Annotated in this window: 81 protein-coding genes, 1 pseudogene and 2 CRISPR repeat arrays; of the genes and pseudogenes, 47 read left to right on the forward strand and 35 right to left on the reverse strand. The window is 71.7% G+C overall.

The annotated features are described in order from the left end of the window. The first annotated feature begins 107 nt into the window (after positions 1-107). The 11 genes from ACFOVU_RS12845 (at position 108) to cas2e (ending at position 15803) form a co-directional block, all read left to right on the forward strand. Positions 108-2456 (forward strand): glycoside hydrolase family 48 protein, encoded by a 2349-nt coding sequence (locus ACFOVU_RS12845; RefSeq protein ID WP_378533203.1) that lies wholly within the window; start codon positions 108-110, stop codon positions 2454-2456. A gap of 140 nt (positions 2457-2596) precedes the next feature. Beyond that, the gene (locus tag ACFOVU_RS12850) at positions 2597-3592 is read left to right on the forward strand and encodes a glycoside hydrolase family 5 protein (protein ID WP_378533205.1); all 996 of its coding nucleotides are present in this window, start codon (positions 2597-2599) and stop codon (positions 3590-3592) included. 253 nt (positions 3593-3845) lie between these two features. After that, positions 3846-4583: a lytic polysaccharide monooxygenase auxiliary activity family 9 protein gene (locus tag ACFOVU_RS12855; protein WP_378533207.1), complete on the forward strand. Its 738-nt coding sequence runs from the start codon at positions 3846-3848 to the stop codon at positions 4581-4583. Positions 4584-5055: 472 nt separating this feature from the next. Further along, positions 5056-5877: direct repeats of the CRISPR family, unit length 29 nt; unit sequence CTGCTCCCCGCGCACGCGGGGATGGTCCC. A gap of 735 nt (positions 5878-6612) precedes the next feature. Continuing rightward, complete coding sequence (gene cas3 / locus ACFOVU_RS12860; RefSeq protein WP_378533209.1) at positions 6613-9552, forward strand: CRISPR-associated helicase Cas3'; 2940 nt, start codon at positions 6613-6615, stop codon at positions 9550-9552. Then, entirely contained in the window at positions 9542-11203 is a 1662-nt protein-coding gene (casA, locus tag ACFOVU_RS12865; RefSeq protein WP_378533211.1) for a type I-E CRISPR-associated protein Cse1/CasA, read from the forward strand. The genes cas3 and casA overlap by 11 nt, the downstream gene beginning before the upstream one ends. Beyond that, a complete protein-coding gene (gene casB / locus ACFOVU_RS12870) occupies positions 11200-11880 on the forward strand; it encodes a type I-E CRISPR-associated protein Cse2/CasB (RefSeq protein WP_378533213.1) in 681 nt (226 codons plus the stop codon). Before casA ends, casB begins: the two co-directional genes overlap by 4 nt. Beyond that, complete coding sequence (cas7e, locus tag ACFOVU_RS12875; protein WP_378533215.1) at positions 11877-13058, forward strand: type I-E CRISPR-associated protein Cas7/Cse4/CasC; 1182 nt, start codon at positions 11877-11879, stop codon at positions 13056-13058. Before casB ends, cas7e begins: the two co-directional genes overlap by 4 nt. After that, complete coding sequence (cas5e, locus tag ACFOVU_RS12880) at positions 13055-13768, forward strand: type I-E CRISPR-associated protein Cas5/CasD (RefSeq protein WP_378533217.1); 714 nt, start codon at positions 13055-13057, stop codon at positions 13766-13768. The genes cas7e and cas5e overlap by 4 nt, the downstream gene beginning before the upstream one ends. Continuing rightward, positions 13768-14496 carry a type I-E CRISPR-associated protein Cas6/Cse3/CasE gene (gene cas6e, locus ACFOVU_RS12885; RefSeq protein ID WP_378533219.1) on the forward strand — a complete coding sequence of 243 codons (729 nt, stop codon included), beginning with the start codon at positions 13768-13770 and terminating at the stop codon, positions 14494-14496. Before cas5e ends, cas6e begins: the two co-directional genes overlap by 1 nt. 3 nt (positions 14497-14499) lie before the next feature. Then, positions 14500-15453: a type I-E CRISPR-associated endonuclease Cas1e gene (gene cas1e, locus ACFOVU_RS12890; protein ID WP_378533221.1), complete on the forward strand. Its 954-nt coding sequence runs from the start codon at positions 14500-14502 to the stop codon at positions 15451-15453. After that, complete coding sequence (gene cas2e, locus ACFOVU_RS12895; RefSeq protein WP_378533223.1) at positions 15450-15803, forward strand: type I-E CRISPR-associated endoribonuclease Cas2e; 354 nt, start codon at positions 15450-15452, stop codon at positions 15801-15803. The genes cas1e and cas2e overlap by 4 nt, the downstream gene beginning before the upstream one ends. 90 nt (positions 15804-15893) lie before the next feature. Beyond that, positions 15894-16290: a CRISPR direct-repeat array (repeat unit 30 nt; unit sequence GTGCTCCCCGCGCGCGCGGGGATGGTCCCG). A 198-nt stretch (positions 16291-16488) separates the two neighbouring features. Here cas2e and ACFOVU_RS12900 read toward each other — a convergent pair. Beyond that, positions 16489-17490: a LacI family DNA-binding transcriptional regulator gene (locus tag ACFOVU_RS12900; RefSeq protein ID WP_378533555.1), complete on the reverse strand. Its 1002-nt coding sequence runs from the start codon at positions 17488-17490 to the stop codon at positions 16489-16491. 199 nt (positions 17491-17689) lie between these two features. Between ACFOVU_RS12900 and ACFOVU_RS12905 the strand changes: the two genes are divergently transcribed. The 4 genes from ACFOVU_RS12905 (at position 17690) to ACFOVU_RS12920 (ending at position 23198) form a co-directional block, all read left to right on the forward strand. Next, positions 17690-18961 carry an ABC transporter substrate-binding protein gene (locus ACFOVU_RS12905; RefSeq protein ID WP_378533225.1) on the forward strand — a complete coding sequence of 424 codons (1272 nt, stop codon included), beginning with the start codon at positions 17690-17692 and terminating at the stop codon, positions 18959-18961. Further along, a complete protein-coding gene (locus ACFOVU_RS12910) occupies positions 18958-19875 on the forward strand; it encodes a carbohydrate ABC transporter permease (RefSeq protein WP_378533227.1) in 918 nt (305 codons plus the stop codon). Before ACFOVU_RS12905 ends, ACFOVU_RS12910 begins: the two co-directional genes overlap by 4 nt. Continuing rightward, complete coding sequence (locus tag ACFOVU_RS12915) at positions 19872-20720, forward strand: carbohydrate ABC transporter permease (RefSeq protein ID WP_378533229.1); 849 nt, start codon at positions 19872-19874, stop codon at positions 20718-20720. The genes ACFOVU_RS12910 and ACFOVU_RS12915 overlap by 4 nt, the downstream gene beginning before the upstream one ends. Positions 20721-20807: 87 nt before the next feature. Next, positions 20808-23198: a beta-xylosidase/alpha-l-arabinosidase gene (locus tag ACFOVU_RS12920; protein ID WP_378533231.1), complete on the forward strand. Its 2391-nt coding sequence runs from the start codon at positions 20808-20810 to the stop codon at positions 23196-23198. 121 nt (positions 23199-23319) lie between these two features. Here the strand turns inward: ACFOVU_RS12920 and ACFOVU_RS12925 are convergent, their stop codons facing one another. Next, complete coding sequence (locus tag ACFOVU_RS12925; protein WP_378533233.1) at positions 23320-24702, reverse strand: glycoside hydrolase family 6 protein; 1383 nt, start codon at positions 24700-24702, stop codon at positions 23320-23322. A 517-nt stretch (positions 24703-25219) separates the two neighbouring features. Between ACFOVU_RS12925 and ACFOVU_RS12930 the strand changes: the two genes are divergently transcribed. From ACFOVU_RS12930 to ACFOVU_RS12950, 5 genes are read left to right on the forward strand one after another with little or no spacing between them, the layout of a single operon-like run. After that, complete coding sequence (locus ACFOVU_RS12930) at positions 25220-26917, forward strand: ABC transporter substrate-binding protein (protein ID WP_378533235.1); 1698 nt, start codon at positions 25220-25222, stop codon at positions 26915-26917. Between the two features lie 28 nt (positions 26918-26945). Beyond that, positions 26946-27941, forward strand: coding sequence for an ABC transporter permease (locus ACFOVU_RS12935; RefSeq protein ID WP_378533237.1), 996 nt, complete (start codon positions 26946-26948; stop codon positions 27939-27941). Between the two features lie 49 nt (positions 27942-27990). Next, positions 27991-28866: an ABC transporter permease gene (locus ACFOVU_RS12940; protein ID WP_378533239.1), complete on the forward strand. Its 876-nt coding sequence runs from the start codon at positions 27991-27993 to the stop codon at positions 28864-28866. Positions 28867-28870: 4 nt separating this feature from the next. Further along, the gene (locus ACFOVU_RS12945) at positions 28871-29821 is read left to right on the forward strand and encodes an ABC transporter ATP-binding protein (RefSeq protein WP_378533241.1); all 951 of its coding nucleotides are present in this window, start codon (positions 28871-28873) and stop codon (positions 29819-29821) included. Between the two features lie 28 nt (positions 29822-29849). Then, positions 29850-30767 carry an ABC transporter ATP-binding protein gene (locus ACFOVU_RS12950; protein WP_378533557.1) on the forward strand — a complete coding sequence of 306 codons (918 nt, stop codon included), beginning with the start codon at positions 29850-29852 and terminating at the stop codon, positions 30765-30767. Positions 30768-30792: 25 nt separating this feature from the next. On the opposite strand, the gene ACFOVU_RS12955 is transcribed toward ACFOVU_RS12950, so the two are convergent. Continuing rightward, complete coding sequence (locus ACFOVU_RS12955) at positions 30793-31419, reverse strand: dihydrofolate reductase family protein (protein ID WP_378533243.1); 627 nt, start codon at positions 31417-31419, stop codon at positions 30793-30795. A gap of 464 nt (positions 31420-31883) precedes the next feature. Then, positions 31884-32072, reverse strand: a complete 189-nt coding sequence (locus ACFOVU_RS12960; RefSeq protein WP_378533245.1) for a hypothetical protein — start codon at positions 32070-32072, stop codon at positions 31884-31886. A 223-nt stretch (positions 32073-32295) separates the two neighbouring features. Here ACFOVU_RS12960 and ACFOVU_RS12965 point away from each other — a divergent pair, with 223 nt between their 5' ends. Next, positions 32296-32736 carry a pyridoxamine 5'-phosphate oxidase family protein gene (locus ACFOVU_RS12965; RefSeq protein WP_378533247.1) on the forward strand — a complete coding sequence of 147 codons (441 nt, stop codon included), beginning with the start codon at positions 32296-32298 and terminating at the stop codon, positions 32734-32736. Between the two features lie 40 nt (positions 32737-32776). Here the strand turns inward: ACFOVU_RS12965 and ACFOVU_RS12970 are convergent, their stop codons facing one another. Then, complete coding sequence (locus ACFOVU_RS12970) at positions 32777-33187, reverse strand: RidA family protein (protein WP_378533249.1); 411 nt, start codon at positions 33185-33187, stop codon at positions 32777-32779. 154 nt (positions 33188-33341) lie between these two features. Here ACFOVU_RS12970 and ACFOVU_RS12975 point away from each other — a divergent pair, with 154 nt between their 5' ends. From ACFOVU_RS12975 to ACFOVU_RS12990, 4 genes are all read left to right on the forward strand, one after another. Continuing rightward, a complete protein-coding gene (locus ACFOVU_RS12975) occupies positions 33342-34358 on the forward strand; it encodes a nitronate monooxygenase (protein WP_378533251.1) in 1017 nt (338 codons plus the stop codon). Between the two features lie 250 nt (positions 34359-34608). Then, entirely contained in the window at positions 34609-34899 is a 291-nt protein-coding gene (locus tag ACFOVU_RS12980) for a hypothetical protein (RefSeq protein WP_378533253.1), read from the forward strand. A 170-nt stretch (positions 34900-35069) separates the two neighbouring features. Then, entirely contained in the window at positions 35070-35870 is an 801-nt protein-coding gene (locus tag ACFOVU_RS12985; RefSeq protein WP_378533255.1) for an ArsR/SmtB family transcription factor, read from the forward strand. 65 nt (positions 35871-35935) lie between these two features. After that, positions 35936-36715 carry a hypothetical protein gene (locus ACFOVU_RS12990; RefSeq protein WP_378533257.1) on the forward strand — a complete coding sequence of 260 codons (780 nt, stop codon included), beginning with the start codon at positions 35936-35938 and terminating at the stop codon, positions 36713-36715. 63 nt (positions 36716-36778) lie between these two features. On the opposite strand, the gene ACFOVU_RS12995 is transcribed toward ACFOVU_RS12990, so the two are convergent. Beyond that, positions 36779-37645, reverse strand: coding sequence for an alpha/beta fold hydrolase (locus ACFOVU_RS12995; protein ID WP_378533259.1), 867 nt, complete (start codon positions 37643-37645; stop codon positions 36779-36781). A 171-nt stretch (positions 37646-37816) separates the two neighbouring features. On the opposite strand from ACFOVU_RS12995, the gene ACFOVU_RS13000 reads away from it, so the two are divergent. After that, positions 37817-38746, forward strand: a complete 930-nt coding sequence (locus ACFOVU_RS13000; RefSeq protein WP_378533261.1) for an oxygenase MpaB family protein — start codon at positions 37817-37819, stop codon at positions 38744-38746. Here the strand turns inward: ACFOVU_RS13000 and ACFOVU_RS13005 are convergent. Together ACFOVU_RS13005 and ACFOVU_RS13010 are read right to left on the reverse strand one after the other, a co-directional pair. After that, positions 38717-38806: an SDR family oxidoreductase gene (locus ACFOVU_RS13005; protein WP_378533559.1), complete on the reverse strand. Its 90-nt coding sequence runs from the start codon at positions 38804-38806 to the stop codon at positions 38717-38719. The two genes, ACFOVU_RS13000 and ACFOVU_RS13005, sit on opposite strands and share 30 nt — an antisense overlap. 70 nt (positions 38807-38876) lie before the next feature. Next, positions 38877-38999 (reverse strand): annotated as a pseudogene (locus ACFOVU_RS13010) (short-chain dehydrogenase); the annotation flags it as partial. A gap of 6 nt (positions 39000-39005) precedes the next feature. Here ACFOVU_RS13010 and ACFOVU_RS13015 point away from each other — a divergent pair. Continuing rightward, entirely contained in the window at positions 39006-39332 is a 327-nt protein-coding gene (locus ACFOVU_RS13015; RefSeq protein WP_378533263.1) for a DUF3099 domain-containing protein, read from the forward strand. Positions 39333-39422: 90 nt separating this feature from the next. Here the strand turns inward: ACFOVU_RS13015 and ACFOVU_RS13020 are convergent, their stop codons facing one another. Together ACFOVU_RS13020 and ACFOVU_RS13025 are read right to left on the reverse strand one after the other, a co-directional pair. Beyond that, positions 39423-40028 (reverse strand): histidine phosphatase family protein, encoded by a 606-nt coding sequence (locus tag ACFOVU_RS13020; RefSeq protein WP_378533265.1) that lies wholly within the window; start codon positions 40026-40028, stop codon positions 39423-39425. Positions 40029-40360: 332 nt separating this feature from the next. After that, positions 40361-41467 carry a pyridoxal-phosphate-dependent aminotransferase family protein gene (locus ACFOVU_RS13025; protein WP_378533267.1) on the reverse strand — a complete coding sequence of 369 codons (1107 nt, stop codon included), beginning with the start codon at positions 41465-41467 and terminating at the stop codon, positions 40361-40363. A 284-nt stretch (positions 41468-41751) separates the two neighbouring features. Here ACFOVU_RS13025 and ACFOVU_RS13030 point away from each other — a divergent pair, with 284 nt between their 5' ends. Both ACFOVU_RS13030 and ACFOVU_RS13035 read left to right on the forward strand, forming a co-directional pair. Next, positions 41752-42267, forward strand: coding sequence for a GNAT family N-acetyltransferase (locus tag ACFOVU_RS13030; RefSeq protein WP_378533269.1), 516 nt, complete (start codon positions 41752-41754; stop codon positions 42265-42267). Positions 42268-42310: 43 nt separating this feature from the next. Continuing rightward, positions 42311-43906, forward strand: coding sequence for an aminopeptidase P family protein (locus tag ACFOVU_RS13035; protein WP_378533271.1), 1596 nt, complete (start codon positions 42311-42313; stop codon positions 43904-43906). 14 nt (positions 43907-43920) lie between these two features. Here the strand turns inward: ACFOVU_RS13035 and ACFOVU_RS13040 are convergent, their stop codons facing one another. Both ACFOVU_RS13040 and ACFOVU_RS13045 read right to left on the reverse strand, forming a co-directional pair. Further along, positions 43921-44589, reverse strand: a complete 669-nt coding sequence (locus ACFOVU_RS13040) for a lysophospholipid acyltransferase family protein (RefSeq protein WP_378533273.1) — start codon at positions 44587-44589, stop codon at positions 43921-43923. Positions 44590-44854: 265 nt separating this feature from the next. After that, entirely contained in the window at positions 44855-45784 is a 930-nt protein-coding gene (locus ACFOVU_RS13045) for a threonine/serine dehydratase (protein ID WP_378533274.1), read from the reverse strand. Positions 45785-45922: 138 nt separating this feature from the next. Between ACFOVU_RS13045 and ACFOVU_RS13050 the strand changes: the two genes are divergently transcribed. After that, on the forward strand, positions 45923-46825 hold the full coding sequence (locus ACFOVU_RS13050; protein WP_378533276.1) for a LysR family transcriptional regulator: 903 nt from the start codon (positions 45923-45925) through the stop codon (positions 46823-46825). Between the two features lie 12 nt (positions 46826-46837). Here ACFOVU_RS13050 and ACFOVU_RS13055 read toward each other — a convergent pair whose 3' ends face one another. The 4 genes from ACFOVU_RS13055 to ACFOVU_RS13070 all read right to left on the reverse strand — a co-directional run bounded on the left by ACFOVU_RS13055 (position 46838) and on the right by ACFOVU_RS13070 (position 53436). Beyond that, entirely contained in the window at positions 46838-48328 is a 1491-nt protein-coding gene (locus ACFOVU_RS13055; protein WP_378533278.1) for a hypothetical protein, read from the reverse strand. A gap of 9 nt (positions 48329-48337) precedes the next feature. After that, the gene (locus tag ACFOVU_RS13060) at positions 48338-49843 is read right to left on the reverse strand and encodes an ABC transporter substrate-binding protein (protein WP_378533280.1); all 1506 of its coding nucleotides are present in this window, start codon (positions 49841-49843) and stop codon (positions 48338-48340) included. Next, entirely contained in the window at positions 49834-51906 is a 2073-nt protein-coding gene (locus ACFOVU_RS13065; protein ID WP_378533282.1) for a hypothetical protein, read from the reverse strand. The genes ACFOVU_RS13060 and ACFOVU_RS13065 overlap by 10 nt, the downstream gene beginning before the upstream one ends. A 357-nt stretch (positions 51907-52263) precedes the next feature. Then, positions 52264-53436: an epoxide hydrolase family protein gene (locus tag ACFOVU_RS13070; protein WP_378533284.1), complete on the reverse strand. Its 1173-nt coding sequence runs from the start codon at positions 53434-53436 to the stop codon at positions 52264-52266. A gap of 105 nt (positions 53437-53541) precedes the next feature. Between ACFOVU_RS13070 and ACFOVU_RS13075 the strand changes: the two genes are divergently transcribed. Then, the gene (locus ACFOVU_RS13075) at positions 53542-54117 is read left to right on the forward strand and encodes a CGNR zinc finger domain-containing protein (RefSeq protein ID WP_378533286.1); all 576 of its coding nucleotides are present in this window, start codon (positions 53542-53544) and stop codon (positions 54115-54117) included. A gap of 75 nt (positions 54118-54192) precedes the next feature. Here the strand turns inward: ACFOVU_RS13075 and ACFOVU_RS13080 are convergent, their stop codons facing one another. Then, positions 54193-54366 (reverse strand): DUF397 domain-containing protein, encoded by a 174-nt coding sequence (locus ACFOVU_RS13080; protein ID WP_378533288.1) that lies wholly within the window; start codon positions 54364-54366, stop codon positions 54193-54195. Continuing rightward, positions 54363-55172 carry a helix-turn-helix domain-containing protein gene (locus tag ACFOVU_RS13085; RefSeq protein ID WP_378533290.1) on the reverse strand — a complete coding sequence of 270 codons (810 nt, stop codon included), beginning with the start codon at positions 55170-55172 and terminating at the stop codon, positions 54363-54365. Before ACFOVU_RS13085 ends, ACFOVU_RS13080 begins: the two co-directional genes overlap by 4 nt. Before the next feature lie 295 nt (positions 55173-55467). Here ACFOVU_RS13085 and ACFOVU_RS13090 point away from each other — a divergent pair, with 295 nt between their 5' ends. After that, entirely contained in the window at positions 55468-55905 is a 438-nt protein-coding gene (locus tag ACFOVU_RS13090; protein ID WP_378533292.1) for an ATP-binding protein, read from the forward strand. A gap of 73 nt (positions 55906-55978) precedes the next feature. On the opposite strand, the gene ACFOVU_RS13095 is transcribed toward ACFOVU_RS13090, so the two are convergent. Continuing rightward, complete coding sequence (locus ACFOVU_RS13095) at positions 55979-56557, reverse strand: TetR/AcrR family transcriptional regulator (RefSeq protein WP_378533294.1); 579 nt, start codon at positions 56555-56557, stop codon at positions 55979-55981. A gap of 207 nt (positions 56558-56764) precedes the next feature. On the opposite strand from ACFOVU_RS13095, the gene ACFOVU_RS13100 reads away from it, so the two are divergent. Further along, a complete protein-coding gene (locus ACFOVU_RS13100; RefSeq protein ID WP_378533296.1) occupies positions 56765-57715 on the forward strand; it encodes an alpha/beta fold hydrolase in 951 nt (316 codons plus the stop codon). Positions 57716-57797: 82 nt separating this feature from the next. On the opposite strand, the gene ACFOVU_RS13105 is transcribed toward ACFOVU_RS13100, so the two are convergent. From ACFOVU_RS13105 to ACFOVU_RS13115, 3 genes are read right to left on the reverse strand one after another with little or no spacing between them, the layout of a single operon-like run. Then, positions 57798-58703, reverse strand: a complete 906-nt coding sequence (locus ACFOVU_RS13105) for an ABC transporter permease (protein ID WP_378533298.1) — start codon at positions 58701-58703, stop codon at positions 57798-57800. Continuing rightward, positions 58700-59770: an aliphatic sulfonate ABC transporter substrate-binding protein gene (locus ACFOVU_RS13110; RefSeq protein ID WP_378533300.1), complete on the reverse strand. Its 1071-nt coding sequence runs from the start codon at positions 59768-59770 to the stop codon at positions 58700-58702. The genes ACFOVU_RS13105 and ACFOVU_RS13110 overlap by 4 nt, the downstream gene beginning before the upstream one ends. A gap of 60 nt (positions 59771-59830) precedes the next feature. Beyond that, entirely contained in the window at positions 59831-60691 is an 861-nt protein-coding gene (locus ACFOVU_RS13115; protein WP_378533302.1) for an ABC transporter ATP-binding protein, read from the reverse strand. A gap of 182 nt (positions 60692-60873) precedes the next feature. Here ACFOVU_RS13115 and ACFOVU_RS13120 point away from each other — a divergent pair, with 182 nt between their 5' ends. Together ACFOVU_RS13120 and ACFOVU_RS13125 are read left to right on the forward strand one after the other, a co-directional pair. Beyond that, positions 60874-61947 carry a DNA polymerase III subunit beta family protein gene (locus tag ACFOVU_RS13120; RefSeq protein ID WP_378533304.1) on the forward strand — a complete coding sequence of 358 codons (1074 nt, stop codon included), beginning with the start codon at positions 60874-60876 and terminating at the stop codon, positions 61945-61947. Between the two features lie 30 nt (positions 61948-61977). Then, a complete protein-coding gene (locus ACFOVU_RS13125; protein WP_378533306.1) occupies positions 61978-62505 on the forward strand; it encodes a hypothetical protein in 528 nt (175 codons plus the stop codon). Between the two features lie 147 nt (positions 62506-62652). Here ACFOVU_RS13125 and ACFOVU_RS13130 read toward each other — a convergent pair whose 3' ends face one another. Then, entirely contained in the window at positions 62653-63330 is a 678-nt protein-coding gene (locus ACFOVU_RS13130; protein WP_378533561.1) for a hypothetical protein, read from the reverse strand. 27 nt (positions 63331-63357) lie between these two features. Between ACFOVU_RS13130 and ACFOVU_RS13135 the strand changes: the two genes are divergently transcribed. After that, entirely contained in the window at positions 63358-63561 is a 204-nt protein-coding gene (locus ACFOVU_RS13135) for a hypothetical protein (protein WP_378533308.1), read from the forward strand. 245 nt (positions 63562-63806) lie between these two features. Here the strand turns inward: ACFOVU_RS13135 and ACFOVU_RS13140 are convergent, their stop codons facing one another. Further along, on the reverse strand, positions 63807-64712 hold the full coding sequence (locus tag ACFOVU_RS13140) for an amino acid-binding protein (RefSeq protein ID WP_378533310.1): 906 nt from the start codon (positions 64710-64712) through the stop codon (positions 63807-63809). A 144-nt stretch (positions 64713-64856) separates the two neighbouring features. Here ACFOVU_RS13140 and ACFOVU_RS13145 point away from each other — a divergent pair, with 144 nt between their 5' ends. Together ACFOVU_RS13145 and ACFOVU_RS13150 are read left to right on the forward strand one after the other, a co-directional pair. Next, positions 64857-65273 (forward strand): TIGR03668 family PPOX class F420-dependent oxidoreductase, encoded by a 417-nt coding sequence (locus ACFOVU_RS13145; protein WP_378533312.1) that lies wholly within the window; start codon positions 64857-64859, stop codon positions 65271-65273. A gap of 328 nt (positions 65274-65601) precedes the next feature. Beyond that, positions 65602-67779, forward strand: a complete 2178-nt coding sequence (locus ACFOVU_RS13150; RefSeq protein ID WP_378533314.1) for a tetratricopeptide repeat protein — start codon at positions 65602-65604, stop codon at positions 67777-67779. 426 nt (positions 67780-68205) lie between these two features. Here ACFOVU_RS13150 and ACFOVU_RS13155 read toward each other — a convergent pair whose 3' ends face one another. Together ACFOVU_RS13155 and ACFOVU_RS13160 are read right to left on the reverse strand one after the other, a co-directional pair. Beyond that, positions 68206-69459 carry a hypothetical protein gene (locus ACFOVU_RS13155; protein ID WP_378533563.1) on the reverse strand — a complete coding sequence of 418 codons (1254 nt, stop codon included), beginning with the start codon at positions 69457-69459 and terminating at the stop codon, positions 68206-68208. 560 nt (positions 69460-70019) lie between these two features. Then, positions 70020-72962, reverse strand: coding sequence for an AfsR/SARP family transcriptional regulator (locus tag ACFOVU_RS13160; RefSeq protein ID WP_378533316.1), 2943 nt, complete (start codon positions 72960-72962; stop codon positions 70020-70022). Positions 72963-73356: 394 nt separating this feature from the next. Between ACFOVU_RS13160 and ACFOVU_RS13165 the strand changes: the two genes are divergently transcribed. From ACFOVU_RS13165 to ACFOVU_RS13175, 3 genes are all read left to right on the forward strand, one after another. Then, complete coding sequence (locus ACFOVU_RS13165; RefSeq protein ID WP_378533317.1) at positions 73357-75711, forward strand: lysylphosphatidylglycerol synthase domain-containing protein; 2355 nt, start codon at positions 73357-73359, stop codon at positions 75709-75711. Between the two features lie 210 nt (positions 75712-75921). After that, positions 75922-76683 (forward strand): DUF4132 domain-containing protein, encoded by a 762-nt coding sequence (locus ACFOVU_RS13170; RefSeq protein WP_378533565.1) that lies wholly within the window; start codon positions 75922-75924, stop codon positions 76681-76683. Positions 76684-76796: 113 nt separating this feature from the next. Next, positions 76797-77339, forward strand: coding sequence for an MOSC domain-containing protein (locus ACFOVU_RS13175; protein ID WP_378533319.1), 543 nt, complete (start codon positions 76797-76799; stop codon positions 77337-77339). Between the two features lie 165 nt (positions 77340-77504). Here the strand turns inward: ACFOVU_RS13175 and rpmF are convergent, their stop codons facing one another. From rpmF to rpmG, 3 genes are all read right to left on the reverse strand, one after another. Beyond that, the gene (gene rpmF / locus ACFOVU_RS13180) at positions 77505-77675 is read right to left on the reverse strand and encodes a 50S ribosomal protein L32 (RefSeq protein WP_378533321.1); all 171 of its coding nucleotides are present in this window, start codon (positions 77673-77675) and stop codon (positions 77505-77507) included. A gap of 80 nt (positions 77676-77755) precedes the next feature. After that, positions 77756-78001 carry a type B 50S ribosomal protein L31 gene (locus ACFOVU_RS13185; protein WP_378533323.1) on the reverse strand — a complete coding sequence of 82 codons (246 nt, stop codon included), beginning with the start codon at positions 77999-78001 and terminating at the stop codon, positions 77756-77758. Between the two features lie 29 nt (positions 78002-78030). Then, positions 78031-78195: a 50S ribosomal protein L33 gene (gene rpmG / locus ACFOVU_RS13190; RefSeq protein WP_378533325.1), complete on the reverse strand. Its 165-nt coding sequence runs from the start codon at positions 78193-78195 to the stop codon at positions 78031-78033. A gap of 203 nt (positions 78196-78398) precedes the next feature. Between rpmG and ACFOVU_RS13195 the strand changes: the two genes are divergently transcribed. The 4 genes from ACFOVU_RS13195 (at position 78399) to ACFOVU_RS13210 (ending at position 80929) form a co-directional block, all read left to right on the forward strand. After that, a complete protein-coding gene (locus ACFOVU_RS13195; protein WP_378533327.1) occupies positions 78399-78932 on the forward strand; it encodes a MarR family winged helix-turn-helix transcriptional regulator in 534 nt (177 codons plus the stop codon). Between the two features lie 48 nt (positions 78933-78980). Beyond that, positions 78981-79478, forward strand: coding sequence for a MarR family winged helix-turn-helix transcriptional regulator (locus ACFOVU_RS13200; RefSeq protein WP_378533329.1), 498 nt, complete (start codon positions 78981-78983; stop codon positions 79476-79478). Continuing rightward, positions 79475-79897 (forward strand): organic hydroperoxide resistance protein, encoded by a 423-nt coding sequence (locus tag ACFOVU_RS13205; RefSeq protein ID WP_378533331.1) that lies wholly within the window; start codon positions 79475-79477, stop codon positions 79895-79897. The genes ACFOVU_RS13200 and ACFOVU_RS13205 overlap by 4 nt, the downstream gene beginning before the upstream one ends. Positions 79898-80122: 225 nt before the next feature. Continuing rightward, positions 80123-80929, forward strand: a complete 807-nt coding sequence (locus ACFOVU_RS13210) for a class I SAM-dependent methyltransferase (RefSeq protein WP_378533333.1) — start codon at positions 80123-80125, stop codon at positions 80927-80929. A 56-nt stretch (positions 80930-80985) separates the two neighbouring features. Here the strand turns inward: ACFOVU_RS13210 and ACFOVU_RS13215 are convergent, their stop codons facing one another. Then, entirely contained in the window at positions 80986-81924 is a 939-nt protein-coding gene (locus tag ACFOVU_RS13215) for a DMT family transporter (protein WP_378533335.1), read from the reverse strand. A gap of 373 nt (positions 81925-82297) precedes the next feature. Here ACFOVU_RS13215 and ACFOVU_RS13220 point away from each other — a divergent pair, with 373 nt between their 5' ends. After that, entirely contained in the window at positions 82298-82918 is a 621-nt protein-coding gene (locus ACFOVU_RS13220) for a class I SAM-dependent methyltransferase (protein WP_378533337.1), read from the forward strand. A 124-nt stretch (positions 82919-83042) separates the two neighbouring features. On the opposite strand, the gene ACFOVU_RS13225 is transcribed toward ACFOVU_RS13220, so the two are convergent. The 5 genes from ACFOVU_RS13225 to ACFOVU_RS13245 all read right to left on the reverse strand — a co-directional run bounded on the left by ACFOVU_RS13225 (position 83043) and on the right by ACFOVU_RS13245 (position 87509). Then, a complete protein-coding gene (locus ACFOVU_RS13225; RefSeq protein WP_378533339.1) occupies positions 83043-83390 on the reverse strand; it encodes a VOC family protein in 348 nt (115 codons plus the stop codon). 122 nt (positions 83391-83512) lie between these two features. Further along, positions 83513-84523, reverse strand: coding sequence for a hemolysin family protein (locus ACFOVU_RS13230; RefSeq protein ID WP_378533341.1), 1011 nt, complete (start codon positions 84521-84523; stop codon positions 83513-83515). Next, positions 84520-85908, reverse strand: a complete 1389-nt coding sequence (locus tag ACFOVU_RS13235; RefSeq protein WP_378533343.1) for a hemolysin family protein — start codon at positions 85906-85908, stop codon at positions 84520-84522. The genes ACFOVU_RS13230 and ACFOVU_RS13235 overlap by 4 nt, the downstream gene beginning before the upstream one ends. 325 nt (positions 85909-86233) lie before the next feature. After that, complete coding sequence (locus ACFOVU_RS13240) at positions 86234-86788, reverse strand: TrmH family RNA methyltransferase (protein WP_378533345.1); 555 nt, start codon at positions 86786-86788, stop codon at positions 86234-86236. Positions 86789-86879: 91 nt separating this feature from the next. Next, entirely contained in the window at positions 86880-87509 is a 630-nt protein-coding gene (locus tag ACFOVU_RS13245; RefSeq protein WP_378533347.1) for a class I SAM-dependent methyltransferase, read from the reverse strand. A 100-nt stretch (positions 87510-87609) separates the two neighbouring features. Between ACFOVU_RS13245 and ACFOVU_RS13250 the strand changes: the two genes are divergently transcribed. Then, on the forward strand, positions 87610-88207 hold a 598-nt coding region (locus tag ACFOVU_RS13250), incomplete at its 3' end, for an SDR family oxidoreductase (protein ID WP_378533349.1).

Here is an 88207-nt window from a genome sequence, read left to right on the forward strand (position 1 = left end):
CCCCGCCCCCACCGTTCCCCCGCCGCGCCCGCGGCCGGTCCGGGCCAGCCCCGCCCACCGGCCGCGGCGTGCCGGGGGATCGACCGACCCTTGGAGGTCGTCCCCCGATGAGATCCCCTGCACCCGCCCCGGCGCGATGGCGCGCGCCCGCGGCGGCACTGACCGCGGCGATCGCCACGGCGGCGCTGCTGTCGCCGGGCCCGGCCCAGGCCGAGGAGCCCGACCCCGCGGTCGTCTTCACCCCCTCGGCGCTCAGCCTGCTCCAGGGCGAGACCGCCACGGCCGGCGTCCGCCTGGCCACCTCGCCCGACGACGACGTCACCGTCACCCTGGCCGCCGACGGCGCCGACGGCGACATCGCCATCGACGGCACCACCGAGCTGACCTTCACCCCCGACGACTGGTACACCCCCCAGCCCGTCACCGTCGCCTCGGCCGACGACAGCGGCGACCCCGCCACCGCGTCCTTCACCGCCGCCGCCGAGGGCCACGCCCCCGACACCGTCGAGGTCACCGAGCTCGACGCCGAGACCACCGCCGCCAGCGAGGCCGAGTTCCTCCAGCTCTACGAGAAGATCAAGGACCCCGCCAGCGGCTACTTCCGCGACTTCGGCGGCCTGCTCGTGCCCTACCACTCCGTCGAGACGCTGATGGTGGAGGCGCCCGACCACGGGCACGCCACCACCTCCGAGGCGTTCAGCTACTACCTGTGGCTGGAGGCCAGCTACGGCCGGATCACGGGGGAGTGGCAGCCGTTCAACGACGCCTGGGCGTCGATGGAGCAATTCATCATCCCCGGCACCGCCGACCAGCCCACCAACGCCTCCTACGACCCGCAGTCGCCGGCCACCTACATCGCCGAGCACCCCAGCCCCGCCGACTACCCCTCGCCGCTGGACAGCACCGCCCAGGCCGGGCAGGACCCCCTCGCCGACGAGCTGAGCGGGACCTACGGCACCGACGAGGTCTACGGCATGCACTGGCTGCTCGACGTCGACAACACCTACGGCTACGGGTTCTGCGGCGACGGCACCGATGACGCGCCCGCCTACATCAACACCTTCCAGCGCGGCTCGCAGGAATCGGTGTGGGAGACCGTCCCGCACCCCTCGTGCGAGACCTTCGACCACGGCGGCACCAACGGGTTCCTCGACCTGTTCACCGACGACGAGAACTACTCCGAGCAGTGGCGCTACACCAACGCCCCCGACGCCGACGCGCGCGCCGTCCAGGTCGCCTTCTGGGCCCAGCAGTGGGCCGAGGAGCAGGGCAACGGCGCCGCCATCGCCGACAACGTGGCCAACGCCGCCAAGATGGGCGACTACCTGCGCTACGCCATGTACGACAAGTACTTCAAGGAGATCGGCGACTGCGTCGGCGCCTCGGCGTGCGCTCCCGGCAGCGGCAAGAACAGCTCCCACTACCTGATGTCGTGGTACTACTCCTGGGGCGGCGCACTGGAGAGCGCGCAGTACCCGTGGGCCTGGCGCATCGGCGGCACCGCCGTCCACCAGGGCTACCAGAACGTCCTGGCCGCCTACGCGCTCTCCGAGGTCGACGGCCTCCAGCCCGACTCGCCCACGGGCGCCGAGGACTGGGGCACCAGCCTCGACCGCCAGCTCGAATTCCTCCAGTGGCTCCAGTCCGCCGACGGCGGCATCGCCGGCGGCGCCACCAACAACTGGGGCGGCTCCTACGCCCAGCCGCCGGCCGGCGCCGCGCAGTTCTACGGCATGTACTACGACCAGCAGCCCGTCTGGCACGACCCGCCGTCCAACCGGTGGTTCGGCTTCCAGGTCTGGAACCTGGAGCGCGTCGCCCAGTACTACCAGGTGACCGGCGACGAGCGCGCCGGGGCCATCCTCGACGAGTGGGTGCCCTGGGCCATGGCCAACACCACCGTGGGCACCGGCGGCGACTTCCAGGTGCCCGCCGACATGGAGTGGAGCGGCCAGCCCGACGACTGGACCGGCGAGCCCACCGGCAACGCGGGCCTGAGCGTCGAGGTCACCTCGCACGGCCAGGACGTCGGTGTGGCCGCCGCGCTGGCCAAGACCCTGCTGTACTACGCGGCCGGCTCCGGCGACACCGAGGCCCGCGCCATGGGCGAGGACCTGCTCGCGGCGCTGTCGGCCAACGCCGACGGCATCGGCATCGCCACACCCGAGACCCGCGCCGACTACGCGCGGTTCGACGACCCCTACGACGCCTCCTCCGGCCAGGGCCTCTACGTCCCCGAGGGCTGGAGCGGGACCATGGCCAACGGCGACCCCGTGAACGCCGACTCCACCTTCCTGTCCATCCGGTCCTTCTACGAGGACGACCCCGAGTGGAGCAAGGTGCAGTCCTACCTGGACAACCCCCAGGGTGCGGCGCCGGAGTTCACCTACCACCGCTTCTGGGCCCAGGTCGAGATCGCCACGGCCTTCGCCGCCCAGGACGAGCTGTTCGGCTGATGCCCGCGCCGCCGCGGGCCGCCCACCCGGGCCCGCGGCGGCACCGGCGCCGACCGGCCGCACCGGCACTGCGGCCGGTGCCCGGCCGGCGCCGCCACCGACGTACGGCACCACCCGCAAGGGGCTTGGAGACCATGACATTGAGACGCAGACACCGGCGCACCGCCGCTTGGGCGGCGGCCTTGGCCCTGGCCGGGACGGCGCTGGCGGCCGCGCCCGCCCACGCCGAGACCGGGTTCCGGGTCGACAACGGGCGCCTCCGGGACGCCAACGGCAACGAGTTCATCATGCGCGGCGTCAGCCACGCCCACACCTGGTTCCCCAACGAGACCGGCTCCTTCGCCGACATCAAGGCCAAGGGCGCCAACACCGTCCGCGTCGTCCTCAGCAGCGGGCAGCGCTGGACGGAGAACTCCGTCGACGACGTCGCCGCCGTCGTCGACGAGTGCACGGCCAACCGGCTCATCTGCGTCCTGGAGGTGCACGACACCACCGGGCGCGGCGACGAAGGGGCCGCCGCGACCCTGGACCAGGCGGTCGACTACTGGCTGCGGGTGCAGAGCGCGCTGGAGGGCCAGGAGGACTACGTCATCGTCAACATCGGCAACGAGCCCTACGGCAACAACGCCGAGCTCAACCAGGAGTGGGCGGGCGCGACCTCCGACGCCATCGTCCGGCTGCGCGACGCCGGGTTCGACCACACCCTGGTGGCAGACGCGCCCAACTGGGGCCAGGACTGGTCGTTCACCATGCGCGACAACGCGGCATCGGTGTTCACCGCCGACCCCGACGCCAACACCGTCTTCTCCATCCACATGTACGGCGTCTACGACACCGAGGAGGAGGTGCGCGCCTACCTCCAGTCCTTCGACGAGGCCGGGCTGCCGCTGATCGTCGGCGAGTTCGGCTCGATGCACAGCGACGGCGACCCCGACGAGGACGCCATCATGTCGGCCACCCGCGAGCTCGGCATCGGCTACATCGGCTGGTCCTGGAGCGGCAACAGCGGCGGCGTGGAGTACCTGGACATGGTGCAGGGCTTCGACCCGGCGTCGCCGACCCCCTGGGGCGAGCGGATCTTCAACGGCCCCGACGGCATCGTCGAGACCGCCGAGGAGGCCACCGTCTACCCCTGACCGGCGCCGCACCCCCATAGCCACCGCACCCCGTGCGCGGTGCCCGGCGTTCCCATGTCCACCACGCCCGTTCCCGCGCACCCGGCACCGGAAGAGAGGTGGTGCCCAGGAGCCTCCAACGCCCCCAATCCCCTGGGGCCGGCCGCATCCCTATCACCGCGGCCTCGTGCGGCCGGCCCCAGGCCACCCGCCCCACCGCCACCCCCGTTTCCCGCAACATGGCACGACACGATGTCGAGGAGGACCATCCCCCATGCGATCCCGACGCCGACTCACCGCTCTGGGCGCCCTGGCCGGCCTGGCCGGCGCGCTCGCGGTCGTCGTCCCCGCCAGCCCCGCCCTGGCCCACGGCGGGTTCACCTACCCCGCGACCCGCACCTACGCCTGCTACGTCGACGCCCGCGAGGGCAGCGGCGGCGGCGACCTCCAGCCCACCAACCCCGCCTGCGCCGCTGCGCTGGAGCAGGGCGGCAGCTACGCGTTCTGGAACTGGTTCGGCAACCTCATCAGCGACGCCGACGGCAACCACCGCGACGTCGTGCCCGACGGCAAGCTGTGCGGCCCCACCGAGCAGTTCGACGGCTTCACCCAGGCGCGGTCGGACTGGCCCACGACCGAGCTGCAATCGGGCGCCGACGTCACCTTCCTGCACAACGCCTGGGCGCAGCACCCGGGCCGCTTCGACCAGTACATCACCAAGGACGGCTGGGACCCCTCGCAGCCGCTGACCTGGGACGACCTGGAGCCCGAGCCGTTCGACACGGTGACCGACCCGCCGCTGCGCGACGGCGGCGAACAGGGCGCGGAGTACTACTGGGACACGACGCTGCCGGAGAAGAGCGGCTACCACGTCATCTACTCGATCTGGACGCGCTCGGACAGCCCCGAGGCGTTCTACAACTGCTCCGACGTCATTTTCACCGGCGGCGCCGAGGCCGCCGATGAGGAGGGCGGCACCGTCGCCACCGGCGCGCAGTACGCGCTGCGCTAGGTGGGCACCCTCAGACCACCGACGACGGCGACCGGAGGGGCGGGGCGGGCGCACGCGGCGCACCGCCCCTCCGGCGTGCCCGCGCGACCCGCAGTGCCGGTCGTCAGGTTCGAGACGATCGAGACCAACATCTTGGACGTCACGTCCTCGCCGAATCTGACTTAAGACAGAAGGATCAGGCGATGGACTGGCAAGAACGCAGGAACCTGCCCCCCAGGCCGGCCGTTCGCTGTCGAGCGGCTGCGCGTGGCAGACAGCGGCGTCGCGAGCGTTGGCGAGTTGGAGTCACCGCGACCGGCTCAGATCGACGTCGAAGACCAGGTCTTCGCCATGGATCAAAGCCAGGAGAACTGACCATTGGCGCGGCCTTGGGGTATTCATGTGCATGAATCCGTTTTGTGTATGAGTGTCGCTTTCATTGGGAGTGAAGAAAAACAGGGGAGGCGTAACATAAACATGCAGGTCGTTTAGCCTGCTCCCCGCGCACGCGGGGATGGTCCCCTGACACGGGCCGTTCCCTGGGCGCCCGGTAACTGCTCCCCGCGCACGCGGGGATGGTCCCAGCTCATGTACCTGGTGAGGCGCTACCTCTACCTGCTCCCCGCGCACGCGGGGATGGTCCCTCCTACCAGATGCGCGAGCAGGCGCGGTGCCACTGCTCCCCGCGCACGCGGGGATGGTCCGGCATCGTCTCGGTCGGCCTCGGCGGCGGTACCTGCTCCCCGCGCACGCGGGGATGGTCCCAGCCGCACCCCTGCTGCCCGCATCGCCCCCCTGCTGCTCCTCGCGCACGCGGGGATGGTCCCCCGCCGAAGATCTACACCGCCGTGTACACGGCCTGCTCCCCGCGCACGCGGGGATGGTCCCGGCACAACATCGATCCTCTCGGCCGTATCCGGCTGCTCCCCGCGCACGCGGGGATGGTCCCAGAACGCCCATGGCCCCGGAACGTCCGGGGCCCTGCTCCCCGCGCACGCGGGGATGGTCCCCGGCTGGGGGAACGGGACCACGCGGCCCCCCTCTGCTCCCCGCGCACGCGGGGATGGTCCCCGGATCCCCCGCCTACGACACCCACACCCGCGCTGCTCCCCGCGCAGGCGGGGATGGTCCCCGTCGCCGCGCAGCGCTTCCCGCGGATCCAGGCTGCTCCCCGCGCAGGCGGGGATGGTCCTCCATCGGCACCGATACCCCGCCGTCCAGTGAACTGCTCCCCGCGCAGGCGGGGATGGTCCCGTCGTCGGGGCGCTGCTCGACCACGGCCGCGTCTGCTCCCCGCGCACGTGGGCGTGATCCGCGCCCAAGCAGCGTGAGACCATGTGCATACGCACACGGGGAGTGAGTCCCCTCGCTCAGGATGAGATCAGATGGTCGAAGAACGTATACCCTCCCCCGAGGGTCAGGAGACCAGCGAGAACGGCATCTGCGGGATGGTGGTCGGCGCTCAGAGTGAGCAGAGCCACCACAGCCGCAGAAAGGCCACTGAGAACCGCCAGTAGCGCGAAGCGCAGACTCACGGGTTTGCCAGGCGGAGGCGTCGCGGACGATGGGGCACACGACTGGGGGGGTTTGGGGGGTATGGTGGAGCCACTCATGTGATCCTCTAGGTCAAGGGTTGCTGACACGAAGGGCCCCTGTGGTTTGGCGACCGGGGCCCTTCGTCATGTCTGGACCGCCATTGCTGGGCGGCGTGCGAACACAGAGGGAGCCTAACACGCTGCGGGGCGCGACGTGAGGCAGATCGCCTTGGTCAAAGGTACGTAGGAAAGAGAAGCTAGACCGTTGCCCAACGAAGAGCTTCTTCGGTTACGGTGGCTTCAGCAGCCCTAGGTTGTTTCCCTTCGCATGGAGGGATGACCCCGGTCTAGCGTCGCTCTTGACGTCACTTTGAATATGCTCCCCGCGCACGCGGGGATTGACCTGGGTGGGCCGGAGGTGTGGGCCGGGACCCAGCCTCCGGCCCTGCATGTTCGGGTGTGTCGATTTTCCTGATCTGCCTGCCTTGGGGGCCCTCGTGCGGTTGACTGGCGCCATGGATTTCGCGGGCTGCCTCCCATCCTGGCCCAGTGGACTTTCCGTAGCCGCGCGGACCGTGTGGGCCAAGCACGACTTCGACTCCGAGGGCTGGCTGCCGCTGTGGCGGCATATGGCCGACAGTGCCGCTGTTGCCGAGCGGTTGTGGGACGAATGGGTTCCCGACCGAGTGCGTCGGCTGGTGGCCGCCGCTGTGCCGGGGGGCGCCGATGATGCCCGGCGGATGGCCGTCTGGTTGGCGGCCATCCACGACATCGGGAAGGCCACACCGTCCTTCGCCTGCCAAGTGGACGGGCTTGCCGAGGCTATGCGTCGAGCGGGCCTGGAGATGCGGTTGCAGAAGCAGATGCCCGACCGCAGACTCGCCCCGCACGGGCTGGCCGGTCAGATACTGCTCCAGGAATGGCTCGTCGGGCGCCACGATTGGGGCAGACAGGCCACGCTTCAACTGTCCGTCATCGTCGGCGGCCACCACGGCATCGCACCGACGCACGCCGACATCGCCGAGCTGGCACGGCACCAGTCGCTCTTACGCACCCGCGGCAGCGAGGAAGTGTGGCGCGGCGTCCAGCACGAACTACTCGACGCGGCCACCGCGGTCTGCGGCGTGCGGAACCGTATCGCCGACTGGCGGACAATGGCGCTGCCGCAGTCGACGCAGGTACTGCTGACCGGCCTCGTGATCGTCGCCGACTGGATCGCCAGCAACCCGGAGCTCTTCCCCTACTTCCCCCGCGAGCGCGGCAGCGACCCGGAGCGCATCGAGACGGCATGGCGCGGACTCGCCCTGCCGCGTCCAGGGGTCGCGGTCGAGCCTGAAGCCGGTCCCGATGGCATCTTCGCCACCCGTTTCGACCTGCCCGCCGGCGCCCGCCCCCGCCCCGTGCAGGAAGCCGCCGTGACCATGGCCCGCGAAACGGCCGCGCCCGGCCTGATGGTGATCGAGGCGCCCATGGGAGAGGGCAAGACCGAGGCCGCCCTCGCCGTCGCCGAGATCTTCGCCGCTCGCTCCGGAGCCGGCGGCTGCTTCGTCGCCCTGCCCACCATGGCCACCGGCAACGCCATGTTCCCCCGCTTGCTCGTCTGGCTGAACCATCTGCCCGACGCTCGCGTGGAAACCGGCGCGCATTCGGTGTTCCTCGCCCACTCCAAGGCGGCCCTCAACGAGCGTTTCACCGAGCTGATGGGGGCCGGGCGCCGTGCGCTGGCGGGTATCGCCCCCGACGGCGGCGGGGACCATTGGGCCCACCGAGGCGACGCCCATGCGGCTTCGGCCGAATTGGTCGCCCACCATTGGCTGCGCGGACGCAAGAAGGGGATGTTGTCGAGCTTCACCGTGGGCACCATCGATCAGCTGCTGTTCGCCGGGCTGAAGAGCCGGCACCTGGCGCTGCGCCACCTCGCTCTGGCGGGCAAGGTCGTGGTGATCGACGAGGCCCACGCCTACGACACCTACATGAACGCCTACCTCGACCGCGTCCTGGAATGGCTGGGTGCCTACGGGGTGCCGGTGGTGGTGCTTTCGGCGACGCTGCCGGCCGCGCGGCGCCGTGAACTCGCCCGAGCCTACGCCGCAGGCGCCACCTCTTCCGCTTCCGCGGAGTCCGAAGCCGTCTTCGACGCGGTGCAGGCGGCGCAGGGCTATCCGCTCATCACCACGGTCGCGCCGGGCGCCGCGCCGCGGATCGCGGTCCCCGGCGCCTCGGGCCGCGCTACATCGGTGCGCCTGGAGCGCCTCGACGACGATGCCGAACGGCTGGCCGACCGGCTTGAGCTGGAACTCGACGGGGGCGGGTGCGCCCTGGTGGTGCGCAACACGGTCCGCCGTGTCCTGGAAACCGCCGCCCACCTGCGCAAGCGGTTCGGCGATGCTCAGGTCACCGTCGCCCACGCCCGCTTTCTTGACCTGGATCGCTCCGACAACGATGCGCAACTGCTCGCCGAGTTCGGCCCTCCGGGGAATGCCGCCGATCGGGACGGGATGCGGCCCGACAAACGCATCGTGGTCGCCAGCCAGGTCGTCGAGCAGTCCCTCGACGTCGACTTCGACCTGCTGGTCAGCGACCTGGCGCCGGTCGACCTGCTGTTGCAGCGCATGGGCCGCCTGCACCGCCATCAGCGTGGCCCCGGCCAGGTCGAGCGCCCGCCCCGGCTGCGCGCCGCCCGTTGCTTGATCACCGGCGTTGACTGGGACGCCCGCGTACCGCAACCGGTCCGGGGATCGCGCGCTGTCTACCGGACCTACCCGCTGCTGTGCTCGCTAGCGGTACTGGAGCCGTATCTGTCGCACACCGCCCCGACGGGAAGCACGGTGCGCCTGCCCGAAGACATCAGCCCGCTGGTGCAGCGCGCCTACGGCGACCAGGTGGTCACTCTCTCGGAGTGGGCCGAGGCGCGGGCCGCCCACGAAACGCTGCGGGCGGAGCAGCGGTATAAGGCTGAGGCGTTCCTGCTCAACCGGCAGGCGCGTCCCGGCCGGGCCCTGGTGGGCTGGGTGGAGGCCGGGGTCGGAGACGTGGAGGACACCCGCGGTGGCAAGGCCCAGGTGCGCGACAGCCAAGAGAGCGTGGAGGTCCTGGTCGTGCAGCGGCGCTCCGACGGCACGCTGGCCACGGTTCCCTGGCTGTCCCCCGACCGGGACGGACACGCGCGAGGTGGGCTGGAGCTGCCGACCGACGCAGCCCCTGGCGCCCGCCTGGCCCGGATCGTGGTCGCCTGCGGCCTGCGTCTGCCGCCGGAGTTCTCCGACCCCCGCACCCTGGACGCGGCGATCGCCGAACTCGAAGCCGACTGCCTTCCCGCCTGGCAGACCAAGGAGGCGCACTGGCTCGCCGGCGAGCTGATCCTCGTCATCGACGAGAACTGTCGTCGCCACCTGGCAGGCTACGAACTCCACTACAGCCGCTCCGACGGTCTTGAGGTCCACCGTGTCCGATGAGATCCCTCCGCTCTCCTTCGACCTGATCGCTCGTCCGTGGATCCCCGTCCAGCGTCTGGACGGCAGTGAGGAAGAGCTGTCGCTGCGGGAAGTCGTGGAGCAGGCCGTCTCATTGCGCCGTATCGTCGGAGACGTGCCCACCCAGGAGTTCGCGCTGGTGCGGCTGGTGCTGGCGATCGTTCACGACGCCATCGAGGGTCCGCGCGACTCCGAGCACTGTGCGGAGCTGTGGCGGGACGGATTGCCCTCCGAGCGCATCGCCGCCTACCTGGACCGGTGCCGCGATCGCTTCGATCTGCTGCACCCCCGGACACCGTTCTTCCAGGTCGCCGATCTGCGCACGGCCAAGGACGAGTACTTCGCCCTCGACCGCATCGTCGCCGACGTGCCCAACGGCGCACCGTTCTTCACCATGCGGGCCCGCGGTGTCGGCCGCCTCGGTTTCGCCGAGGCCGCCCGGTGGGTCGTGCACGTCCACGCCTACGACCCCTCCGGCATCAAGTCCGGGGCAGTGGGCGACCACCGCGTCAAAGGGGGCAAGGGCTACCCGCAAGGGGTGGGGTGGACGGGCAACCTCGGCGGCGTGCTCGTCGAAGGTGACAACCTGCATGAGACCCTGCTGCTCAACTTGATCGCGGCCGATGCCGACAACCTTCACATCGACGCCGACGACCGACCCGCCTGGCGCCGCGACTCGCCCGGGGCGGCCCCCGCCGATGCCCGTGAGTTGGCGGCGCGCCCCAGCGGAGTCCGCGACCTTTACACCTGGCAGAGCCGCCGCCTGCGGCTGCGATACGACGCCGAGGGGGTGTACGGCGCGCTGCTGGCTTACGGCGACCCGCTGACCCCGCACAACCTGCACAACCGCGAGCCGATGACCTCCTGGAGGCGCAGCCCCGCCCAAGAGAAGAAGCTGGGCCGGTCGCAGGTCTACCTGCCGCGCGAGCACGATCCCACGCGCACCGCCTGGCGCGGACTGGCCGCCCTGATCACCGGCCGGGCGACCGGAGCCGAGCAGCGCAAGGAGGCCGCCGCGGTGGTGCGCCCTCGCGTGCTCGACTGGGTCAACCGGCTGGCCAACGAAGGGCTGCTGGCACACGATCACCTGATTCGCGTACGGCTGTGCGGCGTCGTCTACGGCACCCAGCAGTCGGTCATCGACGAGATCGTCGACGACGGCGTCGCCATGGCCGTAGCCGTGCTCCACCAGCGCGACGCCGAACTCGGCCAGACCGCGGTCGACGCGGTCGGCGACGCCGAACGCGCGGTCACCGCCCTGGGCGATCTCGCCCAGCGACTCGCGCAGGCAGCCGGCGCCGAGACCGAAGGCCCGAAGGCCACGGCCCGCGACCTTGGCTTCGCGGCACTCGACGGGCCCTTCCGCCACTGGCTGCACGGACTCCACGCCGACGACGATCCCGAAGCGAAACGCGGCGAATGGCAGCGCTGCGCCCGCCGCACGGTCCTCGACCTCGGCAAGCAGCTGGTCGACCAGGCGGGCGACGCGGCCTGGACAGGCCGGCTCATCGACACCGGAACCGGGTCGTTCTGGCTCACGGCTGGCGGCGCCGACCTGCGATTTCGCGCGGAGCTGAAGAAGAGGCTTCCGATGTCCACCACAGACGAGCAGACAGACGAGGCACGAACGTGACCACCACCGGCACCAAACGCACGCCCCCCTTGCGGTGGGTCGGCGCCTTCGTCGACGAACGCGTCCGCGAAATCCAGAACGGTTACATCCACGACCGCTCCGGCGCCGTGGCTACCCTGGCCCAACTGCGGCGCGGCGCGGGCAAAACCATCGAGGCGGTCCCCGAACTGTGGGGCCTGACGCTGGACGATCGCTTCTACGAGACCATGCCGCCCTTCCTCCGACGAGAAGAGAAGGCGAATGAGCAGGAGGAAGCGGAGGACGCCGCCCACATCGCGCTGACGCTCTTCGCGGTGCACCAGCAGTCCCGCCGTGAGGAGCGCATGCACCAGCGCGGACGCGACCTGGGCGCAGCCGTGCGTCGGCTCATACCGCCCGGCGACATCGACGAGCCGCTGCGGCGACGCTTCGTCCAGGTCGGCACCGCCCACGACCTGGCCACCCTTGCCTTCCGGCTGCGCGAGATCGTTGTGCTGCTACGGCGCGACGCCGTGGCCCTCGACTACGGCCTGCTGGCCGACCAGATCCACCGCTTCCAGCAACCCGGCGGCCGAAGCGACGTTCGCGCCGCCTGGGGGCGCGGCTTTCACGCCTCCCTCACCACCGCAGCCGGCGGCAGCGACACGTCGCCAGCCACGATCGAGCCCTCCACCGAGACCGACGAGGACCGCCCATGAGCCGCACCATCCTGGACCTGCACATCTTGCAGACCGTCCCGCCCAGCAACATCAACCGCGATGACACCGGCGCGCCCAAGACCGCCCTCTACGGCGGCGTCCGCCGCGCCCGGGTCTCCAGCCAAGCCTGGAAACGCGCCACCCGTATGGCCTTCGACGACATGCTCGACGCCGGCGAACTGGGCATCCGCACCAAACGCGTCGCCGAGCTGCTGGCCGAGCGCATCCGCCGCATCGACGGCTCGATCGAGGAGCGCGATGCGTGGACGCTGGCCGCCGAGACCGTGCGGACCGCCACCGGCTCCAAGATCGAGGTGCCCAAGCGCAAAGCCGACGCTGCCAAGAAGCGCGGCGAAGACGCCCCGGCGCCCGAGTCGGCCTACCTGATGTTCCTCAGTGCCCGCCAGCTCGACGCCCTGGCCGGGCTCGCCGTCCAAGGCCGCGCCGACATCACGGCCTTCCTCAAGGACAACAAGAAGCGCGCCAAGGAACTCGCCGACACCCGACACTCGGTGGACATCGCCCTGTTCGGGCGGATGGTGGCTGATGGAGCCGACGTCAACGTCGACGCCGCCGCCCAAGTCGCCCACGCCATCAGCGTGCACCCGGTGGAGAACGAGTCCGACTACTACACCGCGGTCGACGATGAGAACCCCGACGAAGAAACCGGCGCCGGCATGATCGGCGTCGTCGAATTCAACTCCGCCACGCTGTACCGCTACGCGGCCCTCGACGTCGACCTGCTGCGCAAGAACCTGGGGGAGGGGCTGCGTGAGGATGAACCGGTCACCGAGCCGCTGCGCCGCGCCGTCGAGGCCTTCGTGCGCGGATTCGTCGAGTCGCTGCCCACCGGAAAGCGCAATACCTTCGGCCACAACACCCTGCCCGACGCAGTGATAGTGAAGCTGCGCAGCACACGGCCCGTCAGCTTCGTCAGCGCCTTCGAGGAGCCGGTCGAGATGGGACGCGGCCACGTTCGCGAAGCCAGCGAGCGCCTAGCCCAGTACATCGGTGAGATCGAGACGGCCTACGGGATCGCCGGCGACACCAAGACCTGGGTGCTGCGGGTCGGGCCCAACACCACCAAGCTCGGCGGGCTGGGCACCGAACTGCCCCTGGCCCAACTCGTCTCCGCCGTCGGCGCCGCGGCGGTCGAGCAGGCGGCAGCCCCGGCATGAGCGTCCTCCTGCTCCAGCTGGCCGGCCCCCTACAGGCGTGGGGGTCAGCAGCCCGATTCGCCCGCCGCACCACCGAGAACGCGCCGACCAAGAGCGGTGTCCTCGGGCTGCTGGCCGCCGCCCAGGGGCGTGAACGCACCTCCGACCTGTCCGACCTGGCCGCTCTGCGATTCGGCGTGCGCCTGGACCAGCCCGGCACCCGCGTGCGCGACTACCAGACCGCCCGGCACCTCGACACGGGCGCGGCCATGCCCGTCTCCGAGCGCTTCTATCTGGCCGACGCGGTCTTCGTCGCGGCCGTGAAAGGCGAGGACGCGCTGATCGGCGAGCTGCACCGGGCGGTGCGCGCGCCGGAGTTCCTGCCCTACCTGGGGCGGCGCTCGTGTCCCCCGGCCCGGCCGATCGACATCGGCGTCCGCACCGGGATGGATCTGGAGGAGGCGCTGGCGGTCGAGGAATGGCGCGCCTCGACCTGGTATCAGCGCAGCCGGGCGCGGCAGGCCACCGTCACCCTCACCACCCTGATCGACGCCGCTCCCGGCGCGACCGGCGCTGACAGCCGGCGCGACCTGCCTTTGAGCTTCGACCCCCTGCACCGCCGCTACGCCCTGCGCGGTCTGCGCACCGACACGGTCGAGGTGGCCAACCCTCGGGCCCGCCGACCAGCTGTACCGGCCCACGATCCGACGAGTCTGCTGGGAGGCGACTGATGCACCTCACCCGCTTCCGCCTCAACACAGCGCGCGGCGGCGCGCGGCGGCTTCTCGCCTCCCCGCGCGCCATGCATGCTGCGGTGGTGAACGCGTTTCCCGAGGTGCTGCCCACCGACCCTGATACGCCGCGGGTGCTGTGGCGGGTGGACCGCAACGCCAAGGCCGAAGTGTTCCTCTACATCGTCAGCCCCACTCCGCCTGATCTCACCCACGTTGTGGAGCAGGCCGGCTGGAAGCAGCGATCGAACTGGCAGACCTACGACTACGACCCGTTCCTATCCCGGCTGGCAAAGGGCGACACCTGGGCGTTTCGCCTTACCGCCAACCCTGTGCACAGCGTTCGCCGCGGTGACGGCGAACCCACCAAGGTCACCGCGCACGTCACTCCGCGCCACCAGATGCAGTGGCTGCTGCAGCGTCAGGAAGCCGCGGGATTCCGGATTCTGGAGAAACCCCGAGAGCAGCGCCTGCTGCCTGAGGGCGACGAATACGAACTGCTCGTCCATGAGCGCCGCGACCGCTCCTTCGACAAACCTGCCGAGGATCGCGAGGCGCAGACGAAGGGACGCGAGCGCCGGAAGAGGCGCGTCACCCTGGTCACCGCGACCTTCGATGGACGACTGGAAGTCGTGGACCCCGAGTTACTGCGCCGCACCTTGACCCACGGGCTCGGACGCGCCAAAGCCTACGGCTGCGGGCTGATGACTCTGGCCCCGGTGGGCTGAGCAGTGGCCACAGTGGGCAGGCGCAGCGCCGCCACCCCGCGCGAGCTGACCCGCGTCGCCGACCGGGTCTCCTTCGTCTACCTGGAGCGGTGTACCGTCCACCGCGACGCCAACGCCATCACCGCCGAGGACGGCGACGGCATCACCCACATCCCCTCGGCGACCATCGGGACCCTGCTGCTGGGGCCCGGAACCCGCGTCACCCACCAGGCCATGAGCGTGCTCGGCGAGTGCGGCGCCGGCGTCGTGTGGGTGGGCGAACAGGGAGTCCGCTTCTACGCGGGAGGCCGCTCACTTACCCGCTCGGCAGCACTGGTCGAGGCCCAGGCGCGCGCCTGGACCAACCGGACCACCCGGCTGGATGTCGCCCGCGCCATGTATCGGATGCGCTTTCCCGACGAGGACCCCGCCGGGCTGACCCGTCAGCAACTCCTGGGCAAGGAAGGTAGGAGGGTCAAGGATTTCTACCGCAAAGAGGCCGCCCGAGTCGGTCTACCGTGGAGGGGGCGGCGCTATGTTCCCGGCGATTTCGATGGCGGCGACCCGCCCAACCAGGGTGTCACCGCCGCGGCCCAGTGCCTCTACGGCGTCTGCCACGCAGTGGTGGCCGCCCTGGGGTGCGCGCCCGGACTGGGGTTCGTCCATTCCGGGCATGAGCTGTCCTTCGTGCTGGATGTGGCCGACCTCTACAAGACCGAAATTGGTATTCCGGTCGCTTTCGACACCGCGGCCGAAAGCCCCGAAGAGGTCGGCCCGCGTACCCGCCGGGCGCTGCGCGACCGGATCAACGCGACCGGGTTCCTGGACCGCTGCGTCCACGACGTCAAGAGTCTCCTGCTGCCTGAGGGGATCGACCGCGATGTCGCCGATGCCACCGTCGACCGTGTGGCGCTCCAGAGCGACCGCGGAGCCGAGGTGGAATCCGGGCGTAACTACGCTGACGGAGTGATCTGGTGACGATCATCGTGCTCACCAACTGCCCGGCCGGGCTGCGCGGTTTTCTCACCCGTTGGCTGTTGGAGATTTCCCCGGGTGTGTTCGTCGGGGGCCCTTCCGCGCGGATCCGAGAGGTCCTGTGGGCGGAGGTGCAGGAGTACGCAGGCAACGGCCGTGCGCTGCTTGCCTACGGCACCGACAACGAGCAGGGCTTCACGTTCCGGACCTTCGACCACAAGTGGCAGCCGGTCGACCATGAGGGCCTCACGCTCATCCGGCGTCCCCACGAGGGGCAGGCGGCTCTTTCCGTAACGCCTCCCAAGCGCGGATGGAGCAAAGCATCCAAACGCCGCCGCTTCGGAAACCGATGATGGGCCAGGGGCGCCGTCGGTGATTTGCCCGATTCCCTGGGAGTGAAGGAAACTGGCGTCTGCACTCGGGAAAGGCGCAGGTCATCAAGAGTGCTCCCCGCGCGCGCGGGGATGGTCCCGACCCTTTCACCGCGGTTCCCGAGGCCGATCCGTGCTCCCCGCGCGCGCGGGGATGGTCCCGCGTAGCAGATGCACACCCAGCCGCGCGACGGGTGCTCCCCGCGCGCGCGGGGATGGTCCCGAGGCGGCGATGGTCGACGACCGCGCCCTGGCGTGCTCCCCGCGCGCGCGGGGATGGTCCCGACCCCGTTGCGCCATTCCTCAGCGGTGGGAAGTGCTCCCCGCGCACGCGGGGATGGTCCCGATCACGAGGAGACGCAGATGGCGAAGAAGGAGTGCTCCCCGCGCACGCGGGGATGGTCCCAGGACCAGGCGGTGCTGGTCGTCGCGGTAGTGGGTGCTCCCCGCGCAGGCGGGGATGGTTCCGTGTCCTTGCCGGCGGCCCGTACGCTCCACGGCAGCCGGGGGAGGACCTCGTTACCGTGATCGACTCGATCACGGAAATGTGGCAGGCCCGGTGACACACCGGGTCTGGCCCGGGTCACCCCGGACGCGCGTCGTGACGTTTCTCGTCAAGGGGGGCGCGGTGATGAGCCCGGCGGGATGGCGGATTGTCCGGGTGTTCTCACGGGCGCGGCGCCGGGGCGGTGGTGCTCTGGCGTACGACCAGGTCGGTGGCCAGGTCGAGGCGGAGGTTGGCGGGGGGCTCGCCGCGGGCCAGCAGCAGCGCCATCCGGGTCGCCTCCTCGGCCATCTCGGTGAGGGGCTGGCGCACGGTGGTCAGGGGCGGGCCGACCCAGCGGGCGACGGGCAGGTCGTCGTAGCCCACCACGCTGAGGTCCTCGGGGATGCGCACGCCCAGCTCGCGCGCCGCCTCATAGACCCCCATGGCCTGGAGGTCGCTGCCGGCGAAGACGGCGGTGGGCGGGTCGGCCAGCCGCAGCAGGGCGCGCCCGCCGTCGCGCCCGCTCTCGACGTGGAAGTCGCCGAAGCGGATGAGATCGGGGTCGGCGGGCAGGCCGGCGGCGTCGAGGGCAGATCGGTAGCCGTCGATGCGGGCGCGGCTGCACAGCACATGGCGGGGGCCGCCGATCACCGCGATGCGCCGGTGGCCCAGCTCGATGAGGTGGCGGGTGGCGGCCAGCCCGCCGTTCCAGTTGGCCGAGCCGACCGAGGGGATGTCGGTGCCGGGGTCGCCGGTGGGGTCGACGACCACGAAGGGGATGCCGCGGGCGGCCAGCCGGTCGCGCTGGCGGGGGGCGAGGTCGGAGAAGACCAGGATCGCGGCCGTCGACTGCCGGGCCAGGACGGCGTCGACCCAGCCGTCCTGCGGCGTCTGGCGCCCGCCCGATTCGGCCAGCACCACGCTCAGCCCTTCGGCGCGCGCCACGCGCTCGACCCCGCGGATCACCTCGATGGCCCAGGCGCTGTCCAGCTCGTGGAAGACCAGGTCGATGGTTGCCGAGCGGCCGCCGCCGGGGCCTCTGCGCCGCCGGTAGCCGTGGCGGCGGATGAGCTCCTCGATGCGCGACCGGGTATCGGCGGCGACGTCGGCCCGGCCGTTGAGGACCTTGGAGACCGTCGGCACCGAGACGCCGGCGGCCTTCGCAATTTTCGAGATGGTGATGGGCTCGCCGGCGGCGGGGTCCTGCGGTGTGGGCGTGGGATCTGCGGTCACGACCCCTGATGTTACGCGGGTCACCGAAGTCCACGGGTTCCGGGGTGGCGAAGGTCTCATCGGGCTCTTGACGGGCCTCACCGCCGCGACATAGGTTCCCCATGATTTGCGGCATATCCCCCGATAGTTTCTGAAACAGGGAGTGGCCATGACGACCCCCAGAGTCGGCGCCGCAGCCGGAGCCGCGCTCGCCCTCCTCACCGCCACCGCATGCTCGGGCGGATCCGACGACGGCCGGATGCACGTCTGGATGTACCAGGACAGCCTCGCCGTCGTGCAGCACTCGGCCGTCGAGCGTTTCAACGCCGACTCCGATGTCCAGGCCGTCGTCGACGAGGTGCCCGGCGAGAGCTACCAGGACCGCGTACGCACCGTCATGGGCTCGGGGGAGCAGCCCGACGTCTTCTTCAACTGGGGCGCCGGCAGCATCCGCCCCTACGTCGAGCAGGACATGCTCCTGCCCCTCGACGACCTGCTCGAACAGGACCCCGAATTCGCCGACTCCTTCATCCCCTCCATCCTCGAAGGCGGCGAGATCGACGGCGTCCAGTACGGCATCCCCCTGCGCGGCACCCAGCCGGTCATGCTCTTCTACAACCGCGCCGTCCTCGACGACCTGGGTCTCGAACCCCCCGAGACCTGGCAGGACCTCCTCGACACCGTCGACGCCGCCGCCGAGGCGGGCATCATCCCCTTCGCGCTGGGCGGCGCCGACCCCTGGACCGAGCAGATGTGGCTGCAATACCTGGTCGACCGCATCGGCGGCCCCGAGGTCTTCCGGCGCATCCAGGACGGCGACCCCGAGGGCTGGCGCGACCCCGCCGTCCTCGAAGCCGCGCAGATCGTCCGCGACCTGGTCGACCGCGGCGCCTTCGGCGACGCCTACGCCTCCGTCAGCTACACCGAGGGCGCCGCCTCCACCCTGCTCTCCGAGGGCCGGGCCGCGATGCACCTCATGGGCTCCTGGGAGTACTCCACCCACCTCGACCAGGCACCGGACTTCGCCGAGGACGACCTCGGCTACACCGCCTTCCCGGCCCTGCCCGGCGGCGAGGGCGACCCCGCCAACGTCGTGGGCAACCCCACCAACTACTTCTCGGTGACCGCCGACTCCGAGCACGCCGACGCCGCCCTGGACTTCCTGAAGGAGACCGTCGACCCCGACTACGTCGCCGAGATGGTCGACAACGGCGAAGTGCCCACCACCACCGGCTCCGAGGACCTCCTCCAGGACAGCCCCGACCCCGAGTTCGCCGTCTACCAGTACGAGATGGTGCGCGACGCGCCCGCCTTCCAGCTCTCCTGGAACCAGGCGCTGCCGCCCGAGATCGCGACCCCGATGGTCACCGAGATCGAGGAGCTGTTCAACGGCCAGAGCACCCCTGAGGAGTTCGTCGAGGCGCTGGCGGCGCTGCGGTGAGCGCCGCCCCCGCGCGGGGCGCGCCCGCGGCCGGGCCCCGTGCGGGCCGCCCCGGCGCGGTGTGGGCGCTGCCCGGCCTGCTCTTCTTCGCCGTCTTCGCCCTCCTGCCCATGGTCCTGGTCGCCTACCTGTCCCTCACCTCCTGGGACGGCCTGGGCACCCCGCGCCTGTCGGGAACCCACAACTGGACGCGGCTGGCCGCCGACCCGCTCATGCACAAGGCCGTCCTGCTCAGCCTGGCCCTGACCGCCGCCAACTGGGCGGTGCAGACCCCGATCAGCCTGCTGCTGGGCGTGTGGGCCGCCGGCCGCCAGCGCAACCGGGCCGTGCTCTCGGCGGTCTTCTTCCTGCCGCTGCTGCTGTCGTCGGCGGCCATCGCCATCATCTGGCGCGCGCTGCTCGACCCCAACTTCGGCCCGCTGTCCTGGGTGGCCCGCGTGACCGGCACGCCCGGCATCGACGTCTTCGGTGACGGCCCCGCCGCGTTCCTGGTCATCGTGTTCGTCAGCGCCTGGCAGTTCATCCCGCTGCACACCCTGCTCTACCAGGCCGGCACCCGCCAGATCCCCGCCTCGCTCTACCAGGCCGCCCTGATCGACGGCGCCGGCCGGATCCAGGCGTTCCGCCACATCACCCTGCCCCAGCTGCGCCACACCGCCACCACCTCATCGGTGCTCATGGTCGTGGGCTCGCTGACCTACTTCGAGACCGTCCTCATCCTCACCGGCGGCGGCCCCGGAACCGACACCACCATCGTCCCCTACCTCATGTACCAGACCGGCTTCGTCAGCTGGGAGACCGGCTACGCCAGCGCGATCGCCCTCACCCTGGTCGCCGTGGCCACCGCCGTCTCCCTCGTGCTGGTCCGGGCCACCGGCTTCGGCGCCATGCGCAGCACCCGGGAGGGCATGTGACCCCCACGCCGCGCGCCCCGCGCCGCCGCCGCGAGCGCCCCAACCTGCTGGCCGGAGCCGGTGCGGGCGTCTGGCTGCTCATCACCGGCGTCCCCCTCTACGCGCTGCTCATCGCCACCTTCCAGCGCAGCGAGGACTACCTCAGCGCCGGACCGCTCACCCCGCCCGCCGACCCCACCCTGGACAACTACATCGGGGCCATCGACAACGGACTCGTCGGCTTCGTCCTCAACACCGCGCTGGTCACCGCGGGAGTGGTCGCCATCGTCGTCTCCCTCGCGGCCACCACCGCCTTCGCGATCGTGCGCTCCCGCAGCCGCTGGGCCGCCGGCGCCTTCCGCGCCTTCCTGCTGGGCCTGGCCGTCCCCGCCCAGGCGGTCGTCATCCCCGTCTACCTCATCATCGTCGAGCTGGGGCTCTACGACTCCCTGATCGCCGTCGTCCTGCCCACGGCCGCCTTCGCCCTGCCCGTGTGCGTCCTCATCCTGACCGGCTCCATGCGCGACATCTCCGCCGACCTCTATGAAGCGATGGCCCTGGACGGCGCCGGCGCCGCGCGCACCTTCCACCGCCTGGTGCTGCCGCTGTCGAAGCCCGGCCTGAGCACCGTGGCCGTCTACGCCGCCCTCCAGGCCTGGAACGGCTTCCTGTTCCCGCTCATCCTCACCCAGTCGCGCGAGCAACGGGTCATCACCCTCGGGCTCTTCGAGTTCCAGGGCGAGTACCGCGTCGACGTCCCCGGGCTGCTGGCCGCCGTGGTGCTCTCCGCCGTCCCCATCCTGCTCGTCTACCTCATCGCGCGCCGCGCGCTCGTCAGCGGCCTGATGGGCGTGGGCGGCAAATAGCCGCCCACACCCCGGGCGGCGCACACCCCCGCTGCTCCGCGGCGCCGGAGCACCCCCGCCACCACACCACGCGACGAAGGGCGATCCATGACGCGCGTTCCCGACCCCGCCGACGCCCCCTGGCGCGACACGTCGCTGCCCGCCGCCGAACGGGTCGACCACCTGCTGGGCCGCATGACCCTGGAGGAGAAGGCCGCCCAGCTCTCCGCACTGTGGGTCGGCGCCGACGCCTCCGGAGAGGGGGTCGCCCCCCACCAGCACGACCTGTCCGAAGAGCCGCCCGACTGGGACCAGGCCATCGCCGGCGGCCTGGGCCAGCTCACCCGCCCCTTCGGCACCGCACCCGTTGACCCGGCCATGGGCGCGCGGGCGCTGGCCCGCTCCCAGCGCCAGGTCATGGCGGCCAACCGGTTCGCCATCCCCGCCCAGGCCCACGAGGAATGCCTCGCCGGCTTCACCGCCTGGAGGGCCACCGTCTACCCCACCCCGCTGGCCTGGGGCGCCACCTTCGACCCCGGCCTGGTGGAGCGCATGGCCGCCCAGATCGGCGCGAGCCTGCGCCATGTCGGCGTCCACCAGGGGCTCGCCCCCGTCCTCGACGTCACCCGCGACCCCCGCTGGGGGCGCACCGAGGAGACCATCGGCGAGGACCCCTACCTCGTCGGCACGATCGGCACCGCCTACGTGCGCGGCCTGCAATCGGCCCGCGTCGCCGCAACCCTCAAGCACTTCGTCGGCTACTCCGCCTCGCGCGCCGCGCGCAACCTCGCCCCCGTCTCCGCCGGGGCCCGCGAGATCGCCGACGTCCTGCTGCCCCCCTTCGAAATGGCGGTGCACACCGGCGGCGCCCGGTCGGTCATGCACTCCTACGCCGACATCGACGGCGTGCCCGCCGCCGCCGATCGCGGCCTGCTCACCGCCGTCCTGCGCGACACCTGGGGGTTCACCGGCACCGTGGTCGCCGACTACTTCGGCATCTCCTTCCTGGAGACCCTGCACCGCATCGCCGCCTCCCCGGGACAGGCCGCCGCGCTCGCCCTGGAGGCCGGGGTGGACGTCGAGCTGCCGTCGGTGCGCTGCTACGGCGCCCCGCTGACCGAGGCGGTGCGCTCCGGGGAACTGCCCGAGGCGCTGGTCGACCGGGCCGCGCGCCGGGTCCTGCTCCAGAAGTGCGAGCTCGGCCTGCTCGACCCCGGCTGGGAGCCCGTCCCCGCCGCCCCCGGCGACGACCGGGCCGGCGACGCCCCCGCTCCCGGCGAGGTCGACCTCGACCCCGCCGCCCACCGCGACCTCGCCCGCACCCTCGCCGAACGCTCCGTCGTGCTGCTCGCCAACGACGGAACCCTCCCGCTGGCCGGCCCGCCCAGGCTGGCCGTGGTCGGCCCCAACGCCGGCACCCCCCATGCCATGCTCGGCTGCTACTCCTTCCCCGGCCACGTCGGCGCCCACCACCCCGGCGTGCCCATGGGCGTGGCCGTCCCCACCGTCCTGGAGGCGCTGCGCGCCGAGCTGCCCGGATCGGCCATCACCCACGCCCCCGGGTGCACGGTGGCCGGCGACGACACCTCCGGCATCGCCGCGGCGGTGGCGGCCGCCCGCGGCGCCGACGTGTGTGTGGCCGTCCTCGGCGACACCGCCGGGCTCTTCGGCCGCGGGACCTCGGGGGAGGGCTCCGACGTCGCCGACCTGCGGCTGCCCGGCGTGCAGCACGACCTGCTCGACGCGCTCGCCGCCACCGGCACCCCGGTGGTGCTCGTCCTGCTCGCCGGCCGCCCCTATGCCCTGGGCGCGTTCGAGGGGCGGCTCGCCGCCGTCCTCCAGGCGTTCTTCCCCGGGGAAGAGGGCGGCCCCGCGGTGGCGGGCATCCTGTCGGGCCGGGTCTCCCCGAGCGGGCGGCTGCCGGTGAGCGTGCCCCGCACCCCCGGCGGGCAGCCCGCGACCTACCTCGGCGCCCCGCTGGCGCACCGCAGCGACGTCAGCTCCGCCGACCCCACCCCGCTCTACCCCTTCGGCCACGGGCTCGCCTACACCCGCTTCACCTGGTCGCACCCCCGCGTGGACGGGGCGCCGCTGCTCGCCGGGCACCCCGGCCCCCACCGGGAGGTGCCCACCGACGGCCACGTCACCGTGGGCTGCACCGTGCGCAACGACGGCCCACGGCCGGGCACCGAGACCGTTCAGCTCTACCTGGAGGACCCCGTGGCTCGGGTGGCGCGGCCGGTGCGCCGGCTCATCGGCTACGCGCGCGTGGACCTGGACCCCGGCTCCGAGCGCCGGGTCGATTTCGCCGTGCACGCCGACCTCGCCGCCTACACGGGGCCCGACGGGCGGCGCATCGTGGAACCCGGCGACCTGGGCCTGCACCTGGCCGCCTCCAGCGCCGACCCCGGGCTCAGCGTGCGGATCCGGCTGGTCGGCGCGGTGCGCACGGTCGACCACACCCGGCACATGACCACCGAGGCGGCCGTGTCCCCGTGACCAGCCACGCACCGGCCGCGGCAAGGCACAGGCCCCCGCGGCCCTCAAGGGGCCGCGGGGGCGTCGCCGGCCGCGCGGTCCGGCCGCCCCCCTGCTCACCGGGGCGGGCGGCCGGAGCCGATCACACCGGCGGGTGGGCGTTCTCCAGCAGCTCCTGGAACTGCGCGGAGAACCAGTGGCCCGAGAGCGGCGCGTCGGCCAGGGCACCCGAGGGGTTGTTGTTGTTGCGCGGGTTGCCCTCGTAGGTCGGGTCGCACATCCGGTCGAAGCCCTTGCCCTCGTCGTTGGGGATCTCCTCGCTGGAGCCGTCCGACTCGCCCGGGGGCTTCATCCACACGTAGGCGTCGATACCGGCGGCGGGGGAGGCCGTGGGGCGCTCGCCGAGCCCGGCACCCGCCTGGTTGCACCAGTTGCCGACGTGGATGCGCTGGTCGTAGCGCCCGCCGTCGACGTAGGCGTCGGCGCTGGTCTCCGGTCCGGGGCCGGTCGGCCGGTCGGGGCCGCCCCACCCGTTGCGGGAGGTGTCGATCAGCATGCCGATGTCGGAGGCGAAGCCCTCACCGACCAGCTCCTCGCGGAACGCCTGGGCGAAGGACTGCTCGTCGACGTAGTTGTTCCAGTCGATCCACTGGGACTCGCCGCGGATCGGCTGGCCGTTGATGGTGTCGCCGATGGAGAAGTTCTCCTCCACCGTGGCCGAGTAGTTCGCGGTGTTGGCGATGAAGCCGTGCACGTCGGCCGGGGTGGCGCCGTTGGCGTTGGCCGCCTCGTAGAACAGCTGCGCCGAGGCGTTGAAGTTGTCCTCCCAGCCGATCCAGCCGTGGTGGCCGGCGTCGACGTAGTTGTAGACGTTGGGGATCGCGCCGAGCTGGGACAGCGCGTAGCCCACGCCGTTGACGTAGTTGCCGTTGGCCAGCATCGCGTCGCACTCGGGGGTGGCGGTGGGCCGGCTGCCGACGTTGGTCACCAGGTTGGGCAGCGAGTCGATCTCGATGGTCGCCACGATCCGCAGGTCCGCGTAGGCGGGGTCGGCGAGGATCTCGGCGATCGGGTCGATGAACTCGCTCTGGTAGCGGTCGATCTCCTCGGGGCCCAGCTCGCCGTTGGAGGCCAGCGCGGAGCAGTCGCGGCCGGGCAGGTTGTAGACGACGACCTGGAATACCAGTTCCTGGCCGCCCGCTTGGGCGACGGCCTCGTCCAGGTGGTCGCGCAGGCCCATGCGGCCCTCGGGGCCCTCGATGGCGGCGATGCGGTCCAGCCATACGCCGGTGGGCTGGTCGGCGACCGCCTCGCCGCCGGGCTCGGCGGCGGCGTTGGCGGCCCACTCGGGGTTCACGTAGACGCCGGCGCCTTCATAGGGGTTGTCGACGCGGGCGGCGGAGACGTCCTCGGCCGCGGCCGCGGAGAGGGTGAAGCAGGACGCGGCCATCGCGACGGCGGCAGCGGCGGCGCCCACGGCGCGGCGCCGCCGGCGCCTGGCCGGGTTTCGCTGGTCGGTACTCATTTGCGGGGGAACTCCTCACGGCTGGTGCCGGCCGGATGCGGGGGGACGCCTCGGCCGATCGTGTCTTGGGGGAGTCGTCGGGGATGGTCGGTGCGCCGCCGCGGGCGGCCGGCCCGGTGGGGCGGGGCCGGCCGGCCGAGCCGGTGTGGGGATCGCTCGGCGGCGGTATATGGGAGCGCTCCCATGAACGGAACATAACAGTGCGGAAACGTCTCTGAAAAGAGGGGGAAAGGGATTTTGTCGAATCCGCGGTTGATTGTTGATCGAATGGGCTGTTCATTCTATTTTTGTGCACGATGTCAGATTTGTCGGATATGAAGATCGTTCCGGGGTGGTCGACGCAATCGGTCATGATCAACTCGATGATCAACTAAACCGGTTTAGTTTCCGCGGTGCTTTTCCGTAGGACATCTTGACCATGAACCGGTTTAGTGATGTTCTGGCGGCACTCTGTGCGTGTCCCGCGTCACGTTCGCGGCCGGGCCCGGACCGGCACCTAGCTGGGAGGCGACGACCAATGCGCAAACGGCTGAGGTGGCTCAGCGCGCTGCTCGCGGTGGGCCTGGCGGCCTCCGCCTGCTCCGGCGACGGCGGCTCCGGCGGCTACCCGCGCGAGGAGACCCTCTACACCACCGGCGCCCAGTGGGGCCCGCCCAACAACTGGAACCCCATCATGAACTGGGCCTACACCACGGGCACCGCCGGCTACGTCTACGAACCGCTGTTCCTCTACGACCCCCAGCAGGACGAATACGTCCCCTGGCTGGCCGAGAGCGGCGAATGGACCGGCGAGGACACCTACGAGGTCACCGTCCGCGACGGCGTCCAGTGGAGCGACGGCACCCCCCTCACCGCCGCCGACGTCGTCTTCACCGCCGAACTCGGCAAAATGGAGTCCGTTCCCTACCACAACCTCTGGGAATGGCTCGAATCCGCCGAAGCCGTCGACGACCGCACCGCCCGATTCACCTTCTCCGACCCCCGCCACCAGGAATGGGCGAACTGGATCTACGCCAACCCGATCGTGCCCGCGCATTTGTGGGAGGACCGCTCCGAGCAGGAGGTCACCGCCGCCTCCAACGAGGACCCCGTCGGCACCGGCCCCTACTTGTATGAGACCCACAGCGAGGACCGCATGGTCTGGGCCGAGAACGACGCCTGGTGGGCCCGCGAGCAGCTCGACCTGAACGTCGCCCCCTCCTATATCGTCGACATCGTCAGCACCAGCAATGAGGTCGCCCAGGGCCTGCTGCTCCAGAACGACATCGACCTCAGCAACAATTTCCTGCCCGGTATCGACCAGGTCCTCAACGGCGGCTCCGGGATCTCCAGCTACTACGCCGAACCGCCCTACATGGTCCCCGCCAACACCGCCTGGCTGGTGCCCAACACCGAGCGCGCCCCCATGGACGACCCCGCCTTCCGCCGCGCCCTCGCCCACTCCGTCGACGTCGCCCAGATCATCGAGGGCCCCTACGGCGGCCTCGTCGAACCCGCCGACCCCACCGGGCTGCTGCCCATCTGGGACGACTACATCGACACCGCCACCGTCGAGGAGCACGGGTTCGGCCACGACCCCGCCGAGGCCGAAACCCTCCTGGCCGACGCCGGCTACGAGGACACCGACGGCGATGGCCTCGTCGAGACCCCCGAGGGCGACCCGGTCGAGCTGACCCTCATCGTCCCCTCGGGCTGGACCGACTGGATGGAAGCGGCCCGCATCATCGCCGAAGGCGCTCAGGCCGTCGGCATCGACGTCACCGCCGACTTCCCCGACGAGCCCGCCCTGCGCGACGCCCGCGAGACCGGCGAGTTCGACCTGCTCCTCAACAACGAGCGCCAGATGTCCAACACCCCCTGGACCTACTACGACTACATCTTCCGCACCCCGATCCAGGAGCGCCAGACCACCACGAACTTCGGCCGCTACGACAACGGCGACGCCTGGGAGCTCGTGCAGGAACTCTCCCGCACCCCCGTCGAGGACACCGGCGCCATGCAGGAGACCATCGCCGAACTCCAGGAGATCCAGCTCACCGACATGCCGCTGATCCCCCTTTGGTACAACGGCATGTGGTCCCAGGTCAGCAACGAGACCTGGACCAACTGGCCCTCCTCCGCCGACGGCGACCCCCACCACCTGCCCACCACCTGGCGCAACTACAACCAGCTCGGCGCGGTGCTCACCCTCACCGAGATCGAACCCGCGGGATAGCCGGCCCGCCCCGGCCAGGAGGACACGCGTGCGGCGCTACCTCGCCAGGAAGATCTTCGTCTACGCCCTCACCTTCTTCGCTGCGGTCACCATCAACTGGATGATCCCGCGGTTCATGCCGGGCGACCCCGTGCGGACCATGCTGGGCCGCGCCTCGCTGTCCGACCCCGGCGCCGCCGAGGCCATGCGCGCCTACTACGCCTCGCTGTTCGGCCTGGACCTGCCCGTGTGGCAGCAGTACCTAAACTTCTGGGGCTCCCTGCTGCGCGGCGACCTCGGCACCAGCGTGTGGCTGTTCCCGACCCCCGTCACCGAGGTCCTCCTCGGCGCCGTGCCCTACACCCTCGCCCTGCTCGTCCCCGCGATCCTGCTCAGCTGGGTGGCCGGCAACCGGTTCGGCGCCTTCGCGGCCCGCAGCCGGTGGCTGGACAACACCGTCCTGCCCCTCGGCTACATCCTCACCGCCACCCCCTACATGTGGCTGGGCATCCTGCTGGCCTGGAGCCTGGGGATCGTCGCCGGCGTCTTCCCCATCGCCGGCGCCTACGGGTTCGCGCTCCAGCCCGAGTGGTCCTGGCCGTTCGTCTCCAGCCTGGCCGCCCACTGGTTCCTGCCGTTCCTGTCGCTGTTCCTGGTGGCCTTCGGCGGCTGGGCGATCGGCATGCGCAACCTCATCATCTACGAGCTCGACGCCGACTACTCCGGCTACCTGGAGGCCCTGGGGGCACCGCGCCGCCTCGTCCGCCGCTACGCCTTCCGCAACGCCGTCCTGCCCCAGCTCACCGGCCTGGCCGTGCAGCTGGGCACCATCGTCGCCGGGGCGCTGCTCACCGAGATCGTGTTCGCCTACCCGGGCCTGGGCAACCTCGTCCTCCAGGCCGTCAACAACCGCGACTTCTTCCTGCTCCAGGGGGCGTTCCTGTTCATCGTCATCGGCGTGCTCATCGCCAACTTCATCGTCGACGTCGTCTACGTCCTGGTCGACCCCCGCACCCGGACCCAGATGCAGGGCGGCCGCGCATGAGCCCGCCCCACCGGCGCGCCGGCGCCGCCGGAGCACCACGAGGAGCCCCATGACCGCCATCGAACCCGCCCCGGCCGAACGGCGGTGGGGCGAATCGCTGCACTTCGCGCGGCGCAACCCCAAGCTGATCGCCGGGACCGCCGTCATCGCGGCGCTGCTGCTCACCGGGGTCGTCGCACCGCTGTTCATCGAGGAGGGGCCCAACGTCTACGTCGGACCCCAAGGCCAGCCGCCCTCCGCCGAGTACTGGCTGGGCACCACCAACTTCGGCCAGGACGTCTTCGCCCAGTTCGCCCACGGGCTGCGCGCCACGTTCCTGGTCGGCCTCATCGGCGGCGGCATCGCCGCGGCCGTGGGCATGGCGGTCGGCTTCACCGCCGGCTACCGCGGGGGCCTGGCCGACGAGGCCCTCAACATGGTCACCAACATCGTGCTGGTGCTGCCCGCGCTGGTCGTCCTCATCATCGCCGCCGCCTACCTGGAGGCCCGCGGCATCCTCGTGCAGGGCGTCTTCATCGGGCTGACCGCCTGGCCGTGGGTGGCCCGGGCCGTGCGCGCCCAGACCCTCACCCTGGCCACCCGCGACTTCGTGGACCTGGCCCGGCTCAGCGGGCGCCGCGGCAGCAGCATCGTGTTCCGCGAGATCGCCCCCAACATGAGCTCCTACCTGTTCATGACGTTCATCCTGCTCTTCGGCGGCGCGATCCTCACCGCCGCGGGCCTGGACTTCATCGGCCTGGGCCCCACCCAGGGCGTCTCGCTGGGGTTGATGATGCACAACGCGGTGGTCTGGGGCGCCCTCCAGCTCGGCATGTGGTGGTGGTTCGTGCCGCCCGGCCTCGGCATCACCGCCATCGTCGGGTCGCTCTACATCATGAACGTGGGCCTGGACGAGGTCTTCAACCCGCGGCTGAGGGAGCTGTGAGCCCATGAGCCTCGACGTCCGCGACCTCACGGTCCACTACCGGACGCTGCGCGGCGACGTCCACGCCCTCGACGGCGCGACCTTCTCCGTGGCCGACGGCGAGATCATGGGCCTGGCCGGGGAGTCCGGCAGCGGCAAGTCCACCCTCGCCAAGAGCCTCATCCGCCTCGACGCCCGGATGAAGTACGTCGGCGGGACCGTCGAACTCGACGGCGCCCGGCTGCCGGTGGACGACCAGGACGCCATGGTGCCGTTCCGGTTCCACCGCGTCTCGCTGATCCCGCAGTACGCCATGAGCGCCCTCAACCCCACGCGCCGCATCGGGCGGCTGATCACCGAGCTGCTGGAGTCGCGCGGCGTGCGCGCCGCCGGCCTGCGCGAGGAGCTGCACCGCCGCCTCGACCAGGTCGGCCTCTCCGCCGACGTGCTGCGCCGCTATCCCATCGAGCTCTCGGGCGGGATGAAGCAGCGGGTGGTGATGGTGCTGTCGACCCTGCTCGACCCCTCGCTGCTGATCGCCGACGAGGTCACCTCCGCGCTGGACGTCTCCACCCAGCGGGCGGTCGCCGAAGCGCTCGTGGGCTTCCGCGACCGCGGCCACGTCACCAGCATGATCTTCGTGACCCACGACCTGTCGCTGGCCCACCAGATCGCCGACACCGTCCTGGTCATGTACGCCGGCAAGCCCGTGGAGAAGGCCGCGACCCGCACCGTCATCGACCGCCCGCGCCACCCCTACACCCGCATGCTGCTCTCGGCGCTGCCCGAGGTGGGCGTCACCTACGCCGAGAAGCGGCTGGCCGGAATCCCCGGCCACCCGCCCGCGCTGCTCGCCCCGCCCACCGGGTGCCGGTTCAAGGACCGCTGCCCCCTGGCCGCCGCCGAGTGCGACGAGGAGCCCCCATTCGCCGAGATCGCCCCCGGCCACCGGGTCGCGTGCTGGAAGGCGGGATAGCGCCATGCCCGAGACCACGCCGGACCCCCTGCTGGAGCTGCGCGGCCTCACCAAGGTCTACCGGGTCGGCGCCTTCGGCGGCGAACGGCTGCACGCCGTGCGCGACGTCGGCCTCACCGTGCACCCCGGCGAGGTCGTCTCGCTCGTGGGCGAGAGCGGCAGCGGCAAGAGCACCATCGGCCGCATGGTCCTGGGCCTGGCCCCGCCCACCGCCGGCACCGTCGTCTACGCCGGCACCGACGTGGCGCGGCTGCGCGGCCACCGGCGCCGCAAGAACTACTACCGTGAGGTGCAGGGCGTCTTCCAGGACCCCTTCAGCTGCTTCAACCCCGTCTTCACCGCCGACCGGGTGTTCGCGCTGATCCGCGCCGAGTACTTCCCCCGCGCCACCGACCCCGAATGGCGGCGGCGCATCGCCGCCTGCCTCGACACCGTCCGGCTCGACCCGGCGCAGGTCCTGGGCAAGTACCCCCACCAGCTCAGCGGCGGCCAGTTGCAGCGCCTGCTCATCGCAAGGGCGCTGCTGCTGGACATCCGGCTGCTGGTGGCCGACGAGATCATCAGCATGCTCGACGCCTCGACCCGGATCGACGTGCTCAACCTGCTGGGCGACCTCAAGGCGCGCGGCCTGGGCATCCTCTTCATCACCCACGACCTGTCCCTGGGCACCTACATCAGCGACACCACGGTGATCCTGCGCCGCGGGCGCATCGTGGAGTCGGGGGCGACCACCGCGGTCTTCGACCACCCCGTGCACCCCTACACCCGGCGGCTGCTGGCGTCGGTACCGCGCCTGCACCGCACCTGGGCGCAGGCCGACGCCGACCTGGCGGCCGCCGGCGACGGCGGCGGCTGCCTGGGCTGCGCGCGCCACCCCGGCGGCGGCCACCCCCCGGTGGAAGTGGCCGAGGGCCATCTGGTGGGCTGCTTCGACGACAGCGCCTGAGCCCGCGGCCGGGGCCGGCGCGGGGTCACCAATTGTCGGTCTCGGGGCCCATCTCGCCGTGGCCGACCTCGCCCGCGCGCCGGTAGGTGCTCGCGACGACACCGGTGGTCGAGGTGGCGGTGTCGGCCAGTTCCATCCCGGCCGCGATGGTGCCCTCGGCGAACAGCCGCTTGCCCGAGCCCAGGACCACCGGGGCCACCACCAGGTGGAACTCGTCGACGAGGTCGTGGGCCAGCAGCGTCTGGATCAGCCCGCCGCTGCCGTGGACCTGGATCTCCTCGCCCTCGCCCTGCTTGAGCGCGGCCACCGCCTCGGCGGTGTCGCCGGTGAGCAGTGTGGAGTTCTGCCACTCCACGGAGCCGAGTGTCCGCGAGGCGACGTATTTGGGCATGGTGTTCAGCTTGGACCCGATGGGGTCGTCGGGCTCGGCCAGCGGCCAGTAGGCGGAGAAGATGTCGTAGGTCCGCCGCCCGAGCAGCAGCGCGCCGCCGCGGTCGGTGAGGTCGACCATCCGCTGCATCAGCCAGTCGTCCATGTGCGGCACGAGCCAGCCGCCGTGCGCGAACCCGCCGTCGGGGTCCTCATCGGGGCCGCCCGGTGCCTGCATGACCCCGTCGAGCGAGATGAAGGTGGTGACCAAGAGTTTCCGCATGCGCGTGCCTCCGCAATCGCCGTGCCGGCGGGCGCCGCCGCGGCGCCCCACCGACCATGGTGGACCACGGTGGCGACATTCGGCGGTATGTGCGAAGACGCGCCGCTGAACTGTGGTGATGCCGAGCGGGTGGACGAGGCCGCACCCCCGTCCACCCGCCCTCCCGGGGTGCCCGGCCAGTGGAGGGGATACCGGCGGGCACGTCGTTGGGCGGTCCGGTCGGGCCGTGGGGGACCGGCCGGAACCTCGGGCTCACCCCGCATCCAGGGCGATGAACCCGGCACGGTATGGGAGCGCTCCCAAAAATGTAGGGAAAGGGTTTTCCGATGTCAATGGGTGCGGCCCGGTCAATGGCTGCCGCCCGCCGGGGTGCGCCGCTGGCCTGCGGTGTCACCGAGCCGCCCGTGGTCGCGCGCGAACGTCCGTCAATGACCGACCGAAACCCCGGCGGGTGCGGCTCCGGGTCAGGCGGGCTGCCCCTCGGCTCCGGTCGCGGCGGGGGCCGTGGAAGTGGCGGGGGAGCGCTCCGGCGTGTGCGCATCGCGGCGGCGGATCGCATCGTCGATGATGTAGGCGATGCCGACCGCGGCCACCAGGCCGATGCCGCCGAGCGTGATGACCAGCATCATGGTCAGGAGTACGGGATCGATCACGGGGATGCGCCTCACTCTCCGGCCGATGGCCGAACCGTGTCATGCCGACATCGCAACCGTAATATGCGTTAACGGGAGCGTTCGCTGTTTGCTTGCGTGAACTCCGTCATACCGTGGCCGGGGTCGGCCCGAAGGGCCCCGGTCGGCCTTCCCGGCGCGTCGGCGCGACACCGTCGCCGCCCGGGTGGACGATCGGAGGCAGCAGCGCGAGGAGGCCCCGCACATGGCGACACTCGACGACGTCCAAGCACTCATCGACTCCGGCGGCCACCAGGCGGTCGTCTCGGCCACGCGCGCCGATGGCTCGATCCAGTCCAGCGTCGTGATCGCGGGCGTGGCCGAGCACCCGGCGACCGGCGAGCGCGTCATCGCCTTCACCACCCGCGCCACCAGCGTAAAGCTGCGCTTCCTGCGCGCACGCCCGGCGGCCACGGTCGTCTTCCAGTCCGGCCGCCAGTGGGCGAGCGTCGAGGGGAGCGCCGACCTCATCGGCTACACCGACCCCTACGACGGGCTCGGCGCCGAGGACCTGCGGCTGCTGCTGCGCCACGCCTTCACCGCGGCGGGCGGCGCCCACGACGACTGGGCGGCCTACGACCGGGCGATGGCCGAACAGCAGCGCAGCGCGGTCCTCATCCGGCCCTCGCGCATCGTCGCCACCTGACCCGTCCGCGGCCGGGCCTGCGGCGCGGGCCTGCGCCGGGTCACCGGACGACGGCGACCGCCTCCACCTCCACGAGCTGGTCCGTGTAGCCCAGGGCGGCCACCCCGAGAAGGGTGCTCGGCGCGTCGTGACCGCCGAAGGCCTCGCGCACGACGTCCCACGCGGCCACGAGGTCGCCCTGCCGGGGTGAGACCACGAAGACGGTCGTCTTGACGACGTCGGACAGCGAGGCGCCGGCACCCGCCAAGGCCGCTTCAAGGTTGCGCATGACCTGCCTGGCCTGCCCGGCGTAGTCGCCCGGTGCGACGGTGGCGCCCTCGGCGTCCAGCGGGCAGGCGCCGGCCGTGAAGACGGTGCGCGGCGCGGTCACCACGGCGGCGTAGGCGTAGTCCACCTGGTCGGTGAGGCCGGGGTAGTGGCCGGCACGGAGAAATCGGATGTCGCTCTGCACCCTGGCGAGGGTAGAGGGGCCTGTGCGCCGTCGCCAGGCGTTTTCCGCGCGGGCGGAGCGGAGCCGGAGGGCGCACGCCCCCGGCGGCGGGTCCGGCACCGGCCGTGTGCCACGCTGATGTCGGACTTGTCAGGAACCGGCGGAGGAGTGTTCATTGGGGCTTTTCGAGTGGGTCGATGTCCCGGTCGTCGCGGCGCCCATGGCGGGCGGCGCCAGCACGCCCGAACTCGTCGCGGCCGTGAACCGCGCGGGCGGGCTGGGCTTCCTCGCCTGCGGCTACGCCGCGTCCGAGGACATGATCGCCGAGATCGGCGCCACTCGGACGGCCACCGACCGCCCCTTCGGCGTCAACCTGTTCGTCCCCGGGCAGGACACCGCCGACGCCCAGGCCGTCGCCGACTACGCCGAGCGGATCGCCCCCGAGGCCGAGCGCCTGGGCGCCGAACTCGGCGACCCCGACTGGGGCGACCACGACTACCCCGCCAAACTCGCGGCGCTGATCGAGGATCCGGTGGCGGTGGCCGGGTTCACCTTCGGCTGCCCCGAACCCGCCGACATCCGCGCGCTGCGCCGCGGCGGCACCATGGTCGTGGTCACCGTGACCACCGCGGGCGAGGCCAAGATGGCGGTCGAGGCCGGCGCCGACGCCCTGGTCGTCCAGGGCACCGAGGCCGGTGGCCACCAGGGGTCCTTCGAGGACACCTACGAGCGCACCACCCCGCTGCTCGACCTGCTCGCCGAGGTGGGTGCGGCCGTGGACACCCCGCTGATCGCCGCGGGCGGCATCGCCGACCCCGCCGGGGCGCGCCGGATGCTGTCGGCCGGGGCCACCGCCGTGCAGCTGGGCACCGCCTTCCTGCGCACCCCCGAGAGCGGCGCCTCCCAGACGCACAAGGACGCCCTCGCTGACCCGCTCTTCACCGGGACCGCCGTCACCCGCGCCTTCAGCGGGCGGCGCGCCCGCAGCCTGGTCAACCGCTTCTTGCGCACCCACGACGGCATCGCGCCGGGCGCCTACCCGCAGATCCACCACCTCACCGGCCCGCTGCGCGCCGCGGCGGCCCGCGCGGGCGACGCCGACGCCCTCCACCTGTGGGCGGGCACCGGCTACCGCTCCGCCGCCGAATGCCCGGCCGCCGACATCGTCGCCGCGATCGCCGAGATCGTCTGACCGTCGCCGGTCCGCCGGGGCCGCGCCCGGCAGCGGGCGCGATGGTGCCGGAGCGTCGAATGTCCCTTGTCCGCGGCCGATACGCGTCGATAGCGTGGAGGGGCCTTCGGTTTCCGTGCCGTGCTCCGATGCGGCCTTTGCGCCGGGGCCGCGGACGAGGAGAGGAGTGTGCCGTCGTGACTTTCTTCTTGCGCCGGCCGCCCGCCCGGAGAGTCCGGGGGTACGGGCGGCGGGTTCCGGAAGGAACGAGATGTCCCGTACGGACAAGACCAAACCCGTGTGGGTGCGGTGCGCCGAGCACGACCCCCGGCCCGTCCACGACCATCGCCACGGCGGCTGCGATCTGCCTCCGCGCCCGATGAGGGAGGACGCCGGCACACGCTGCCGCTGGTCCTGGCCCGGCGGCACCTGCTGCTACGGGCCCAACGGGCGCGCCGCGAAGAAGGAGCTCGGCGAAATGAACCGGGCCGCGAACCGCCGCGACCGCTACGCCGCCCGCCTTGAGGCCCGCCGCATCACCGACGGAACGGCCGACGGCTGACGCCCCCGCAACCTGGATCGGCGCAGGGCCCGTTCTCCTCCTCCGTGAGGGGAACGGGCCCTGCCGCGTTCCGGCCCAGGTCAGCGGCGGGGGCGGGGCGCGATTGACATGCAGCCGTTCGGCTGCCTAGTCTTTCATGCAGCCAATCGGATGCATATTGAAGGGGTGCGATGGACGAGGTGTTCAAGGCACTGGCCGACTCCAGCCGCCGGCGGCTGCTCGACAGCTTGAACGCCCGCAACGGGCAGAGCCTGCGCGAGCTGTGCGCCGGCCTGGACATGGCCCGGCAGTCCGTCAGCAAGCACCTGGCCCAGCTGGAGGCGGCCGGCCTGGTCACCACGGTCCGGCGGGGCCGGGAGAAGCTGCACTACCTCGATGCCGCGCCGATCAACGCCATCGCCGAGCGGTGGATACGGCGCTACGACCGCGGGCGCGCCCATGCGCTCTCCGACCTCAAGACCGCACTGGAGCAGACTGCAATGAGCGGCGACGACGCCTTCGTCTACACCACCTACATCAAAACGACGCCCGAACGCCTCTGGCAGGCGCTGACCGACCCGGCGTTCACCAGCCGGTACTGGGGCGTCTCCTTCGACACCGACTGGGCAGTGGGATCGCCTATGACCTGGCAGGAGCACGGGAACTCGACCGCCGACCCCGCCCAGGTCGTCCTGGAGTCCGTTCCGGGACGCCGTCTGTCCTACACCTGGCACACCTTCACCGAGGAGTGGGCCCGGGCCGCCGGCGTGAGCGCCGATGTGCTCGCCGAGCTGATCGCGGAGCGCCGGTCGAAAGTGACCTTCGACATCGAGCCCCTCGAGGGCATGGTCAAGCTCACCGTCGTCCACGACGACTTCGAGCCCGGCGGGACTCTGCGCGACATGGTCGGCCAGGGCTGGCCGGCGCTGCTGTCCGGGCTCAAGACCCTGCTGGAGACGGGCGACCCACTGCCCTCGCCCGAACACGGCTGACGCGGCGCGCGCCCGGACCGCCCCCGCACACAGCGGCACGGGCGGCCCCGCTAGCCTGCCTTCCCGTGACGATCACCGACGAGAAGTTCGCCGTGCTCCGTGCCTCCGCCGCCACCGGGGACATCGACGCCGCCCTGGAGTTCGGCCGGCTGCTGTGCCTGCTGCCCGCCGACCCGGCCGACGTGGGACCCGCCGGTATGGAGACCGGCCAGACCTGGCCGGAGGAGCCGTGGCTGCGCGTCACCGTGGCCGCCCGCCCCGACGATGTGCTCGCCATGACCCTGCTGGCGGGACGGCTGGTCCAGCAGATCGACCACCTGCGCGCCGCCGGGAGTCCCGACAGGGACGAGGTCGCCGCCAGGCGAGATGAGGCCGAGAGCCTGTACTGCCGCGTGCTGAACGCCGAGCCCGCCGACCCCACCGCCCGTGCGGGCCTGGTCAGGCTCGCCGACGTGGTCGCCGCGACCGCGGCGTCCGAGCTCGAGCGGCCCGAGGCCTACGGCTTCCACCTGGCCGAGTACGGCTACGCGTCCGGCTCAGGCGGCGGCAGCGCCTACCTCGTCGCCGCCGACCCCGGCGAGGTGCGGTGGGCGCTGGACACGTGGCTGGAGCTGAACCGGGGCGTCTGGGACCCCGACACCGGGCTCGGCGGCGCTGGTTCACCCTCACCACCGTTGTCGGCGGGGCGGCGGTCGGCGAGATCGACCTCGAGGGGCACATCGCCGGCGGGCGTATCGACTGGGACTCCCTCACGATCCCGCCGCAGTCCGGGCCGCCGCTGCCCGCCGGGCACCCCGGCCGCCTCGGGGACCAGGTCTTCGACCACGGATACGCCGAGATCGTGAGCTGAGCCGGGCGGCCCACCGCGGGCGACCCCCTGCGACGGCCCGCCGGGGGCGAATCCCGGCTCAGGTGTGGGCCGTGAGGTGGGCCAGCAGTGGGGCGATGACGCGTTCGGGCTGCTCCTCGGGCAGCCAGTGCGAGGCGCCCTCGAGCGGGACATAGGTGTAGGGGCCCGACACCCACCCCGCCGTGCGCTCGGCGGCGAGCTCGGAGAAGGCGAGGTCGTGGTCGCCCCACAGGTACAGCGTGGGGACGGTGATCGCCGGGACGTTCGCCTGCGTTCTGGAATCCAGGGCCCGGTACCAGTTCAGGGCGGCCGTCAGCGCCCCCGGCTCCGACAGGCGCCGGACGTTGTCGGCCACGAGGTCGGCGGCCACCCTGCCCTCGTAGACCGCGGCCAGCGTCGCCCCGCCGTCCTCCAACAGGACCCGCTCCGCCTGGCCCTCGATCCGGAACAGCCCGATGTAGGAGAGCTTCTCGCGCTGCTCGGCCGACTCGGCCATCGCCTCGGCCAGAGCGGCCGGGTGCGGGGTCGACAGCACGCTCAGCGTCGCCACCCGCTCGGGGTGGCGTGCGGCGGCCGGCCAGGCGACCAGCCCGCCCCAGTCGTGGCCCACCAGGTGGAAGCGCTCCAGCTCCAGCGCATCGGCGAAGCCGAAGGCGTCGTCCACGAGCCCGGGCAGCGCGTACGCATCCACGTGCTCCGGCCGCGCGCCGGGGGAGTAGCCGCGCTGGTCCACCGCGATCGCCCGGAAGCCCGCCCGCGCGACCGCGGCCATGTGCGCCCGCCAGCACGTCGCGAACTCGGGGAACCCGTGCAGGAACAGCACCGGCGGGCCGTCCTGCGGCCCCGCCGAGAGCGCGTCGAAGGCGAGGTCGCCCACGCGCAGGACAAGGGGATCGGCACCCGGGGCGAGGTGGTGCTGGGGCATCGTCTTCCTTCCGTGCCGGCGGCGTCGCGCCCACGCTACATCCCTTGCCGCGGCGGGGAACCAAGCGGTCGCTAGACTGGCGGAGTGCCCGTTCGGGGACCCGCGCCACGGGTGTCGGGGATCGATCCGGCCCCCGGGCGGGGGCCCGCGGGGGAGGAGGCGACAGGGGCCATGCAGCCGACGGTCGCCCTCCCCGAAAGCGTCACCTGGCGCGTGCAGCTCGACCGCGCCATGTGGGTGGCGGGCGTCCGCGCCCTGATGCTCCAGGCCCTGCACCCCGTGGCCATGCAGGGCGTCTGGCAGCGCTCCGACTTCCTCCAGGACCCCACCGGGCGGCTGCTGCGCACCGCCGACTTCGTCGCCGCCACCACCTACGGCAGCCCGCAGGAGGCCGAGGAGCTGGGAGAGCGCGTCCGCGCCGTGCACCGGCGGCTGGCCTTCACCGACCCCGCCACCGGCGCCGCGCACCGCGCCGACGAACCCGGCCTGCTCGTGTGGGTGCACTGCGCCGAAGTGGTCTCCTACCTGGAGGTCGTCACCCGGGCGGGGCTGCGGCTGACCCGCGCCGACGCCGACGCCTACCTCGCAGAGCAGACCCGCACCGCCCGCTACGTGGGGCTCGACCCCGCCGATGTGCCCGGCTCGCTGGCCCAGATGCGCGGCTACCTGGCGCGGATGCGCCCGCACCTGCGCGTCACCCGCGAAGCGGAGCTGACCGTGCGGTTCCTGCTGTGGCCGCGGGTCCCCCGGCGGCTGCGCCGGCTGGCCCCGCTCAAGCCCCTGTGGTGGCCGATCGGGGCGCTCGCCTACTACACGCTGCCCGGCTGGGCGCGCAGCGCCTACCGCACCCTGCCCGAGCCCCCGGGGACCCAGGAGGCCGCGACGCTGGGCCTGCGCGGGGTGCGCGCCGCCCTGCACCTGACCCCTGAGGCCCTTTACAACCGGCTCTTCGACGAGGTCACCGTCCGCCGGGCGCGCCTGGCACGGCTGCGCCTGGAAGCGGTCGGCTACGACCTGGGCCACGGCTTCCGCGGGATCCGCACCACGCGGCGCAGCCACCCGGATCCGGGGTCAGTCCCGCGCGCCGCCGTCGACGGGTAGGACGGTGCCGGTCACGTAGGAGGCGCGGTCGCTGAGGAACCAGGCGGCGGCCTGCGCGATCTCCTCCGGGTCCGGCCGTGCGGCCCAGCGGGGTGTGCGCCGTGAGCCGCTCCAGGAGGCCCGGCGACTCCTCCTCCCACGCGCGCAGCATCTCGTTCGGGGCGGTGCCGGGGGCGATGGCGTTGACGCGGCTGCCCTCCGGAACGTAGGTGACGGCGGCCGATGCGGCGAGGCTGTCGACCGCCCGCTTCATCACCCCATGGGGACGTCGCCCGCTGAGCCCGACCCGGGACCGACGCGCCGAACGCGGGTCACCCGGCTTCGCGCCCCGCCTGATTACGCTTGGGACATGAAACGGCGCAAGCGCCAATATGTCTGGATCATGGGGATCTGCCTCGCACTGTTCATCGGGGCGCTGCCCGCCTACTACCTGGTCGGCGTGTGGCTCGCGCTGATCATGTGCGCGGTGGCCGCGGTGCTGCCGCCGATCGCGGTGTTCATGGGCAACATCGGAGATCCCGGCGACCCCGAAGACCACGACGTGCGCTACGGCCCCAACAAGGACGAGCCCGACGAGCCCCGATGAGCCACGGCGCGCGGGCGGCCGGTGGTTACGGGCCATCCGCCGCGCGGCCGGGAATCAGGGGGCCGTCCACGGGGCGGTGGCGGAAGGGGATCACGGGCCGTTCCCGGGGCGCAGGTTCCAGTGGGCCACCACGGGGCGGCCGTGCTCGGTGCCGAGGACGCCCACCGCAGCGGTGTCGAGGCGGAACACCGCGCCCGCCGAGGCGGGGAACCCCAGGTGGCGGGCGGTGAGGACGCGCAGCACATGGCCGTGCGCGACCAGGACGACGTCACCGGGGTCGTCGCGCAGGTCGGCCGCGATGCTGCTGAGCACGCGGTCGACGCGCGCCGTCACCTGCCCGATCGTCTCCCCGGGGTGCTGGGAGTCGCCGGGGACCACGCCGTCGGCCCACAGGTCCCACCCGGTCCGGGTGCGTTGGATCTCGGGCGTGGACAGCTTCTCGTAGCCGCCGTAGTCCCACTCCACCAGGCCGGGTTCGCGTTCGGCGCCGGTGAGCCCGGCCAGCTCCGCGGTCCGCGCGGCCCGTTGCAGAGGGCTGGTCAGCACCCGCCCGACCCGCCGCCCGGCGAGCAGCTCGCGCAGCCGCCGCGCCTGCTCCTCACCCTCGCCGGTGAGGGGCACATCGGTCAGCCCGGTATGCCACCCGGCGCCGCTCCACTCGGTCTCGCCGTGCCGGACCACCACCAGATCGCCCACACCCCCACCCCCGAAGCCTCGCCCGTACCCGACGCCTAACCGGCCGGACGCGCCCCTAACGGGGGGCCCGCGCTCGGGCCCGCGAAACCGGTCGGCACGGAGGACCCCTTCATGAGTCGCCGGTCTCCAACGGCGTGACCAAGACGGCGTGCACGGTCTTGGTCCGGTCGCGATCCTTGCCGGTCTTGACCCGGTAGGCGATCGTGACCTCGACCGGCCGATCTTCACGATGGTGGCCTCATGGGTGTAGCGGGCGCGCTCTGGTCCTCGTCGTGGTCGGTGCACGCATGCCGCAGGTAGTTGACGATCAGCCGGTCGGCCGGGAGCCGCTGTCAGACCCGTGAGCGGCCGAGGATCCGGCCCAGTGCGGCGAGGAGGAGTTCGGCGCGGTCGAGGCGGGCGTTGGCGCCCATGAGGCCGATCCGCCACACCGATGCCGCGTACGCGCCCGCACCGGCGCCGATCTCGATGCCGTAGTCGCTCAGCAGCTGCTCGCGGACCTTGGCGGAGTCGACGTCGTCGGGCACCCGCACCGAGGTGAGCTGGGGGAGCCGGTGGCCCTCGGCGGCGAACAGCTCCAGCCCCAGCTCCTGCACCCCCTCCTGCAACCGCGCGCCCGCCGCGCGGTGCCGCTCGGCCACGGCATCGATGCCCTCATCGCAGATGCGGCCCAGGGCGGCGTCGAGCGACGCGATCAGCGCCACCGGAGCCGTGTGGTGATAGGCCCGCCCTCCGGCACCGCCGCGCACATAGGCGCCCAGCAGGTCGAGGTCGAGGTACCACACCGGCGGCGCGGCCACCCGGCGCTCCCACGCGCGCTCGGAGAACGTGAACGGCGCCAGGCCCGGCGCCACCCCCAGGCACTTCTGCGTGCCGGAGTAGGCGATGTCGACGCCCCAAGAATCGGCGTCCATGACCATGCCGCCCAGCGAGGTGACGCAGTCGGCCAGCAGCAGCGTGCGGTCGGAGCGTGCGCGCACCGCGGCGCCGAGGGCGCCGATGTCGCTGCGCACCCCGGTGGAGGTCTCGGCGTGCACGGCCGCCACGATCGCGGGGGAGGGGTGGGCCGCGAGCACGCGCTCGACGTCGACCGGCCGCCCCCACTCGTGGTCCACGCGCACGACCTCGGCGCCGTAGCGGGCGGCGACGTCGCACATGCGGACGCCGAACAGCCCGTTCACCGCGACCACCACCACATCGCCCGGCCGCACCGTGTTGGCGAAGGCGGCCTCCATGCCGATCGACCCGGTGCCCGACAGGGGCAGGGTCAGCGGGTTGGCGGTGCCCCACAGGGAGCGCAGGCGCTCGCAGGTGCGTTCGAGGATGCCGATGAACTCGGGGTCGAGGTGACCCAGCAGAGGGGCGGCCAGGCCGGCGGTGGCCTCGGGGTAGGGGTTGCTCGGCCCGGGGCCGAGGAGGGTGCGCTCGATGAAAGCCATGGTGATCACTTTAAGGTGGCCCGCGCCGGGCCGAGCGCGCTGTCCACAGGTCACACTCGCCTCCTCGCTCGGCTCCGACGGCCCCGCGGGAGGGGCCTTCGGCCGGTGGCGGCGCCGCCTCTGCTCGCTCGTCGGCTCGCCGTTCCGGGTCCACAGGCCCACCTCGACCGGCCCACCGCCCTGACCGGCCCGCTCCGAAATGTGGGGGAATGACGGCGGGCGCCGCGGCGTTCGCCCCTGTCGGTGACCGCCCCGCTCCAGGGGCGGCGGCGGACGAAGGAGCGATGGCGGTGGCAGCGGAGCAGGCGCAGGTCCGGGAGGGGCGGCTGCGCACGCGGGTGGCCACGATGGCCGACCCCGGGGTGCGGCCCATGCTCGCCGAGCTGACCGCCGAGTACGCCGACCGCTACGGCCCCGATGTCGCCGCCGGAGAGATGCGGGCCCACCCCGACGCCGAGTTCGCCCCGCCCCACGGCGCGGTCGTGCTGGTGGAGGAGGACGGAGTCCCGGTCGCCGGCGGCGCCTTCCGCCGCCTCGACGCCCGCACCGCCGAACTCAAGCGGGTCTGGACCGCCCGCGCCCACCGGCGCCGGGGCCTGGCCCGCCGGGCGGTCGAGGCCCTGGAGACCGAAGCCGCCCGCCGCGGCTACACCCGCGTCCACCTGACGACCGGCCCCAGCCAGCCCGCGGCCGTCGCCCTCTACCTCGCCCTCGGCTACGCGCTCAGCGGCTCCGAAGGCGTCGACGCCTCCGGGCGGCGCCTCTACTACGCCTTCGCCAAGGCGCTTCCCGGGCGCTGAGCCCGGCCACGACTCGTTCCCCTCACCGGGCCCTCCTCCTACGATGGGAGGACCGCCGCGGGCGGCGGCGCAGGGCCCGCACCAGTCGGCACCAGCAGGAGGAGCGAACGTGACCGAGCACCAGGCCGAGACCGACCACGACGGCACCGGCGAGGCCCCCGTGTTCCGCCCCCGCAAGAACGGCCAGGCGCAGGCCGTCTCCGAGGAGCTGGCCGCCTGGATGCGCACCGGCTGGGCCGACACCGAGATGCGCGACCTCGACCCCGTCGAGCAGGCGCCCTACACCGCCAAGCGCCGCGCCGCCCTCAGCGGGCGCTTCCCGGGGGAGCGCCTGGTGGTCCCCGCCGGAGCCCTCAAGACCCGCTCCAATGACACCGAGTACCCCTTCCGCCCGGCCAGCGACTACGTCTACCTGTCGGGCGACGCCTCCGACGGCGGCTGCCTGGTGTTCGAGCCCCGCTCCAGCGGCGGGGGCCACGTCGCCACCGTCTACCTCCGCCCCCGCTCCAACCGCGAGAACGGCGAGTTCTGGCTCGACGGCCACGGCGAGCTGTGGACCGGGCGCCGCGACAGCCTCGCCGAAGCCGGAGCGCTGCTCGGCCTGGCCACCGACGACGTCCGCCGCCTCCCCGGCATCCTGGGCGAGGCGCCCGACGTTCCCACCCGGATCGTCCGCGGGCACGACCTCGGCTTGGAGCAGGTCGTCGCGGGCCTGCGGGGGAACGCCGACGGCTCCGCGGGCGCCGAGGTCGATGCCAAGGCCGACGAGGCAGCCCGGCGCGACGAAGAGCTCGCCATCGCCCTGCACGACCAGCGCCTGGTCAAGGACGAGTGGGAGGTCGCCCAGCTCCAGCAGGCGGTCGACTCAACGGTCCGCGGCTTCGGCGACGTCGTCGCGGCGCTCCCGCAGGCCCGCGCCACCTCCGAGCGCTACATCGAGGGCACGTTCTTCCTGCGCGCCCGGGTCGAGGGCAACGACGTCGGCTACGGCACGATCGCCGCATCGGGCCCCAACGCCACCACGCTGCACTGGATGCGCAATGACGGCCCTGTGCGCGACGGCGAGCTGCTGCTGCTCGACGCCGGCGTGGAGACCCGCACGTTCTACACCGCCGACGTCACCCGCACGCTCCCCGTCTCGGGTACCTTCACCGACGTCCAGCGGCGCGTCTACGACCTCGTGTACGCGGCGCAGGAGGCGGGGATCGCCGCGGTGGCGCCGGGCCGCCCCTTCACCGCCTACCACCAGGCCGCCCAGCGCGTGCTGGCCGCGGGCCTGGTGGAGTGGGGGCTGCTCGACGGCCCGGTGGACCGCGTCGTCGAACTCGGCCTCCAGCGCCGCTACACCCTGCACGGCACCGGGCACATGCTCGGCCTGGACGTGCACGACTGCGCGATCTCCCGCACCGAGCTGCACCTGTACGGCGACCTGCTGCCGGGCATGGTGCTGACCGTGGAACCGGGCCTGTACTTCCAGCCCGACGACCTCACCGTGCCCGAGGAGCTGCGCGGGATCGGGGTGCGCATCGAGGACGACGTCCTGGTCACCGCCGACGGCAACCGCGTGCTCTCGGCGGCGCTGCCGCGCACCGCCGACGACGTCGAGGCCTGGCTGGCCGGGAACGGGCCCGCCCGCTAGAAGGGGCCCGCCCGCTAGGCGGCGCGGGCGCGGTCGTTGTAGGCCCCGGCGTCCTGCTGGCCCGACAGGGTGCGGATGGCGGCCATGATCTCGTCGGTGACCGCGCGGCGGGCCGGGCCGATCTTGAGGTGCCCGTAGCCGGTGGAGAAGTCCAGGGGTGCGCCGAAGCGGATCCCGATCGGGCTGATCCTCGGCATGCGGGTGCCGATGGGCTGGATCCGCTCGGTCCCCGTCAGCGCCACCGGGACGACCGGCGTCCCCGAGGCCAGCGCGAGGTGGCCCACCCCGGTGCGGCCCCGGTACAGGCGGCCGTCGGGGGAGCGGGTGCCCTCGGGGTAGATGGTGAAGACCTCGCCGTCCTTGAGGACGCGCAGGCCGATCTCCAGCGCGTCGACCGCGTCGCGCCCGGAGCCGCGCCGGACCGGGACCGCGCCCAGCGCCGTGAACGTGGCCTTCATGAGGCGGCCCTTGACCCCGGTGCCCTCGAAGTACTCGGCCTTGGCGAGGAAGCGCACCCGGCGCGGGACGGCCAGCGGGATGACCACGCTGTCGCAGAAGGACAGGTGGTTGCTGGCCAGCAGCACTGGGCCGCGCGCGGGGATGTTGTCCAGCCCCTGGATGGTCGGCCGGTAGACCATCCGCCCCAGTGCCGATCCGACCGTGCGCAGCGTGTCGTAGAACACCCGCCCCTCGCCCCCCACTCCCCGGTTCGCGTTGCGACCAATGTACAGAGGCCGGTGATCTCGCGTCCGGGGAGGCGGTGTGATCCCGGGAAGGCCGGTGGCGGGGCGCGTTCACGGGCCGGAGGACGCCCGTTCGGTCCGGTCCCGCCGCGGCGGGACCTTCGCGCGGGGCGGCACGGGCCTGAACATCAGCGGACGTCGGCCGGCCCCTGAGGACGGCAGGGGCCGGCTCTCGCTGACCGGGGCGGTTGCGGTGCCGCGCCCGTCAGTCCTGCGGGGTCCAGCCGCTGTTGGCGCCGCAGATCACCAGGCACGGCTCGTCGCCGGGGACGCGGCCGGCCAGCCAGGCGGCGAAGGGGACGGCGGCCGCGGGCTCGGCGGCGATGCGGAACTCCTCCCACAGCCGGTCGCGGGCCGCGATGATCTCGTCCTCGGTGACCAGCGCGGTGGCGACCGGGTGGCGCTGGAGCACCGCGAACGGGACGTCGCCGACCCGGGACGCCCCCAGGGCCGAGGACGCCACCGACTCCACCGGCGCCTCCACCGGGTGCCCGGCCGCCAGCGCCGCGTGCAGGCTCCGGCAGCCCTCGGGCTCGACACCCACGACCCGGCGGTCCCCGGCGCCCAGCCGCACGCCCGCCAGCAGGCCGGCGCCGCCCACGGCGACGACCACGGTGTCGCAGTGGGGAGCATCGGCCGCGATCTCGTGGCCGACCGTGCCCTGGCCCGCCACCACATCGGGGTCGTTGTAGGCGTGCAGGTAGCGGATGCCCTCGGCCGAGGCGCGCTTCATCGCGGCCTCGGCGGCCACGGCATAGCGGTCGCCGACCCGCACCAGCTCCGCGCCCGACGCCTCCAGCCGCCGCGCCTTGGCCTCGGGGACGGTCTCGGGGACGTACACCGTCGCCTCGACGCCCAGCATCGCCGCGGCGGTCGCCACCCCCAGGCCGTGGTTGCCGCCTGAGGCGGTGATCACCCGCGCGGGGCGCTCGCCCGCGAGCAGCGCGTTCAGCGCCCCCCGCAGCTTGAACGCCCCGGTGGTCTGGAGGTGCTCCAGCTTCAGGGTGACCGGGCGGCCGTCGACGCGCGCCCGCAGCACCGGGGTGCGCCGGGCGAAGGCGGAGATGCGCTCGGCCGCCGCGTGGACGTCGGCCGTCGTGGGAACCTGCGCGGGGGCTGCGGTGCGGGAGCTCATATCCATAACTCTGCCTGCGCGTTCGGATAAGTTGAAGTTGCGCTTGCTAAAGACGATTAAGCACTGCTTTTCCTGCCTCCGCCCGCGCAGCGCCGTCGGCAGCGGAGTCTCACCAGGTCGAGAAGGGTGTGCCCGCCGATGCTCGACGCCAACCGTGTCCGCGTCCTCGTCGAGATCGCCCACGCCGGATCCATCTCGGCCGCGGCCGAGCGGATGTCGTTCACCGCCCCGGCGCTGTCCCAGCAGCTCGCCAAGCTGGAGCGCGAACTCGGCTGCACCCTGGTCGAACGCCGCCGCGGCGGCATCCGGCTGACCGAGGCGGGCCGGATCCTGCTGGACCACGGCGAACGGGCACTGGGCGAACTGCGCGCCGCCGAGGCCGCGGTGCGCGCCGCCCAGGGCGAGGCGCCGCGGCGCCTGTCATTGGGGGCGTTCGCCAGCGCCGGCAAGGCGCTGGTGCCCAGCGCGCTCGCCGAGTTCGGCCGGGCACACCCCCACGTCAGCCTGTCGCTGTCGGACGTCGAGCCCCCGGACGGCTACGGGCTCGTCACCTCCGGCGACCTCGACCTGCTCATCACCCACCGCTACCCGGGGGTGCCGATGCCGGGCGGGACCGGCCTGCACCGCGAGCAGATCCTGACCGACCCGCTGCTGCTCGTGCTGCCCGAAGGGCACCCCGCGGCCGGGAGCCGTCCCGGCCTGGCCGACCTCGCCGGCGAGGAGTGGATCTGCGGGGCACCGGGGATCTCCAACCGCATCACCCTGGACTCCGCCGCCGACGCCGCGGGCGTGCGGCTCACCGTCGCCTACGAGACCCGTGACTACGAGGTCACCCTCGCGCTCATCCGCGCGGGCGTCGGCATCGGGCTGATCCCGCGGACCATCCTGCGCGCCGCGCCCCGCGGAGGCTGGGCGGCCGGGCCCCTGGAGGGCGCGCAGCCCGCCCGCGAAATCTACGTCGTCCACAGGCGCCGCCCCCACCCACCGGTCCCGGCCATGGTCACCACCCTGCGCCGCGCCGCCCGCCGGGCCCTGGACTGACGGGCCGGGCGTTCACTCCTCCGGGGTGGTGTACAGGTCGTGGGACGGAGCCTCGGGAGAGCGGGGGAATTCGACGACCGGCACCGGCTTGTTCCCGGGGTCGCCGTCGCGCGTCGTGCTGAAAGCCAGGGTGCCGCCGGCGGCGCGCACCACGTTCGCGCTGTTGAGGCGGAACAGCGCCCTGCGCATCCCCTCCAGTGATTCCGCCAGGCCGCCTCCGTCGCGGTCGCGCAGGCGGAGCGCTTGGACCGCGACCATCATCGCGTCGTGGTGGGCGATGGCGTACCCGTTCGCCAGGCCCGCCCGGGGGTCGCCGATGTTGTCGTCGTAGGCCTCGACGAAGGCGGCGAAGCCCTCCGGTGCACCCCGCGCCCCATTGATCCAGTCCGGATCGGAGGCCGCGGCCTGCACGACGGTGAGGTTGCCTTCCTCCAGCAGGTCGAGCGCGTCGTCGTCACCGCGCAGCGCCAGGCCGGTGGACGCGAAGAACACCGTCAGCGGGTCCCGCGCGCACGAGCGGGAGTGCAGCGAGTCGACCAGCCCGCGCAGGTCGACACCGCGCCCGGCGTAGAACACCATGTCGACCTCCGCATCGCAGATGTTCTGGCTGGCGGACGCGAACAGGGTGGGCGACGGTTCGTCGTCCAGGGCCGTTCCGGAGAACGGCTGGGGCGGGATGCCTTCCGTGTAGGCGGACATCTCCGCCGAGTACGCCGAGGCCAGCGAAGTGACGAAGAGATCGGGGGCGTTCTCGTCGTAGACGAGCATGCCCGTCCGGAGCCGGTCGTGCGCCTCCACGTAGCCCCGCAGGGCCGTCGCGTAGTCGGTGCTGCTCGGACCCACGCGCAGCAGCCCCGGATGCGTCGCGTCGTTCAGCTCATCGGCGGCCACCACGGCCGCGACCATCGCGACGTCGTTCGCGGACAGCCGCTCGGCGGCGTCGGACGTCGCCTGGATCCCCACACCCATGCCGATGACGGCGAGCAGGGGGACCGGCTCCGCGGACATCTCCACGAGGCGGTCGACCACCGGTTCCCAATGCTCCTGGCGGCTGCCCTCGTTGGCGAGGACCAGCTGGATCAGGGGCGCGGGGTCGCCGATGCCGCGCGAGTGGTTGGCGCGCACCTGCGCGACATGGGCGCCCTCCAGGCTGCGCAGCACCTGGTCGGGGGACATCGGGCTCTCCCCGGTCGGCGTGAGCTGGGTGAGGAGGGCTATGCGCGCCGCCTCGGCCCCGCCGTCGACCTGCTCGGCGACCCGTGCGTTCTCTTCGGCGATCTGCGCCTGGATGTCGGTGAAGTCGGGGTCGAACACGTGGGATCCGTCGGTGGTGCCGACGCATTCGCCACCGTCGCCGAGAGCGCGGATGTCGGCCCAGATGTTGCCGCACCGCAGGTGCGGGACCGCGTAGAGGACGGCTCCGGCCGCAAGGAGCACCACCGCTGCGGCCGCGATGAGCCTGCCCACTCTGATGCGGCGGACAGGAGGCCGGATCAGCCCCACCGCTTCACCTCACTCCGCAGGTGTGATGTAGAGGTCGTGCGCCGGGGCCTCGCCCGGGCCGGGGATCTCGAAGACCGGGACCGGCTTGCCGCCGGGGTCGCCGTCGCGCGTGGCGCTGAAGGACAGGTCACCGGTGGCCCCTCGCACGACGTTGCCGGCGTTGAGGCGGAACAGCGCCCCGCGCGCCCCCTCGGCCCGCAGCGGGTCGTCGCCCCCCTCGCCCCCCTCCCGGCTGTAGAGGCGGATCGCCTGGACGGCGGTCATGACCGCGTCGTGGTGGGCCATGGCGTACCCGTTGGTCAGCCTGCCGGTGGTGTCCCCGACGTTTTCGGTATAGGCCTCGGTGAACCCCGCCAACCCGTCGGGCTCGCCCCGCGCGCCTCCGGCGCCCCAGTCGGGGTCCGAAGCGGCCGCGTGCACAATGGTGAGGTTGCCCTCCGCCAGCTGGCCGCGCATCTGCTCGTCCTCGCGCAGCGACAGGCCGGTCTCGGCGAAGAAGACGGTGAGCGGCTCCCGGACACAGGAACGCGTGTGCAGCGCCTCGACCAACCCGGCCAGGTCGACCCCGCGCCCGGCGTAGAACACCATGTCCGCCTCCGTCTGGCAGATGTTCTGTGCGGCCGAGGCGAACAGCGTGGGCGTGGGGCTCTCGTCCAGGGCCGTCCCGGAGAACGGCTGCGGCGGGATGCCCTGCGTGAAGTCGGCCATCTGCGCTTCGAATGCGTCCGTCAGCGTGCTGACGAACAGATCCGGCGCGTTCTGGTCGTACACGAGGATCCCGGTCTCCAGCTCGTCGTGCGCCTCGGTGTAGCCGCGCAGGGCGGTGACGAAGTCGGTGTTGCTCGGGCTGACCCGCACCAGCCCGCGGCGCGCGCTGTCGTTCAGGCCGTCGGCGGAGGCCACCGCGGAGACCATCGGGATGCCGTTGTCCGACAGTCGGCCGGCGGCATCGGAGGTCGACTGGACGCTCACACCCAGGCCCACGACCGCGAGCAGAGGAACAGGCTCCTCCGATGCCATCTCCACCAGGCGGTCCACCACCGGTTCCCAATGCTCCTGGCGGCTGCCCTCATTGGCGAGAACAAGCTGGACGAGCGGTGTCCGGTCCCCGATAGCGCGGGAGTGGTTGGCCCGCCATTGCGCGACGTAGGCCCCCTCCAGGCTGCTCAGCACCTGGTCCGGGGACATCGCGCTCTCCTGCGTAGGTGTCAGCTGGGTGAGGAGCGCGACCCGCACGGCATCGGCGCCCCCCTCGACTTCCCCGGCGACGCGCTCGTTCTCGGCGGCGATCCGGGCCTGGATGTCGGTGAAGTCGGGGTCGAACACGTGGGATCCGTCGGTGGTGCCGACGCACTCGCCGTCGTCACCGAGGACGCGGATGTCGGCCCAGATGTTGCCGCACCGCAGGTGCGGGACCGCGTAGAGGACGGCTCCGGCCGCAAGGAGCACCACCGCTGCGGCCGCGATGAGCTTGCGCACGCTGATGCGGCGGACAGGCGGCTGGATCAGGCCCACAGCTCCTCCAAACGCGTGTTCCGGTGGGTCTCCTCATAGAGCCGGCGGGGGGTGAAGGCCATGTGGTCCTGGGCCACCCGCTGGAGGTCCGCGGCGATCTGCGCGTGCAGGTACCGGCGCTCCAGTCCGCAGAAGGGATCGGACGCCACCCACACGCCCGCGATCAGGCCCGTGATCGCCCCGGGCGGCGCGGCCTGCGCCTGCGTGATCTTGAAGACGAGTGCGTCGCGGCGCGCGGTGGGCGACCCGTGCGGCTGCGCCGGCCGCCGGACCGGCGCGGCGGTGACCGCATGGAGCAGCCCCAGCCACTCCTGGGGATCGTCGGAGCCCACCCGTCGCGTCAGCTCGTCGGCCACCGAGTGTAGGTCGCCGTCGGCCAGCGCGTAGTACAGCTCCGCCTCGGCGTCGCTCCGGGCCTGGGCGAGCTTCCTCAGATGGGAGAAGACGTCGGACCAGCGGGGCAGCGGAGCCGGCCGCGACCGGGCGGCGCGCTTGGCAGCGCTCCCATTGGAGGCGCCTCCGCGGTCGCGCTCGGCCAGCTCGCGCAGGAACAGCCGGCGGAGCAGGGCCTGGCCGGCGCCGCGTTCGGGGTTCCAGAGATCGAGGGCGAGCAGGACCTCGATCTGGTCGTGGAGGTGGCGGACCAGCGATCGGTCGTTCACCAGGCGGCGTGCGTCGTCCTGTGTGCGCGCCGCGGCGCAGGTGATCAGCTCGTCGATGCGCTCCGGCGGGATCCGGGGCTCGATCAGGTCGTTGCGCAGTCGTGTGGCGAGGGTGGGCGGGCGTGGGGCGAGCGGATCGGCGTGGGGCCGCTGGTCCAGGAGCCGGTCGAGGTCGTCCGCGGCCGACCGGTGCCGGTCGGCCGCACCGATGATGGTCGCGACCGAAGCGGGGTGGCCGCCGGTGAACTGGTGGATGGCGCGGAACAGCCGCCGGTCGACGTGTGCGGTCAGGCCGGCGGCCTGGATCATCTTCTCGACGTCGTCTTCGCCCAGGTCGGGCAGGCGGTAGCGGCGCCAGGCGCAGTGGTCGGCGTCAGGGCGGGGCGCCGGCGGTGCCGGATCCGGATCGGCCGGGCGGACCTCGTGGATGCGGTCCGGGCGTTCGCCGCGCAGGAGGTCGCCGCGGGTGGCGGCCACCACGGTCAGGGGGATGTGGGGGTCGTGGGCCCCGGCGCGCTCGAGGGCGTCGAGGAACCGTCGACCCAGGCGGGTGTCGGCGTTGTCGAGCAGGAGCACGATGTCATAAGCCCAGGTGGCGACCTTGCCCCTGGTGGGGAAGAAGTCGACGAGGTCGGCGAGGAACGCGGCGCACATCAGGTCGTCGATCCGGCGCTGGTCCGCTTCGCTGCTCCCGGGGGCGGAGTTGGCCCACCCGTTGAGCTCGACCAGCGTGTGCACGGGGTCGCCGCCGCCCTTCGCGGGCTTGGGGTCGGCGAACCACCTGAGGTGGCGGCCCAGGCCGTACACGCTGCCGAAGAGCAGGTCGGTCAGGATCTTCACGATGATTTCCGTGAGCGTCCTTGTCGGCTCGGCGGGGACGGGGTACAGCGCGCCCAGGACCGCTGCTGCGGCGGTCGCGAGGACGGCCTGAAGGTCGTCGAATCCCCGCAGGTCGCGCAGGGAGGCGCGCATGCGGGCATGCCGCCGCTCGGCGTTGGGCAGAGGGTTGGCCGGTCCGCCCCCGAGGCCGGCATCGGCGGCGGCGCCGTTGTCCGCGGGGCTGGGCGGGCCAGGGGCGTCCAGGTTGACGGTGATGGCGTGCTGGCCCAGGGCCAGCCGGGGGAATCGGAGCCTGCCGTACTCGGGGTAGGTGTTGTAGAGGCCCTGGCTGAGCAGGGAGAGGACCATCGGGATCTCGGCGCCGGTCACGGCGTCGAAGTCGATATAGGCGGCGGGGACCTGCTCGCGCAGCTCATCGGTGAGGCTGCGCAAGAGGACGGTCTTCCCGGTGCCCCGCATACCTTCGTAGACCAGGAACGGAGAGCGCCTGCGCTGACCACCTGCACCAGGGGGAGCCATGGCGGTGGTGAGAAGTTCGATGGCCTCCTCACGTCGGAACAACCGCGGCACCACATCACCCCGTTTCGTGCCATGCGCACCGGTTTTCCGCTGGGGGAGTCATCTTAGGCAAGCAGGCCGAATTGTTCACGCGTAAAGGCTGCCGAGGATTGGGTGTGCGGGCCGTATCAAGATCTTCGATGAGAATGCGTTTCCGGAAATCGATGATCAATTACCGTCTCACCTGCGGATTCCCCGGAACCGCGAACATCGTCGGGTGGACCGCCCGACCGGATCCGGACACGTTCCCGTGCCTTGTCCCCGGGCCGGTGGCGAACGGGTATGGGGGACGGCCTCCGCTGAAGGAGGAGGCCTACGATCCGGATCAGGGGATGATCGGGTGCGAGCGCCCGGCCGCGCTCACCGATGAGCAGCCAGCACTGCCGCGAGGCCCTCTTGTAGATCTTTCACGAAATACCCGGGAACCTCCAGCGACGGGAAATGGCCCCCGGTCTCGGGTGATGTCCATCGGACGATCCGCCGGTATCGCTCCTTTGCCCAGGGGCGCGGAGACTTCTCGATGTCGCGGGGGTACATGGTGATCGCCGACGGGACGTCGACCCGAAGTTCGGGGTCGAGCGAGTTGTGGCTTTCGTAGTAAATGCGGGCCGCCGACGCGCCGGTCCGCGTCAGCCAATACAGGGTGACGTTGTCGAGAATTCTGTCTCGGGAAATCGTCTCGAACGGGCTGTCCTCGGTGTCCGACCACTCGGCGAACTTGTCGAGGATCCAGGCGAGAAGCCCGACAGGCGAGTCGACGAGCGAGTAGCCGATGGTCTGTGGCCGGGTCGCCTGCTGCTTCGCGTACGCCGCGCGGTGCCGCCAGAAATCGCGGGTTTCCTCGGTCCATTTGCGCTCGAGGGTCGTCAGTCCGTCCGTCGTCAATCCGGGCGGTGCCTCCGCGAACGTCGTGTGGATGCCGAGAACGTGCGCCGGGAACCTACCGGCGAGGACCGTGGTGATATTGCCGCCCCAGTCGCCGCCCTGGGCCAGGAACCTGCTGTAGCCGAGCCTGCCCATCAGTTCCACCCATGCGGCCGCGATCCTTTCGGTTCCCCACCCGGTGGTGGCCGGCTTGTCGCTGTAACCGAAGCCCGGTAGCGAGGGAATCACGACGTGGAACGCCGGCGCGTGCGCATCTTCCGGATCCGCCAGCTCGTCCACCACATCGATGAACTCGGCAATGCTGCCCGGCCAGCCGTGCGTCACGATCAGGGGAGTAGCGTCCGCGCGCGTGGATCGGCGGTGCAGGAAGTGGATTCCCAGACCATCGATGGTCGTGCGGAACTGGCCGATCCGGTCGAGGCGCTCTTCGAACGACCGCCAGTCGTACCCGGTGCGCCAGTAATTCACGACATCGACGAGGTCGGCGAGAGGAACGCCCTGGTCCCATCGGCGCGGGCCGGGCGCAGCGCGATGGACCGTCTCGGCCTCCGGTAGCCGCGCCGCGGCCAGTCGCGCGCGCAGATCGTCGAGGTCGGCGTCGGTCGCGCGGGCTGCGAACGCTTGCACGTCGCTGGTCGGACGGGGCATGAGAGACCTCCTGGCCATCGCGGAACCGGCCACGACGGTTCGCGAACCGGCTAAGGTGGTTCTAGCACGTGGTCAGGTCGGCGTGCAACCGGCTAAGGTGGTTCCATGCGTGCTGGGTTCCCCGAATTCCGCCTCGGTAGTGTGCTGGCGACCAGCTTCACGGCGACTCTGACGGAGCGTCGTGGTGACCCTGTGGAGCGCATTCCGACGCCGCAGCGGCTCGTCGACTGGCTGGCGGTGAACGGCCTCGCCGTGGACTCCTGCACCACCGCCCAGCTCGACCTCGCACGGGAACTGAGGGAGTCGATCCACGCCGCCGCGACAGCGGCGGCGGTTCAGGAGGCTCTGCCTGCATCCGCTGTCGACGTCATCAATGAGCGCAGCGTTCAGGGTCGGGCCGCAGCGATCCTGACGGCAGAGGGTAAGCGGCAATGGCGGCTCGGCTCGGCTTCCAGCGTGGAAGACGCCCTAAGCGTGATCGCCGCCGACGCGATCAGCATCGTCTCAGGAGAACGAGACGGAAGATTGGCCTTGTGCGCATCGCCGACCTGCCAAGCCGCCTTCTTCGACACCAGTCAGAGTCGCACGCGTAAATGGTGTGAGATGAACACGTGCGGGAATCGTCAGAAGAAAGCGCGCTTCAATGCGAACCAGCGCAGAAACCCCAGGTCAGCGGAGTGATCGTACTATCTGTCGAGTCGGATGAGGCGCCACACGGGTCCGAGAGGTGTGGCGCCCATGTATTGGCGGTGCGGGTTACAGTTCGTTGCTCTTAACGGCTGTCATGAAGACATGCCACTCATTGGACGGAAACTCGATCCGGGTGAGGTGGCGGTACTGAGTGTCGCGGACGTGGACCCGTTCCCTGGCCTCGGCGACTTCGACGCAGTTCGGGTTGGCTCCGCTGTAGGTCGACTTGTGCCAGTTCATTTCAAGCCCTTTCGAATCTGTTCAATGAGGCGTCGTGAATCCTTCGGTGGCAGAGACTCCATCTGCAAGTCACCAAAGAGTGTGATGAGCCGACCGAGCTCGTGGGTGTCGCGGACAACGGAAAGCCCGAAGATGTGCTCGACCTGGCCAACATAGCGGCCGTCGGGGAGACGCACCAACCGGAACGAGCCGGCGGCCCATCCGGGGCGTCCGGGCGCGTGCTCGGGCACCACCGTGAGGTGGATGCGGGGCAGTTCCATCAGCTCAAGGACGTGTGCCAGCGCCTCGCGTTGGACTTGCTCTGAGCCGATGACTTTGCGGAGGGCTGTCTCCTCGACGACAGCCCACAACCGAGCATCCGGACGTAGCTCTCCGAGCCGAGCCATCCGCAGGGACACCAGTTCATCCGGGGTGCTCTCGCCCGGTCGCGTCACGTCGTCGGGCATGACGGAGCGAGCGTACCCCGGGGATTGGAAGAGTCCAGGGATCAGCAGTGGCTGGTACTCGCGGATCTCGGTCGCCTCCCGTTCCAGTTTCAGGAATGACTTCCAGGCGTCCGGTATCGGTCGCGTGTCTCGCAGCTCGTCCCAGAGGGCAAGCAGTGCTCCTCCGGTGGCCATGCCTGCGTCCAGGACTTCGATATGACGCCTTTTGGGGCGCCTTGTCCCTCTTTCCCATCCGCTGATGAGCGGTGTCGAGTAGTTGACCATATTTGCCAGGTCGCCTTGCGTAAGCTCGGCCAGTTCGCGTAGGCGTCGAAGTTCGCTGCCCCATTGGGCAGCGGTGGGGTCGATCCTGTCGCTCATGGAACAGATAATGCCATCTCGATTAACCATCTTCTACAAGATGAAGAGTCATTCTCCATAAGTGTAATCGTCCTTGCTGGTCAGCGCGTTTTCGGTGCAGGATCGACGGCAACCGAAGGGTGTATAAACGCCCTGCGCCGTGATGGGGCACGGCGCAGGGCTATCGCCCTCAACCTGTCCAGTCAGGGAGGACAACTGCAATGAAGGCTAGCGGGAAGAACTCTCACGGGGGAATTCCCCTGAAGTGTCGGGGGCGTCGCGTTCGCCCCTATCTGTTCCGGGTTGGGGGGCGGTGATGGCCGTGGTCTACTACGCCCGGTTCCCGGGCTGGGCCGAGCAGGTGAAGCGGGCGCGGCACTGGTGTGAGGACCTGCTGACCGTCCACTCCGCGTTCGACATCCCCGGTGAGACCGTCGCCTCGGCGGTGCTGCTGCTCTCGGAGGCCGTGACCAACGCCGTCCGCTATTCGGCTTCCGGCCGCGGCGGGACGTTCGACGTGACCCTCATGGTGGAGCAGCGCAGGATAACGATCGAGGTCGAGGACGAGGGGCGTCCCGCCGGCGGGACATTGCCCTTCATCCGGCCGCTGACCCCGATGGCGCAGCACGGGCGCGGCATGACCCTGGTCGACTACCTCGCCGACACCTGGGAGCCCCTGCCCCAGCCCCGCACCGGGGTCGGCTTCACCCTCACCTGGAGTGACCGGGCAACCTCGGCCGCGGCCACCGCCTGACCACGCGCGGTCCTGTCCCGGTCAATGAGGGGGCGGGACAGGACCGCGTCGACCCGGGCGAGGGTGTCCGCGGTCAGGTACGGGCGGCGACGGTGTCGCGTGCGGTGCGGATGATGAGCCGCAGCTCCTCCAGGGGGGCGCCCGTGCGGTGGAGGACCGCGAGGCCCTGGTTCACTGCTGCGACGAACGGCGCGAGTTCGGCCGCCACCGCGGGCTCCGCGCCCGCCTCGGTCAGCGCTCGCTGGATGAACTCGCGCTGCCCGTCGAGGATCGTGCGCACCAGTTCGCGGCTCGACGGTTCCAGGTCGGGGAGTTGCGCCGCTGACTGGCTCACCAGGCAGCCGCCGGGGACGGCGGGATCGGCCATGCGGTCCAGGGTGGTGGTGAGGTAGCCCTCCGCGGCCGACGCGGGATCGGCGGGCGGCGCCTGCTTCGCAGCCTTCGCCGACGTGCCGAAGGACGCGGAGTACAGCCGGAGCGAGCGCTCGAACAGCTCCTTCTTGTCGCCGAACGTCGCATAGAGCGAGCCGCGCCCGAGCCCCGTCGCCTCCAGGAGCATGGACATGCTCGCCTCGGCGTAGCCGTGCTCCCAGAAGACGCGCATCGCCTGCTCCGCGGCGGTGTCGACGTCGAACCGCTTGCGCCCTGCCATCGCTCCGCTGCTCCCGCTTTCCGCTCCCGACCGGGATCCGTGTACCGGCCCAGCCTAATCCCGGCCGATTTTGGACCGATCGTTCAATCATATGTTGACCGATCGTTCCAACATGGCTAGGGTCCGATCCAGTCCCTTCACGGCGCGACGTGCGGGAGGCGACCTGCCGACCGCGCACCGCCAACCCGAAACTCGAGGAACGACCCCATGTCGATCAGCACACCCCCGGCGACGACCGCCCGCGGCGGATACGGCGCAGTGACGGAGGTCCCCGGCCTCCCCGACGGGTTCACCGACGTCTTCTCCGATACCTACGCAACGGTCGACGGCGTCCGCCTGCACGCCGTGGTCGGCGGGGAGGGCCCGCCGCTCCTGCTCATCAGCGGCTGGCCCCAGTTCTGGTACCAGTGGCGGCTCATGATGCCCGCCTTGGCCGAGGACTTCACCGTCGTCGCCGTCGACCCTCGCGGCTGCGGCCTCTCCGACAAGCCCGCCTCCGGCTACGACTCCGCCACGATCGCGCGCGAACTGCACGGCTTCATGGCCGAGCTGGGCCACGAGCGGTTCGCCGTGGTCGGGCACGACATCGGCATGTGGACCGGCTACGCCATGGCGGCCGACACCCCCGGCCCGATCGAACGCCTGGCCGTGATCGACGCCCGCATCCCCGGCATCTTCCCCTCGCCACCGCTGGTCGGCGACCGGTGGACCGCCGACTTCCTGTGGCACTTCGCCTTCAACCGCGTCCGGGACGTGAACGAACGGCTCGTCGAGGGCCGCGAGGACATCTACTTCGGCCACCAGTTCGCATCGAAGTCCCTCACCCCGGACGCCATCCCCGCCGAGGCCGTCGCGGTCTACGTGCGCGCCGTGCGCGAGCCCGGCGCGCTGCGCGCGACCTTCGAGAACTACCGCGACATCGACCTCACCATGGAACAGAGCAAGCGGCGCATGGCCGAAAAGCTCTCGATCCCGGTGCTGGGCATCGGCGGAGCAGCGTCGACCGGCACAGGGGCGGAGGCACAGATGCGCGAGGTCGCCGACGACGTGACCGGCGCGGTCATCGCGGACGCCGCCCACTTCGTTCCCGAAGAGGCCCCCGAAGCCCTGCTCGCCGCGCTCGCACCCTTCCTCGCCCCCTACCGCGCATCCGCGTGACGCGACCGGGGCAGGGCTTTCCGTGACCCTGCCCCGCCGCCCGCCGCCCGCCGCCCGCCGCCCGCCGCTAAGACGCGGGCGCTCAGGCGCGGGCGGCGGCCACGCGGCGTTCGGCGATGCCGAGAACGGCGTCGGTCGCCTTGCCGCACAGCGCCAGGAGCACGATCGACAGCAGCAGGATGTCCGTCCGCCCGGTGTTCTGGCTGTTGGTGAGCAGGAACCCGAGCCCCATGGACGACGCGATCAGCTCCGCCGCCACCACGAACAGCCAGCTCTGCGCCAGCGCCAGGCGCAGGCCCGCCACCACCGAGGGAGCCGCCGCCGGGAGCAGGACGGTGGCGAACAGCCCCACCCCGCGCAGCCCATAGGCGCGGCCGACCTCCACCAGCTGCCGGTCCATGTGCGTCAGCGCCGACGACACCGTCGTATAGACCGGGAAGAACGCCCCGATCGCGATGAGCACCACCTTCGGCCCCTCGCCGATCCCCAGCCAGAGCACCAGCAGCGGCACCCACGCCAGCGACGGGACCGCGCGCAGCGCCTGCACCGTCGGGGCCAGCAGCGACCGCACGGGAGCGACCAGGCCGACCACCCCGCCCGCCGCCAGGCCGATCGCCGAGCCCCACACGAAGCCCAGGACCACGCGCTGGAAGCTGATGGCGATGTGCAGCCACATGTCGCCGCGGCCGATGAGCTCGGTGAACGCCCCGGCGACGGCGAGGGGCGGCGGGAGCTGGTCGGGGGAGTAGACCCCTGCGCTCACCGCGCCCTGCCAGGCGGCGAGCAGGGCAACGGGGACGATGGCCCCCAGCCCGATCGAGCGCCAGGTCCGTCCGGCCCCGCCGGCCGCAGCGCCTCCGGCACTGGCCTCCGCTGTGCGGGTGCCCCGGACACGTCCGAGGCGCCGGGGCTCCTCCTCCGACTCCGGGGCGGCCGCGGTCTCCGCGCCGGCCCCGGCGCCGTCCACCCCGCTCACGTCCAGGCTCATGCGCCGCCCTCCGTGTCCGCCGCGTCGTCCGAGCCCTCCGCGCCGTCGGCTTCGTCGACGTTGCGCACCGCCTCTTCGGCGAAGTCGGGGACCAGGAGCGTCTCCAGCGCCCGCCGGGCGTCGTCCTCCGAGGCGACCAGCCCGTTGTCGACCAGGAACGGGACGATCCGCTCCAGGGTCGCCCGCTGGTCCTCGCCCGGAACGGGGTCGTTGTCGACCACGGTGCGCTCGCTCAGCTGCCGCTCGGCCACCTCCAACTCGATCCCGGCCTCGTCGGCGAGGATCTGCGCCGCCTCATCGGGGTTGTCGGCGACCCAGCGCCGCGCCCGCTCGTAGGTGTCCAGGACGGTCTGGAGCCGCTCGGGCTCGGCCTCGATGAAGTCCTCGCGCGCGTTCAGCGTGCCGTAGCTGTTGAACCCGGGGTTGCGGTAGACCAGCCGCGACCCCGCCAGCTCCGCCTGCGCCATGTGGGGGTCCAGCCCGGCCCAGGCGTCGACGTCGCCCCGCTCCAGGGCCGTGCGGCCGTCGGCGTGCTGGAGGTCGACGTGGGTGATGTCGTCCGGGTCGATCCCGGCCTCCTCCAGGGTCTGGAGGAGGAAGAAGTAGGGGTCGGTGCCGGCCGTGGCGGCGATCCGCCGGCCCTCCAGGTCTTCGGGGCCCTCGATGTCGGAGTCCTCCGGGACCACGATGGCCGACCACTCCGGGGCGCTGTAGACGTCCACGACCTGGATGGGGGTGCCATTGGCGCGGGCGAGCAGAGCGGGGGTGCCGGCGGTGGACCCGATGTCGATGGTGTCGGCGCGCAGGTTCTCGTTGGCCTTGTTGCTGCCCTCCGATAGGACCCACTGCACGTCCACGCCGTCGGCGGCGAACTCCTCCTCCAGCCACCCCTTCTCTCGGATGACCAGGCTGGGGACGTTGTAGTAGGCATAGTCGAGCCGGACCGTGCCGCCCTCGCCGGAGCCGGAGGCGGCCCCGCCGTCCTCCCCGGCCAGGCAGCCGGTCAGCAGCGTCGCGGTGGCCAGCAGCGTGGCGAGGGACAGGGGGACGGAGCGCTTCGGCGTCATAGCGGGGGTCCTCGTTTCGGGTGGTCGGGGTGCCTCGGGCGGTGGCTGGTGGGCGACGGCTCAGGGGATATCCGGCGGTGCGGGAACGGTGCTCGGGGCGTTGGTGCCGTCGTCGGGAGTGCCGGCGCGCGGGACGCCGAGGCGCCGCAGCAGGTCGGCGTGGAGCGCGGCCGAACGGGCATCGCCCCGGTCCCGTGGGCGGTGGCCGGGGACGGCGCTCTCGGTCCGCACGGTCGCGCCGTCGCGGCCCTCTTCGGCGCCGAGGACGAACACGCGGTCGGCCAGGTGCAGCGCCTCGCCCACGTCGTGGGTGACCAGCACGACAGTGGTGCCGGCTGCGCGCTGCACGTCGTCGATCAGGTCCTGCATGCGCAGCCGGGTCAGCGCGTCGAGGGCGGCCAGAGGCTCGTCGAGCAGGAGCACCCCGGGGCGGCGGGCGAGCGCGCGGGCCAGGGCGACCCGTTGCGCCATGCCGCCGGACACCTGGGCGGGGCGGTGGGCGTGGAAGTCGGCGAGGCCGACGACGCCGAGCCAGTGCGCGACCTGCTCGCGTCCCGCGGCGCGCGGCGTGCCGTGGGGCAGGCCCAGGGCGACGTTGCCCGCCAGGGTGCGCCAGGGGAGGAGCCGCGGTTCCTGGAAGACGACGGCGCAGCGGGGGTCGACGTCGCGGACCGGTGCGCCGTCGATGGCCAGCGCGCCGCGCGTGGGGCGGTCCAGCCCGGCGATCTGGCGGAGCAGAGTGGATTTGCCGCATCCGGAGGGGCCCAGCAGCGCGACGGTCTCGCCGGCGGCGATGTCGATGTCGATGTCGCGCAGGACGGTGCGCTCCGCACCGGCGCCGTTGCCGAAGGAGCGGCCGAGGCCGGTGATGGCGACGTGGGCGGCGGGGAGGTGCGTGGTGAGCGGCGGGGATGCGGGCACGCGGGGCTCCTGGGGGCAGGATGAGACAAACATACTAAATCAATAGGAAATATAGACTATTCGCCGAGGTGTGGCGATGCGGTCTTCGCCCCCGCCGGGCAGCGCGGCGACGGCACGGGGAACACCCCCTTCCCCTGCCCCCGTGTTGACCCTCAAGTGGGTCGAAGCCCGACGATGGAGGGGTGCCGATCTCCGAGCTGATGCCGATCGGGGTCTTCGCCCAGCGCAGTGGGCTGACCCCCAGCGCGCTGCGCTTCTACGCCGACTCCGGGCTGCTTCCGCCCGCCGAGGTCGACCCGGTCACGGGTTACCGCTACTACAGCGACGGCCAGGTGGCCGGTGCCACCGTGCTGCGCCGGCTCCGGGAGATCGGCATGCCGCTCACCGCTGTCGAAGCGGTCCTGGGCGCCGAGCCCGGCGAAGCGTCGCGACTGATCGACGAGCACGTCACGCGGGTCCTCGGGGACGCGGCGGCGGTGCAGCGCAAGGCCGCAGCGATCACATCGTCGCTCGCCGACGTGCCGAGCCAGCCGGTCGCAGCGCTGAAAGGCCCCGTGCTGGCCGACGCGATCGAGCAGGTCCTGACCGCGACCACGCGTGAACCGCGGATGCCGGTGCTGGGCGGACTGCGCGTGGAGGCGGCCCCGGAAGCGGTCACGCTGACCGCGACCGACCGGTACCGCCTCGCGATGCGGACCGTGGTTCCCGCCGAACCGGCGGCCACCACGACATGGGCCGCCACCGTCAGCGGCGATGACCTGCGAGCCGCGGTCGCCGACATCCGGCGGAGCGCGCTGGTGCGCGTCGACGCGACGCCGCACGGTGTCCGGCTCCGCCTGGCGGGCCGGGACGACCGGCACTGCCGACTGCTACAGGAGGAGTTCCCCGACCACCGGCTGATGCTCGCGTCGCTGCCCGACGTCACCACCCGGGTGACCGTCGCCAAGGATCTCCTTCTCGGCGTGCTGGAAGAACATCCGGGGGAGCGGATCTCGCTGCGCGCGACCCGGCGCGGCCTGGACGTTCCGGTGGCCCCGGACGGGCACCCCGGCCTCGGGGCCCCGGCCGCCGTGACGGGACCGGACGTCCGGATCTGCTTCGAGCTGACGACGCTCTACCCGGCCATCAGCACCGCCATCGGCCCCGACCTGCTGCTCGACCTGCGAGGACCCGACCTGCCCGTCACGATCCGCTCCGCCGACCGCGGCGATCTCACCACCCTGGCCATGCCCGTCAACGCCGACCATCCCGCCTGAACACGACCACCGACGACGAGGACCACTCCCGTGACCACCACCCCCACCAGCCCCACCACTCCCACCAGCCCCGACCCGACCATGGACGCCATCGGCCGAGCCGTCACCGAAGGACGAGCCGGCGACACCGCCTCCGCCCGCCGCGCACTCCTGGACATCTGGTCCTCGATCGGCGTCACCGGCGACCCGCTGCACCGCTGCACCCTCGCCCACTACCTGGCCGACCTCTACGACGACCCCGCCCAAGCCCTGGCCTGGGACATCCGGGCCCTGGACGCCGCCGACGCCGTGACCCAGCAACGCGTCGAGGAGCACCACACCGGGCTGCACATCGCCGGCTTCTACCCCTCCCTGCACCTCAACCTCGCGGACAACTACCGCCGGCTCGCCTCCTTCGACGCCGCCGCCGAGCACATCGACGCGGCCACGGAACACGCCCCCGACCTCCCGCAGGACGCCTACGGTGCCTTCCTGCGTACCGCGATCGAGCAGGTGGCCGAGGCCATCGCCCAACGGGACACCACCGCGCGGGCCTCCGCCCCGGGGGCCACCGCATGACGCACCGGCAGGCGCGTCTCCCCATCGAGGAAGCAGGACATCGCGACGGCGGCCCAGGCGGCCACAGCGGCCACAGCAAAAGCGCTGACCGCGGTGGTCGCGGTGGCCGAAAGCGGAGAGGCCCGGATCAGCCCGGATCAGGCCGGATCAGGCCGGGTCGGCTGGCCGCGACCGGCGTCTCCTGGAGGAGATCTCCGCGCCCGGCGGGATGTCGACCGCGATCTCCCCGCCCAGCTGCGCCCCGTTGATGAGACCGAGGTCGTCCCCGCTCCAGAAGCGCCCCGGGTCGTACCAGTTGGGCCGGCGCCCACCCGGGAGCAGGCCCATCGCTTCATAGGTGAGGGCGACGACCTCGGCGCAGTACGCCGACTCCAGGGTGCCGCCCGGCTTGGCGCGGCTGGGCAGCGGCACCCGTCCGCGCAGCCAGCGGCCCAGCAGCTGGGCGCTGGAGGGGAACGGGGTGCCGTCGAGCCGCGCGATCGTGCGCAGCGCGGCATCCTCGCCCTCGCGGCCCACTGGCGGGTCGAGCTGGCGCAGCCACGCCCGCTGGCCGTACTTGCTCTCCCACACGATGACCGAGTCGCGCAGGTCGTGCAGCTGCACGCCGCGGTGGTGGTTGCCCGACCACATGTCCGGCAGCGATTTTCCCAGCTCGGCGTGCCACATGAGCGGGGGGAGGTCCTCGATGACGACCGACATCCCCACGTGGTTCACCGGGCTGTTCGTCGTCATCTGAATGGCCCGGTCGGGCATGGAGCGCCCCCGGAACACCCAGATGTCGCCGGTTCGCGTGAGATCGAGCGCCTCGTCGAGGCCGATGCGGATGTCGGTCACCCGAGTAGCCTAGGCAACATGCGTTGGTGGAAGGTAGTCGGACTTGCAGGCTTCGCGGGAGTCGTCGCAACGGGCGTCGTCATCGCCCGCGCCGAACGGCGCCGCCGCGCCTACACCCCTGAGCAGATCCGCGACCGCCTCCGCACCCGAGCCGCCGAGGCCGGCCCACCCCCACAGGAACCCGGCACAACCCCTGCCCCCATCCTCCCGGAGAGCCCCTGACCTGCGGGTTCGTGCGCGTCCCAGAGGCCCCAGACCGGGGGTGCCTTCGCATACCGACATCCGGGGCTGGTGCCGCGAGGGGATATCGGTGACACTTTCGTCGAATCCGCTCATGTCGCCTGCGCGATGCCGGGAACCTATGGCCCGACACCCGCGCGGCCGATAGGGTACCGGCGGGTAGTGCCGCGATACCCCCTCCTCGCGGCACTGCCCCCTTCGCTTTGTCCGGGCCTCGCCAGAGCCGATCAATGCCGGTCCGGGTGCAGCCGGGAGTGCAGCGATCCGGCGACATCGGCCAGCGCACGGCAGCGCGCGAACTCCACCGCCGTGAACGGCATCCCCGGCCGGCTCAGCACCAGCACGCCGCCCTCCGGTGATGTCACCGCCATCCGCTCGCCTGACAGTTCATCGGCGGTCATTCCGGGCGGTGCCGCCGCGTGGTGCTCGACGTCTCTGGCCCCCGACAGCGACAGCAGTGAGCGCGGCAGGGTCGCCGTACCCGCGATGAGCCCCGCTGCCAGCGACAGCGCCCGGCTCGCTGTGTCGCTCAGTTCGTGGGCGTCGGCCGGCTCGATCACCGCATCGCGGCCCCCGGCGCGTACGAGCGCCGCCCGCAGCCGCTCCGCCTCCACATCGGACGGCACGCTGGCGTAGAACTCGTCGATCGCCTCGTCCCCGCCTCCGGGATGGACGTGTAGGAGGCGTATGTCGACCCCGAGTCGCGCCAGCTGCGCGGTCAGCGCGGCGAGCCCGCCGGGGACGTCGCTGACGCCCACCCGCATCCGCCACAGGCGCTCCGGGCCGTGCCGCGCAGCCGAACGCGGGAACGGGTCGGCCGGCGCGTCGCGGCCCGCACCGCGCAGGGCATCGGCCCGGCCCGCCGACTCCGCCGGATCGGCCGCATGCGTGTGGGTGCGGTGCCGCCGCCACCGGTGGAACGAGGAGACGATGATCAGAGCGGCGCCGACCCCGACCAGTGTCGGCGCGCCGAAGTCGCTGTGCCCGAGCGCGAGGACCAAGAGGTGTGCGGCCCCCGCTGCGAAGAGTAGTGTCCCGATCTCCAGGAATTCCCGGCCGAGGAACCCCGGCCGCCCGACCCCGGTGCCGTCGGCGGCGGTGTCCGGGCCGGTCCCATGCGTGTATCCACCCATGGCTCCGACGATCCCGGCGACACGTTGCGGGCGGTCGACACCCCATGACGGCGTCGTAACGTTTGGTAGTGACGATGGTCACGGAGTGTCCCCGGATTCCGTGTATGCGGTCCCTGCACAGGGGAGCTGTGAAACATTCGCCTCATGCGCTGGTCCGGGGATCACTGCCGTGACGTGTTCGGCCGCCGACGTGTCGCCCGGCTGGCGACCTCGGGCCCCGACGGCAGACCGCACCTGGTCCCGGTGGTCTTCGCCCTCCACGGCGACACCATCGCCATGGCGGTGGACGCCAAGCCGAAGCGGACCGCCCATCTCAAACGCCTCGCCAACATCCGCGCCAACCCCAACGTGTGCCTGCTGGCCGACGAGTACGACGACGACTGGCGGCAGTTGTGGTGGGTACGCGCCGACGGCGCGGCCCGCATCGTCGAGTCCGGCCGCGAACGCGGCGCGGCGATCGCGCGCCTGGCCGAGCGCTACCGGCAGTACCGCACCGCGCCGCCGGAAGGTGCGGTCGTGCTCGTGTCGGTGCACCGCTGGTCGGGGTGGTCGGCGGAATGATCCGGAATCCGGTGGCCGATATCGGACGTCCGGACGGCCGAATCTCGTTTTGATGCGCCCGCCGGGTCGTTTCGCTGCCCGCGTGCGGCTCTGACGTGCACGGATATCTACCGTGCGAAGGTGGGCCGAACAGGACCGACCCCGTGTCGGTGCCGTAGCGCCGCCCCGCGCGCCAGCGAATTGCATGTGGACCTTCGATGCATGATGCGCATCACCCTGAGTTCTCGTGCGAACACAAGGGGGTCCAACGGGCTTGCGGGACGCGCTTCTGTTGCGGCCTTTCCGGGTACAAAGCAGGCGAATCCCCCTAGGCAACAGGACAGCGCATATGCAGAGCGGCGGAAACGGTGGTGAACACGGCCCGCGCAATGACGTCGGCGATGACGACTTCGCGACCCCCGCCAATCGCATTTCGGGCACCATTCACGGCGACTCCGTCCAAGCCGGAACCGTGCATGGCGGGGTCCACTTCCACCAAGCGCCTGGGCGTTCGCCGATCGCGCCGAGCCAGCTTCCACCGGCTCGCACCGTCTTCATCGACCGCAGCCAGGAGATCGGCCTGCTACAGGAGGACGCTCACGCGGTCGCCGAACAACGGGAATCCCGTGTCACCGTGCTCATCGGGACCGGCGGGGTAGGAAAGACCGCATTGGCCACGGCCTTCCTCCGCTCGGCCGCCACCGGCTTCCCCGACGGACAGCTCTATGCCGACCTCGGCGGATTCTCACCCTCCGGTCCCACCGATCCCGCGCAGATCCTCGACGCGCTTCTGCGCTCCCTCGGCGCCGCGCCCGCGGAGATCCCGGAAGGGCTGTCGGCTCGTTCGTCGCTCTTCCGGACATGGACGACCGATCGCCGGCTGGCCTTCCTTTTCGATGACGCGTTCTCGGCCGCCCAGGTGCGGGCCCTGCTCCCCGGGCAGGGCGCCCACCTCGTCCTGGCCACCACGCGGCTTCAGTTATCGGGCCTGGTCAGTGCGGGTGCGCGGTTCATCGATGTCCGGCCGATGGACGAGGACGCTGCGGCCGAATTGCTCGTCGCGCTGATCGGTGGCCGCCGCGACGACGTCGGCGACCGCGTGAGCAAGGAACTCGCCGAACTCTGTGGACGACTGCCCCTCGCCGTCTGTGCCGCTGCCGGTCGCCTCGTCATGCGCCCCGCACGCCCGGTCCGGCAGATGGTCGACGAACTGAGCAGTGAGCAGCGCAGGCTGGCCGCGCTCAGCCGCTACGGCCAGGACGAGGACGGCTCCGTGCGCGCCGTCTTCGACGTCTCCTACCGGGCGCTGCCCGACCGCGCCGCCCGCCTCTACCGTCTCCTCGGCCTGCACCCCGGGCCGCGCTTCGGAGTCCTCGCGGCAGCCGCGCTCGCCGATACCGACACCTACGACGCCGACGAACAGCTGGACTACCTAGTGGAGGCGAGCATGCTGGAGGACGAGGGGGAAGGCGGCTACTCCTTCCACGACCTGGTCCGCATCCACGCGCACGACCGCGCCGAGGACGAGGAGGATGCACGGGAGCGTGAAGCGGCGCTCGATCGCTTGGTCGAGCGTTACCTCGTCACGGCCGTCTCCGCCGACCTCATCCTCAACCCCGGCCGCTGGCACCTGAGCGCTCTGTTCGGACAAGCGAAGGAACGCCCGCCGGCCTTCGCCGGACGCGACGCCGCGCTGGCCTGGTTCGAGGCCGAACTGCCCAACCTGCGGGAACTGGTGCTGTTCTGCACGCGGACGGGTCGAAACAAGGCGGCCTGGCAGCTGTGCGAGGGGCTCTGGGCCTATTTCACGCTGACGAAGCCGTTCGACGCGTGGTTGGCGACGCATCGGTCGGGACTCGCCTCAGCGGAGGCGCTCGGAGATCTCGCGGCACAGGCACGGATGCTCGCGGCTCTCGGCAGCGCCCTACTGGCTCTGGGGTCGATCGACCAGGCCGCAGGGCTCCATCGCCGGGCGCTGGATCTCTGGCGATCAGTGGGGCATGGGCTCGGTCAGGCGTCTGCGCTGGAAGAATTGGGAAACGCGGAACTCGCCCGAGGACGCCCTGAAGCCGCCACCGCCCGGTACCTCCCCGCCAGGGATCTCTTCGCGGAGCTAGCGGTCCCGCGCGGCGTTGCGATGATGGAACGCCACCTTGGTGAGGCCGAACGCGACGCGGGCAGGCCTGACGCCGCAATCCCACACTTTCAGCGCGCCCGGGCGTATTTCGCGGAACAGGGCGACGGGTACCAGGAAGCCCGCGCCGTCATCGGGCTGGCGACCACCCGCCTGGCCGAATGCCGGTTCGACCAGGCGGCGGACGTACTTGCAGAGGCGCTGGACATCACCACGCGCTCGTCCGCCCATTTCGAGACGGCTCGGGTGCGGGCGCTGCTCGCGGACGCGGAACTCGGGCGGGGCCGGCCTGCCGAGGCACGCGTGCAGTTGGCCGAGGCACATGCCATCTATAGCGGACTTCGTGCCCCGCAAGCCGCAGAGGTGGCACGTCGCCTGGCCGAGCTGGAGTGATCGCCGCCAGGGCGTTTCCCAATGAAGTGCCCGTGGGCTCGGCGGGAAGATCGCCGACCACGCCGCCCGCCGCGATCCAGCCGTGTACCACGCACAATCCGAGCGCCACCCGCCATTCGGCCAGCAGACGGGGCAAATGCAGCATGGGACCGTCGCGAAGTGCGACTTCCCACCCGTGGCTGTGCCGGACCGCAGCCGACGTGCACCCGGGATAAGTGCTGAGGAGGCCGTCGGCACCGGGATGCGCGCTGCCCGTCTCGGCTCGGATAGTCGTGATGACGTCGGCGACACCTCGCCACAGGGCGTCGCGGGTGCGGCTGTCGGCCCACACGGGGCTGTCAAGGACGGTGGTCCCGGAGTCCTCCCCTGGGCGAGAAGTGGCCGGGCCCACGATGGAGGTCTCTCCGTGGATCCGCACCGCGCCGTTCATCCCGCATCCCGTTCGATCAGTGGCGGCAGCAGCCGCGGCACCGCAATGGGCGGGTTTTGGGCTGGAATGTCCGGTTCGGGGAGCTTCAGCAAGCGGTACATCGCCGAGCGGAGCAGCGCCGCCGAGGCTCCGGGAGCGGTGGTCAGCTGACTCCGGTACCACTCGGTGCGCTCGGGGACGTGCGTGGAAAGTGCCCCCTTGACCTGGGGGAGCAGTGGCGCCCCGTGGTCGAGCTGAGGCGAGGTCAATCCCAGGAGCGCCGTGTGGGAGCCGGGAGGGACGTCATCCGTCGGGAAGGTCCCGAGCAATACCGGACACCCGATCGCAGCGGCGTAATACGTCGCCGAACCGTGATCCCCGATTACCAGATCCGCCGCGACGAGCGCCGCCTGCCATCCCTCCCCGGGGGGAATGACGTCCGGCCCTCTCCCGTCCGGCCCGCCGAGCCAGGCGCGCACCTGGCGGTGACCATGCCATACCCAGGATGCAGGGTGGGGAGCGGTGATGACACGGTATTCGTCCGCGGGGAGTTCCGCCGCGAGGCGTCGCGGCAGGTCAGAGTGGGCGCCGAGGAGGGAATTGTGCCGCCACGTCGAGGAGACGACGACCAGGGTCTGCCCCTCCTCGACCCCCAGTGCCTTCCGGAACTCGGCGCGCCGGTCCGCGCCGGCCACCAACCGGTCGAACGCGGGGTCTCCCACCACCTCCGCGACCTCGGCCGCGGGAGGAACGGTGCGGGCGAGCAGATCCTTCTGGTGAGAGTGCGCGACCCCGATCATCGCCGGGATCACGCGGCCGTAGGCGATGAGCCCACCGGTGTGCATGCCTACGACCTCGCGGGGCGCGGCGGGACCGTCGCCGTCCTGCCGGTGGAGCAGCTTGCCGGGCCCCGCCCCGTGGTCGAGGGAGAGAACAGGGGCGTGGATGTGTTCGAGGCCGCCGAGAGATGCCGCGACGGCCAGATCAAAACGAAGGGATGTCGCCTGGTGCCACGGGAGGACGACGTCCCCGCGATTGCGCAGATATGCAGCCCCGCTGTGCGAGAAAGCGCCGCCGGGCGGCGTGGTATAGACCAGCTGGATGGAAGGGCTGGTCTCGATGATGGGGACGACGTCGCCCATCAGCCGGTTCGCCGCGGTCAGGTGGTGGACGACGACCAGAACGGTCTTCTCAGGGGACCACGTGTTCCGGGTGCTGCCATCGAGCCCAAAGGGGCCAGGGGTCCAGGAGTCGCCGGGCAAGGGAGCCACCTCCATGTCTCTAAGGAGTCATGGAGAAGCGTCCGTCCCGCCGATGGACACCTGACTTGCGCTGCGCGTGCGCGTACGTGCATGCGACGTGCAGTTCGCGTGCACGGTGCGCGCGTGGACGCGCTCACGAAGATGGCGAGTAAAGAATGGGGCGTGCCCACCGCGTCGCGGGGGTGGGCACGCGGAATCGGACCAGCTCAGAGTACCTGGACGATCTCCCGGGGGACGTCAGTGATCTTCGGCGTCACGAAGATGATCCAGCCGTAGTCTGGGGCGGTCTTCTCTGAGAAGAGAGTGTTGGATTGTACCCTTGCCATGTTGGGTCCTCCTGGAGTCGTTGGCGATTGTTGAATTCGGGAGGAACTCAATAGGCGGGACCCTGGTTCTGGTGGAGCCGGGTCCCGCCGCTGTAGAGCATATATCATGTCTGGAATGCCCGTGCACGGTGGAGCTTAACTGGACATTACTCTCGCGTTGGCCGCCGGGCCAAGTTTGGCATCGATGATTTGTCTGGATGGTGACTAATTGTTCGCCGTGTCACCATTACTCGCGAGTACGTCCTAACGGGTCTCTCGCGGCCCGGCGATCTCGGCGAGACGTCCGCTCGCGTGCGTCGTCTCGTCGATCAATCCGTGCGCTTCGGCCGCATGGAGCGACATGCGGTAGAGGACTTCTGCTCCCGAAATGTCCCTTTGCGCGCGAAGTACGTCGCCGAGACCAAGTAGGGCCTCACACTTCTTTATCGGATCCCCGAGTTTCTCGGCCAGGCGGAGGCTCTCGTGAAAATCGGCGCTGGCGACTCCAAGTGACCCCAAATTCAAGTGGGCTCTTCCCATGTTGGCGAGCGTTGCAATTTCCGCCCAGCGATCTCGCATTTCTCGGTGGATCGCAAGTGCCGCATTGAATTGGGATAGTGCCTCTTGGTGATTTCCTCTAAGGGAGTTTATTTCTCCGAAATTTGTTCTGAGTCTGGCTATTGAACTTTTCAAATCAAGTCCATCGAGTAGATCGATTCCCTCGTTCAGTAGCCGATCTGCATCCTCGTATTTTTCAAGTCTGTAATAGCATCCGGCGATGTTGCTCTTCATCTTCGCCTGGCCTGGTTTGTCCGCCAGATCCTCGAATATGAGCAGGGATTCCTGGAATCCGGAGAGTGCTTTGAAAAAATCTCCTTGAATCCAATCGCAATGCGCCAAGCTGGCGATGCTTATGGCGATCCCATGTCGATCACGGGTCGAGTGGAACAACCTGAGTGCCCGTCGGAGGACCATTCTGGCGTCTGTCAGCGATCCTCTTCTGGATTTTAGAACGCCAAGCTGCACCAGTGCTCGGCCTTTGACCGATTGATCGACCACGCGTTCGCAGATGCGCAGTGCCTCGTGAATGTAAATCGAGGCTTGAGGTAGATCTCCGACAGAGATCAGCGCTTTCCCAAGGTCAACGAGCGACTGGGCCAGCAGCTCCTGATTATCTTGGTTACGCAATATTTCAACAGCGCGTTGGTAGAGTTCCACGGTGTTGGGCGATAGGTCATTAGGATCAATCGATTTGGCGAGCGCGCGAGATATCTTTGCTTCGTGAATCTCTAATCCGCCTTGAAGGCGGGCCCACGTCAGAACGGAAAGAATATTCTGCCGCTCGACGGCGAATGAAGATTTATCTTCGTGAATTGAACTGCATGCTTCTGTGTAGTAGTCCATTGCTCGGTATGTTGCGACCCTCAACTCTGATGGGGAGATGTCGGACTGCATTCGTGCAAAGTCCGCGAGGAGGGCATGCATCGTGTACCGATGGGCGTGCGGTTCATCGAGCAATGAGGTGTCCGTCAGTTCGTCAAGCAGTCTAGAGGTCTCGCGAGTCGACTTTCCGATCAGTGCCGCGGCAGCAGATATTCCAAATTCCGGAGTCGGATGGTGCCCGAGCAGAAAGAACGTGGATCGTGCTTCGGGCGTGAGGTCGCGCAGACTTGCGAGAAATATTGTGTGGAGATTCAATTTTCCAACGGCAAATTCCGTGATGCGTTCACGCGTGCGTCGTAGATGTACTACGAGGTCATCTGGCGACCACGCTGGATGTTGGCGCCACCTGTTGGCCAGGAGTCGTAGCGCCAGGGGGAGTCGTTCAGCGATCGCGACCAGATGCGATGTCTGGGTTCCATCAGGGTCAGTCGAATGTCCGGCGAGTTCTCTGAAAAGCATCAGTGCTTCGTTGTGGGACGGGACGCCGAGTTTGATATGCCGGGCGCCCTCCACCGCATGGAGGCGTCGGCGGCTTGTGATGAAGACCGTGCATCCGCTGCCCCCTGGGATCAAGGGCAGGGCTTGGTCATCATCGGCGGCGTCGTCGAGGATGAGCAAGGCGCGTATGCCGGACGTCCGGTCACGCCATAGGGCGGCGCGCTGCTCCAGAGAAGCCGGGATGCTCTCGGCCGCGACGTCGAGCATGACGAGAAGCTCGTGCAGTGCTTCGCCCGGATCCTTGGGAGCGTGCTGGGCGTGGGCGCCATGGAGTCGAATGAAGTAGCGGCCGTCCGGAAAGGCGTCCTTCAACCGGTGGGCCGCGTGGGTCGCCAGGGCGGTCTTTCCCACTCCTGCCATTCCGTTGATGACGTGGACGGTGGCGGCCGTGGGAGAGGGGGAACGCGCCGACGACAGGAGGGCGGCGAGTTCGGTGTGGCGGCCGGTGAAGTCGGGGATGTCGCGGCTGAGGTTGTCGCGTTGAGGGCGTGGAGGCCGGGGCTGTGAGGAGGACGGCGAGCCCCGCGGGCGAGCCGTCGCGCCCAGGAGAGATTGAAAGGTCCGCTGGAGGTCCGCCCCAGGGTCGGTGCCGTGGTGCTCGCTCAGGCGCTGTTTGATCGTGTGGTAGACGTCCATCGCCTCAGTGGTCCGGCCCGACGCGTGTAGCGCCTTCATCAGTTTCAGGGTCAGCGGCTCGTCATCGGGGTAACGGGCCGCATGCTTGCTCAGAAGGCCGACGATGTCGTCGGGGTCGCGCCGGTCCAGTGCCAGGCGTGCCCAGTCGGATAGCACGCCGCGGTGGGCGCGGCGCAGGTACTCGCGGGTTCTGGTGGCCCACACGCCCGACAGCCCCGTGAGCGGTTCGCCCTGCCACAGTGCAACGGCCGTATCCAGTCGGGCCAGCGCGGTGTCCTCGTCGCCGCTGCGCTCCGCCGTCTTCGCCCTGCTGCGCAGCTCCTGGAACCGCAGCCAGTCCACCCGACGCGGATCGATCTTCAGGGCACACGTCCCCGACCTGTTGACAATGGCGGTACGGTCGGCGCCGACCGCCTCCAGTCGGTTCCGCGCGCGGGTTACATACGAATTGAACGTATTGAGGTTCATCGGCTCATCGTCATTGATGCTCAGGGCCACGGTATCCCGCGGAATCGGTCGGCCGCCCTCCAAGCCGAGTACGGCGATGACGGCCATCGTCCGACCGGATTCGAGATCCACGGGACGGCCCGCGATCAGGAGTTCGACCGGGCCCAGAACCCTCAGCTCCAACGGAACCTCCTTATGCCATCACCCCCCAAATCGGATAATGCCCGGAAAATAGATCTTTCCACTGGCCGAAACCTGTCACCTGTGCGATGTAGGATCTTGCTGTCCGTCGTGATGCTGATGACCTGCGATCCCGATCCCATCCGAGAAGGATTGACCGCCGGAGTGGACAGAATGTTTTGTCCATTCCGGTAAGGCGATGCTGTCCCGGTCGGTGCGGCCCAAAAGTGGCCGCGGCGAATGCACCTGCAAATGGTCGGGAATATGCATTTTCCAGCCGCGCTCGCCCACTGGCGCGGACACGCCACACCCGGGCGGGCCGCGTGGGGGCGGGGATTCGGGCAGGCTGGGGTCCGTGAAACGAGGAGAACCGCGGCCGCGCCACGGCGGCACCCCCGTGTCCGCTTCGCTGGAGGAGGTCCGGCCGACGGCGCGGCGGCCGCAGGACCTGTTGCTCGGGCTGGCCGGGGTGCTGGCCGTCGCCCTTGTGCTGCTGGCCGTGCGGGTGGCCACCGGCGAGACCGAGCCCGCCGCGCCCGCCGAGCTGCGCGCGCTCGTGCCGCCCTCCCTGCTCGCGCTGCTCGCGGGGGCCGCCAACATCATGGTGATCGTGCTGGCCGGGGTGACGGCGGTGGAGCGGCTGTTGCGCCGTGAGTTCCGGCAGGTCGTGCGCGCGCTGTTCGGGGCCGCCCTCGCCTACGGGGTCGTCGGCGCCGCCAACGCCACGGTGGTCGCGGTCTCCGGCCCGGGCGGGCCGCCCGATGTGCTCGCCGTCGCCGACACGCACAACCTCTTCACCAGCCCCCTGCACGCCTACGTCGCCGCCGCCGTCGCCTACGTCGGCGCGCTGCCGCTGGGCCGCCTGCCGCGCCTGCGCGCCGCCATGTGGCTGGGCATCGGGCTGACCTCCGCCTCGGTGGTGCTGGCCGGCGTGACCACCGTCCTGGCGCTGCTGCTGACCGTGCTCGTCGGCGGGGCGTGCGCATCGGCCTCCCGTTACGCCGTCGGCCTGTCGCGTCCGGTGCCCGCCACCGACCGGCTCATCCGCGAGCTCCGCCGGTTCGGCCTCGACCCGCTCGGCGTCGCCCCCGACGGCACCGACGGCGAGGGCAACCAGCGGTTCGTCGTCGACACCACCGACCGCCGCCTCGACGTCGTCCTGCTGCGCGCCGACGACACCAGCGGCTGGTGGAAGCGGCTCATGGCGCTCATCCTGCTGCGCGACCCCGTCGCGCCGCCGGTCCTGCTGAGCCTGCACCGCCGCCTCGAACACGCGGCGCTGCTGGGGTTCGCCTCGCGCGCGGCCGGCGCCGCCGTCCCCCGGGTGCTGGCCATCGGCGAACTCGGCCTGGGCACGGTCGCCCTCGTCCACGAGCACCGGCGCATGGTCCCCCTCGACGCCATCGCCGACGACGCCATCACCGACGACCTCCTCGACGCCGCCTGGGCGGAGCTGGGCCTCCTGCACCGCCACCGCATCGTCCACGGCAGCCTCAACGGCGACACCGTCGGCCGGCTGCTGAGTGGCCGGGTCGCCTTCACCGGCCTGTCCGGCGGCGGTGTGGCCGCCTCCCCGCTCAAGGCGTCGCTGGACGTCGCCGCTCTGCTGACCGTGCTGGCGCTGCGCGTGGGCGAGACCCGGTCGGTGGACGCCGCCGTCCGGGTCCTGGGCGTGGAGGGCGTTGCCGCCGCACTGCCCTTCCTCCAGCCCGCCGGGATGCCGTTCGGCCTGCGCAAACGGCTGCGCTCTCGCCGCGCGGCCCTGGGCGCGATCCGCGGCCGCATCGCCGAACTCGCCCCCGAGGCACCCGCCCGCCAGGCGCGCCTGGAGCGGATGCGCCCCCGCACCGTTGTCAGCGTGGTGGCCGCGACCATCGTCGGCCTCGTCCTCGCCTACCAGCTCGCCGGCGTCGACTTCGGCACGATCTCCGGTGCCGACCTCGGCTGGGCGGCCGCGGCGTTCGCGGCGTCGGTGGTGTGCATGGTCGCCGCCGCGCTGGCGCTCATGGGGTTCGTGCCCATCCGGCTGAACCTGTGGACGACGGTGCTGGTGCACTACGCGGGCTCCTTCATCCGCATCGCCGCGCCCGCCGGGCTCGGGTCGATCGCCCTCAACACCCGCTACGTCACCTGCATGGGCGCCTCACCCGGGCTCGCGCTCTCCGCTGTGGGCCTGTCGCAGGTGGTGGGGCTGGTGGCCAACCTGCCGATCCTGCTGGTGTGCGCCTACCTCACCGGGACCGCCCACTGGGCCGACTTCTCGCCCTCGGGCACGCTCATCGCGGTCATCGCCGTGCTCAGCGTGGCGATCACGGCGGTCCTGCTGCTGCCGCGCCTGCGCCGCGCGGTGGTCGACCGGGCGCGCCCCTACTTCCAGGGCACCGTCCCCCAGATGCTGGACCTCCTCCAGAACCCGCGCCGCCTGGCCATGGGCGTCGGCGGCACCGTGCTGCTCACCGCCGGTTTCGTGCTCTGCCTGTACTTCTCCATCGCGGCGTTCGGCGGCCAGGCGAGCCTGACCGCTGTGGCCGTGGTGTTCCTGGCCGGCAACGCCGTCGGCTCGGCAGCACCCACGCCCGGCGGGCTGGGCGCCGTGGAGGCGGCGCTGCTCGGCGGCCTGACCACGGTCGCCGGGCTGCCCGCCGCTGTGGGGCTGCCGGCGGTGCTGCTGTTCCGGCTGTTCACCTTCTGGCTCCCCGTTCTACCTGGGTGGGGCGCCTTCCACCTGCTCCAGCGGTGGAAGGCCATCTGAGCCCCGGCGGCCCGCGGCCACCGGGGCCGCGGGTGGTTGTCACAGGGCCTGCTTAGTGTTCGCCGCGTAGCGACGGCCTGAGGAGGCAGCGTGCACCGGTCAGAGCACGGAACCGGACCTGAGAACGGACACCCCGGCGAGGACGCCTTCGTCATCTCCGATGCGTGGCCGGCCGTCATACATCCCCGGCACGGCGGCGCCGCAAGCCCGGTGGAGGCGGGATGCGCCACCGCACACACGCGTCCCTCCGATCCGCCGAAGGGTGTAACGGCCATGGCGGCCGAAGAGATCCTGAGGCTCGAACGGGCGATGGTGGCGCGGCGTCGCTGGTCGCTCGCCGAATTCCGGGTGTGCTTCGTGGAGCATCCGCTGTTGCGCACCATAGCGCGGGGGCTGGTGTGGATCACCGATGACGGCGCCGCTTTCCGCGTCGCCCCGGACGGCACCCTCGTCGGCGCCGACGGCGCCGCGACGACGCTTGGGGATGAGGTCGGGATCGGGATCGCCCACCCCGTTGAACTGGGCAATGCGCTCGACGCCTGGGTGGAGGTGTTCGCCGCCCGCGAGATCCTCCAGCCGTTCCCGCAGCTGGGCCGGTGTGTCCGTGCACTGTCCGGCGACGAGCGGGATCGCGGGGAGCTCACGGTCTTTCGCGGCCATGCCGTGGCCGCGGAAAGCCTGACGGGGATGGAGGGGCGCGGCTGGGAGCGGGACGACCCCGACGGCGACGGTGCCCGGTGCCGGCTCTCGTGGTCGCTGCGCGGGGACCGCACCGTGGTGGTCGAGCTGGACCCCGCCGCTCCGCTCGCGGAAGGCGGCACCGGATCCGGGTGGACCGTCACCCGGGTGGGGCTCGACGGCGCCCCGGCCGGGGAGGCGGGCGCGGCCGGTGCGCTGTGCTTCGGCTCGCTCGACCCGGTGGCGGCCTCGGAAGTGCTCGCCGATCTGACCCGGCTGACCGCAGCGGACTGAAGGGGCGCCCCGGACGGGGAGCGAGGACCCGGCCGCCGGTCCGCGCACCGTCCGGGGCCGCGCTGCGCCCCGCGGACGCGGCTGCGAGGATGAGGGCGAAGGAGAGGGGTGGGATGGCGGGCGAGGTGGCGGCGGTGAGCCGCAGCGGGGTGCACGCGTTCAGCAAGGCCGGCCGGGACGCCATTCGCCTGCTGGCCGGGCTCGGGGTCGAGGGCGATGCCCATCTGGGACGCACCGTGCAGCACCTGTCGCGGGTGCGGCGCGACCCCACGCAGCCCAACCTGCGCCAGGTGCACCTGCTCCACACCGAGCTCCACGACGAGCTGCGCGCCGCGGGGTTCACGGCCGGCCCCGGGGACCTCGGCGAGAACATCACCACACGCGGCCTGGACCTGCTCGGGCTGCCCACGGGGGCGCTGCTGCGCGTGGGGCCCGATGCCGTGGTGGAGGTGACCGGGCTGCGCAACCCGTGCGCGCAGATCGACGGGTTCCAGAAGGGCATGCTGGCGGCCGTGGTCGGCCGGGACGCCGACGGTGCGGTGGTGCGCAAGGCCGGGGTCATGGGCGTCGTCCGCGCCGGCGGTGTGGTCCGCCCCGGCGACGTGATCGGCGTGGACCTGCCGCTGGGCCCGCACCGGCCGCTGGAACGGGTCTGACCCCGGGCCTGGCCGTGATCGGGGACGGAGGCCGGCCCGCGCCCGAAGGGTGAGCGCGCCCCCGCCGGGCCGCCGAGGAGGGGAGCGGCCCGGCGGGGTCCGTGCGCGGTGCCACGCCCCCGGGGCCCCGCGCGGGCCGGGTCGGTCCCGGCCGGTCCCGCGGTATCAGTCGGGCAGCGGCAGCAGGCCGCGGCGGTAGGCCGGGACCAGGCGGTGCGGGACGAGCGCGCTGCGCCCGCCGATGGTCAGCCGGACGAGGCCGGGCGTCTCGGCGCGCCATTGGGAGCGGCGCTTGCGCGTGTTGGAACGCGACATCTTGCGTTTGGGAACGGCCATGACGCCTCTTCGTGGATCGTGGATCGTGGATCGTGGTGCGGTCGGTCGTGCGCGCCCCGGCTCATGGCCGGGGCGGGTGGTCACGCGGTGCCGTAGCGGCGCTGGAACCGCTCCACGCGGCCGGCGGTGTCGATGACGCGGCCCCGGCCGGTGTAGAACGGGTGGCTCGCGCTGGAGATCTCCACGTCGATGACGGGGTAGGTGGCGCCGTCCTCCCATTCGATGGTGGTGTCGCTCGTGGCGGTGGAGCGGGTGAGGAAGGCGAAGTCGCCCGCGCGGTCGCGGAAGACGACGGGGCGGTAGTCGGGGTGGATACCGGGTTTCATGGGGCCTCCTGGGCGGGGTGGCGGGTTCGTCAGCGCTCTTCGCGGAACTCCACGTGGCGGCGGACGACGGGGTCGTACTTGCGCAGCACCAGCCGGTCGGGGCTGTTGCGGCGGTTCTTGGTGGTGACGTAGGTGTAGCCGGTGCGCGCGGTGGAGCGCAGCTTGACCACCGGCCGGAGATCGTTGCGGGCCATGCGGTCACCTCCGGGTTTCTCGTGTTCGCGGGCCGACAGGGTCGGCCGGGTCCGATCCGTACAAGCGAATGATAACCGTTTTCATTCCCGTGATGGACCGCGGGTCCACAGGGCCGGTGCGGCCCGTCGGCTCGGGGCTCCGCGGCGGGCGGCCGGTGCGATCATGGAGGCGGCCGGATGCGGTCCGGGAGGAGAGGCGCGGGATGCCCAGGAACGAGCTCGCCGAAGAGGCGTGGGAGGCGCTGACGCGCGCCCAGATGGCGCTCCACCGCCGCTTCCAGGACGACTTCCGGGGGTGGGAGGTCTCCATGCGCGAATACGACGTCCTCTACACCCTCTCCCGCTGCCCCCGCGGGACCCGGCTGCGCGACCTCAACGCGCACGTGCTGCTCACTCAGCCCAGCATCAGCCGGCTCGTGGAGCGCATGGAAGGCGACGGGCTGGTGTGGCGCTGCGGTGCCCCGGGCGATCGGCGCGGCACCGTCGTGGGCCTCACCGACCACGGGCGCGCGGTGCTGCGCCGGGTGGGCCGCGAGCACGCGGCCGCCATCGACCGCTACGTGGGCAGCGCCCTCGACCCCGATGAGCTGCGCGCACTTCGCGACCTCGCGGTCAAGCTGCGCGGCGCCCAGGAGGCGGCCGAGGCGGCCGGGACTTCCTCCGGCCGGGAGCGGGCGCCGGACGGGGTTCCGGGTGAAGGCGACCCGAATGGACGACCGGACGACGCGGGGAATTAAGTTGCGCGCAATCAAGTTGTGCTAAATTGAATATCCGAGGAGGTGCGCATGTCCGAACGGCCGGGGAGCGACCCGCTCTCGCTGGACAACCAGCTCTGCTTCGCCGTGTACGCGGCGTCGCGCGCGCTGACCGGGCTCTACCGCGAACTCCTCGCCGACCTCGGGCTCACCTACCCCCAGTACCTCGTCATGCTGGTGCTATGGGAGCGCGGCACCCTTCCCGTCAAGGAGCTGGGGGCGGCACTCCGGCTCGACTCCGGCACGCTCTCGCCCCTGCTGCGCCGGCTCGAAGCCGGCGGGCTGGTGCGGCGCACCCGCGACACCGGCGACGAGCGGGTGGTGCACATCGCCCTCACCGGCCAGGGGGCCACCCTGCGCGAGCGCGCGGTGGACATCCCCGGCCGGGTGCTGTGCTCCACCGGGATCCCCGAGGACCGCATCGGAGAGCTGCGCGCGCTCCTCGACCGCATCACCGAATCGGCCGGGGCGGCAGCACACGAGCTGCGCGCCGCCCAGGGCACCCGACCCCAAAGGGAGAGACCGTGAAGGTTCTGTACACCGCCGAAGCCACCGTCACCGGCGAAGGCCGCAAGGGACACGGCAGCACCGGCGACGGCCGCCTGGACGCCGACCTGTCCGTCCCCAAGGGCCTGGGCGGCGACGACGGCCCCGGCACCAACCCCGAGCAGCTGTTCGCGGTCGGCTACGCCGCCTGCTTCCACGGCGCCCTGAAGAAGGTCGCCCGCGAGGCCAAGGTCAAGGTCGACGGCTCCACCATCGACTCCAAGGTCAGCCTCGGCAGCGGCGAGGACGGCCTCGACATCGCCGTCGAACTGCACGTCACCATCCCCGGCCTGCCGGAGGCCGAGGTCGCCAAGCTGGTCGAGGCCGCCCACCAGGTGTGCCCCTACTCCCGTGCGACCCGCGGCAACATCGAGGTGACCCTCACCTCGGCCACCGCCTGACCGCACCCCTCCGCCGCCCCCGCGCCGCCCGCCGGCCCGGGGGCGGCGCCGTTTCCGGACGCCGAGTGGCACAGGGCTTCCCAAGCCGAACGGAAACGGTTATCGTTCCCCATCGTGTGCGCTCGTACGGTGGGCGGGGCGCCTCCCTCACGCACACGCGCTGCCCCGCGGTTGCGGCGACCCCACCAGGCAGCCCGTTCCGACCGAGAGGATAGGTGGTCCGCCATGGCCGACACGCACGTCGGGACGCTCTTCGACGCCGGCGCCGCCGAGTTCGCCGCCTGGTCGCAGCGCCTGTGGGACCGCATGGGCGAACTCACCACCGGCGTCTCCGCCCCACGGCCCGGCGAACGCGTCCTCGACGCCTGCTGCGGTGCGGGCGCCTCCGCCATCCCCGCGGCCATGGCCGTCGCCCCGGACGGCTCCGTCGACGCCGTCGACCTGTCCCAAGCCCTGCTGGAGCAGGGGCGCGAGCGCTCCGCCGGGCTGCCCGGCCTGCGCTTCATCGCCGCCGACGCCTGCACCTGGCCCGAACCCGGCGCCTACGACCTCGTGCAGGTCGTGCACGGTGTGGCGTTCTTCTCCGACATGGACGCCGGAACCTCCGCGCTCGTGCGGGCCCTGCGCCCCGGCGGGCGTATGGCCGTCACCGTGTGGGCCGACGGCGCGCTCGGCAGCTTCCTCACGCTTTTGCGCGACGCCGTCGCCGCCGAGCTCGGCCACCCCGTCGACCAGGCCGGGTTCCAGCAGGCGCGCGAGCGCATCGCCGACGCCGGCACCCTCACCGCCTGGCTGGAACGCCTGGGACTGGAGGGCGTCGAGGTGGTGCGCCACGACCGCCGCCTCCCCCTCGACCCCGATACCGCGTGGGAGTTCGTGCTGGGCAACGCGGCCCGCGCCATGCTCTCCGGCCTGGACCCCGCCGCCCGCGACCGCGTCCGCGACACACTCGGCCGGCTCATGGCGGAGCGCGGGGTGACCGACCTCGATGTCTCGGTGCACATCGCCCTGGGCCGCCGCCCCCGTTCCTAGCCGCTACCGGGCCGTGAATTCGCGTTCCGGTGGGCAGCGCCCTGGTGTTCCGGGGCTCACCGCGCCACCGCCTCCGGCGCACCGTCGCGGGGCACGACCACGCCCGATGCGCGGGGGCGCGAGCGGGTCAGCGCCATCGCGGTGACCGACACCAGCACGAGCGCGCCGCCCGCCCACTGGCTCCAGGTGGGCTGGGCGCCCAGGACCGCGACCCCCACCACCGCCGACACCAGCGGGAACGCGAGCTCGGCCAAGGTCGCCCGGCTGGCCGCCGTGCGCCCCAGGCCCCAGTAGTACAGCGACAGGGCCGCCAAGCCCGGGATCAGCGCCAGCGCGATGATCATGGGCAGGTGGGAGGGGGCGACCACCAGGGGCGCGCCGGTGGCGGCCGCGATCGCCAGCGCCACCGGCAGCGCGATGGTGAACCGCAGCGCGGTCACGTGCATGAAGGACAGCCGCGTCCCGGCCAGCCGGCCCAGCACCGTGCCCGCGGCCCACAGCGCCGCCGCGCCGATGGCGAGGGCCGCGGCCTTCGCGCTGCTCAGGCTGACGGAGAAGGGGTCGGGGAAGGCCAGGAACCAGGCGCCCGCCAGCGCGGGCACCGCGTACAGCGCGAAGCGGGGGGTGAGGCGCTCGCCGAGCACGGCCACCGCGAGCAGGATCGCGAACAGCGGCTGGAGCTTCTGCAACACCTGGGGGGTGATGGGGTCGCCGGTGGCGAAGGCCATGGTGAACAGGGTGGTCGCCAGCGCCGAGGAACCGCCCCCGATGAGCACCATCGCCGTGATCACCCGCGCCCCGGCCCCGGCCAGGGCGCGGAAGGCCGGGACGGCCCACGGCAGCAGCAGGACCGCGATGACCGCGTGCTCATAGAGGACGATGGTGGGCGCGGGCAGGACCGCCGCGAGGGGGTCGCGCATCAGCGCGGAGGTCCCCCAGAACCCGGCGGCGATCGCCACCGCCCACATCCGGTCCCCACTGCGCGTCCGTGCCACGTCCCACGTCCTCATTCTCGAAGCCACCACCGCCGGACCGCCGTACACGGCGGCGACAATGGAGAACAGCCGCCCGGCCACGCTGATTCCGCCTGCGGGTGGGACATTGAGGACACGAAGCGGTGATCCGGCGCTCGTTGTGCGTCCGCGACCTGGGGCCGTCCGTGCGCAACGGCTGGGCGGGGTCCGTCGGCCGGAACACGGGGCGTGCCGCCGGAGGGCGCGGTGCGCCCGGCGGCCGTCGCCCCGTGACTCCGCCGGCGAGGGGAGAGAGTCGGCACTCTTTCCCGCTGCGGGGCGGACGCCCGCTGTGTCGCAGGCGGGTCCGTGCTGGGACGATCGCGGCTTGAGGATGTGGCGCTAATGTCCCCGTATGGATCTCGCAGCCGCAGTAGCGCTGTTCGACGATGCCGCCGCCCGGTACGGCGATGCGTTCCACCGGCTGGTCGCGGACCGGCTCGTCGGCGGGGTGGACGGCGCGGTCGCGCCGCGGGTGGTGCTCGACGCCGCCACCGGGACCGGCGACGCCGCGTTCGCCGTGCTGCGGCGGTTCCGGCCGGAGCGGATCGTCGCCATCGACCTGTCGCCGCGGATGGTAGAGCGCGCCGTTGCGGCCGCCGCCGAGCACGATCCCGACGGGCGCATCGAGTGGCGGACCGGGCCCGCGGCGCCCGCGCCGGTCGCCGATGCCGCCGTCGACCTCGTCGTGTGCGCGTCGTCGCTGCACTTTCTCGGGATGGGGGCGCTGCGCGACTGGCGGCGCGTGCTGCGCCCGGGCGGGCGGGTCGCCTTCAGCCTGCCCGCGGCGGCCACCTTCCGGCCCGCGCCCGCCTTCGCCGACCTCGTGCACGCCGACATCCCGATCCCCGACGACGAGGACGCGGCGGCGGCCATCGCCACCGCCGCGGGCTTCACCCGGGCCCGGGCCGAACGGCTCGTCGCCGGTGACGACCGCCCCCGCACGGGCTTCCTCGTCCACGCCACCGCCCCGTGACCGCGCCCGGCCCGACGGCCCGGATCGGCGGCGCGGGCCATCGCCCACGCGTCGCCGCAGCGGCCATCGCGGCGGGCTTCGCGCTCGCTGCCACCGCCGGCCCGCCCTGTCCGGGCGCCGGGCCTCAGCGGTGGGTCAAGACGTTGACCACCCGGCCGTCGGGGTCGCGGACGAAGAAGCGGCGCACTCCCCATTCCTCGTCCTGCAACGGGTGGACGATCTCCGCGCCGGTGGCGCGCATCGCGGCGTGGACCGCATCGACGTCGTCGACCTCGATGCTGATGTCGGGCACCACGGGCCCGGTCTCGTCATGGGTGGCGAGACCGACCTGGGCCGTGGGCACCGAGGGCGAGGCCAGGGTGACGATCCAGCCGAGGTCCATGACCTCGTCCAGGCCCAGTGCCCCATAGAACGCGCGGCTCCCGCCGAGGTCGCGGGTGTGGATGTTGGGGACGATCCGGCGGACGGACATCGGCGGCTCCGATCCAGGGCAGGTACAGGTGCGCCCACCATATCCGAACGCGTGTGCGAACCCCAGGAGGCGCCGATGGCCGGGACCCCGCAGGGCCCCGGCCATCGGCCGGCGGGCGGCGGCTAGGCCGCCGTGTCCAGCAGCAGGAGCCGGTCGAGCATGTCCTGCAAGGTCACCAGCCCCACCAGGCGGCCGTCGACCTCGACGAGCGCCAAGTGGCTGCGGCTCTCCCGCATGATGCTCAGCGCCGCATAGATCGGCGTGGCCGCCTCCAGGGTCAGCACCGGCCGCATGAGGTCGGCCGCGGTGGTCTCCGCGGGGCTCGTCAGCGCGTCGCGCACGTGCAGCACGCCCACCGGGGCCTCCCCGTCCATCACGACCAGCCGCAGGTGGCCCGACTCCCGGGAGAGCCGCTTGATCTCCTCCAGGGACGCGTCGGGCGACACCGCCGCCAGCTCCTCCCGGGCCGTCACGATCTCGCGCAGCGGCCGGGAGTTCACCTCCAGCGCCGTCGCCAGCTGCTCGCGGCGGTCCTCGTCCAGCGCACCGGCCTTCGCCGAATGGTCGACGAGCTCCCGCAGGTCATCGGGGCCGTGCCCGGAGGCCACCTCGTCGACCGCCTCGACGCCCACCCGGTGCAGGCACCAGTTGGCCATGCCGTTCAGCGCGACCAGCAGCGGCCGCGTGAACCACATGAACGCCCGCATCGGGATCGCCAGCAGCGTCGCCGACCGCTCCGGGTGGGAGATGGCCCACGACTTCGGCGCCATCTCGCCCACCACCAGGTGCAGGAACGTCACCACGATCAGCGAGACGACGAACGACACCACATAGGCCGCCGCCTCCGGCATCCACGTGAAGAGCGGCTCCATCAGGTGGTGCACCGCCGGCTTGGTGATCGCACCCAGCGCCAGCGTGCACAGGGTGATCCCCAGCTGCGAGCCCGCGAGCAGCAGCGACAGGTCGCGGGCGCTCTTCAGCGCCGCGCGCGCCGACGCACTGGTCTCGGCGGCCTCCTCCAGCCGGTACCGGCGCGCGGCCACCAGCGCGAACTCGATGGCCACGAAGAACGCGCTGAGCGCGATGATGGCCACCGAGATGGCCAGGGCCACGATCGGGTTCATGTCGCTCATGCGTTCACCTCGCTGTCCCGCGCCGCGAGGTCGGCCTCGCGCTCGCGCAGTTCGAGCCGTACCGTCTCGGGCACGTGCCGGTCGACGTTCTCCACGCTCAGCGCCACCGAGCGGTGCGGTTCGTCGTCATGGGCGCCCGGGTGGCGCGGCAGGTCGACGACCACTTGGTCCCCGGGCTCGGGCAGGCGGCGCAGCTCGTTGATGACGAGCCCGCCGATGGTCTCGTAGTCGCCCTCGGGCAGGTCGTGCCCGAGCAGCCGCTCGACCTCGTCGACGTGCAGCGCCCCCGGCAGCAGCCAGCTGCCGTCCTCGCTCACGCGCGCCTCACCGGCGTCCTCGGGGTCGTGCTCGTCGGCGATCTCCCCGACCAGCTCTTCGGCGATGTCCTCGGTGGTGATGACACCGGCCAGCCCCCCGTACTCGTCGACCACGCAGGCGAACTCCTCGTCGGCGTCGCGCAGCTGGTCGAGCACGCCGGGCAGCGGGAGCGAGCCCGGCACGAGCACCGCGGGGCGGGCGACCGAGGAGACCTTGACCGAGCCGAGGTCGGCGTCGCCCAGTGCCAGGACGTCGCGCAGGCAGATGACGCCCACGATGTCGTCCAGCCCTTCGCCCATCACGGGGAATCGGGAGTGGCCTGAGGCCATTGCCTCCACCACCCGGCTGACCGGGTCGCCGACCTCAACGGTGGCGACCTGGGGCCGCGGGATCATGGCGTGCTCGGCGGTGCGGTCGTGGAAGTCCAGCGTGCGGTCCAGCAGGGTGGACAGCTCCGCGGGCAGGTCGCCGCTCTCGCGGGACTCCTCCACGATCCGTTCCAGGTCGCGCGGGGTGGCCGCGTGCTGGACGTCCTCGACCGGCTCGATGCGCACCGCCCGCAGCAGCAGGATCGCGGCCTGGTCGAACAGCCAGATCAGCCCGCCGAAGATGCGCAGGTAGATCGCGGTCGACAGGGCCAGCCAGCGCGCGACCGGCTCGGGCCGGGCGATCGCCAGGTTCTTCGGGAACAGCTCCCCGAAGACCATCTGGACCACGGTGGAGAACAGCAGCGCCAGGACGGTGCCGACGGCGATGCCCGTGCCCGTGGGGACCCCCGCGCCACCGAGCAGTTCACCGATCCCGGCGCCGATCATGGGCTCGGCGACGTAACCGACCAGCAGGCCGGTGACGGTGATGCCGAGCTGGGCGCCGGACAGCATGAACGAGGTGCGTCCGGTGATCTCAAGGGCGCGTCGCGCGCCGGCGTCGCCTTGGGCGGCGCGGGCCTTCAGGCGGGAGCGGTCCACCGCCATGTAGCCGAACTCCTGGGCGACGAAGTATCCGGTCGCCGCGGTGATCAGGATGACCACCAGCGCTCCGAGGAGGATGCTGAGGATGGTGCTCATGATGTCGCACGCACCGCCTCGGAGCTGTCAATTCCGGTGCGCGCGCCGCCTGGTGAAGGGGGCTCGTCTGAATCAGGGCCGCAGCGTCCGTCAAGGACGCTGCCGGTACTTCGGGACGGGTCCACTTTTCCTCTCTCTTCTCTCGTACACCGAGGATACGAATATGGAACCGGAGAAATTCCCCGGAGTCGCGGGTTGAATCATGGATTTTGGACGAGATTGCCCTCGTCACGGGGGGTGCGTGGCGATAGAGGGCATCTCCGGGGACACCGGAGGCGGGCCGCGCGGCACCGGCCGGGACTGCGGGGGCGGGGGCTCAGTCGGCCTAGGCGCCGTCCTCTGCCGGGACGGGGGCCGCCTGCCACTCGCGCCGCCGGGTCTCGGCGACGGCGATCGCCGTGGCCACGGCGACGTTCAGCGAGCCGACCCGCCCGATCTGCGGGATGAAGGCGACCGAATCGGCGGCGGCCAGCAGAGCGGGGGAGCACCCGTGGTCCTCGGCGCCAACGGCCAGGCACACATCGCCCTCAAGGGGCGCCTCGTGCAGCGGGGCGGCGCCGGTCGCCAGCTCGATCGCCACGACTCTGAACCCGGCCTCGCGGGCCGCGGTGACGGCCTCGGCCGAGGTGCGCAGCTTCTCCCAGCGCAGCTTCTTCTCCGACCCCAGAGCGGTCTTGCCGACCTGGGGGTGGGTGGGCTCGATGGCGTTGCCGGAGAGCCAGAGGGCCTCGACCCCGAACGCCGCGCACGTGCGCAGGATGGATCCCAGGTTGAACGGCTGGGTGACGGATTCGACGATCAGGCCGACCCGGCCCTGGGTGCGCTGGCGCCAGTGGCGGTTCAGTCGCTTGACGTCAGTGGGGCGCAGCTGCGTGCTCACCTGGGGTGTATTCCTCGTGCTTCCTGGCGGCGGGGTGCCGGATGTGTCGCCGCCCAGGATACAGACACGGCGCGCGCGTGCAGCAGGGACCTCACCTCCCGGCGCCGCGGGTCACCCGCAGGATGCGGAAGCCCGCCCGCGACGCCGCCCGCTCTGCGGGGAAGCCTTCGGCCTCCAGCCAGCGCTGGAGGGAGTCCGCGCCCAGGTTGCGCTGCACCACTAGGTGCGCGGCGCCCTCGGCCGAGAGGCGGCCCAGCCACGTGCGCAGCAGCCCGTGCAGGACGGGCTTGCCCACCCGAATCGGCGGGTTGGACCAGATCGCGTCGAAGGGGCCGTCGAGGTCCGGGCCCGGCTCCGCCGGGGTGCCGTCGGCGGCGATGAGCCGGAAATCGGCGTTGGCCACCCCGTTGGCCTCGGCGTTGGCGCGGGCCAGGCCCACGGCACGCGCGTTGACGTCCACGCCGGTGACCGACGCCCCGGGCGCGCGCCGGGCCAGCGCCAGCGCGATCGGGCCGTACCCGCAGCCCACGTCGAGCAGCCGGCCGTGCTGCGGCGGGGCGGGCACGCTTTCGAGGAGCACGCGGGTGCCGAGGTCGACGCGGTCGGGGGAGAACATCCCGCGGTCGGTGCCCAGCCGCAGGTGCAGGTCGGGCAGGACGAGGTCGACGGTCGACGGCCTGCTGGCGGCCTCCGGCTCGGAGTCGAAGTAGTGCTGGGCCACCCGGTGACGCTACCAGGTGCGGGGGAGCGGGGGTGGAGGGACCGACCGGCCGGTCGGTACTGTGATCGGCGCACGCCGCACCGACGGAAGGGACGGGGCCGTGGGACGTTTCGACGGCAAGACCGCGATCATCACCGGGGCCAGCCGCGGCATCGGCCTCGCCGCCGCACGGCGCATCGTCAAGGAGGGCGGCCGGGTCGTGGTCACCGCCCGCGACCCCGGCCCGCTGCGCGAGGCCGTCGACGCCCTCGGCGGCACCGGCACCGCGCTGGGCATCGCCGGCAAGGCGCACGACCCCGGCCACCGCGCCGAGGTCGTCGACCGGGCGCTGGCGGACTTCGGCCGCATCGACGTCCTGGTCAACAACGCGGGCATCAACCCGGTGTTCGGCCCGCTCATCGACGCCGACCCCGCGGCCATCGCCAAGATCTTCGAGGTCAACGTGATCGCCGCCGTCTCCTGGACCGCCGCGGTCCACCGCGCCTGGATGCGCGAGCACGGCGGCGCCGTGGTCAACGTCGCCTCCCTCGCCGGGCTGCACCCCTCACCCGGCATCGCCGCCTACGGCGCCAGCAAGGCCGCCCTGATCAACGTCACCGCCCAGCTCGCCCACGAGCTGGCGCCGCGGGTACGCGTCAACGCCGTGGCGCCTGCCGTGGTCAAGACGCGGTTCGCCGCCGCCCTGTACGAGGCCGATG

The sequence above is a fragment of the Nocardiopsis sediminis genome, from assembly GCF_042650565.1.
Lineage (GTDB): Bacteria > Actinomycetota > Actinomycetes > Streptosporangiales > Streptosporangiaceae > Nocardiopsis_B > Nocardiopsis_B sediminis.

Bases quoted from the DNA above. Each gene is read 5' to 3' on its own strand.
- ACFOVU_RS12845 (WP_378533203.1), top strand. From the start codon at position 108: ATGAGATCCCCTGCACCCGCCCCGGCGCGATGGCGCGCGCCCGCGGCG.
- ACFOVU_RS12855 (WP_378533207.1), top strand. From the start codon at position 3,846: ATGCGATCCCGACGCCGACTCACCGCTCTGGGCGCCCTGGCCGGCCTG.
- cas3 (WP_378533209.1), top strand. From the start codon at position 6,613: ATGGATTTCGCGGGCTGCCTCCCATCCTGGCCCAGTGGACTTTCCGTA.
- cas7e (WP_378533215.1), top strand. From the start codon at position 11,877: ATGAGCCGCACCATCCTGGACCTGCACATCTTGCAGACCGTCCCGCCC.
- cas5e (WP_378533217.1), top strand. From the start codon at position 13,055: ATGAGCGTCCTCCTGCTCCAGCTGGCCGGCCCCCTACAGGCGTGGGGG.
- cas6e (WP_378533219.1), top strand. From the start codon at position 13,768: ATGCACCTCACCCGCTTCCGCCTCAACACAGCGCGCGGCGGCGCGCGG.
- ACFOVU_RS12905 (WP_378533225.1), top strand. From the start codon at position 17,690: ATGACGACCCCCAGAGTCGGCGCCGCAGCCGGAGCCGCGCTCGCCCTC.
- ACFOVU_RS12920 (WP_378533231.1), top strand. From the start codon at position 20,808: ATGACGCGCGTTCCCGACCCCGCCGACGCCCCCTGGCGCGACACGTCG.
- ACFOVU_RS12925 (WP_378533233.1), bottom strand. From the start codon at position 24,702: ATGAGTACCGACCAGCGAAACCCGGCCAGGCGCCGGCGGCGCCGCGCC.
- ACFOVU_RS12930 (WP_378533235.1), top strand. From the start codon at position 25,220: ATGCGCAAACGGCTGAGGTGGCTCAGCGCGCTGCTCGCGGTGGGCCTG.
- ACFOVU_RS12940 (WP_378533239.1), top strand. From the start codon at position 27,991: ATGACCGCCATCGAACCCGCCCCGGCCGAACGGCGGTGGGGCGAATCG.
- ACFOVU_RS12945 (WP_378533241.1), top strand. From the start codon at position 28,871: ATGAGCCTCGACGTCCGCGACCTCACGGTCCACTACCGGACGCTGCGC.
- ACFOVU_RS12955 (WP_378533243.1), bottom strand. From the start codon at position 31,419: ATGCGGAAACTCTTGGTCACCACCTTCATCTCGCTCGACGGGGTCATG.
- ACFOVU_RS12965 (WP_378533247.1), top strand. From the start codon at position 32,296: ATGGCGACACTCGACGACGTCCAAGCACTCATCGACTCCGGCGGCCAC.
- ACFOVU_RS12980 (WP_378533253.1), top strand. From the start codon at position 34,609: ATGTCCCGTACGGACAAGACCAAACCCGTGTGGGTGCGGTGCGCCGAG.
- ACFOVU_RS12985 (WP_378533255.1), top strand. From the start codon at position 35,070: ATGGACGAGGTGTTCAAGGCACTGGCCGACTCCAGCCGCCGGCGGCTG.
- ACFOVU_RS12995 (WP_378533259.1), bottom strand. From the start codon at position 37,645: ATGCCCCAGCACCACCTCGCCCCGGGTGCCGATCCCCTTGTCCTGCGC.
- ACFOVU_RS13000 (WP_378533261.1), top strand. From the start codon at position 37,817: ATGCAGCCGACGGTCGCCCTCCCCGAAAGCGTCACCTGGCGCGTGCAG.
- ACFOVU_RS13015 (WP_378533263.1), top strand. From the start codon at position 39,006: ATGGGGACGTCGCCCGCTGAGCCCGACCCGGGACCGACGCGCCGAACG.
- ACFOVU_RS13025 (WP_378533267.1), bottom strand. From the start codon at position 41,467: ATGGCTTTCATCGAGCGCACCCTCCTCGGCCCCGGGCCGAGCAACCCC.
- ACFOVU_RS13030 (WP_378533269.1), top strand. From the start codon at position 41,752: ATGGCGGTGGCAGCGGAGCAGGCGCAGGTCCGGGAGGGGCGGCTGCGC.
- ACFOVU_RS13035 (WP_378533271.1), top strand. From the start codon at position 42,311: ATGGGAGGACCGCCGCGGGCGGCGGCGCAGGGCCCGCACCAGTCGGCA.
- ACFOVU_RS13045 (WP_378533274.1), bottom strand. From the start codon at position 45,784: ATGAGCTCCCGCACCGCAGCCCCCGCGCAGGTTCCCACGACGGCCGAC.
- ACFOVU_RS13050 (WP_378533276.1), top strand. From the start codon at position 45,923: ATGCTCGACGCCAACCGTGTCCGCGTCCTCGTCGAGATCGCCCACGCC.
- ACFOVU_RS13070 (WP_378533284.1), bottom strand. From the start codon at position 53,436: ATGCCCCGTCCGACCAGCGACGTGCAAGCGTTCGCAGCCCGCGCGACC.
- ACFOVU_RS13075 (WP_378533286.1), top strand. From the start codon at position 53,542: ATGCGTGCTGGGTTCCCCGAATTCCGCCTCGGTAGTGTGCTGGCGACC.
- ACFOVU_RS13080 (WP_378533288.1), bottom strand. From the start codon at position 54,366: ATGAACTGGCACAAGTCGACCTACAGCGGAGCCAACCCGAACTGCGTC.
- ACFOVU_RS13085 (WP_378533290.1), bottom strand. From the start codon at position 55,172: ATGAGCGACAGGATCGACCCCACCGCTGCCCAATGGGGCAGCGAACTT.
- ACFOVU_RS13090 (WP_378533292.1), top strand. From the start codon at position 55,468: ATGGCCGTGGTCTACTACGCCCGGTTCCCGGGCTGGGCCGAGCAGGTG.
- ACFOVU_RS13095 (WP_378533294.1), bottom strand. From the start codon at position 56,557: ATGGCAGGGCGCAAGCGGTTCGACGTCGACACCGCCGCGGAGCAGGCG.
- ACFOVU_RS13100 (WP_378533296.1), top strand. From the start codon at position 56,765: ATGTCGATCAGCACACCCCCGGCGACGACCGCCCGCGGCGGATACGGC.
- ACFOVU_RS13105 (WP_378533298.1), bottom strand. From the start codon at position 58,703: ATGAGCCTGGACGTGAGCGGGGTGGACGGCGCCGGGGCCGGCGCGGAG.
- ACFOVU_RS13110 (WP_378533300.1), bottom strand. From the start codon at position 59,770: ATGACGCCGAAGCGCTCCGTCCCCCTGTCCCTCGCCACGCTGCTGGCC.
- ACFOVU_RS13135 (WP_378533308.1), top strand. From the start codon at position 63,358: ATGCGTTGGTGGAAGGTAGTCGGACTTGCAGGCTTCGCGGGAGTCGTC.
- ACFOVU_RS13140 (WP_378533310.1), bottom strand. From the start codon at position 64,712: ATGGGTGGATACACGCATGGGACCGGCCCGGACACCGCCGCCGACGGC.
- ACFOVU_RS13145 (WP_378533312.1), top strand. From the start codon at position 64,857: ATGCGCTGGTCCGGGGATCACTGCCGTGACGTGTTCGGCCGCCGACGT.
- ACFOVU_RS13150 (WP_378533314.1), top strand. From the start codon at position 65,602: ATGCAGAGCGGCGGAAACGGTGGTGAACACGGCCCGCGCAATGACGTC.
- ACFOVU_RS13175 (WP_378533319.1), top strand. From the start codon at position 76,797: ATGGCGGGCGAGGTGGCGGCGGTGAGCCGCAGCGGGGTGCACGCGTTC.
- rpmF (WP_378533321.1), bottom strand. From the start codon at position 77,675: ATGGCCGTTCCCAAACGCAAGATGTCGCGTTCCAACACGCGCAAGCGC.
- ACFOVU_RS13185 (WP_378533323.1), bottom strand. From the start codon at position 78,001: ATGAAACCCGGTATCCACCCCGACTACCGCCCCGTCGTCTTCCGCGAC.
- rpmG (WP_378533325.1), bottom strand. From the start codon at position 78,195: ATGGCCCGCAACGATCTCCGGCCGGTGGTCAAGCTGCGCTCCACCGCG.
- ACFOVU_RS13195 (WP_378533327.1), top strand. From the start codon at position 78,399: ATGCCCAGGAACGAGCTCGCCGAAGAGGCGTGGGAGGCGCTGACGCGC.
- ACFOVU_RS13200 (WP_378533329.1), top strand. From the start codon at position 78,981: ATGTCCGAACGGCCGGGGAGCGACCCGCTCTCGCTGGACAACCAGCTC.
- ACFOVU_RS13210 (WP_378533333.1), top strand. From the start codon at position 80,123: ATGGCCGACACGCACGTCGGGACGCTCTTCGACGCCGGCGCCGCCGAG.
- ACFOVU_RS13220 (WP_378533337.1), top strand. From the start codon at position 82,298: ATGGATCTCGCAGCCGCAGTAGCGCTGTTCGACGATGCCGCCGCCCGG.
- ACFOVU_RS13225 (WP_378533339.1), bottom strand. From the start codon at position 83,390: ATGTCCGTCCGCCGGATCGTCCCCAACATCCACACCCGCGACCTCGGC.
- ACFOVU_RS13230 (WP_378533341.1), bottom strand. From the start codon at position 84,523: ATGAGCGACATGAACCCGATCGTGGCCCTGGCCATCTCGGTGGCCATC.
- ACFOVU_RS13235 (WP_378533343.1), bottom strand. From the start codon at position 85,908: ATGAGCACCATCCTCAGCATCCTCCTCGGAGCGCTGGTGGTCATCCTG.